The sequence below is a fragment of the Acidovorax sp. Root267 genome (genome assembly GCF_001429215.1).
GTDB lineage: Bacteria > Pseudomonadota > Gammaproteobacteria > Burkholderiales > Burkholderiaceae_C > Acidovorax > Acidovorax radicis.
In genome coordinates, this window is the sequence record NZ_LMJC01000012.1 from 228785 (window position 1) to 340390 (window position 111606).

Genomic DNA, 111606 nt, shown 5'->3' on the forward strand with positions numbered 1-111606 from the left:
CCGTGCAGGCCAAGCTGCTGCGCACGCTGCAGAACGGCGAGATCCAGCGCCTGGGCGCCGACCGCCCGCGCCGCGTGGACGTGCGCGTGATCGCCGCCACCAACCGCAACCTGCGCGAGCAGGTGCGCGATGGCGCGTTCCGCGCCGACCTGTACCACCGGCTGTCGGTGTACCCCGTGCCCATCCCGCCGCTGCGCGAACGGGGCAACGATGTGCTGCTGCTGGCAGGCCGCTTTCTGGAACTGAACCGTGCCCGCCTGGGCCTGCGCAGCCTGCGCTTGTCGGCCAGCGCACAGGACGCACTGCGCCGCTACCCCTGGCCGGGCAACATTCGCGAGCTGGAGCATGTGGTCAGCCGCGCCGCCCTCAAGGCCCTGAGCCGGGGCGTGAACCGCGCCGACATCGTGACGCTGGAGCCTGCACTGCTCGACCTGGACGCCGACGCTGCCAGCGTGGCCCACGCCCCCCTGGACGCCGGCGCCCCCGCCGTGGCCACCACGCCGCCCACCCCCACCACCGCCGAGGGCCCGCTGCGCGACGCCGTGGATGCCTGCCAGCGGCTCGCCGTCACGCAGGCCCTGGCCCGCCACCAGGGCAACTGGGCCCAGGCCGCGCGTGCGCTGGAGGTGGACGCGAGCAACCTGCACAAGCTGGCGCGCAGGCTGGGGATCAAGTAAGCAGCTTCAAAAACAATAGCTGCTAGCGCTTTCCAGATAAGCGCCAGAGGCTGATTTGATGCCAAATCACACATCAACGGGCCACTGCGAACGCCGCTGCGCCACAATCGGCCCATGCTGACCCTCCAAGACATCCGCGACGCCGCCACCCGCCTACAAGGCCATGTGCTGGACACTCCGTGCGTTGAATCCAAAACGCTTTCGCAAATCGTGGGCGCGCAGGTGTTTCTCAAGTTCGAGAACCTGCAGTTCACCGCGTCGTTCAAGGAACGTGGTGCCTGCAACCGGCTCACGCTGCTGACCGACGCAGAGCGCGCACGCGGCGTGGTGGCCATGAGCGCCGGCAACCACGCGCAGGGCGTGGCGTACCACGCGCAGCGACTGGGCCTGCGCGCCGTGATCGTGATGCCGCGGTTCACGCCCGGCGTGAAGGTGGAACGCACGCGCGGCTTTGGCGCCGAGGTCGTGCTGCATGGCGACACGCTGGAAGAAGCCCGCGCCCATGCCTACGCGCTGGCCGATGCGCAGGGGCTGACCTTTGTGCACCCCTACGACGACGAGGGCGTGGCCGCCGGCCAGGGCACGCTGGGCCTGGAGATGCTGCAGGCCGTGCCTGACCTGGACACGCTGGTGATCGCCGTGGGCGGCGGCGGCCTGATCTCGGGCGTGGCCACGGCCGCCAAGGCCCTCAAGCCCAGTATCGAGATCGTGGGCGTGCAGACCACGCGGTTCCCCGCCATGGTGAATGCCGTCAAAGGAACGAGCCACCCGCAGGGCACATCCACCATCGCGGAGGGCATTGCCGTGGGCACGCCGGGCAAGATCACGCAGGAGATCGTCAAGCGCCTGGTGGACGACCTGGTGCTGGTGGATGAAGGCGACATTGAGCAAGCGGTGCTGATGCTGCTGGAGATTGAAAAAACCCTGGTCGAAGGCGCAGGCGCCGCCGGGCTGGCCGCCCTGGTGCGTTACCCCGAACGCTTCAAGGGCAAGCGCGTGGGCCTGGTGCTGTGCGGCGGCAACATCGACCCGCTGCTGCTGGCCGCCATCATCGAGCGCGGCATGGTGCGCTCAGGCCGGCTGGCACGCATCACCGTGAGCGCGCGCGACGTACCGGGCGTGCTGGCGCGCATCACCGCCACCGTGGCCGATGCGGGCGCCAACATCGAGGAGGTGCACCACCAGCGCGCTTTCACGATGCTGGCCGCGCAGAACGTGGAGATCGAACTGGTGCTGCAAACCCGGGGCAAGGCGCATGTGGATGAAGTGCTGGGCCAGCTGCGCTCGGCGGGCATGGAGGCCGTTCTGATCTGACCTATCACCAGGTTTTGCGCCCGACTCAGGCTGGCGCGGCTAGAATTGCGCAAGTTTTAAGCATCTGGAGCCCACCATGTCCGACCACAACACCTCGCACACCCCTGCAACGCCATCGAACGACGCCGTGGAAAATGTCGTTCATCTGGTACCCGTGGTGCTGCCCGTGGTGGGTGGCATCATGATGTTCCTGCTGGCCTTCATTGCCGTGACGATGGCCTGATCACACCGGCCCGCGCCACCACCAGCCCCGCAGCGCGGGGCTTTTTTTCGTCCCGCACCACCGTTTGACCTGGAGAATTCCCATGAGACCCGGACACGCACTCGTTCTTTTTTCCGGTGGCCAGGATTCCACGACCTGCCTGGCCTGGGCGCTGGAAAACTTTGCCCACGTGGAAACCATCGGTTTTGACTACGGCCAGCGCCACCATGTGGAGCTGGAGGCGCGCCAGACGGTGCTGTCGGCGCTGCGCACGCAGTTCCCGCACTGGGCAGCAAAGCTGGGCGAGGACCACATGATCGATCTGGCCGTGCTGGGCCACATCAGCGACACGGCGTTGACCAGCGATACCGAAATTCAGATGACCGCCGCCGGCCTGCCCAACACCTTTGTGCCCGGGCGCAACCTGCTGTTCTTCCAGTTGGCGGCTGCCGTGGGCTACCGGCGTGGCCTGCACACGCTGGTGGGCGGCATGTGCGAAACCGATTTTTCGGGCTATCCCGACTGCCGCGACGACACGCTCAAGGCCTTGCAGGTGGCCGTGTCGCTGGGCATGGGGCAGCGTTTCACGTTCGACACACCGCTCATGTGGCTGGACAAGGCCGAAACCTGGGAACTGGCCCGGTCACTCGGTGGGCCAGCGCTGGTCGATCTGATCGTGAACGACTCCCACACCTGTTACCACGGCGTGCGCGACACCCCACACGCCTGGGGTTATGGCTGCGGCACCTGCCCGGCCTGCGAGCTGCGCAAGGCAGGCTACGAACGCTGGAAGGGCGCTTCGGCCGCCACTTGACGCCGTTGCACGGGGCAAAGCACCATCATGCATAACCCCATGTTTTTTTTGCATAATTTTAGCCTGTGTCTGACAGACAAGCGGGCGGCAGATTCATAAAATTGACATCCCAGCCGACCCGCGGAATCCGTGGAACTAGCCTCCACCCGTGGGGTTGATTCACGCTCCCGCCCGCCGACTGAGCACGAAAGCCGTTTTTTCAAAGGCAGCGCTCAGCATCCGCACTTGCGCCAGGCCTTGCCGCGATCCATGGGGTCCGCTTCCTTTGAAAAAACGTTTTTTCAACTTAGGAAGCTCCCCGATGAACGCACCCACCATGCAGGGCCTGAATCTCAACGCCCCGTCGTACGTCAAAAATGCCCGGCTGCTTGCCTGGGTGGCCGACATGGCCGCCCTGTGCAAACCTGACACCATCTATTGGTGCGATGGCACGAAGGAAGAGTACGACCGTCTGTGCCAGCAGCTGGTGGACGCCGGCACTTTCAAGAAACTGAACCCCGCCAAGCGCCCCGGCAGCTTCCTGGCCTGGTCCGACCCATCGGACGTGGCCCGTGTGGAAGACCGCACCTACATCTGCTCGGCCACCAAGGAAGACGCCGGCCCCACCAACAACTGGATGGCGCCCGCACAGATGCGGGCCACGCTGCAGCCCCTGTTCGACGGCTGCATGAAGGGCCGCACGATGTATGTGGTGCCCTTCAGCATGGGCCCGCTGGGCAGCCACATCGCCCACATCGGCGTGGAGCTGACCGACAGCGCCTACGTGGCCGTGAACCAGCGCCTGATGACCCGCATGGGCAAGGCCGTGTACGACGTGCTGGGCGTGGAAGGCGAATTCGTGCCCTGCATGCACACCGTGGGCGCCCCCCTGGCAGACGGCGAGAAGGACACCACGAGCTGGCCCTGCAACCCCAAGGTCAAGTACATCGTGCACTACCCCGAAACGCGCGAGATCTGGTCCTACGGCTCGGGCTACGGCGGCAACGCGCTGCTGGGCAAGAAGTGCCTGGCCCTGCGCATCGCCTCCACCATGGGCCGCGACCAGGGCTGGCTGGCAGAACACATGCTCATCCTGGGCGTGACCAACCCCCAAGGCAAGAAGTACCACGTGGCAGCGGCCTTCCCCAGCGCCTGCGGCAAGACCAACTTCTCCATGCTGGTGCCGCCCAAGGCTGGTTTTGCGGGCTGGAAGGTCACCACCATCGGTGACGATATCGCCTGGATCAAGCCCAACGCCGATGGCAAGATGGTCGCCATCAACCCCGAAGCTGGCTACTTCGGCGTGGCCCCCGGCACCAACATGCACACCAACCCCAACTGCATGCTCTCGCTGGGCAAGGACGTGATCTTCACCAACGTGGCCCTGACGGATGACGGCGACGTGTGGTGGGAAGGCATGGAAAAGGACACCGGCAAGCTGCCGGACCACCTGATCGACTGGCAGGGCAAGGACTGGACGCCCCAGATCGCCAAGGAAACCGGCGCCAAGGCAGCCCACCCCAACTCGCGCTTCACGGTGGCCGCCGCCAACAACCCGGCACTCGATGCCCAGTGGGACGACGCCAATGGCGTGGCCATCGATGCGTTCATCTTCGGCGGCCGCCGCTCCACCACCGTGCCGCTGGTGACGGAAGCCCGCACCTGGACGGAAGGCGTGTACATGGCTGCGACCATGGGCTCGGAGACCACCGCCGCCGCCTTCGGTGCCCAGGGCGTGGTGCGCCGCGACCCGTTCGCCATGCTGCCGTTCTGCGGCTACAACATGAGCGACTACTTCCAGCACTGGCTCAACATGGAAGGCAAGATCGCCGCCACCGGCAAGCCGCTGCCCAAGGTGTTTTGCGTGAACTGGTTCCGCAAGGACGAGGCCGGCAAGTTCGTCTGGCCTGGCTACGGCGACAACATGCGCGTGCTCAAGTGGATGATCGACCGCATCGAAGGCCAGGCCCAGGGCACGGAGACGATGTTCGGCGTGGCACCCCAGTACGCCGAGATCAACTGGGCAGGCCTGGATTTCAGCGCCCAGAAGTTCGACGCCGTCACCAGCATCGACAAGGCGGCCTGGACGGAGGAGTTCAAGCTGCACGATGCCCACTTCGAACAGCTGGCCTACCACCTGCCGCTGGCTTTGCTCGACACCAAGGCTGCGCTGGAAAAGCGCCTGGCAAGCTGACCCCCGGTTCTTCTCAGTCCTGACAACCGCCCCTTCTGAAAGAGGGGCGGTTTTTTTTTGCGCTGATGGATACGAATACTGGATCAGGGTGGTCCGCCCCGCGTGGCCATGAAGAACAGCCCTTACGCCCCTGCGCCGCGTGGCACATGCCCCGGGGGCCTCGTTTTCCGTCCCGTGACGGCCTGGCAATGAAAAAAGCCGTGGCGAACACTCGCCACGGCTTCAAGAATCAGGGTCACTGCACGGCAGGCCGTGCGTCGCCATCTCAGTAGTACTTGCGGATGTCTTGCACGGTGGCAATGCCCATGGCGTGGTTCAGTTCGGCCATGATGCGGGGGTCCTTCACGGCCACTTGCCAGGTGCGTTCGTCTTCCGCAGCGCGGCGGCGGCTTTCAGCCCAGGTGTGGGCACCCACACGCAGTGCGGCACCGGCGCGGCGGGCAGGGGCGGTCAGCAGAGCCAGGGCCGCAAAGGCTACCAGCCACAGCACCATCCAGGCCGCCAGCAGATGGCCTTCGCTCCAGGTGTCGATGACCTGGTTGGCCACCACCAGCAATGCCGAAACGACGGCCGCCAGCAGAAGGGTGGCGGCGCCACGGGCACCGTCAAAATTGGCGGCTACGCGCTTGAGGGCGGCTGCGGCGTTTTCGGCGCGGACAACGCCGGGGTGTTCGGTGGGGTACTCAACGTGTGCAAAGCTGGTCATTTCGGTTTCCCTTTTCTAACGCTTGTGGCGAGATTGCCGGGCGATGGGGTGATATTAGGGTTTACCCTTTGCATATTCAAGTTTATATTTTGAATCATTGATATTCATATTGGTGATGAATTGACCATGACACCCTTGAACTTCCGCTCTTTGGACTTGAACCTGCTGCGTGTTTTCGACGAGGTCATGGCCGAGCGCAGCCTCACACGCGCAGCGCACAAGCTGTCCATCACCCAGCCCGCCGTGAGCAACGCGATGCGGCGCCTGCGCGATGTGCTGGGAGATGAGCTGGTGGTGCGCAGCGGCCAGGGCGTGGAGCCCACTCCGCGCGCGCTGGCCCTGTGGCCCCCTGTGCGCGAGGCGCTGGCCCACCTGCAGGAATCCCTGGCGCCCGGACACTTTGAACCTGCTACGGCCGAATCCACCTTTGTGCTGGCCATGGCCGATGCCACGGCAGCCACCCTGGTTCCGGCCCTGGTCGAAATCATTGAGCGCGAGGCGCCCGGCGTGTCTATCCGCGTATTGCCCCTGACCACGCGCGACCCCCGCCGCCTGCTGGACGAGGAGGCGGCGGACATGGCGGTAGGCTATTTCCCCGCCGTGCTGGCCGACCTGACCGCCCGCGCGCAATCGGGGGGGGCCGTGGCTTTTGAGAGCCGCCGCCTTTACGACGGCGAGTACGTGTGCGTGATGCGGCAAGGCCACCCTCTGGCCGATGCGCCCCTGACCCTGGACACCTATTGCGCCGCGCGCCACATGCTCGTGAGCTTCTCGGGGCGCCCCTTTGGTTTCATCGACGAGGCCCTGGCATCCCTGGGCCGCGAGCGCAAGGTGGTGATCACGGTCAACCAGTTCTTCACCGCCGGGCGCGTGGTGTCGGGCTCGGACCTGTTGACGGTGCTGCCCCGCCACTTTGTGCCCGTCACCGGGATTGCCGATGCCCTGGTGCAGCGGGCCCTGCCGCTGGACGTGCCGGCGGTCCACGTGGACGCACTCTGGCGCCGCCGTGGCCCGCAGCAGGCCGCGATGACCTGGCTGCTGCAAGCCCTGGCGCGCTCGGCGCGCCGGACTTTCCCCGAACAGTGAGGCGAAGGGGCTGAACCCGTAGACTGCGCCCAGCATGAACATCCAGCTTTTGTCCGACCTGCACCTTGAGGCGCACCCCCACTTCATCCCCGAACCAGCGCCCGGCGCCGATGTGCTGGTGCTTGCCGGCGATGTGGGCTCCTACCAGGAAGGCTCGCAACTGGGCGACGAGGACTTTGGCCTGGCCCGGTTTTCGCCGTTGCCCCAGGGAGCTGGCTGGCCCACCCCCGTGCTTTTTGTCCCTGGCAACCACGAATACGATGCGCAGGATTTCGATGCGGCCCATCATCGACTTCGCAGCACCTGCGATCGTCTGGGAATCACCTGGCTGGAGCGCGAAACCGTCGAGCTTCAGGGGGTCCGTTTCATCGGAACCACGCTCTGGAGCGATTTCGACGCCCTCGCGGACCACGAGGGAAGCACCGACCTTGGCAGGCGGCTGAAACTGCGCGACAAAGCCTTTCGCGCGGCCAATTTCTACCTGCGCAAGACGGGTGGCACCCGCCATGCAGCGCCTTTTCTGGCCGAAGCCATGCGCGACCACGCACTGGTCTGCCAGCAATGGCTGGCTGAAGCACTTGCGGCACCCTTTGACGGGCCCACGGTGGCTGTCACACACTTTGCGCCCAGCCTGCGCAGCGCCGATCCACGCTACGGGCTGGTGCCCGGTACGGCGGGGTTCTGCAATGCCCTGGATGGTTTACTGCCCCACGCGCAGCTGTGGCTGCACGGCCACCTTCACGCACCGAGCGACTACAGGGCGCAGGGCTTGCGTGCCGATGGCAGCCCCTGGCAGTGCCGTGTGGTGGCCAATCCCCTGGGGTACGCGCGCAAGGGAGAGCAGGCGGCTTTCCAGCCGCAATGCTGCATCACCTTATGATCAGGACACGGGGCTCTGCCGCCCCGCAGCGCAGAAGAAAAAAGCATGACCCAGGTCAAGACAACAGAAGTCCGCGCACGGTAGTCTGGCCCATACCTTCTCGGAGAACCTCATGAACATCCTGCTTGCTGTCGATGGCAGCGCTTACACCAAAAAAATGCTGGCCTATCTGGCCACCCACGAAGAGTTGCTCGGTGGCAACCACCAGTACACCGCGCTCACCGTGCAGGCTCCCCTGCCAACACGCGCACGCGCCGCTCTGGGCAAGGAAGTGGTGGACAGCTACCACGCTGAAGAGGCGGAAAAAATCCTCGCACCCGTGTGCAAATTCCTCGCGCGCCATGGCGTGGAAGCCAAGCGCAGCGTCAAGATCGGCAGCGTGGGCGAAAACATCGCCAAGGTGGCAGACAGCGGCAAGTTCGACCTGCTGGTGATGGGCTCCCATGGCCATGGCGCCCTGGCAACCCTGGTCATGGGCTCTGTCACCACCCAGGTGCTTGCTCACTGCAAGGTCCCCCTGCTGATCGTTCGCTAACCCGGACACCCCGGCCCGAAGGCCCCAGCCCTGCTCAGGCAGGGCTTTTTTTTGCCCAAACAATACCAATTGGTTTTCATAATAACCAATTGGTTTACTTTGGAACCAATTGGTTATACATTCCCGCTGCGCCCATCCTGGCGTGTCATTTCCATCGAAACCGAGGAACCGACCCATGAAAAAAACCCTGATTGCATTGGCCCTGACTGCAGGAGCCGCTTTCAACGTGATGGCCCAGGACATCGTGGATACCGCCGTGAAGGCGGGCAACTTCAAGACCCTGGTGGCGGCCGTGCAGGCGGCAGGCCTGGTGGACACCCTCAAGGGCCCCGGCCCGTTCACCGTGTTCGCGCCCACTGACGAGGCTTTCGCCAAGATTCCCAAGGCCACCCTGGACGGCCTGCTGGCCGACAAGGCCGCACTGACCAAGGTCCTGACCTACCACGTGGTGCCCGGCAAGGTGATGGCCAAGGACGTCAAGGCCGGAAAAGTCAAGACCGTGCAGGGCCAGGAGATCACCGTCACCACCGGCATGGGTGTGATGGTGGACCAGTCCAAGGTCATCGCGACCGACGTGGCTGCGAGCAATGGCGTGATCCACGCCATCGACACCGTACTGATGCCCAAGTAATCCAGCGGAACAACGCTCTTTTCACCCACCCACCATCCCATAGCGAGGAGAAGCCACCATGCACACCGCATTCAACCGCCGTACCGTTTTGTTGGCCGCAGCCCTGGGCGCCGGCACCACCCTGCTGCAGGCCTGTGGCGGCGGCGACGACGAGCCCCAGCGCAATATCGTCGAAGTCGCCCAGAACAATCCCGACCTCAGCATCCTCGTGGAAGCTGTGGTGGCTGCAGGTCTGGCGCCCACCTTGAGCACAGGCATGCTTACGGTTTTCGCCCCCACCAATGCAGCCTTTGCAGCGTTGCTCAGCGAGCTGGGCGTGACCAAGGAGGCCCTGCTGGCCGACAAGCCCCTGCTGAAGGCGGTGCTGACCTACCACGTGCTCGGCAGCAAGGTCGCGCGTGCGGACGTCCCCCTGGGCAAGGCGATCACGCCCGTCGCAGGTGGTTTCTTCAAGATCGAATCGGCCAATGGGCTCAAGATCACCGATGGCCGCAACCGCGTCACCACCATCACGGCCACCGACATCCAGGCCAGCAACGGCGTGGTGCATCTGGTGGACCGGGTGCTGCTGCCAGCCAACAAGGACATCGTCGCCACTGCATCAGCGCTGCCGGACTTCAGCATCCTGGTGGAAGCGGTGGTGGCTGCAGGCTTGGCAAGCACCTTGCAGGGCGCTGGCCCGTTCACGGTGTTTGCGCCCACCAACGCCGCGTTTGCAGCGCTGCTGGCCGAGTTGGGGGTGACCAAGGCAGCGCTGCTGGCTGATACCGCCCTGCTGACCAAGGTGCTCACCTACCACGTGGTGCCCGCGCGCGTGCTCAAGGCCGAGGTGCCCGTCAACACCGCCATCGCCACGGTTCAGGGGCAGACCTTCACGGTGAACGCGAGCCTCGTGATCACCGACCAGAACATGCGCACCAGCAACATCACCATGGCCGATGTGTTCACCAGCAACGGTGTGGTTCACGCCGTGGACAAGGTGATCCTGCCTAAATAAGCCCGGTGGGGTGAACCGCACGCAAGAAAGCCCGGCATGCCGGGCTTTCTTTTTTTTAGATGCGTGCGAAACGCAAGGAGGGAGGTGCGACTACCGCGCCGCCAACCCGTCAAAACAGGTGCGTACCACCAGATCCACGATCTCCGCGTCAGAATACTGGCCACCTTCCTTGAGAAAGCTCACCACCGGGTCACAGGCGCGCGCATACAGCGTATAGAGCACCACCAGCGGCGGCAGAGTCGGGCTGATCACGCCCTGGGCCTGGGCCTGGGTGATCCACTCACCGATCTGGTCGCTCACCGTCACCAGGCCGTTGAGATAGTCCTTGTTGGCCATCAGCACCGCGCGCAAAGTCGAGTTGCGGCTGGGCAGCAGCGGCATCTCGTTGCTCAGCAGGCGCTCCAGCGACCAGCGCACCAGCGCATGGAGCTTTTCGAGCGGGGGCATTTCAGCGGGCAGATCCGCGAGGTAGGCCTGCACGCGACCCAGAATCTGCACCATGGCGGCGCTGCACAGCTCTTCCTTGCTGCAAAAGTGCTTGTACAGGCTGGCCTTGGCAATGCCCACGGCGTTGGCCACGTCGTCCATGGTCATGGCATCGAAAGCCTTTTCGCCCAGGAGCTGGCAGGTGGACTGGAGGATGGCATCCTCGCGCGCCTGGTGCATCTGCTCTTTGAACGAAACTTTGGGTTGCGGCGTTTGCATGTCTTGCATTTTATACATTGCAGTAAAAAAATAAATGACTAAGTTGCAATGCAACTACGTCGTTCACGTTTTCCCCAGCATGAATCGTGCCGCCGCTTTGCAGGCGAAGAACCTGTTCATGGTCTTTTCGGGGGCACGATGGCACTCTTGTCCTGGTGCCCACCCCCATCGGCCGCCATAATCGCGCCGCCATGCCCGTGCCCCACGCTCTGCCATCGACCGTTTTCACCACTGACCAAGGCTCCGGGGAAGAGCGCTTCGAGGCCTGGCGCAGCAGCATTTCGGTGGTCTTCGACGTCGCCCCTTTGGACCGCGATCCGCTGGAAAGCTTCAGCGCATCCGTGACCGCGTGCCATCTGGGCGCGCTGCTGGTGGGCGATCTGCACTTCGGCCGGCAGCAATTCTCACGCGGTGCGCCACGCGTGGCGCGCGACGGCGTCAACCACTACCTGGTGCAGTGGTACCGCAGCGGGGGTTTCGTGGGCCAGCACGACAACGGCGTGGACATGCAGGTGCGGGCGGGGGACATCACCGTCTTTGATCTGGGCCGCACGCAGCGCACCTATGCCAACCCCTCGCACGTGCTGTCCATCGTCGTGCCCCGCGAGATCGCCGACGAGGCCTTCTGCAGCCCATCGGCCGATCTGCACGGTACCGTCTTGCGCGGCCACACGGCGCTGGGCGGGCTGCTCAGCGACTACCTGCAGTCGCTGCACCGGCGCTTGCCTGCTGTCACGCTCCCGGAAGCACCTGCCGTGGTGCAGGCCACCACGCAGATGCTGGCCGCCTGCCTGCGGCCAAGCCGGGACACGCTGGCCCAGGCGCAGCCGCAAATCCAGGGTGTCACGCTCGAACGCATCCAGCAATACATCGCGCAGAGCCTGGGCGCACCGCTCAGCCCCGAGCTGCTGTGCCGCACGTTTGGCATTTCACGCAGCATGCTGTACCGCCTGTTCGAGCCGCTGGGCGGCGTGGCGCACTACGTGCAGCAGCAGCGCCTGGTCCGGGCGTTCCACGCCCTGGCCAACCCGGCCAACCGCCGGCTGCGGGTGGGCGAGATCGCCACGCGCTCCGGCTTCACCAGCGAGGCGCATTTCAGCCGCGCCTTTCGCGCGGCCTTTGGCCTCACGCCCAGCGATGTGCGCGCCACCGCCCGGGGCACAGCCAACCGCGCGGGGGCATTCGCGGCGGGCGATGCCATGCGCCCGACTGCCGAATATGCCGACTGGGTGCGCGCGCTGCAGGTGTAGCCGCCCCACTCGCAACGCTTGAGCCCCCTTGGTCGTTCTTCAGGACGGCCAGTCAAAAACGTCGAAACACACAGTCAAGCCAGCGCGCTGGCCCCGCCTAGGATGCGCCGCAGTCTGTTCTCTGCCCCCTTGCGCGCCACACCATGTCCTTTGTCCGCCGCCTCGCCGCCGCCCTGCTGGCGGCCATGCTGTGCTGCCTTGCATCCGCCGGTAGCCCGCCCACCATCACCGGCCTGAGCCCTACCGAGGGCACCATGTACGGCGGGACGGCCGTCACGCTGGCCGGCAGCGGCTTCACAGGGGCTATGGGCGTGTATTTCGGAAACATCCGAGCCACCCGCTTCACCGTGGACAGCGACACGCAGATCACGGCCATCGCACCCGCCCAGCCACCCGGGACCTCGGTGATGTTCGATATCGTCACACCCACGGGCGGCATGGTGCACCCGATCGGCTACTTCACCTACGTGGTGCCGCCCGAACTGCGCCCCACCGTAACCCACATCTCGCCAGCGCGGGGCCCAGCCAGCGGTGGCACCACGGTCACGTTCACGGGCACCAACCTGGCCAACACCCACCAGGTGCGCTTTGGCAATGTGGCGGCAGGGTTCACCGTGGTCAGCGATACGCAGGTCACCGCCACCACGCCGGCCTCTCCGGCGGGGATGGTTTCGACGGAGCTCACCACCGCCTATGGCATTGCGGACGGCAGCTTCGGCACCTTCTTCGAGTTCATCCCTCAGCCCACGATCACCGGCGTGAGCCCCACCGAAGGGAGCATGTTCGGCGGCACGGCGGTCACCCTGGCTGGCGGCGGCTTCACCGGGGCTACCGGCGTGCGTTTCGGGAACGTTGCGGCTGCCAGCTTCACCGTGGACAGCGACACGCAGATCACGGCCATTGCGCCCCCGCAGCCTCTGGGAACGTCGGTGATGTTCGAAGTCTTCACACCCGACGGCGGCGGCATGGTGCACCCTATCGGGTACTTCACGTATGTGGTGCCACCCGAGCTGCGCCCCACCCTCACCAGCGCTTCACCCGCGCAGGTGTCCGCTGCGGGGGGCACGCAGGTGGTCCTCACGGGCACCAACCTGGCCGGTGCGTCGTCCCTGCGCTTTGGTGGCTTTCCGGCGGCCAGCTTCACGGTGGACAGCTCCACCCGGATCACCGCCACCACCCCCGCCGCGGCGTCCCCGGGCTTCGTGACCATCGACGTCACCACTCCCTATGGCGGGGCCGATAGCCCTTTCGGCTTCGAATTCGTCGCTGCGCCCACGCTCACCGGCGTGGCACCGGCCACGGCGAATGCAGCGGGTGGCACCACCCTCGTCCTCTCCGGATCGGGATTCGCCGATGCCACGGCGGTGGTGCTGGGCGGTGTGGCCGCCCGGGCATTCACCGTGGAGAGCGACTCCCGCATCACGGCCATCACCCCACCACACGCGACCGGGCCTGCCGCGGTGGAGGTGAGTGCGCCGGGCGGTACGGCCACACTGGCCTCGGGCGTGGTGTTTGCGGATCTGGCCGTGCGCGGCGCCTGCGGCACGGCGACGGGGCAAGCGCGCCCGACCCCACCCGCCGGTGCCAGCCTGTGCAGCGCAGGCCAGGCCAGCAGCGTGGCCTCTGTCCAGGGTGAGTTTTCCTGGACCTGCGCAGGACAGAACGGTGGAGCCGACGCGCCGCGCTGCACGGCCCCCTGGGCCGCGGCCGGGGGCACGGGGAGCCGCGCAACACTCGACCTGCCGGAAGCTGCCGTCAACAACGGCTGGACACTCGAGACCGCCAGTTTCCAGCACACCCTTCCCGCGCCGCTGCCCCCGGGTGCCAGCACAAGCCACTGGCCCCTGCACCTCCGGCTGACCGGCGGCGCGGCAGGCTCCAGCGCCCGCCTGACGGTGCACTACAGCACCCCCGTGCCGCTGGGCGCGGTCTATCTCAAGCACGGCCCCAGCCCAGAAGGTTTGCAGTGCTCGGGCACCACCTGCGCCCAGCCCCACTGGTACACGCTCGCCCCCAGCGCGGCCCTGTTCGCAGCCGACCGGCGCAGCGTGACCTTGACATTGACCGACGGTGGCCTGGGCGATAGCGACGACGTGTCCGGCCAGATCACCGACCCCGGCCTGCCCGTGTTGCTGGCGGCGCCGGCAGGTGGCAGCAATGGTGGTGGCCCGGCTTCCGCCGTGCCCGTCCCTGCGCTCAACCCCTGGGCGATCGCACTGCTGGCCTTGTGCTTTCCGGCACTGGGCCATCTTCGCGGGACGCGCCAGTCACTCCCAAAACAATAGCTATCCACCCTTTTAAAACAAGCGCCAGAAGGCAATTCAATGCAAAAAAACAATCCCTCCCTCCGCCTCGGAACCGCCCCGCGCAGCGCCCTGCTGTGGGCCGCCGCTGCCATCGCCCCCACCGCCTGGGCCCAAGGCGCACCCGTGGGCACGGTGGCCTATGCACCACTGGCCAGCGTGCAGGCCGTGCCCACGCTGTCGCAGTGGGCCCTGGCGGCTCTGGTGCTGGTTCTGGCCGCGCTGGCCCGCCACCTGCTGCGCCATGGGGCGAACGGCGTGGTGCGCGCCCTGTTGCCCGGGCTGCTGGCCTGTGCGGCGCTGCTGTGCATGCCCTGGGGCGGGCAGGCCATCGCACTGCCGTCGAGCGAGGTCGTGCTGGACAACCCGGCCGGGGGCGTCGCCGACATCCCCGACCACCCGGACCTGGAAATTGCGTTCAGGGACTACCTGCACGTGTACGAAGTGCGCAACACCACGGACCGGCCCCAGCAGATCACGGCAGTCAGCGTGACCCCCGTGCATCGCCTCTTCGACACCGATGACCGGTGCACCGTCGGGCAGATGCTGGCGCCGATGGCCGTGTGCTACCTCCGGGTGGGGCGCCTGCACTGAGAGGCCCCCTTCCAAGGGGAGCACACACCACGCCGCCTATGCCGCAGGGGCCTCCAGCGTCCGCGCCGCGGTAGCGGTGAGGGCGGCCGTGAGCGCATCCAGCACCGCCGACTCCAGGTTCCAGCAGTGCCAGTACAGCTGGATAGGCAAAGAGCGGCCCGGTGCCAGATTCACCATGCTGCCGTTCGCCAGCGCCTCGCGCGCCATCAGCTCGGGCATCACCCCCACGGCCCAGCCTGCGGCCACGGCACGCATCTGCGCCTCGGAGCCCGGCACGAACAGGTGGCTGAGCGCCACGCGCTTGAGCCCGAATGCACGCGCCACAAACTCGGCAGCCATGTCGTCCTTGCGGTTGAACGACAGGAACGACACCTCGCGGAAGTTGTGCGGCGTGAGCCCCTGGGGCAGGTACTGCTCCGCATAGCTGGCCGAAGCCACGGCCACGTAGTGCATGGCGCCCAGCGGCACCATCTTGCAGCCGCGCAGGGCCTGCTTGAGCGTGGTCACACAGCCCAGCACCTGGCCGGAGCGCAGCCATTCCTGCGTGAAATCCTGGTCGTCCACGATGATTTCCAGCGGCAGGCGCTGGCGCACCAGCTCGTGCAGGGCGCCCATGGCCCAGGTGGCGATGCTGTCGGCGTTGATGGCAATCGAGATGCGCTCGTCCTCGCGCGATCCGCCCGGCGCGCTGGGCGCCAGCTCCTGCAGGTCGCGCTCCAGGTCGGCGCGCAGCAGGCGCATCTGCTTGGTGTGCTTGAGCAGCAGCTGCCCGGCCGACGTGGGCCGCAGCGGGCGGCTGCGCACGATGAGCACCGAGCCCACCTGCGCCTCCAGGGCGCGCAGGCGCTGCGAGACGGCCGACTGCGTGACGTTCAGGCGCTGCGCAGCGCGCTCGAAGCCGCCCTCTTCAACGATGGCGGCAAGGCATTCCAGGGCGGCGGGATCGTAGGTGCTCATGGTCTCGGGCTCGAACAAAAGAGGGTTGTCTCTACCGCACCGTTTATTAGGTGCACTGATGTTTTTGGAGTAAGTTTAATTTTGCTTTTAGTTGAATGCAATGTCGCGCACACTGCGCCCCATCGTGTCCCGCACTGGGGCGTGTGGCACGCAAAGGCTCACTAGGCATTCCGCATATGAAAACCATTGTTCTCGGCGCCGGCATCATCGGCATCAGCACGGCCTGGCATCTGCTGGAACGCGGTCACGAAGTCATCGTGATCGACCGCCAGCCCGATGCTGCGCTCGAAACCAGTTTTGCCAATGCAGCACAGATCTCGGTGAGCTACTGCGAGCCCTGGGCCAACCGCGAGGCGCCGCTCAAGGCACTCAAGTGGATGTTCGACAAGGAAGCCCCGCTGCTGTTTCGCCCGCAGATGGACTGGCAGCAGTGGCGCTGGGGCCTGCAGTTCCTGGCGCAGTGCAACGACGCCGCGTTCGAGCGCAATGTGCAGCAGATCGTGGCGCTGGGCGCCTACAGCCATGCCGCGCTCAAGGACCTGGTCAGCACCACGGGCATCGAATACAACCGGCTGGAACGCGGCATTGCCCACTTCTACACCGACCAGAAATCCTTTGACGCCGCCGGCCACGCGGTGGAGCTCATGCGCAAGCACGGCGTGCAGCGCCGCCTGGTGAGCCGCGACGAGCTGCTGCAGATTGAACCGGCCTTCAAAGCCTACGGCGACAAGATCACCGGCGGCACCTACACCAGCACCGACGAAAGCGGCGACGCCCGCGTGTTCACGCAGGAGCTGGCTCGGCGTTGCATGGCGCGCGGCGCGCAGTTCCTCTACGGCCACGATGTGCTGCGCCTGAACAAAATCGGCAATGCTATTGATTCAGTAGCTGTCATGCCAAAACAGGCAAGCGCTGGCGGCAAAAAAGACTTCATATTGAAGGCCGACGCCGTCGTCGTCGCCTGCGGCTCGTACAGCGCACCGCTGCTGCGCAGCGTGGGCGTGGACCTGCCGATCTACCCTGGCAAGGGCTACAGCGCCACGTTCCCGCTGCTCAAGCCCGAGGGCGCGCCCATGGTCTCCACCATCGACGACGGCAAGAAGATCGCCATGAGCCGCCTGGGCAACCACCTGCGCGTGGCGGGCACCATCGAACTCAACGGCTGGGACCTGACGCTCGACAGCACACTGGCGCGCGCACGCTGCCACATGCTGTCGCGCCGCATCGAGGCCATCCTGCCCGGCGTCTGCGACACCCGCACGCCCGAACAGGGCGGCGACCCGCAGTACTGGACCGGCCTGCGCCCGGCCACCCCCACCAACATCCCGTTCATCGGGCAGACCCGCGTGGGCAAGCTCTGGGTGAACGCGGGCCACGGCACGCTGGGCTGGACGCACGGTGCGGGCTCGGGCAAGGCGCTGGCCGAGCTGATCAGCGGCGAACAGCCCGCGATGAACTTCGGCTTCCTGGGCCACAGCGGCTCTGCACGGCACACGTCGACCACGGCGCTGGCCGCCTGAGAACACCCACACAGCCTGCCCGGGTTGGGGCGGACCGATCGCACCAAACCGCGCCCTGCGCGCGCGCACTCAGGTGGCCAGCGCGAGGCCACCGTCCACCCGCAGGTTCTGCCCGTTGATGTAGCCCGCGCCTTCCGAAGCCAGGAACGCGATGGTCGCAGCCACTTCAGCGGCCTGCCCATACCGCTGCAGGGGCACGGTGGTGCGGCGCTCTTCCCACACGGGCAAGGTGTCAATCCAGCCCGGCAACACGTTGTTCATGCGGATGTTGTGCCGCGAATGGCTGTCGATAAAGATCCGCGTGAATGAAGCCAGCCCGGCGCGAACCAGCGCCGATGTCGGAAACAGCGCGCTCGGGTCCACCGCCCAGGCTGACGACAGATTCACGATCACGCCACCACGCTGCGCTTGCATCAAGGGGGCCACCAGCCGCGTGGGCCGGATCACGCTCTGCAGATAGGTGTCCGTCCCCTGCAGCCACCGCTCATCCGCCAGGGACAACAACGGCGCACGCGGTTCGTGGCCGGTGCTGTTGATGAGCACATCGACCCGGCCCCAGCGGGCTTGCGCCAGATCCACCAGGCGGCCCAGATCCGCCAGGCACTGGCTGGACCCCGTGACGCCAACGCCTCCGAGTTCCTGGGCCAAGGCCTCGCCTTTGCCCGACGACGAAAGAATGCCGACCTGAAAACCATCCTCCGCCAACCGGCGGGCAGTGGCCGCGGCAATGCCAGTGCCACCCGCGGTGATAAGTGCTACTTTTTCTACTGCCATGATCGTCCTTGGATGCCGCACACCGGCATCTGGCAATTGTTCCGTATCCTTTGTGTTTTGGACGACCGGACGGAGTAGCCGCCGTGCTTCGATCCAGTAGAAAATCTACACCCATGACCTCCCCGTTGGGCCCCACGCCCTCTCTCAATGCACTGCGAGCGTTCGAGGCCGCCAGCCGCCATCTCAACTTTCGCCTGGCCGGACTGGAGCTGGGCGTGACCCAGGGCGCCGTGGCGCAGCAGATTCGTGCGCTCGAAGCAGAGCTGGGCCTCAAGCTGTTTGAGCGGCACCCGCGCACCCTGGTGTTGACCCACAACGGCCAGCGCTATGCCACCAGCGTGCGGCGCGCGTTCGAGATGCTCGCCGATGCCACGCAGGGCCTGCGGCCCGAGCCCCTGCATGTGACGGTCAGCGTCACGCCGACCTTCGCCACCAAGTGGCTCATTCCGAGGCTGGCGGACTACACGCGCCTGCACCCCGGGGTGGATCTGCGGATCCTGGCGACCGAGCGCCTGTCGCACTTTCAGACCGAGGCGGTGGACCTGGCGGTGCGGTACGGCCGCCCCCCATTCGGCCCGGGGCTCACGGCCGATCTCCTGTTCGAAGAGTGCCTAGTGGCGGTGGGCAGCCCGCTGTTGCTGCACCGCTCCGGGCCACCCTGCACCGCGGGGGACATCAACCGCTACGTGCTGCTGCACGACTCCCAGTCTCCATGGGCCGACTACCTTGCGCAGCACACGCCGCCCGCTCCTGCGGCTTCAGTTCCCGCACCACAGGCCATCTGGTTCAACCAGACGACGCTCGCGATCGACGCGGCCCTGACCGGCCAGGGGCTCGCGCTGGTGCAGAAAGATTTTGTGGCGCAGGACCTGTCCGCCGGTCGGCTGGCCAAGGTGTTTGACGAAGAAGCGCGCACGGGTGCTGGCTATTACCTCGTGGCTCCGCGCAAGCAACGCGCACCCGAGGTCGTCGCGGGCGTGAGGGCGTGGCTGCGAAGCCAGGCCAGCGCATAAAACCGCATCCACCGCAAAAACCGCAGGCAACGCGGATGCTCTGGCCCCCTTCAACCCCGACCTGCGAGCCCGACCAGGGGGGCGAGGTAGCGGGCCGGAATCTCCAGCGCATGGAATCCGCCCGCCAGCAGCACCACCAGGCAAACGGCCAGCAGCCAGCCCGTCAGCATCGATCCCACCAACGCCCGCGCCCGCAGGGGCTCCGGCAGGTTCCAGTACAAGGCACAGCCCACATGCGTGCCCAGCGCGAACACGGCGCAAAAGTAGTACGGGCCAAAGAACCACTGCCAGGGCGGTGTGTGCATGCCCGCCGCTGCAAACTGCAGGTTCGTGTCCACGCCCTGAAACCGGCCCGCCAAGACGGCCGTCACATGGACCACCAGGAACAGCGCCAGGTAGCCCCCCGAGAGGGCCTGCATCCACGCCACGCCCCCATGGCGCCGCCCCCGCCCGCGCCACAGCAAGGTGAGGCCGCTGCCCATCTGGAACAGCAGACACCCGAGCAGCACGCCTTCGACCCACGGCTGGCGGTAGACCAGGCGCAGGGCTTCCAGCACCGACGGGTGCGCTGCCGCTCCCGCCAGCCCCGCCAAGTGGCCCAGCAGATGGGCCGCCAGGAACGATGCCAGCACCATGGCACTGGCGCGGTGCACGGCCCGCAGCGCAAGGCGCTGGCGCCATGCCCAGGTGCCTGCCAGGCCGATGGCGGCGGCTCCCAGGGCGAGTAGGCTGGTTGCGTGCATGAAGGTTTTCTCCGGAGGTTGCATGGGACTGGCGGCAGAATAAGCAGCGGCGCCGTGTCCGCCTACTCGCATTGCGCTCAGGTTTCCCATGTCCCCTGCCTCCTCCGCCCCCCGCCGTTCGCCCCGCCAGGAACGCTCGCAGTTCACGGTCGATGCCATCTTCGAAGCCGTCGCACGCATCGTGGCCACACAGGGCGAGGACGCGCTCACCACCAACCGCATCGCCGAGCTTGCCGGCGTGTCCGTGGGCTCGCTCTACCAGTACTTTCCAAGCAAGGAAGCCATCCTCCTGGCCATGCTGGACCAGCACTGCGACCGGGTGATGCTGGAGCTGGACGCCCTGCTCGCCCACGCCCGCGCCGAAGGCTGGACGCCCGAGCAGCAGGTGCGCGGGTACGTGCGCCACTACCTGCAGGCCTTTGGCGGCGGCCCCCAGGAAGGGCGCGCACTCGCCCGCCTGTCGTGGAAGCTCGACTACCGTGCGTCCGTGCTGATCTCGGTGCGTGGCGCCAGCGAGCGGCTGGCCCTGCACCTGCAGCGCGTGGCGCAAGAGCAGCAGATGCCCGCACCCTCGGCGGCCCAGCTGTTTGTGCTCACCCGCGCCTTCATGGGTGCGGTGCGGGCGGCATCGCTGGAACAGTCGCCCTTGCTGGACAGCCCCGAATTCGAGCAGGCGCTGGTGGAGCTGTGCATCGCAACCCTGTCACCGGGCACGGGTCTGCGGGGCGGCGCTACGATGGCGCCATGACCACGCCCACCGCACCACACTACCTCTTTCTCACCACCTCCACCCGCGAACCGGGCCACACCGGCAATACCGAATGGCTGGCCCGCCAGGCCGCCGCCGCACTGCCTGCCGGCACCCCACAAACCTGGCACCACCTGGCGCACTTGCACCTGCCGCCCTTCGTGGACCAGCGCCACACCACGGGCACCTATGCACCGCCCGAAGGCGACATGAAGACCCTGCTCGACGCCACGCTGGCAGCCACGCACATCGTCTTTGTGGCGCCGGTCTACTGGTACAGCATTCCCTCGCCGCTCAAGACCTACCTCGACCACTGGAGCGCCTGGATGCGCGTGCCCGGCCTGGCCTTCAAGGAGCCGATGGCCGCCAAGACGCTGGCGCTTGTCACCACCAGCGGCGACCGCACCAAGGCCCAGCCCATGATCGATTCGGTGGCGCTGTGCGCGCAGTTCCTGTCGATGACCTGGGGCGGCGCCCTGTGGGGCAAGGGCGGGCCACCGGGCGCGGTGCAGGCTGATGCGCAGGCGATGGAGGCAGCCAGCCGTTTTCTGCTGACACCGGCCGCAGGTTGACGGCTTAGCGATCCAGCGACCCGTGCTGGGCCAGGATGCCCAGCCATTCGTGCAGCGCCAGGCTGCTGTCGGCCAGCGCGGAGGCGCGCGGCAACACCCGGTACAGCTTGCGGGCCTGCCCGCCCTTGAAGCCCATGGGCGCGGGCAGCACCTGCAGCCCGGCGCGCTCGAAGGCCTCGGCCGCGCGCACCATGTGCCAGCCATGGGTGACCAGGGCTATGCGCTCGATGCCCGCTGCCTTGAGCAGCGCGGCGGATTTCTCGGCATTGCTGCGGGTGTCGAGCGACTCCACCTCGGTCCAGCGCACCCGCCCTTTGAACTCGCGCTCCACCACATCCTTCATGACCAGTGCTTCGGCCCGCGTGCCGCCGGTGGAGCCGCCCGTCGCCAGGATGGGCAAGCCCGCCCGCTGCTGCAGGTACACGGCGTAGCGCACCCGCTCGCGGGCGCCCCGGCTGAGCACATCCACGCCGTACTCGGGGGCCACGGTGTCGGCACCACCGCCCAGCACCACGATGGCCTGGACCTTCGACTGAAGCAACTGCTGGGGGACGACCGCCGGATAGCGCTCGAGGCTGCGCACCAGCACATCCGACACCGGCGGCCAGGACAGCACCAGCACCGACAGCAGCGACAGCACCACCACCGTGATGCCCGTGCGGCGGTGGTACCGCGCGATCCACAGCCCCACCAGCGCCAGCAGGATGCTGGACACCGGGGGCAACAGCAGCGCAGACAGTATTTTCTTCAGGGCAAACCACATGGCAACAGAAGGAGAAGGAGCAATCAGACCTGCACGCACCCGCCCGGTGGCGCCTTGGCATGGCAGGAAAAAAACGGACCGTTTGGAAGGCCGCAAAAAACGGCCGCGCTGGGTGGGGCAAGCTCAGTGCAGCATCCGCCGCTGGGCCAGAAAGTCCAGCAGCGCGGCATCGAAACCCTCGGGGTCCTCCAGCTGGGGCCAGTGCCCGACATGGGGCAGCACCAGGGTCTGTGCATCGGGCAGCACCTGGGCCAGCGCCTCCAGGGCCACGGGGGGTGTGCAGCGGTCCAGCTCGCCTCCCACCAGCAGCGTGGGCATGGCTAGGTGGGCCAGCGCGGCAGCCCCGCGGTCAAACGTGGGCAAGGCCTCCAGCGCGCGCCGGTAGGCCCCCGGGTACACCTGGGCCAGTGCATGGCTGGCCAGCCGCACCCCTTCGGGCAGGGCTCCGGTGCCGATGAACTGGGGTACCAGCGTCTGCGCCAGCGCCTCCATGCTGCCACCGCCGTCCAGTGCGGTCAGGGCGCGCAGCCGGGGCGCCACCCAGTCTTCCACCGCCTGCGCGTCCAGCGCCGGCCCGCCCGCACACAGCACCAGGCGCTGCACCTGCGATGGGCTGCGCACGGCGGCCTCCAGCGCCACCATGGCGCCCATGCCGTGCCCCACCAGCGTGACCGGGCCACCCTGCAGGGCGTCGATCAAGGCCAGGCAGCTCTGCGCCAGCGCCTTGAAGGTGTAGGGCTCCACGGGCGCACTGCGGCCATAGCCCGGCATGTTCCAGGCCACGGCACGGTAGCCGACCGTGGCCAGTGTTTCCACCTGGGGGGCAAAGGTGAGGTGGTCGCCATCGGCGTCGTGCAGCATGAGCACGGTGGGGCCGGAGCCCAGGGCGGTGAAGGTAGGAAGGACAGCCATGCAGTGGAAAGCGGAACAGGAATGACTTACGCACAACGGGTTTCAGGCAGGCAGCTCGCCCCCACGCCAGGTGGTTGTTGCATCCCGAATTGCGTAAGTCTTACGGAAGTAAACCCCGCAACAGCGCGGTGGTGGGTGGCGCCTGATAATAGTTGCTCCCCCCTGCTGCCACCGCTGGCACCGCTTTTGTGAACCCTTCGCCCCCCCGCCCTGCCCTCGCCCTGCCACCGAGCTTCTCCACACGCGAGTTTCGCGATGCACTGGGCATGTTTGCCACGGGCGTGACCATCGTCACGGCCCGCACGGCAGCGGGTGACCTGGTGGGCCTCACGGCCAGTTCGTTCAATTCGGTGTCGCTGGCGCCCCCGCTGGTGCTGTGGAGCCTGTCGCACGGCGCCAGCACCCTGCCCACCTTTGCCGATGGCTCGCACTACGCCATCCACGTGCTGGCCGCAGACCAGAAGGCGCTGGCCGAGCGTTTTGCCACGCGCGGCATCGACCGCTGGGCAGGCCTGGAACACCGGCCCGGCATCAGCGGTGCCCCGTTGCTGGCCGGGGCAGCCGCCACGTTCGAGTGCTTCAACCGCAGCCAGTACAAGGAGGGCGACCACACCATCTTTGTGGGCGAGGTCGAGCGCTGCGAGCACCGCGAAGGCATCTCGCCCCTGCTGTACCACGGGGGCAAGTTCTACACCGAGCACCCGCTGTGACGACCCCCACCGTGGCCGTGCGCCACGTGAACATCGGCCTGGCCCGGCGCCTGAAGGTGGGCGAACGCTCGGTGCTCACCGCCATCGGCAAGGCGCCCATCGCCGGCCCGGTGGCCGTGGGCCCGCTGGGCCTGGCGGGGGACGAGCAGGCAGACCCGAGCGTGCACGGTGGCCTGGGCAAGGCCATATACGCCTATCCCGCCGCCCATTACGCGTTCTGGCAGGCACAGCGCCGCGAACGGGGCGTGAGCCTGTTCGATGAAACCTTGCCCCCGGGTTTCATGGGGGAGAACCTCACCATCGACGGGCCGCTGGAAGCGGATGTGTTTGTGGGCGATGAATGGCATTTCCCCCACTGCGTGCTGCGGGTGAGTGCGCCGCGCGAGCCATGCTTCAAGTTCAACGCCGTCATGGGTTTTGCGCAGGCGGGCCGCACCATGGCCCTGGCCGGATGCTGCGGCTACTACCTAGCGGTGGACCAGCCCGGCACCATCGCTGCCGGAGAGACCGCCACGCTGGTGCCCGGGCAGCGCGGGCTGAGCATTGCGCAGGCGCTGGCAGGCAAGTGGGCAAAGCACTCGCGCTAGCCAGGTCCCACTGGATTCATCAATTTTGATAGCTACTGGCGCTTACCAGATAAGCGCCAGAGCCAAATTTGGCTCGAAACCGAGCCTTCAACGCACCGTGTCGGGCAGCTCGATCTTGACTTCCAGCACTTCCAGGTTGTCCTGGCGCTCCAGGTGCACCTTGAGGTCTTCGGGGTTGATCTTGACGTACTTGGAGATCACGGCCACCAGCTCGCGCTGCAGCGCGGGCAGGTAGTCGGGCTCGGCGGCGTTGCGGCCGTTGCGCTCGTGCGCCAGGATGATCTGCAGCCGCTCCTTGGCGACGCTGGCGGTTTTCTTCTTCTCGCCGAGCAGGAAGGACAGGAAAGAAGCCATGGCTTATTTGCTCCCGAACAGGCGTTTGAAGAAGCCTGGCTTTTCCGCGTCGATGAAACGCAGCGGCTTGTCGGTGGCGCCCAGGAAGCGTTCGATCACATCCTTGTAGGCCTCGGACACATCCGAGTCCTTGGCATGGATCGCGGGTGTGCCCTGGTTGGACGACTGCAGCACCACTTCCGACTCGGGGATCACGCCGATCAGCTTGATGCGCAGGATGTCCTGGATGTCTTCCAGGCTCAGCATCTGGCCGTCCTGCACGCGGCTGGGGTTGTAGCGTGTGATGAGCAGGTGCTCCTTGATGGGCTCGCCGCCTTCAATGGCGCGCTTGGTCTTGCTGCCCAGCATGCCCAGGATGCGGTCGGAGTCACGCACGGACGACACCTCGGGGTTCGTCACCAGCAGCGCCTCGTCGGCAAAGTGCATGGCCATCAGCGCCCCGCTTTCGATGCCAGCGGGCGAATCGCAGACGATGTACTCAAAGCCCATCTCGGCCAGGTCCTTCAGGATCTTCTCCACGCCGTCCTGGGTCAGGGCGTCCTTGTCGCGCGTCTGGCTGGCGGCCAGCACGAACAGGTTGTCGCACTGCTTGTCCTTGATGAGGGCCTGGTTCAGGTTGGCCTCGCCCTGGATCACGTTGATCAGGTCATACACCACGCGGCGTTCGCAGCCCATGATGAGGTCCAGGTTGCGCAGGCCGACGTCAAAGTCGATCACGGCAGTCTTGTGGCCGCGCAGGGCGAGGCCGGTGGCAAAGCTGGCACTGGTGGTGGTCTTGCCCACGCCACCCTTGCCGGAGGTCACGACGACGATTTTGGCCATGTGTTGGGGTCTCTTGAGGGGTTTGATGATGAATGAAGTATCAATTTTCGTGGTGCATGCACCGGGGCAACGCTTGACACGGGCATGGCCCACACCAGGGCTCCCGCGCAAGGGCCGCCCCGCCGCGCTGGGAGCGTCCCCCTGCCCGCAGCGCGTAGCGCTGCGAGAGCGGGGGGAAGGAGCGAAGCGACATAGGGGGGGTGTTTCACTTGAGAGCTTCGATGATGAGCTTCTCGCCGTCGAGCCGCACCTGGGCCGGCTTGCCGCGCACATCGGCGGGCAACTCGGTTTCGGTGGTGCGGTAGATGCCCGCGATGGAGACCAGCTGGGGCTCCAGGCAGGTCGAAAAGATGCGCGCTTCGGTGTTGCCACGCGCACCGGCAATCGCGCGGCCGCGCAGCGGGGCATAGACGTGGATGTTGCCGTCGGCAATCACCTCGGCGCCAAAGCTCACCACGGCCATCACCACCAGGTCGGCACCGCGTGCATACACCTGCTGGCCCGAGCGCAGGGGTTTGTCCACCACCACGGTGCCGGGGCCGGGCATGGGCACCTCACGCACCACTTCGACCTCGACCTCGCGGATCACCTCGCGCACCACTTCCTGCACGGGGGCGGCAGGGGCTTCCGCGCGGGCGGGCGGTGCGTCGGGCGCTGCGGCCAGCCCTGCGGCGCGCGCGGCGTCCATCTGGGCGGGGCTGCCGCCGCGCACGGCCACGGGCAGGGTGCTGCGGCTGCGCAGTTCGGCCACGATGGCGGCAAAGTCGATGGGTGCCTCGGCCTCGCGCACGGCGGCCAGGTCGATCAGCACGGGGTCGTTGTCAAAAAAGCCCGGGGCGTCGGCCACGCGCTCGGCCAGGTCGGCGGCAAACTGCGCGGCGTCGGTGGTCTTGAGCACCACGGCCACCACGGGCAGCGAGGCGCTCTTGAGGTCAAAGCTGGTGCGGGACTGCGCCGCCGTCGTAAGGGCCATGAATGGGGTGTGGAAAGGAGCGCGGGAACCGTTTCAGAAGGCGCAAAGTGTACCGTGGGCCTGTGTAAGCGCCTGTTTAGCGTGCTCTGGCAGCAGTCTAGGCCCCGCCAAGCAGTTTGCCCTACCAAGGTGGGCGTGAGCAGAGCGGTGCTGTCGGTGCTGTCGCTGGGCCTGGGCAAGGCCTGGGTCTGGCAGTTCAGCGGCTTCGCCCGGGGCCCGGGGCTCGCTGCTGGTGCAATCGCTGATGGCAGCGGAGATTGTGCTGACCCACCCGAGGGTGGGCCGTTATTTGTATCAAACTGTGCTGCTGCGCTTATTAATTCGGCGCCGACAGCTATCATTTTGATAGTCTGGAATGCAGATATATTTGGATCAAGCCTGCTGGGAAACACCTTGGGAAGGGTGGAATCCCCCGCCACGGCCCGCCACAGGTATGCGGATACGACTTCACCCTTCAGAGAAAGAGCATGTATGCATGACGCCAACTTGACCCTTGCTCAGAAAAGAGCCCACCGAGAAACCCCTCAGGCCATGAGCGCCCTGCGCACCGCGCTGGCACTCAGCTGTGCCGCGCTGGCCTTGGCAGGCTGTGGGGGTGGATCTGATTCCAGCCCTGTCGAGACGCCCACCCCACTGGCCGCTCCAGAGAACTTCACAGTCGGTTCGTTTGCCTTTTTTTCCTGGAAGGCAACGCCAGAGGCAACCCGCTACGAGCTCTTCACCGACCCTGATGGCCCAGGCCCCCAGCCTGAAGCCCGGATGGGCGACGCGGAGGGTTTCACCTACTCTTCCTTCAATCAGCAATTCAATGGCAGTCTCACCACTGGCCGTTACCGCTATGCCGATTTCATCAACGCGACCTACCGCTTGCGTGCATGCAACACCACGGGATGTGGCGCGTTCACGGCGGCCCAGGTGTTCGATATTGCCAAGAGCATCAGCTACGAATTCCCCACAGGACGCTCGCCCCTCAAGACGTCCGTGGGCAATACCTCCCTCGAATCCCTGTCCCGGGACGGACTGACGTTGGCCGTCGCCTTGGACAATTTGTACATTTTCGCGCGCAGCTCGACTGCCCATCCGTGGCAGCAGCAGGCCATGTTTTCGTCTCGCGCGACCCGGCTGGTGCTGTCCGCAGACGGCAACACCCTGGCCGTGAGCGGTTTTTTCAATGCCGACGCGCCGCCCGTGCAGGTATACCAGCGCAGCAACGCCACCTGGAGCCTCCAAACCACGGTGGACGCGACGCAGACGCCCCCGGCATGCCCGCAGCCCTGCAAAGTGATTGCGGACAACACGGCGCTGTCGGCCGACGGCAACGTGCTCGCCGTCACGGGCCGTTCGGGTTCCGCAGGCTCCGACACCAACGCCGTTTTCACGTACCTGCGCACCGGCACTGCGTGGGCCCCCCAAAGCTATCTGGCGCCAGCTGCCACCTCCGTAGGGTCGGCGATGGCCCTGTCGGGCGACGGCCGCACACTGGCCGTGAATGGTGGCGCATTCACCAGAACCCAGTTCACCACACCCCCGTACCTGTACGTCTATGTGCAAAGCCCTGAAGGCGCATGGAGCGAACAAGCGCGCCTGCCCGCCGGGATCATGAATTTTCTGGACATTGCCGCATCACGGTTCAGCACGGTGAAGCTGTCCAGCGATGGCAACACCCTGGCTGTCGAAGCCAATCACTTGCCGGGCAACCAGCCCGCAGAGTTCAACATCGGCACCGGGGATCTCACCTGCGGCAGCACGGAACCCTGGAACACAGCGCCCGTGCCAGCAGGGTCCTACAGCAACGCCGCGTGGCACATCGCTGTGTTTGCACGCGATGGCAGCGCAAACTGGCACAGGCAGGCCGTCATGGCGCGCTCCGGCGTCCAATGGGCCTTGGCAAACGACGGCAATGCCCTGTTCTACGGAGGTTCGCTGTTCACGCGCAGCAGTGGCACCTGGGCTTGCCCTTGATCGCCTGATCTGCGAACCACCGCGCCATGCCCCACACCCGCAAGCCCCACCTCGACGCCCTCGCCATCTCTCTGTTGCTGACTTGCTGCATGTTCTGGGGCTTCCAGCAGGTGCTGGTCAAAGCCACGGTGGCCGAGTTGGCGCCAGTGTTTCAGGCCTTTGTGCGCTTTGCGCTGGCCACAGTGGCGGTGGCGGCCTGGTGCCTGTGGCGTGGCGTGCGGCTGTCGGCGGCGGCCGAGCCTGCCGGGGCAGCCCGCGCCGGGCTGCTGGCCGGGGCGCTGTTTGCGGGCGAGTTTGCGTGTATTTACCTGGGCCTGCAGTACACCACCGCCTCGCGGCTCACGGTGTTTCTGTACGCCTCGCCGTTCTGGGTAGCCCTGCTGCTGCCGCGCTTCATTCCTGGCGAGCGCCTGCAAGGCTGGCAGTGGCTGGGCCTGGCTGCCGCGTTTGTGGGCGTGGGGCTGGCGCTGGGCGACGGGCTGCTGGGCCCCGCCAATGCCGCCCTGCCCCAGGCATGGCTGGGCGATCTGCTCGGGCTGGCGGCCGGGCTGATGTGGGCGCTGACCACGGTGGTCATCCGCACCACGCCGCTGGCACGCGTGGCCCCGGCCAAGCAACTGTTCTACCAGGTGGGCGTGAGCACGGCGGTACTGCCCGTGCTGTCGCTGGGCCTGGGCGAGGCGTGGGTCTGGCAGTTCAGCGGCTTTGCCTGGGGCTCGCTGCTGGTGCAGGCGCTGGTGGGCGCGTTTGTGAGCTACCTCGCCTGGATGTGGATGCTGGCGCACTACCCAGCGACCAAGATCTCGGTGTTCGTTTTCCTCACGCCGGTGTTTGCGCTGCTATTTGGCGCGCTGTGGCTGGGTGAGCCCGTGACGCCCGGGCTGGTGGCGGCACTGGTGCTGGTGGCGGCAGGCATCGTGCTGGTGAACCGGCGGCCTGTGGTCGCGTAGTAACCGTAGCAAAAGAGATTGCATAAAAACACCGCCTAACGCTTGATAAAAAAGCACTTGCAGCTGCAATTTTGATAGCAATTGGTGTGCTGGCGGGTGTCGTCAGTCAACCCGACTCAGTGCATACCGTGTATCCAGCAACGCCTGAATGCGCACACCCAGCGCGGCGCCTTCATCGTCCTCCAGCCGTGTGAACTGCTGGGTCCAAGCCTCAGACTGCGCAAAATTCGGAAACCGGGGCGGTTCGCCCCACAACCAGTCCGGGTGGGTGGCCCGGGGGCTTCGGCCGAACACGTGCAGGTGCATCTTGCGGTGCAGCGTGGGGGTTTTGGGCCTCAGAGCCTGTTCAAAGTCTTTTTGGAGTCGCACAAGTACCTTGCCGGGATGGGATGCAAGGCGCGGTGCGCAGTTGATAGCTTGGCTATCAACAAGCGCCGCAACGCCGCAGACCGCCCGGCAAGGCACTTGCCCGAAGGGTTGGAGTGAAATCGGGCGATTGGAAGCCCCGGCTGCTTGCATGGGCACGAGCCCATGCGGCGCATCCGAAGCATCCACTCATCCCGATTGCACTCCAATGCGATCTCCAAAAAGACTTTGAACAGGCTCTAGGGGTGGGCCAGCGGGTTCAGCGCGTTGTTGCCCGCCTCCCAGTAGTTCAGGCAGCCACCAGCGAGCTGCGGCAAGGTGTCGAGCATGGCCCGGCCCGTAGCAGCCACCAGGCACGACCAATGCCCCAGCTCTTGGGGCGTCAGCTCGCTGCGGTCCCAGACGGGGCGCGGAGGGTGGACAAGCACGTGCCCGCCATCGCTGCGGTGGTTCATGGGCCGCACGGGCAGGTCGACCGTGCCACCGGCACAGCGGATCAGGGTGGTGTGGATGTCCAAGGGGAGTTCTCCAAAAAATAGAGGGTTTGTGAGAAAGAGCGATGGTCGATGCGCAGACGATCAATCGCCGCGCGGCACCCAGCAGGCGATGGCCGTGGCCGACAGCAGCAAGGCTGCAACGCCATACACCCAGGCAGAGGGTGCAATGGGCAGCAGCACACCCGCCAGCACCGGGCCCGCACCGGCGCCCAGGTCCCGCCACACCGACCGTGTCGCCAGCGCCTGGATGCGCCCCGGCCCCGGTGTGCGGCGCGCGACCAGCGGCGGCAACAGCGGTAGCAGCAGGGCCCGCAAAATCACGATGGCCAGTGCGCTGGTCCACAGCCACCCCAGGCCAAAACCCACCAGGGCCAGCGACGTGAGCACGGCGAAACCCACGAGCAGCACTTCGGCGCCGTAGCGCTCGGCTAGGTCGCCGCCCAACGCGCTCAGCACGATCTCGGCCAGATAGCGGACCGACAGCAGCATCCCCGCCACAACCACCGGATGGCCCGACAGCACATCGCGGCCCAGGTACGACAAGCCGATGATGAACAGGCCGTCCAGCACCAACCCCTCAACGAACGAAAAACGGTCCAGGCGACCCGGCAACTTGTCCCAGCGCTTTGGCGGTGGCGGCAGAGCATGCGGCTGGGCGGGCAAATGCCGCGTGGGCAGCAAGGCGCACAACGCGACGGCGGCAAACACCCAGAAGATCGCCCGGGGCCCCCACCAGAGCGCACAGACACCCCCAGCAGGCAGGGCCAGCATGGGCCCCAGCGCTGCAAAGGCGCGCGACTGCCCCGCGCGGCGCGCTGCGCCCACGGGCTCGGCCGTGGCCAGCGCCTGCGTGGCGAGGTTCAGCGCCGCAAACGCCAGGCCCCACAGCAGCCGCAGGCCCAACAAGGCGATGAACCCGCTGAGGGTGGCGTACCCCAGCGCGCACGCGGCGGCGGCCAGCACGGCCAGCGAGCAGGTGAGGCGCTCGCCATGGCGGGCGTAGAACCGCGCCACCGCCCCGTAGCCCGCGATGCGCACCAGGCGGTTCGCGGCGAGCAGAATGCCGGCCTCGAACAGGGTGACGCCAAACGCCGGGGCAAACATCGGCAGGAGCAGGTAGAACACCGTGTCCCCAGGCAGTGCAAGGCCGAGCGCCAAGGCGGCGCAGCGCGAGTGGTGGTCTGAGACCGAGGTGTTGGCTGAAGGCTGTGGCATGGCCCGCATGGTGCGCGGCGGCACCGGGCGCGACAAACGATATTGCGGCGCCCCATGCGTGACAAAATCGCACACATGCCACCCCGCCTGCCCCCGCTCAACGCGGTCCGCGCCTTTGCGGCGGCGGCGCGCCACCAGAGCTTCACCCGCGCCGCACTGGAGCTGCACGTCACCCACAGCGCCATCAGCCGCCAGATCAAGGCGCTGGAATCCCACCTGGGCGTGGAGCTGTTCGAGCGCAAGACGCGGCAGGTGCTGCTCACGGCGGCGGGCCACCAGTTCCATGCGCAGGTCGGGCCCGCGCTGGCGCAGATCGGCGCCGCCGCCCAGTCGCTGCGCGGCGACGCGAGGCTGCGCAGCGTCAAGATCAATGTGCGGCCCAGCTTTGCGGTGCGCTGGCTGATCCCCAGGCTGCCGGGCTTTGTGGCCCAACATCCGGACATCGAGCCCCAGGTCATCACCAGCACCCTGGCGCCAGACCAGGCGGCCGAAGCCTTCGACCTGGCCCTGCGGCGCGGCCCGCGCGGGTGGCCGCCGGGTTTGCAGGTCCATCCGTTCCTGGAGGACGAGGCACTGGTGGTGGGGTCGCCTGCCCTGTTCGCCCAGCGCCCGGTGACGCGGCCCGAGGCGTTGTCTTCCCACGTGCTGCTGCTGTCCAAGTCGCGCAGCAAGGACTGGGAAAGCTGGAAGAAGCAGGTGAACGCGCCAGCGCTCCAGCCTGCCGGCTGCCTGCAGTTTGATCACCTGCACTTCGTGCTGCAGGCCGCCGTGGACGGGCTGGGCTTTGCCGTGGCGCCGGTGTCGCTGATCACGCACGACCTGGCGTCGGGGCGCTTGGTGTCGCCTTTGCCCACCTTGCGGTTGCCGCTGACCCGGCACTACTTCGGCACGGCCCCGGACCCGTCGCCGGAGACCCTGCGTTTTGTGCAGTGGCTCAGGGAAGAGATGGAAGCATCAGCGCCTTCCGAAGCAGTCCCCGTACAGCCGATTTCTGATTAAAAACGAGGTCTAGCGCTTTATCATCAAGCGTCAATAGCTATAAAATATATAGCAAATGCCAAATCATTCCCCGTCGCCCATCCACCGTGCCGTGCCCGACACGCGGATGGAGCTGCCCGCCACCGGCCCCACCTCGGCGCGCAGGCGCGAGCGCATGCCCATGTCCTCGCCCTGCACCACATCGATGGCGCCGCCGTGTGGCCAGCCCAGGTCGCGCAGGTAGCCCGCCAGCGCGGCGGTGGCAGCGCCCGTGGCCGGGTCTTCGAGCACGCCGCCCGAGGCAAAGGCATTGCGGGTGTGCAGCAGGCGGTCTGACTCCACACACACCAGCACGATGGTGACCAACCCGGCATTCACCATGAGCGAGCGGCCGGCGTCCAGCGCGTAGTGCATGGCCGCCAACGTCGCACGGCTGCGCAAGGCCAGCACCAGGTGGTTGGCGCCGCCATGGATGAGTGCAGGCGGGATGCGCGGGTCCAGATCGGCCGCGCTGAGGCCGAACAGGGACAGGGAATCGGCCAGCAGCGCCGCTGGCACCGGCCCGCTGTGCGTGGGCGGTGACTGCAGCGCCGCCTGCACCAGCTCGCCCTGTCGGCGGCCTTCGACCGTGATCTCGGCCTGGCTCAGTGACAGCACAAACACACCGTCGCCCTCGCGCTGCGCCAGCGCGGCTCCCAGGGCAATGGTGGCATGGCCACAAAAGGGCACCTCACTCTCGGGCGAAAAATAGCGCACACGCCAGCGGCCATCGCCCAGCGGGGCGGCGAACGCGGTTTCAGAGAAGCCTACCTCGGCGGCAATGCGCTGCATGTCGGCAGGGGCGGGCAGCTCGTCACCGATCCACACACCGGCGGGGTTGCCGCCCTGTGTGCCGTCGGAAAACGCTGCGATTTTTTGAAGTGCCATGGTATTCAACATCCAGAACGGCAGGACGAGCCAGGCAGTGGCTCAGAGCTTGGGAATCCGAATCCGGCTGATCATCAACGACCCGGATACCGCAAACAGCAGCACCAGCGGGTGCAGCGTGAAGCCGCCGATCAGCACCTTGCCAAACCACAGGCTCTCGCGCACGGCGCCCAGCCAGGCGGCCAGTGCCAGCAGGCCCACCAGCACGATGGAGGTGGGGATGGGCGTGCCTTCAAAATATTTGACCTTGCCGTCGTCACCCGACAGGGTTTCGGCCGTGACGTTGTAGCGCGCCAGACGCGACACGCCGCAGGCCACGAAGTAGGCGAGCACGATGCGGTCGTACAGGCCTTGCATGCCGCAGCCATAGGCAATGATGGCCGGGGCCACGCCAAACGAGATCACGTCGGCCAGCGAATCCAGCTCGCGGCCCATGGCCGAACTCTTCTGGCGCCAGCGGGCGATGCGGCCGTCCAGCACATCGAAGATCAGCGCGGCGAGCACCAGGGCGCAGGCGAAATACACGTGCACCACGTCGCCGGTTTCCAGGTAGGTCATCGACGAGAACAGCGCCCCCACGCCGCAGACCGCGTTGCCCAACGTGAACCAGTCGGCCAGGTGGAATTCGCGGATCATGGAGAAACGCTTGGGATGTTGGGGTGTGTTCATGTCGAGGGCTCCGGTCGCGCCATGCAGGCGAGAACGTGGTTACGTTCTCAGGACGCCGCATTATGAGCGGCTGTGCACGGCGTTTTCTGTAGGCACACCGCCCGCCCGGCGGAGCGGCGATACCGGGCAGGGGTACCGCTCCGCAGCGCGTCCCGGCGGGGACGCCCGGCGATTGTCAGGAAGGCCGGGTAGCCCAACAATGCCTGATCCGTTCACTGCCGACCCCATGACCACCACCCCCGCAGCCCCCCGAACCACGTCAGCGCCGCCCCGCAACCCTCCGTTTGCCCCCACCGCCCCGGTGCGCAGCCTGCAGGACGTGCAGCGGCTCGAAGCCCGGCCGCTGGGTACGGCGCTGCCGGTACAAAGCACCTACGAAATCTTCTGCAACGCCGCCCATGCGTTTGGCGACAAGACGGCGCTGACCTTTCTGCCCACGGCCGACCCGGCGGACGAATCCATCCGCTGGTCGTACGCACAACTGCTCTGCGGCATCCACCAGACGGCCAACCTGCTGCACATGCTGGGCGTGGGCCCACAAGACGCCGTGGCCGTGCTGCTGCCCGGCTGCCTGGAATACCACCTGGCGCTGTGGGGGGGCGAGGCGGCGGGCATTGTGCAGCCGCTCAACCCCATGCTCACCGACGAGAAGATCGCAGCCATGATGACCCTGGCGCACGCCAAGGTGCTGATCGCCTATGGCGCCGAAGGCGATGTGGGTTACTGGAGCAAGGCCCAGCGCCTGATGGGCATGGTGCCCACCCTGACGACACTGCTGCGCGTGGCGCCCCACGACGAAGCCCCCGGTGCTGCGGGCCCGCTGCCCGAGGGAGTGGTGGACCTGGCCGAGCGTTTGCAGCACCCCGGCGACCATCTGGTGAGCGGCCGCCACATCGTGGCCAGCGATATCGCCGCCTACTTCCACACCGGGGGCACCACGGGTGCGCCCAAGCTCGCGCGCCACAGCCACGGTGCACAGGTATTCACGGCGTGGGGCTGCGTGCAGATGCAGGGCATCACGCCCGGGGACGTGGGCATCAACGGCTACCCGCTGTTCCATGTGGCGGGGGTGTTGCCGGGCTCGCTGGCGGCGCTGTCGGCCGGGGTGGAAACCATCATCCCGACCACCGGACTGTTCCGCAACCGGCAGGTCATCGCCAACTACTGGCGGCTGGTGGAGCACTACCACTGCACCTACCTGTCCGCCGTGCCCACGGTGCTGGCGGCGCTGGCCAATGTGCCGCTGGAGGGGGCGGACATCTCCACGCTGCGCTACTGCCGCACGGGCGCGGCCATCCTCGCGCCCGAGCTGGCGGCACGGTTTGAGCGGCTGTTTGGCCTGCACATCCACGAAAGCCTGGGCATGACCGAAATGGCCGGCATCTCCACCATCACCCCGCCCGGCGTGCACGCGCCCGCGGGCTGCGTGGGCTGGCCGCTGCCGTACACGCAGTTGCGCATCGTGGCGCTGGATGCGCACGGCAATGCGTCTGATCAGGACATGCCGCCCGGTGAGCCCGGCATGGTGCTGTTCCAGTCGCCCAACCTGTTCTCGGGCTTTCTGGATGCAGCCGACACGGCCAAGGCCTTCACGCCCGATGGCTGGCTGGCGACGGGCGACCTGGGCTTTGTAGATGGAGAGGGCCGTCTGCACCTGAGCGGCCGCTCCAAGGACCTCATCATCCGCAGCGGCCACAACATCGACCCCAAGGTGATCGAGGACGCGCTGGGTGCCCACCCCGCCGTGCAGCTTGCCGCCGCGGTGGGTGCGCCCGATGCCTATGCGGGCGAGCTGCCTGTGGCCTATGCGACGCTGGTGCCGGGCGCTGAGGCCACCGAGGCCGAGCTGCTGGCCTTCACCGCCGAGCGCGTGGACGAGGCCGTCGCCCGCCCGCGCTGGGTGCAGGTGCTGGGCACCATGCCGGTGACCAATGTGGGCAAGATCTACAAGCCCGATCTGCGCCAGCGCGCGGCCTGCCACACGGTGCAGGCGCTGGTCGATAGCGTGTGCGCCGACGCCCTGGGCCAGCCCCGCCCCCGGGTGCAGCCCGAGGGCGACAGCGCCGTGCGCGTGACCGTCACGTCTGCCAGCGCGGCCCCTGCCGACACGGACGCGCTGCTGGCCCGCCTGCGCGAAGTGCTCGCGCCCCTGCCTCTCACCGTCACGGTGGCCAGCGGCCCGGCGCCCGAAATCGATCACCCACCCGCATAAGCCCGCGTGACAGACCCCTGCCGGCGCGCCACCATGCACGGCGGAGCCCGTTCGGTTTCTTTGCTTCTTACAACAACCACGACAGGAGACAGCGCATGCCCTTCCACCATCCGTTGATGAACCGCCGCCACTGGCTGGGCAATGCCGCGCTGGCCGCCGCTGCGGCCTGTGTCGGCACCGGCACCAGCACGGCCGTCTTTGCGCAGGCACCCGCCTACCCCAACAAGCCCATCAAGGTGATCGTGCCCTTTGCCGCAGGCGGCGCCACCGATGTCCTGGCGCGCGTGCTGGCCGAGAAGATGTCGGTGGGGCTGGGCCAGCCCATGGTCATCGACAACAAGCCCGGTGCGGCCGGCATCATCGGCACCGATGCGGTGGCCAAGGCTGCGCCCGACGGCTACACGCTGTTGCTGGGCCTGAGCAATTCGATGCTCACCAACCAGTTCCTCTACACCAAGCTGCCCTACAGCCCCGAGCGCGACATCGCGCCCATCTACCAGATTGCGATTGCGCCGCTGGTGCTGGTGGCGCACCCCAGCGTGCCCGCAGCCACGGGGCCCGAGCTGCTCAAGTACGTGGTGGCCAACAAGGGCAAGGTGTCCTATGGCTCGTATGGCACGGGCGCGTATCCGCACTTGGCCGGGGCCTACATGAGCCTCACGCAGAACGCCGACATGAGCCACGTGGCCTACCGGGGCGAGGCGCCCATGGTGCAGGACCTGCTGGGCGGCCAGATCCAGATCGCGTTTGCGAGCGCGCTGCAGGTCAAGGCGCACATCGACGCGGGCAAGCTCAAGGCCATCGGCGTGAGCGGCGAACACCGCATGGGCACCCTGCCCAACGTGCCCACGCTGGCCGAGCAGGGCCTGAACGACGAGGCCTACCGTGTGGCGGGCTGGCTGGCGTTCGGCGCACCGGCCGGCACACCCGCGCCCATCCTGGAGCGCATTGCTGCTGAGGTGCGCAAGGCCACGCAGTTGCCCGACGTAGCCCAACGCATCGCGGCCATGGGGTTTGATGTGCAGAACAGCTCACCCGCGCTGTTTTCCGCCGCGATTGCCAAGGAGCGACCGGTGTGGGAGCGATTGATCAAGGCGTCCGGCGCGAAACTTGACTAACCCCCTGAGGCGCTGCGCGCCTTCCCCCTGAAGGGGGACGCCGCCAGCGCGGCGGGGCGGCCCTTGCGCGGCGGCACTGGCATGGCGTCACGCCCTGAGGCGAGCAGTCAGGAGAAACAGGGCGGCTGGAACCAAGGACGGCCAGGCACCCCACGGATAGGACAATTTCAAATAAAAACAGGCTCCTGCGCTTTTCCCCAAAGCGCAGGTAGCTATGTTTTTTGCATCGACTTCGCCCGCTGCGCCGCAAACGCCACATACCAGTCCAGACACCCCGGATTCGCCATCGCGTCCTTGTTCACCACCTTTTCGATCGGCTGGCCCAGCAGCAGTTTCTTGATGGGCAGCTCCTGCTTCTTGCCGCTCAAGGTGCGCGGCACCTCGGCCACGGCAAAGATGTCGTCGGGCACAAAACGCGGGCTCAGCGCCGTGCGCACGGCGCCATTGATGCGCGCGCGCAGGGCATCGTCGAGCACGTTGCCGGGGCGCAGCACGACGAAGAGCGGCATGTAGCTCTCGCGGCCCAGGTATTCCAGGTCCACCACCAGGCTGTCGAGCACTTCGGGCAGCGATTCGACCGCGCTGTAGATCTCGCTCGTGCCCATGCGCAGGCCGTGGCGGTTGATGGTGGCGTCGCTGCGGCCGTAGATAACGCAGCCGCCGTTGGCGCCGATCTTGAGCCAGTCGCCATGGCGCCAGACCGCGCCCATGCTGGCGGGGCCGTCGCCACCGCCGGGCTGGCGGCCGTGGCCTGCAGGGTACATGTCGAAATAGCTCGACAGGTAGCGGCTGCCATCCTTGTCGCCCCACAGGTACAGCGGCATCGACGGAATCGGCTGCGCACAGACCAGCTCGCCCACCACGTCCTGCACGGGACGGCCCTCGGCGTCCCACGACTCCACAGCCGCGCCCAGCATGCGGCACTGCATCTCGCCAGCGACTTGTGGCATCTCGCGGTTGCCGCCGATGAAGGCGCCACAGAAGTCGGTGCCGCCGGAGATGTTGTTCCACCAGATGTCGTGCGTGCCCAGCGCCTCGAACTGCGCCGTGCCCCACTCCTGCACCTCAGGCGACAGCGGCGAACCCGTGGTGCCCAGCGCGCGGATGCGCGTCAAGTCGCCATAGTCCGCGAGCGTGATGCCCGCCTTCATGCAGTTGGCAAAAAACGCCGCGCCCGCGCCGAAAAAGGTCACCCCCGTCTCGGCCGCAAAGTGCCACAGCACGCCCCAGTCGGGGTTCTCCTTGCTGCCGCCCGGGTTGCCGTCGTAGATCACGCAGGTGGTGCCCGACAGCAAACCCGAGAGCTGCGCATTCCACATCACCCAGCCTGTGGAGCTGTACCAGTGGTAGCGCTCGCCGAAGCTGTTGGGCGCGTAGCTGCAGCCGATGTCGTTGTGCAGCACCTTGAGCTGCAGTGCCACCAGCACCGTGCCGCCATGGCCGTGCACGATGGGCTTGGGCAGCCCCGTAGTGCCGCTGGAATAGACGATCCACAGCGGGTGGTCGAACGGTAGCCACATCGGCTCGAAGGCTGCGGTCTCAGCATCATTTTGGGCTGTGGCGCTTTTCCAGACTGCGCAATCAGCTATCGAAACAGAAGCATCAAGATTGCCCAGCAGCACCACGTGCTGCACGCTGGGCAGGTCGGCGCGCAGTTCGGCCAGCACGCCCGTGCGGTCGTGGTCACGCCCGCCGTAGGTCACACCATCCACGCTGATGAGCACCTTGGGCTCGATCTGCCGGAACCGGTCGAGCACCGCATGCGTCCCCATGTCAGGGGCGCAGATGCTCCACACGCCGCCAATGCTCACCGTGGCCAGGAAGGCGATCATCGCCTCAGGCACATTGGGCAGGTAGGCAGCCACGCGGTCGCCGGGCGACACGCCCTGGGCCTTGAGGTGCAGGGCCAGCGACGCGACCTGGCGGCGCAGCTCGGGCCAGCTCAACTCGCGGTGATGGCCTTTTTCGTTGCGGCTGATGATGGCGGGCAGGCCGGCGGCGTGGGCGGCGTCCACATGGCGCAGCGCCTGCCGCGCGTAGTTGACCTGGGCACCCGGAAACCACTGGGCGCCGGGCATGGTGTTCTTGCCCAGCACGGCGGTGTGGGGCGTGGGAGATTCGATCTCGAAGTAGTCCCACACGCTTTGCCAGAAGGCGTCCAGCTCGGTGGTGGACCAGCGCCACAGGGCGTCATAGCTGTCGAACGCGAGCCCGCGCTCGTCGCGAAGCCAGTTCTGGTACAGCCGGATCTGGGGAATGAAAGGCGGGGTGGTTGGTGTTGTCTCCATGGCGACGCAGCGTACCAGTGCCACCGCCGCCCGGCCAGACGGGCCCGTCGCCCGCTTGACACGGGGCGCCGTGGTGCGGTCTTCGCCACCCCGGGCCTCGGTCTGACAAAAATGGAAACACGCTTTGCCCCAGCGCCGCGGTCAGCGCCCAGCCGCCCTCCGTATGGGCGACTGGCTAGCAGAAACATCGCACCGGCACAAGATTTGCATTGCATCCCCTTTTGGCCGCATGGCTGTGTGCCATTGCCCGCCCCTACCGGCGGATACCTATCCAGACACATGAATCACAACAACAAGAACTTCGCGGTGCGGCGCCGCGTTCTCAAGGGCATGGCCGCCATGCCCCTGGCAGGCACGCTGGTGGCCTGTGGCGGCAACCCGGCCGACGCCACCAACGGGCCACCCACCAGTTCGGCGCCGATTGGGGGGGATGCACCTCCACCCGCGCCGACGCCCGGCACCACGCCGCCCTCTCCCGCAGCGCCGCCAGCCCCAACGGCCCCCCCTACCACCGCACCACCCTCTACACCACCCACCGCGCCACCGCCACCTGCTTCGCCCCCTCCACCTGCGCCCCCTCCTCCGCCTGCTGCGCCACCCCCACCCGCCGCACCGCCGCCTCCTGCGGCGCCACCGCCACCGCCACCGCCACCGCCACCGCCACCGCCACCGCCACCGCCACCGCCACCAGCCCCCAGTGCCTTTGTGCACCCGGGCGGGCTGCACACGGATGCTGACTTTGCGCGCATGCGCGCCAAGATTGCCGAGAACGCTGCGCCTTGGGTGAGTGGCTGGAACGCGCTTCAGTTTTCAGGGCATTCCTCGCTGAACGGCGATATGTGGCCCCACCCGCTGGCCGTGGTGATCCGTGGCGGCGATGGGCAGAACTTCGGCACCATGATCAAGGACATGCAGCGGGCCTACCAGCTGGCGCTGCGCTGGAAGGTGTCCCAGGACAATGCCTATGCCGACCGTGCCGTGGCTTTCCTGGATGCGTGGTCGAGCACCATGACCACGCTCACCGGCAATGCGGACCGCTACCTCGCCGCTGGCATCTACGGCTACCAGTGGGCCAACACGGTGGAACTCCTGCGCAGCTACTCCGGCTGGTCGCCCGAAGGCCTGGCCCGGTTCCAGAAACTGCTGCTGGAAGTGTTTTACCCGCTGAGCCGCCGCTTCCTGGTGGAACACAACGGCGCCAACATCACCAACTACTGGGCCAACTGGGATCTGTGCAACATCAACGCCATCATGGCCATCGGCATCTGCTGTGACCGGCGCGACCTGTACAACGAGGCCATCAACTACTACAAGAGCGGCCGGGGCAATGGCGCGGCCGCTCACAACGTCTACGCCATCCACCCTGGGCACCTGGGGCAATGGCAGGAGAGTGGGCGCGACCAGGGGCATGCCACGCTCGGCATGTCGCTGTGCGGGGCGCTGTGCGAGATGGCCTGGTCGCAGGGCGACGATCTGTACGGCTACTGGAACAACCGGCTGCTCTCGGCCGCCGAATACGTGGCGGCCAGCAACCTGGCCGATGCGGGTGGCGTGTACCCGACGTTGCCGTTTTTCCGGTATGCCAACCGACAGGGCGTCTTCACCGCCGTGTCAGCGGCCAGCCGTCCGAACCATCGCCCCTGCTGGGAAGTGCTGTACAACCACTACGTCAACCGCAAAGGACTCTCCGCGCCCTACGTGACCGCACTTGCGGCCAAGCTGCGGCCGGAGCCGCGCGGCACAGGGGATGACCCCGGCATGGGCACCCTGACCTTCTCGCTCCCGCCCATCGCCCAGGGCGCCGCGCCCAGCGGGCTCACGGCCTACCTCGTCAACGGCCGGGTACTGCTGTCGTGGTGGGGCAGCGCCTACGCCACGGCCTATGAGGTGCAGCGCGCACCCGCAGCGTCGGGCCCGTTCACCACACTCACCACCGTGGGCGAGGAACGCACCCATACCGACACACCCGGCGCCGGCACCTGGCACTACCGCATCGTGGCAGTCACCCCAACGGGGCGGCTCACGGGTGCCGAAGTGCGCAGCGTCGCCACCGCGCCGCAGCTGAGGCTGCACCTGCCCTTGAACGAAGGCAACGGCACAACGGCCACAGACCAGAGCGGCAACGCGCTGCATGGCCGCCTGGTGGGCGGCACGTCGTGGGGCACGGGCCGCACGGCGGGCAGCAGCGCCGTGGCCCTCGACGGCACCAGCGGCCACGTGGCCCTGCCCACGGGCATCATGAAAGACATGGCCGACTTCACGGTCGCAGTCTGGGTCTACCGGCAAAGCGCGAGCGCCGGGAACGCCCGCGTGTTTGACATCGGCTCCAGCGACATCGCCTACCTGGCACTGCTCGCCAACACCAGCACGCTGCGCTTTGCCTCCACTGGCACCACCTATTTCGGCGAGGAAAACGTCACGTCCTCGGTGGCGCTGGGCACGGGCCGGTGGGTGCACCTGGCGGTGACCCGCCGGGGCAACACCGTGACCCTCTTTGTGGACGGGCAGGCCACCGGCACCCTTGCGGATGCGCCCTTCGCACCCCACCAGCTGGGCGCCACCACCCAGAACTGGCTGGGCCGCGCGCAGTACGGGTCCGACCCGTACTTTGCGGGCCGCATGCAGGATTTCCGCCTCTACAGCGGGGCGCTGACTTCCGTGCAGATCGCGGCCCTGGCCCAGTGACGCGCTGCAGAGCCCCGGCGGCGCACCGGGGCTCTTCGCGCTACCGGCTTCCAAAACACTGCTGACAACAGGGGTTGGTTTATTTCGCACAGTTGTGCTAAATTTCGCCCCATGGATGCCAAGACCCAGAAATCAGAACTCACCCGCGCCGCCATTGTGGGCGCCGCGCTGGACCTGGCTGCGGCCGAAGGGCTGGAGTCGATCACGCTGCAGGCCGTGGCCGACCGCGTGGGGCTGTCCAAGAGCGGCGTGTTCTCGCGCGCCGGCTCACGCGAGGCGCTGCAGAAGGCCGTGATCGAGGAGTTCGGGCGCCGCTTTCTGGCGGATGTGTTTGTGCCTGCCATGCAGCACCCCAAGGGCCTGCCACGCCTCAACGAGATCGTGCGCCGCTGGATTGCACGCACGCGCGATGTGGAGGCGTTCACCGGCTGCATCTACACCGCGGGCGCTTTCGAGCTGGACGACCGCGAAGGCGAGCTGCGCGACCTGCTGCACTCCGAGATCACCCGCTGGCGCGCGGCACTGCGCCGCACTGTGCTGCAGGCCATCGAGGCCGGGCACCTGCCCGCCGACACCCCACAGGAACAGCTGGTGGGCGAGATCTATTCCATGATCATGGGCTTGTTGCACGACGTCCGCTTCCTGCGCGATCCGCAGGCAGTGCCACGCACCGAGGCGTCCTGGGCGCGCCTCGTCAAGAGTTATCAGACCGCCTGATCCTCCCGCTCTCCGTGTTCTCGCGCGATGGATACCTCTTGTTCTTCTTTGTCCCAATTTCGCACAACCGTGCGAAGAAAGGAAACACCATGCTGAGCTTCTTCATCTTCCTGGGCATGGCGGCCATCGTGGCCGCAGCGGGCGCCGTCCATGCGGTGCGCCAGACACTCGCCAGCCTCCCACGCAGCAACCGGGACTGGATCTTCTACTGACCTTTCACCACGCGCCGACCCACCGCCAGACGCGTGCCAACCCCAACCCTTCAGGAGCCCCACCATGAACCCATCGACTGCCCTGCAAGCCACGTCCAACTTCTACGGCGGGCATCCGGCCCTGCGGCTGCTGCGCCTGGCGCTGGGTGCCACCGAGCGCCTGTGGCCCGCCCTGGCCGTGCGCGCGGCCTACCGCCTGTTTGGTACGCCGCTGCCCTTGCGCAAACCCGGCCACCAGGCGGCACCGGCCAGCGGCTGGCGCACCGAACGTTGGCCGTTCGAAGACGCAGAGATCACGCTGTACACCCCCAGCGCCCAGCCCCATGGTCCGGCGGTGTTGCTGCTGCACGGCTGGGGCGGGCATGCGCGCCAGATGCTGCCGCTGGCCGACGCACTGGCCGCGCGGGGCTTACGCCCCGTGCTGGTGGACCTGCCCGCGCACGGTGGCAGCCGGGGCCGTGTGAGCAACCTGCCGCAGTTTGCGCGCGCCATTGAATACACCACCGCGCGCCTGCATGCGCAGGACTCGGCGCCCCGCGCCGTGGTGGCCCATTCGCTGGCCGCCAATGCGGCCGCCCATGCAGCCAGCCGGGGCTTGGCCACCGGGCGGCTGGTGCTGCTGGCGCCGCCCGCATCGCCCCACGAATACACGCGCCTGTTTGCGCAGGTGTTCGGCCTGTCCGAACGCACGCGTGCCGCGATGCAGCGGCGCATCGAGGCCCGCGAGGGCATCCTGATGCGCCAGTTCGAGCCCCCGGCCGTGGGCCCACGCATCACCCTGCCCACCCTGGTCGTGCACGACCGGGGCGACCGCATCAACCGCTTTGCCGACGGCGAGGCCTACCGCGACCACATCCCGGGCGCCACGCTGCTCGCCACCGAGGGGCTGGGGCACCGCAAGATCCTGCAGCAGCCCGATGTGCTGCAGTCGGTGGTGGACTTCGTGGCGAGCCAGGGGGCTGTCAGCCCAGACCGCTGAGCGCTTGTGCCAGATCCGCGCGCAGGTCAGCGGCGTCTTCCAGCCCCACATGCAGGCGGACCAGGCGGCCCTCGTCGGGCAGCGTGGCCAGGTGGCGCAGGTCGTAGGGCACGGCGGGCAACACCAGGCTTTCGTAACCGCCCCAGCTCGTGCCCAGGCTGAAAAGCGCAAGCGCGTCGATGAACGCCGCAAATGCGGCTTCGCTGCATGGCGCCAGCTCGAAGGTGAACGGCCCCGCAGCGCCCGAAAACTGCGCGCGCCAGAGCGCGTGGCCCGGGTCGGAGGGAAGTGCCGGGAACAGCACGCGCCGGACCTGCGGCTGCTGTTGCAGCCATTGGGCCGTCGCCAAGGCGGTCTGCTGGTGCCGTTCGAGCCGCACTGCCAGGGTGCGCAGGCCGCGCAGCGCTAGCCAGCACACATCGGGCGCCGCATGTGCGCCGCTGCGGTCGCAAAAGCGCCGGGTGCTGGCCAGGTCTGCGTGCGACCCCGTGATGAGCCCCAGCATCAGGTCGGAATGCCCGTTGATGTATTTGGTGGCCGAATGGATGGCGATGTGCACGCCCAGGGCGTGGGCATCCAGGAACACCGGCGTGCCCCAGGTGGCGTCCACCGCCACCGGGATGTGGCGCTGGCGCGCCGCCGCGCACACTGCGCGCGCGTCCAGCATCTCCATGGTCAGCGACGCGGGGGTCTCGATGTAGACCAGGCTGGTGTTGTCCCGCAGGTAGGGCGTGATGTCGGCGCCTTCCGGAAAGTACTCGACGGTGGTGCCCTGCGGCACCAGCTCCTGGTCGCAGAAGATGCGCGTGGGCCCATAGACGCCCTGATTCAGCAGCAGGTGGCGGCCCGGCCCGGCATGGGCGCTCAGCACGGCCACGATGGCCGCCAGCCCGCTGGCCGTGGCCAGGCAGGTTTCTGCGCCCGACAACGCGGCCATGCAGCGCTGCAGCTCGAACGTGGTGGAGGTGCCCGAGCGGCCGTAGCGCGGCGAGTCGAACACGGTCTGGTGGTGCGCGTGTTTGTAGGCGGCCAGGGTGTCGAACACGACGGTCGAGGCCCGCACCAGCGGCGGGTTGATGGCCTGGACGGCGTGGGCCGTCTCGCGGCCGGCATGGACAAGGAAGGTGGTGGTGTGCATGGGCTGGGGGCGGTTTTTGGGGAGGTGTGGCGAGAAGGTGGTTTCATAATAGGACGGCATGTCAGCACCAGAACGCCAACAAACATCGCCAGAACGCCAAGACGCCGGCCTGTGGGCCACGCTGGCCAAAACGCACGCGGCGGGCACACGGTTGCCCGTGCACCAGCACCGCAGCGGCCAGCTGGTGTTTGCCACGCGGGGCGTGATGCTGGTGGAGACACCCCACGCGCGCTGGACCGTGCCGCCGCAGCGCGCGCTGTGGGTACCCCCGCACCACCCCCATGCGATCGAAGTGCTCTCTGCCACCGACCTGCGCACGGTGTACTGCCAGCCGGCGCTGGTGGCGCAGTGCGCATCGTTTGCCCGCCGGGACGAGGTGCACGCCGTGGTCGCGTCGCCGCTGATCCAGCAGCTGGTGCTGGGGCTCTTCAACGGCGGGTTCGACCACCCCACGCGGCAGCTGATGGTGTCCCTGCTGCTGCACACGCTGCAGCACACGCCCTGCCTGCCCACCCACCTGCCGATGCCTGCCAGCGAAGGGTTGCGGCGCGCGCTCGCGCTGTTGCTGCAGGCCCACCAGTGGCAGCTCCCGCTGCACGAACTCGCGGCCGAGGCCGCCATGTCCGACCGCACGTTCACCCGGCGCTTCACGGCGGAGGCGGGTCTGAGCTTTCGCGCCTGGCGCCAGCGTGCGCGCATCATTGCCTCGCTCGACCTGCTGGCCTCGGGCCGGCCGGTCAAGGCCATCGCGCACGCCCTGCAGTTCGAGAGCCCCGCCGCGTACATCGCCTCGTTCCGCGCGCTACTGGGCTGCACACCGAACACCTTCCGCCAGGGGCAGCACGACAACACGGCTGTGGCAGACGCGCACCCGTAGCCATGGCACGGGCGGGCCCCGCCATGGGGGCCGCCGGGGACCGGGGGCCTCCTCTATCATTCGCAGTCCGCAGCCCCGACGCTGCCAGCCCCCTCTCGACCCCCAGATTCTTCCGATGCATCTCCTCATGTCCGCCTGGCCTGCCCTGGCCCTGCTGCTGCCCGCCCTGGTGCTGGTGTCGGCCATCTACTTCCTGGCCAAGGGCGACCGCAGGGCGTTTGCGCAACTGCTGGCCCTGCTGGCCTGCCTGGTCATCGGCGCGTTGCTGATGGAGTTCTTCATCTTCATGGCGGCGCGCATGGCGCGCTCGGGCAGCGCGGCGGCCATGCCGGTGCTGGGCACGGGCACACGCCAGCTGCTGGAGACCATGGCCAACCCGCGCTCCATCGCCGCACCCCCGCTGTCGCTGGCCGCGGTGGCGGCCTACAGCGTGCTGGCGGCGTACCTGTGGGTGCTGGTCACCTGGGGGCTGCACCTGCGCGGCAAACCGGCGGGTGGCGCCAGGAAGAAGCCCGCCAAGGGCGCGCGCAAGCCAGCACGCTCGTAGAGCGCCATACTTTTCGTTTTTTTTAGGCCCTGGCGCTTATCCCACATCATTTTTTTGCTATTCAATTAATAGCATTCAGGCATGGTGCCTTGATACAGGGCAAATCGCCGCGCCGGGTGCCCGCCCACAATGGCAGGCCCCACCCCACCGTTGCAGGGTGGGTGCCGGGCGGTTTCGCCCGGCCTTCCTGCCATGACCTCCTCCTCACACAGCGACGTCCTCATCGTCGGCGCGGGCCCTGCGGGCCTGTCGCTGGCCATTTCCCTGGCGCAGGCCGGGTTCACCGCCACCGTGGTCGAACAGCAGCCCGAGGCCGCGCTGGCCCACCCCGCGCCCGATGGCCGGGAGATCGCCCTCACCCACCCCAGCATGGCCACGCTACAGCGGCTGGGCACCTGGGCGGGCCTGGCAGCGCACGAGGTGGGCACCATCCGCGAAGCGCAGGTGCACGACGGCCCGCTGGGCCAGCGCAGCGCCCTGCAGCTGGGCACGCAAGGCACGGGGCTCCCGGCCCTGGGCTTCATCGTGCCCAACCACGCACTGCGCCGCACGGCCTATGCCGTGGCGGCATGCACCCCGGGTGTGCGCATCGTGACCGGCGCCCAGGTGGTGCGCGTGGCCACGCAGTCCACCCACGCCGAGCTGGAGTACCTGCCACATGCGCCCGTCGGTGCGCCCGCCGGTGGCCCTGCGGCACCGCCGCAGCGTCTGCAGGCCCCACTGCTGGTGGCGGCGGACAGCCGCTTCTCGGCCACGCGGCGGCAGTTGGGCATTGGCGCACGCATGACGGACTTTGGCCGCACCGTGATCGTCTGCCGCATGCGCCATGCCCAGCCGCACGGTGACGTGGCGCACGAGTGTTTTGGCTACGAACGCACGCTGGCGGTGCTGCCCTTGCCGGATGACCCCCACGAGGGGCATGCGCTGTGCTCGGTGGTGGTCACTGCAGGCACCGCCGATGCAGCAGCGCTGATGGCCCAGAGCCCGCAGGCCTTCGCAGCCACGGTGCAGGCCCAGCTGGGCGACCGCCTGGGACCTTTGCAGCTGGAAGGCGAGCGCTACGCGTACCCGCTGGTAGCCGTGTATGCGCAGCGCTTTGCAGACCACCGCTGCGCGTTGCTGGGCGATGCCGCCGTGGGCATGCACCCTGTGACGGCGCATGGCTACAACCTGGGTCTGGCCGGTGTGGAGCGCCTGACAGCCGCCGTGGTGGCAGCCCGCAGCCAGGGCCACGACATCGGCAATACCGAAACCCTGGCCACCTATGCGCGGGCGCACCACCGCCACGCCTGGCCGATGTATGAAGGCACCAATGCCATCGTGCGGCTGTACACCGACACGCGCCCCGTGCCGCGCCTGCTGCGGCAGCTGGTGCTGCAAGGCGCGCGGCGGCTGCCGCCGCTGCAGGCCGCCATCGTGGGGCAGCTCACGGGCCAGGCGCCACGATGGATGCGAGCGCTGGCGCCCAGGCAGTAGCACAAGCTTTGCAAACGGCGCGCCCAACGCCAGCGCCACCGTGGAACTGGCTTTGCCCGCCCACCGGTGGCGTCCCCCTCAGGGGGAGCCATCTCCCACGCCCAAGGTGACCAAGCCGTACAGCGGCGCGCCCAGCCACGGCCACCACAGCGCTTCCAGCACCACACCCGGCCAGCCATAACATTCCGACACGCTCTGCTGGCGCAACAGCGCCAGGCGCGGGTGCGCGGCGGTCAGCTCGTCCATGTTGCCCACGCCCCAGTGGAACTCCGCCCCCGTGGGGCCGACGCTCGCGTGCTGCGCGGCATGGCCCACGGCCCGGTATGTCATCACATCGAGCACCAGGCGCGAGCCTGCCGGCGCACACTGCGCAAACTCGCGCAGCACGGCCTGCACTTGCGCGGGCTGAAAGTACATGAGCACCCCTTCGCAGACGATGAACACTGGCTGCACACCCGCGCCATCGCCCTGCGGGAGCCCCAGCCGCTGCCACCAGCCGGGCTGGGTGAGGTCCACCGTGGCCTGGCGCGTGCGCGGGCAGCGCACCGGCAGCAGCTGCCCGCGCAGGTCCATGACCTCGGGCAGATCGGCATCCAGCCACTGGTTGGCGCCCGTATCGAGCCACTGGAAGTGGTGCGACAGGCCACAGCCCAGGTTCACACCACGGGCCTGCGGGTGCGCGAGGAAAAAGCTGCGGCCCGCGTCCTTGATGGCGCGCGTGCGCCACAGCACGTTCAGCACCGTGGGCAGGTCGTCCAGGCACGATTCCACGTCGGCACCCAGGCGGTCCACCAGGCTGGTGGCCACCGCGTCGTCGCAGGCCAGCCAGGGAAAGTAGCGGCTCCCCCGCGCGCGCGCCGCCAACGGGATCAGCAGGGTGCTGGGCACCGCCTGCAGGTGGGCGCGCTGCAGCAGGCAGGGGGTAGCGGAGTCGGAGGCGGCGGCGCCATCCCCCACATCCACAGGTTTGCGCCGCGCCGGTGCGGCGGGTGTACGGGCACGGCGTCGGGTTGGGGGCGGATGCGGCTGCAAGGTCCTCTCCTCCTGTGGCCACCGGGTGCCACGGCTGGTTGGTTGTTTGCGACGGGGCCCACCAGAACACAGGCCTGCGCCATTGTGAACGGGTTGGGGGGTGGTGCGGCGGATGGGCTGGGTGCGTGAAGGGACACCTTCACGCCATCCAGCGCTGCCGCTGTGTCAACGCTCCATGATCTGCGCAAATGCAAGGGGCCGCCAGGGCCTGGATGTGATGTTCTTGATGGAACGCAAGGGCGTGGCTACACTGCGGCCCTTCACCACCTGGGTACCGCTTCATCGTACTGCCCGTGTCACTCGGTACAAGTGACAAACGGGCATGTTCGGCAGAGGTGCCCCATGAATCCAAACCTATCGGCCTGGCTGCTTGTCGCAGCCAGCGTCATTGCAGAAGTTGTCGGAACGGTCGCGCTCAAGTACTCCGATGGCTTTTCCAGACCCCTCCCATCCGGCATGGCCGCTGCGTGCTACGCGCTCGCCATCTGGCTCATGGCGGTGGCCATGCGCCAACTGGACATGGGCATCACCTATGCGGTCTGGGCCGCAAGCGGCACGGCGGCCACGGCCATCGTGGGGATCGCACTGTTTGGCGAGCCAGTGGACACCATCAAGGCACTGGGCCTGGTTTGCGTGGTGGGAGGCGTTGTGATGCTCCACCTTGGAAACCCTCAGTGATGGCTCCTGGTGTTGATCACCGCCCACACCAAGGCCACCCCGGCCGACAGCAGGTCGCCCGTGAATGAACTGTCATCGGCATCGCTGGTGCCGGTAAACGCCCGCTTTTGCCGCTCACGCTCGGCGCGCGTGCGGTCGCGCTCCAGGGCCACCAGCGCGTCGCCGATATCCACCGGGCTGGAGGGCATGGCGCGTGGACTGCTGGCTTTGGCATAGCCCTCCATGGCGCGCACCACGGCCTCGGGGTCGATCAGCGAGAACGCGGCCCGGCAGTAGGGGCAGGCGTGGTCCTTGCGGATGTCCACAGGGGCACCGCAGCTGGTGCAATAGATGGCGCCCACGCGCTTGGCCAGGTCGTCGATCTCGGGCCGCGTCATGTGGCGCACAAAGCCTTTTTCGACCATGAAGGAGGAGAACGTGCTGAAGCGGCCGTGCTGGCGCCCGCAACGGTAGATCATGTAGCGGCCGCTGCGCACCACATCAAACCCTTTTTCCAGCGGCTTCACGCAGCGCGGGCAGGCCATGCGGTCGCTCAGGGGCTGGTGATGGTCAATGCGGTGCTCGTGCAGCAGGCGGAACAATTCGACCACCGACGCGGGGGTGAGCTTGAGGTTTTCGTGCCGGTCAAACCACAGGCCCTGGCAGGCAAAACAGATGTCCAGCTCCAGCGCCCCTCCCAGATTGCTGGCGAACTGGTGTACCTCCATCGGCTGGCGGCAGGACGGGCAGGACGGTGCGGATGTCATGGGTGGTCGATGAAAAGGGCCGGTGGCTCAGCGGTGGCCGGTGCCGCAGATGCTAACCGCCCTGCCCGGCCATCGGCAGCCAGCGCGGGCACGGTGGCCAGGGACCGGTCGGCATCAAAATCAGGGTAAACCCGCATTTCGGCATGCTCGCTTGCTACGATCAGCGTCTTTGCAGACAGTGGGCAGTGCAATGAGGCACCCCGCGCACCGGGCGCAGCCGTTTCTCCGCACCTGTTTGCCGATCCCCCCACGGAGCACGTTCATGACTTTGGCCGATCGGGTGTTGTACCCGGACTTTCTCTCCCGCACCATGTCCGCCGATGAAGCGGCCGCCCTGATCCCCGCCGGTGCCCATGTGGGCATGAGCGGCTTTACCGGCGCGGGCTACCCCAAGGCGGTGCCGGGCGCGCTGGCCCGCCGCATCGAGAGCCTGAACGCGCAGGGCCATGGCTTCAAGATCGGCCTGTGGACCGGGGCGTCCACCGCGCCGGAACTCGACGGCGCGCTGGCCCAGGTGGACGGCATCGAGATGCGCCTGCCCTACCAGTCCGATCCCACGGTGCGCCGCCAGATCAATGCGGGGCAGATGCAGTATGTGGACATCCACCTGTCGCATGTGGCGCAGTTCGTGTGGTTTGGCTTCCTGGGCAAGCTCGACGTGGCCGTGGTCGAGGTGGCGGGCGTGTTGCCCGACGGGCGGCTGATTCCCTCGTCCTCGGTGGGCAACAACAAGACCTGGTTGGACCAGGCCGACAAGGTGATTCTGGAAGTGAATGCCTGGCACAACCCGGGGCTCGAAGGCATGCACGACATCTACTACGGCACCGACGTGCCGCCACACCGCAAGCCCATTCCGATGACGCGGCCCGACGAGCGCATTGGCGAGCCCTACCTGCGCTGCGACCCGTCCAAGGTGATCGCGGTGGTGGTGACGAACCAGCCCGACCGCAACTCGGTCTACGCCGCGCCCGACGACACCTCAAACCGCATCGCGGGCCACATCATCGAGTTCCTGCAGCACGAGGTGAAGAAGGGCCGCCTGCCCAAGGACCTGCTGCCACTGCAGTCGGGCGTGGGCAACATCGCCAACGCGGTGCTGGCGGGGTTGAACCACGGGCCGTTCGAGAACCTCACGGCCTACACCGAGGTGCTGCAGGATGGCATGCTGGACATGCTGCGCTCGGGCAAGCTCGCCAGCGCCTCGGCCACCGCCCTGTCGCTCAGCCCAGCGGCGATGCAGGATTTCAACGAGCGCATCGACTTCTACAAGCAGCGCATCGTGCTGCGCCCGCAGGAGATCAGCAACCACCCCGAGTTGATCCGCCGCATGGGCCTGATCGCGATGAACGGCATGATCGAGGCCGACATCTACGGCAACGTGAACTCCACCCACATCATGGGCTCGGCCATCATGAACGGCATCGGCGGCTCGGGCGACTTTGCGCGCAACGCCTACCTGTCGATCTTCATGACACCGTCGCTGGCCAAGAACGGCAGCATCTCGTGCATCGTGCCCATGGCCTCGCACGTGGACCACACCGAGCACGACGTGCAGATCCTCGTCACCGAACAGGGCCTGGCCGACCTGCGCGGCCACTCGCCCACGCAGCGGGCCGAGCTCATCATCGACCGCTGCGCCCACCCGGACTTCCGCCCTGCCCTGCACGACTACATGGCCCGCGCCAAGCGGGGCGCCGTGGGCCAGCACACACCCCACCTGCTGGGCGAGGCGCTGTCCTGGCACCAGCGGTATGTGGAGACCGGCAACATGCGGCAAGCCCCTTCCACCTGAACACCGGGCACCCGCACCGGAGGGCGCGCCGATTCCCTGGCCCGGGACAGGGACTACAGCGGGTTGCCACAGATCTCCGGCTAAAATAAGGGTTAACCCTAGGTCACTCGACCCCTTCACCCCCCAGCTTTCCCTGCAACACCAGCCCCGCCGGGGCTGGTTGTGTTTTTTTGTCTGCGAGTTTTCTTCACCATGCAACGCCGTCAGTTCACCCAATCCCTTGTCGCCGCCAGCACCGGCCTGCTGCTTGCCACGTCGTCGCGCGCCGTGGGCGTGCAAGACCCCATGGACGCCAAGAGCGTGACCATCGGCTGCTCCATCGGACTGACCGGCGCGCTCGCCAGCCTGGGCAAGGAGCTCAAGCAGGGGCTGGATGCGGGCATCGCCCACGCCAACGCGCGCAACATCCATGGCCGCGAGATCAAGCTGCTGGCGCTGGACGACGGCTACGACGCCGCCCGCTCCGAAGACAACGCGCGCAAGCTGATTGCGGACGCCAACGTGGTCTCGCTGATCTCGTGCATGGGCACGGCCAACAACCAGCGCATCCTGCCGCTGGTGGACGAAGCGCAGATCCCTTACGTGGCACCACAAAGCGGCGCCACCTCGCTGCGCAAGGCCGAGTACCGCTCGGTGTTCCACGTGCGCGCCAGCTACACCGACGAAGCCCAGCGCCTGGCGCAAAAGCTGGTGTCCATGGGCATCACCGACCTGGCCATCGTGTACCAGGACACAGCGTTTGGCCGCGAGTTTCTGGCCGACGTGAACAAGGCCATGGCAGCGGCCAAGCAGCCCACGCCCAAGGCTTTCAAGCTTGACGCCCAGGGCGCGCAGGTGGCCGACGTGGTGGGCAAGGCCGTGGCCGCCAAGCCCAATGCCGTGCTGCTGGGCACGGCAGGCGACATCACCGCCACGCTGGTCAATGAGTTCAAGAAAGTCTCGCCCAGCACGCCGCTGGCCGCTACCAGCGTGGCCCTGTCGGGCGACAACCTGCGCCAACTGGGTGGCAAGGCATCGGGCATTGCGCTGTCGATGGTGCTGCCCGACGCAGGCCGCACCAGCGTGGCCGTGGTGCGCGACTACCAGAAAGCCATGCGGGCGCTGGGGTTCCAGGAGTTCTCGGCCCGCAGCTTTGAAGGCTATGTGAATGCCCGCGTGCTGACCGAGGGCCTGGACCGCGCGGGCCGAGACCTGACACGCGCCAAGCTGCGCACCGCGCTGGCCGGCATCCGCAGCAACGACCTGGGTGGCCTGTCCATCGACTATGCCGGCGGCGCACCCTATGTGGGCTCGCGCTTCCTGGACCTGGGCGTGATGGGTGCCAACGGCAAACTCGTCGGGTAACCTCCTGAGGCGCCCCCAAGGGGGATGCCTCAGGTGGCCTGGCGAAGCCAGTTCCACGGTGGCGCTGGGCCGGACGGCGTCGGTAACAGCGGCGCAGACGCTATGGGCACAATGGGTGGTTTCTTCCCACTGCTGACCGAAGCCACCATGCCCATCTGGAAAAAGCCTGTCGACCTGGCTCGACTCAACGCCGACCACCACAACACCGCTGCCTCTCACCTGGGCATCGAGATCATCGAGCTGGGTGACGACTTTCTGCGCGGCCGCGTGCCGGTGGACCAGCGCACCAAACAACCGTTCGGGCTGCTGCATGGCGGTGTGAGCGTGGTGCTGGCCGAGTCGCTGGGCTCGGTGGGCGCCTACTACGCCAGCCCCGAGGGGCACAACGCCGTGGGCCTGGACATCAACGCCAACCACCTGCGCTCTGCCACCAGCGGCTGGGTGACGGCCACCGCGCGGCCCATCCACATCGGACGGACCACGCACGTGTGGCACATCGACATGGTCAACGAGGCAGGCGAGCTGACCTGCGTGTCACGGCTGACCATGGCGATCCTCGCACCGAGGTAGGGTGCATCCCCCTGAGGCGCTGCGCGCCTTCCCCCTTCTCGTGAATCGCTGCGCGATTCGGGAAGGGGGATGCAGCCCTCGCTGCGGGGCGGCCCTCGCTGCGGGGCGGCCCTTGCTCGGCTGCCCTGGCTTGGACAGCGCCAGTTGCAAAGGCAAGGGTTAAATTTTTAGCAAAATCACCCTCTAGCGCTTACTGGACAAGCGCAATCAGCTATCTATTCAGTAGCATTCTGCTGCGCCAGGCGCTCGCTTTTCCAGTACACGTCATCGCCGCCATCCATGCGGTTGAGTACGCGGGCCAGCACGAACATCAGGTCGGACAGGCGGTTGAGGTATTGCCGGGGCGCATCATGGATGGGTTCCGCATTGCCCAGCGCCACCACCACACGCTCTGCGCGGCGCGCCACGGTGCGGCAGACATGGGCCTGCGCGGCGGCGCGGGTGCCCGCGGGCAGGATGAATTCCTGCAGGCGCGGCAACGCGGCGTTGTGGTGGGCCAGGGCTTCGTCCAGTGCCAGCACCGCTTCCGGCTTGAGCAGTTCAAAGCCGGGAATCGACAGCTCGCCCCCCAGGTTGAACAGCTGGTGCTGCACCTCGACGAGCAGGTTGCGCACATCGTCCGGCAAGCGCTCGCACAGCAGCAGGCCGATGTGGGAATTGAGTTCATCCACATCCCCGAGGGCGTGGATGCGCAGGTTGTCTTTGGAGACCCGTTCGTTGTTGCCCAGGCCGGTGGTGCCGGCGTCGCCGGTGCGCGTGGCGATCTGTGTGAGTCGGTTGCCCATGGGTGCCTTGGTCGGTGGAGAGTGCGGGGAGGAAGCGCTGCGAACAAGGGCAGCTTCCCTGATTTTCCGCTACCACGCGGCGGCCGTCCCACCGTCGGCGCACGGACCCTCGCTTGCCCATGAAAAAACCCCTTGCACACGCGATGCAAGGGGCGCTGCTGCGCCATGGCGCAGTGGACGGGTCCCTCAGTTGCCTGGCGCTGCGTCAGTGGGTGGCCGTCGTGCGGTTGAGCTTGTCGACGTCTGCAGTGGAGACACCTGCGTTGGAAGGCTTCATGTTGTTCCACGCATTGGCGTGGTAGGTGTCCCATTCCTGGCGCGACACGGTGCCATCGCCGTTGGAATCCATCAGGCGTGCATTGGTGCGTGTGTCTGCCTTGGCTGCAGCCTTGCCACCGGAAGCACTGGGGTTGATTTCGGCCACCGGGGCACCACGGCCATCGCCCTTGGCGGGGTCGGCGGGCGCGGCCGTGCTCTGGCTGGCGCGCTGGTCGACCTTGTTTTGTGCATTGCTCGCAGCAGCGCCACCAGAAGCTGAAGGGCTCACTTCAGACGGCGGGCGCGCTGTGTTGCCAGCCGGCGCCTGGGCGAGGGCGGCAGTGCAGGCCAGGGCAACGAGGGCGGCAACAACGGTTTGCTTTTTCATGGAAGGCTCCTTGGGATAAACAATGAACAACATCCATCCAGCGGATGGATGCAGAAGGCCATTGTTTTGAGGGAAGCAACACGCGCCGTGTAGGACATGCCCCGGCATGCCAGTCATCCAGCAAGCCCCACCAGCGGCCACAACTTTTTGGTACATCGGCGCAAGGTTGCGACACAAAAGGGCTGCGGGTGGTTACACCACGCTGGCAAATGTTGGCCCGGGCAACAGCAGGCAAGAGTGCTGGCCTTCGCAGGCGTGCTGCGGTGCAATGAAACCCTGTTCAACTTCGAAGGAGCTTAGCTTCCATGAAAGCACTGCAACGACGCACCTATTCGTTCGACACGCGCAGCGTGATGCTTTTCGCCGCCATCTCCCTGGGCGGTGCGGGCGCATTGCAAGCACAGACCACTTCGGCTTCGCCCCAGCCCGCCCCCGCCAGCAGGACAGCGCCCCAGGCGGACTCCAAATATTCGTATGGCCCTGGCACCGACAACCCTTCCATGGCGGCCACCACGGCATTCAACCGCGCCGACGCCGACAAGGATGGCAAGCTGACCGAGAAGGAAGCAGCCCAGCTGCCCGCCATCAGCCAGCGTTTCAAGGAACTGGATGTCGACCAGAGCGGATCGCTGTCGCCCGCAGAATTCGAGAAGGGTCTGCTGTCCTGAGCATTTTGAGTGGGGACCCCTGGCCTGGCATTGGTGCCAGCCTTTGGGTGACCTCTGTGGTGTAGCGGGCCATTGGGGCCTGCGAGCCCGCCTGCCCTGGAGCTTTCCAGTCCGCAGGCGGGCTTTTGAACGTTGAACGCGCAGGGCTCCGTTTTCAGTCGTGCAGCGACGACAGAAACTGCTGCAGCTCCGCCGTTTGGGGATTGCCAAACAGTTCGGCCGGCGTACCGGTTTCATGCACGCGGCCCTGGTGCATGAAGATCACGCGGTCGCTCACCTTCCGGGCGAAGGCCATTTCGTGTGTGACCATCATCAGCGTCATGCCTTCGAGGGCGAGTGACTCCACCACGCGCAGCACCTCACCCACCAGCTCAGGGTCCAGCGCCGAGGTGATCTCATCGCACAGCAGCACCTGGGGCTCCATGGCCAGGGCGCGCGCTATGGCCACGCGCTGCTGTTGCCCACCTGAAAGCTGGTCGGGCATGGCGTCAAACTTTTCGGCCAGGCCCACGCGGTCGAGCAGCTTGCGCGCCTGCGCTGCGGCCGTGGCGGCATCGCGGGACTTCACCAGCGTGGGGGCCAGCATGATGTTGCGGCCCACCGAAAGGTGCGGAAACAGGTTGAAGCTCTGAAAAATCATGCCCACCTGCTGGCGCAGCTCACGCATGGCCGTGGGGCTGTCGTGCATGAGCTTTTTGCCGTTGACGCTGAGGGCGCCCTCCTGAAAAACCTCCAGCCCGTTCACGCAGCGCAGCAGCGTGCTCTTGCCCGAGCCGCTTTTGCCGATGATGGCGATCACCTCGCCCTTTTGCACCTTGAGGTCGATGCCCTTGAGCACCTCGTTCGTGCCATAGGACTTGCGCAGGGCCGTGATGTCCACGATGGGCGGTGCGCCCACCACGATGCCGTCGTGGGCGGGAGCCGGGGTTGTATCAACTGCGGTTGCCATGGAGTTTCCTTTCAAGGGACTGCGCCACCAGACTCACCGGGAAGCACAAAACAAAGTACAGCAGGGCCACACAGGCGTAGACCAGAAAGGGCTGGTAGGTGGCGTTGGAGATCATGCTGCCGGCCTTGGTCAGCTCGACAAAACCGATCACCGACGCCAGCGCCGTGCCCTTGATAACCTGCACCAGAAAGCCCACCGTGGGCGGCACCGCAATGCGCAGCGCCTGGGGCAGCACCACGTGGCGCAGTTGCTCGCCGAAGTTGAGCGCCAGACTCTGCGCGGCCTCCCACTGGCCCTTGGGAATGGACGCTACGCAGCCGCGCCAGATCTCGGTGAGGTAGGCGCTGGTGTAGAGCGTGAGCGCAAACGCCGCAGCCGTCCACGGCGATGTCTTGATGCCAAAGAGCGCAATGCCGAAGTACGCGAGGAACAGCTGCATGAGCAGCGGCGTGCCCTGGAACACCTGCACGTAGGCACCGATGAGCCGCTCGGTGCCGCGCACCTTGGACAGGCGCAGCACCAGCAGCAGCAAGCCCACCAGACCGCCGCCGATGAAGGCGATGAGCGAGAGCGACACCGTCCAGCGCGCCGCCATCAGCAGGTTGCGGAGGATGTCCCACAGAGAAAAGTCAACCATGGCGATTTACCTCCCCACCAGAAAACGCGCCCCCACCCACATCAGCAGGCGGCGGGTCAGCATCGACAGCGCCAGATACACCAGCGTGGCGAGGATGAAGGCCTCGAACGCACGGAAGGTGTTGCTCGATATCAGGTTGGCGGCGTAGCTCAACTCGGGCGTGGAGATCTGGCCACACACGGCCGAGCCCAGCATCACGATGATGATCTGACTCACCATGGCCGGCCACACCTTGAGCAGCGCGGGTGGCAGCACCACGCGCCGGAAGGTCTGGCCCGGCGTGAGCGCCAGACTCTGCGCGGCCTCGATCTGGCCACGCGGCGTGGCCTCGATGCCTGCGCGGATGATCTCAGCCGAATACGCGCCCAGGTTGATCACCATGGCCAGCACGGAGGCCACCTCGGGCGAGAGCTTGAGCCCCAGCGCCGGCAGGCCGAAGAACAGGAAGAACAGCTGCACGATGAAGGGTGTGTTGCGCACCAGCTCCACATACGCAGCCACGGCCCAGCGCAGCGGCAGCGCACGCGGCCCCAGGTTGCGGGCGCGCGCCCAGGCACAGGCTGTGCCCAGCAGCAGTCCGAGCACGGTGCCCACGATGGTGAGCCCAATGGTCCAGACCACGCCGCGCACCAGCAGCGGCCAGGAGGACAGCACGGCAGAAAAATCAAGCGCAATCAGCATGGTGCGGATGCCCCGTGGCGCTTGTCGCGCCACGGGCCTGTTCGGTTCGTTCAGCGAAGGGCGAAGAAGGCGATCACAGGGGCAGATCGCCTGCCGGGCGGCCGAGCCACTTGCTGGACATCTTGTCGATGTCGCCAGCCTTGCGGGCTTCGGCAATGATTTCGTTCACCTTGAGGCGCAGCTTGTCCTCGCCCTTGGCCACGCCAATGAAGTTGGGGCTGTCCTTGAGCAGCAGCTTGTATTCGGTCTGCAGGTTGGGGTTCTTGACCATGATGGTGCCGGCCGTGGAGGCGCTGGTGGCAATGGCCTGCGTCTGGCCCGACACGAAGGCCGAGATGCTGGCCGCGTGGTCTTCAAAACGCTTCACGTCCACGCCCGCGGGCGCGACCTTGGCCAGCTCCTGGTCTTCCATGGCGCCACGGGTCACTGCCACCGACTTGCCCGTGAGGTCGGCAAAACTCTTGATGTTCAGGCTCTTGCTGGCAAACACGGCCTGGAAGAACGGCGCGTAGGCCGCAGTGAAGTCGATGACCTTCTCGCGCTCGGGGTTCTTGCCCAGCGTGGAGATCACGAGGTCGGCCTTTTGCGTCTGCAGGTAGGGGATGCGGTTGGCGCTGGTCACGGGGATCAGCTCGACCTTCACGCCCAGCTTGGTGGCGATGTAGTTGGCCATCTCGACATCCAGGCCCTGGGGCTTGAGGTCGGTGCCGACAAAGCCGTAGGGCGGGTAGTCGGTGGGGATGGCGATCTTGATTTCCTTGGCCTTGAGGATGTTGTCCAGCGCGTTCTGCGCGTGGGCGGCAGGGGCCATCAGCGCGGCCGACAGGCCCGTGGCGGCGAGCACGCCCAGTGTCAGGCGGCGGGTCGAGGAAACAAAGGCACGGGGGGCGGTCATAGCAGGGCTCCTAGGTAAGTGGATGCGTCGGCGGGTGCTGCGTCCTGGTCGGACGCTTTCGGGGTAGAACTCTTGGACGCAGCGCGGGGCTTGCGTTGCCGGGGCTGCGCGGTGGTGTCCGCTGCGGCGGTGCTCTTGCGCACCGGGGCCAGCGCATCACGCAGCCCGGCCAGCGGGTCGGTGCTGGCCTGCAGGCGCAGCGCGGATTGCACCGAGCCGATGTGCTCGGACATGAGCGCCTCGGCATGGGCGATGTCGCCCGCCTCCAGCGCCTCGACGATGCGCACGTGGTCGGCGCAGGACTGCGCCGCGTCGTGCGACGACTGGTAGAGCATGGCGATCAGCGTGGTGCGCGCCGTGAAATCGCGCAGCGTGTCCGCCAGCAGCGAATTGCCCAAGCACTCGGCCAGGCACACGTGGAAGTCGCCCAGCAGGAAACTGCGCACGCCCACGTCGCTGCCTGCGAGCGCCGCCTTCTCGCGCTGCAGGTGGGCTTTGAGCTGGCGCACGGCGCCTTTGTCCACCGTCTTGAGCTGGTGCAGCAGCCCGAGCTCGATCACGCGGCGGGCCTCGAAGGCCTCGCGTGCCTCGTCTTCGGAAGGCTCGATCACATACCAGCCACGACGCGCGCTCACGGTGACGATGCCACGCGTGGACAGCCGCGTGAGCGCCTCGCGCACGATGGTGCGGCTGCAGTCGAACAGCATCGCCAGTTGCTGCTCGCCCAGGCGGGAGCCGGGCGCGAGCTTTTGCGCCATCACGGCTTCGATGATGCGGTTGCTGATCTCGGTGGCGGTGGTCATTGCCGTCCATCGATTGCAGGTTCCGTGCCAACTGGTATACAAGATGGATGCACCAGTGTGGCGCACCACCCTGCAGCGGCCTCCGTCAGGATCAGCGGACTTCAGTCTCCCTGCTCAAAGAATGCCCTGCCACAGGTTGAATCTCACAGGTTCGCTATGGATTTCGCAGCGCGATGCAGTGTTGAAATGTTGCACCCAGGGTGTGTCGCCGCCATACCGTGCCCAACCGGGGTCGCCCTGGCGTGCAAAACTCGCCCAGCTTTGGTGCATGGCCTGCGCCAAATTGGCAGGCGGTGCGGCCCCTGTGAACTCTTGCCCCTGCGTGGTGTGGAGGTTGCCAAACACAAACGGCAACTCGACCGCATGCGCCGCGCCCAATCGCCCCTGCCACTGGGGAGACGCCCAGCCAAACTCATAGCGGTGGGCGCTTTGGGCCCATTCGCTGGCCAGCGCCGCGATGCGCTGTGCGGGCACGCGGTAGTAGAAATCAGACTGCAAGGCCGACAGCAGCTCGCCCGGTGTCTGCTGGGCAGGCGGCAGCAGCGCCCAACAGGCGTGAACCGCCTCCGTGGACAAGCCAGCATCCTGCGCAAAAACCAGCGCCTGGGCCTCGGTCACGCGGTCGACGGCACCGCCGGGCACGTGGTACAGGCGCATCTCGTCCACATTGCTGCCCACCAGCACCTGCAGGTCCGGTGGTTGGGCCATCCATTGCTGGCGTATCGCCTGCAGCGGCGGCGCAGCCAGCACTTGCCCATCCACCACAGGGCGGAGCGGAAAGAAGTTGCGGCCCCCGATGCCATGCCGAACCCGCAGCGAAGGATCGGCTGCCAGCCTGTGGACGGCACGAAGCACCGAGCCGATGGGGGCCGAGGCCAGCGCCGTGCGGCTCGGCGCCACGCCCACCAATGAAGCCACTGCGCGGCGTATGGTGGCGGCTTCGTCCAGCGTTTGGCAGGCCACGCTTGGGCTTTGCAGGATGACCCTCTGGAACAAGCCGCGCGACGCGGGCATGCCCAGCAGGCACGCCAGCGCACCCGCGCCCGCCGACTGGCCGAATACCGTGACCTGCGCCGGGTCGCCACCCCAAGCGTGGATATGGTCCTGCACCCATTGCAGCGCAGCGATCTGGTCCAGCAAACCTCGGTTGGCGGGGGCACCGTCGTCCTCGCCCTCAAAGTGCATGAACCCATCCATGCCCAGCCTGTACTGCAGCGACACAAAAACCAGCCCTTGCCGGGCGAACGAAGCGCCGTCGTACAGCGGCTCGCTCGCCGACCCGCGAAAGAAGCCGCCACCATGCACCCACACCAAAACCGGCAGGCCCGCACCCGACGTCGAAGGCGGCGCCCACACGTTGACGGCCAGGCAATCCTCGCCACCCAACATGGGCGCATCGGCCCTTGCGGTGCGGGCCAGTTGGGGGGCCACCGGGGCAAACGTGCAAGCATCGCGCACCCCGGACCACGGCAGCACGGGCACCGGCGCCGCAAAACGCAGGGGCCCGGCCGGGGCCAGCGCATAGGGCACACCCCGAAACACACGCACACCCTGGTCCCACACGCCGCGCAGACGCCCGCCGTGGGGCAGCGTGGCGAGCGGGGCCTCTGCGGACCCGTTCATTCCGTGGCCAGGCCCAGCTTGTCGATCAGGGGGCGCCACACCGCCGCATCGCGCGAGGCCCAGGTGCGCACGTCACCCGGCACAGAGGCGGTAAGCGTGACGTTCATGGCTTCCAGCCGCGATTTGTACTGCGCATCGCCCCGGCACTTTTCCGTGACGGCGTTGAGCCTGGTCAGCAGCTCGGGTGGCGTGCCGGCCTTGGCCACCACCGCAATCCACGCGGGCCGCGCCAGGTCGGCAGCAGAGGGCAACGCCTCGGCAATGGTGGGCACATCCGGCAGCAGCGGCGAGCGCTGCGCGCCAAACAGCGCCAGCGGCACCAGCTTGCCCGCCTTGACCTGGGCTGCGGCCGTGCCAATGACCAGGGTCATCGCATGGATCTGCTGCCCCATCAACGCCGTGAGGCCCGCGCCTTCGCCCACAAAGGGCACATGGGTGCCAGCCACGCCCAGGCGCTCGATGAGCGCTGAAGTCAGCAGGTGCGCCGGGCTGCCCTTGCCCGGCGACCCAAAGTTGACGCCACCCGGCGTGGCGCGCGCGAGTTTTTGCAGATCGGCCAGGCTGGCGATGCCCTGCCCCGCAGGCACGGCCAGCACCAACGGCGACGTGCCCAGCACGGCCACTCCATCGAAGTCGCGCAGCGGGTCGTACGGCGGCTGCTTGTACACATACGGCGTGATCGTCATCTGCGACATGCCGATGCTCAGCAGGTTGTAGCCATCGGCGGGCTGGCCCTTGAGATAGTTGATTGCCAGGACGCCGTTGGCCCCCGGCTTGTTTTGCACCACCACCGCCTGGCCCAATTCACGTGCGGCGCAGTCGGCCCACACGCGGGTCATGGCGTCCGAGCCACTGCCAGGCGGCTGCTGCGCAATGAGCTGGATCGGCTTGGCAGGGTAGGCGCCCGGCTGGGCCAGTGCGGCGCCTGCCAACAGCACGAGGGCGGCCAGCAGCGGGATGTGCGGTGCGCGGGGGAAGGAAAAGGCCATGGTGTTTTGTCTCCTGGGGTTTTTTGGTGGCAATGGGACGGCGTTGCGCAGGGGCGCGCCGATGCGGCGGGAGCCAGGGCCTAGCGGCGGCGCGCTTGCGCCTTGGCGGATGCGGCGCTGGCGGCTGCAGCTTCGCAGCGGGTGGCGATCAGGTCGGCCAGGCAGGCCAGCTGGGCCTGTTGTGCAGCATCCGGCGTGCTCTGCTGCGCAGGTGCAAAAAGCTGCAACATCCCCAGCCCGCGCAGCGACGACAGCACCAGGCCCAGCAGGCCATCGCGATTGGCATCGGCGGCCAGTTCGGGAAAGGCCGTGAAGAACCCGTCGCGCATGCGCGCCTGCACGCTCTGGCGCAGCTCGGCAATGTGGCCCAGCACCTCCGGCTGGTTGCGGCAGCCCAGATAGATGTTCCACGCCACGATGAAGCGCGGCTGCGCATAGACCAGGCCCCAGACGGCCTGCACGAAACGGGTGGCCCTCTCGCGGGACGCGAGTGCGCTGTCGGGCCAGAGTGCGCCCGACAACACGCTGGACTCGATCAGCTCGCTGAGCACATTCATCATCAGCACCGCCTTGGACGTGAAGTGGTGCTGCACCGCTCCTGACGTCATGCCTGCGGACTTGGCCAGCTCATGGATGGACATCTCCTCCAGGCTGCGGTTCTGGATCACATCGATGGCCGTGGCGATCAGGTGCTGGCGGGTGGCAGCGCTGCGCTCGGCATGCGTGCGGCGCACCCCGGCCTTGGGGGAAACACGGTGGTTCATGGCATCGTCACAATATACATTTCAAACGTAATGTATTTAAGCAAACATCCGCGAACAAGCCCGTGAATACCCGCACCACGGCGCCAATGCCAGCACGCCTTGCGCACCCGCGGGGTACGGCCTAGCTTGCACCTGCCTGACCACGCCCATGGCGCCACGCAAAGGCCGGTGGTATTCTTTTTGACCACCCTGGAGACAACCCATGAACGCCCCCACCACCACAGCCCACCTCCTGCCTGAAATCAACCTGCGCGAAGTGCCCAAGGCCCTTATCGAAGCGCTGCAGACCCGCTTTGGTGCGCGGTGTTCGCTGGCCCAGGCCGTGCGCGAGCAGCATGGCCGGGACGAGGGCTCTTTCCAGGCGCCACCTCCCTCGGCGGTGGTGTTTGCCGAGAGCACCCAGGACGTGGCCGACGCCGTGAAGCTGGCCAGCCAGTACGAGGTGCCGGTGATTCCCTACGGCGCGGGTTCGTCGCTCGAGGGCCACCTGCTGGCCGTGCAGGGCGGCATCAGCATTGACGTGAGCCGCATGAACCAGGTGTTGAGCATCAATGCAGAAGACCTCACCGTGACCGTGCAGCCCGGCATCACGCGCAAGGCATTGAACGATGCCATCAAGGACACCGGCCTGTTCTTTCCCATCGACCCCGGCGCCGACGCCAGCATTGGCGGCATGAGCGCCACGCGCGCCAGCGGCACCAACGCCGTGCGCTACGGCACCATGCGCGAGAACGTGCTGGCGCTGCAAGTGGTCACCGCCAGCGGCGAAGTCATCCACACCGGCACCCGCGCCAAAAAGAGCAGCGCGGGCTACGACCTCACCCGCCTGATGGTGGGCAGCGAAGGCACGCTGGGCATCATGACCGAGATCACCGTGCGCCTGTACCCCCTGCCCGAGGCCGTGAGCGCCGCGATCTGCTCGTTCCCGAGCATCGAGGCCGCGGTGCACACCGTGATCCAGACCATCCAGCTGGGTGTACCCATCGCCCGCGTGGAGCTCATCGACCACCACACGGTGCGCATGGTCAACGCGCACAGCAAGCTCACCCTGCGCGAAGAACCCATGCTGCTCATGGAATTCCACGGCTCGCCATCGAGCGTGAAGGAACAGGCAGAGACCGTGCAAGACATCGCCACCGAGTTTGGCGGCAATGCCTTCGAATGGGCCAGCACGCCCGAAGAGCGCACACGCCTGTGGACCGCGCGGCACAACGCCTACTTTGCCGCCGTGCAAAGCCGCCCCGGCTGCCGCGCCATCAGCACCGACACCTGCGTGCCCATCAGCCGCCTGGCCGACTGCCTGCTCGACTCGGTGCAGGAGGCCGAGGACAGCGGCATCCCTTACTTCCTGGTGGGCCATGTGGGCGACGGCAACTTCCACTTTGGCTACCTGCTCGACCCCAACATCCCGGAAGAACGCGTGACCGCGGAAGACCTGAACCACAAGCTGGTGGCCCGCGCGCTGAGCATGGGCGGCACCTGCACGGGCGAGCACGGCGTGGGCTTGCACAAGATGGGCTTCCTGCTCGATGAAACCGGGGCTGGCGCGGTGGACATGATGCGCGCCATCAAGCGGGCGCTGGACCCGAAGAACATCCTGAATCCGGGGAAGATTTTTGCGCTGTGAGCGAGGTGCTGCGGCGCACTGTTTGCTCATGTGCCTGCAAGCTTCTTCGCAATCACAGCCCATTGATACAGCGTGGATTTGAAGCTTTTTTGGCCTCTGGCGCTTGTCTGTTATGCGCTATAAGCTCTTATTTTTATAGCAATTTGTTGGCGTTGCGCTTTCATCGTACTGCCCACCTTCTCACATGACCCACCAAGCCCCAGCTGAACAAATACCTCCCGAAATAGCCCGCTATCTCCAAGGCCCGGCGTCCGAAGCAAAGCAGTTCGACTTCCTCATAGGCGACTGGAACGTCGAGGCGTCCCGATACAAGGAGGATGGCACTCCTGCGTTCAACTACCGGGCTTTGTGGAGTGCAAAGCCACTGAATGAGGGTCGGATGATCATGGACGACTTCCAGGCGTTGGGTCCGACGGGTGTGCCTGTGTCCTCATTCGTCACTCTGCGCACGTATTCTGAGATCACCAAGCGTTGGGAGATCGTTGGCCTTCAAGCGCTTCAATCGGCCGTGCCGACCGAGTGGCATGGGACCTCCAAGGACGGTGAAATGCTCCTCGACGCCATCGCCACCCTGCCGAACGGCCACCGTGTGCACACGAAAATTCGCTTCTTCGAGATTGCGCCTGACTCCTTTGCCTGGGAGAGCTCCATGACCGTTGATCAGGGCAATACATGGCGCAAAACGGCGTCCCTCAAGGCGACGCGCAAGACCTGAGGCCGAGGATGTTGATCGAGGGGCGTCTTCCAGCCACCTTCCAGCTCAAGCGCTAGAGCCATTGATTCTTCGTGTCTTCCCTGCGGGAGTGATGTGTCTGACGCTCGGCCTTCGCGCGCAGGGCGGCTCGGGGATTTCCGGCGCTTCGTTCCTAGCAGGCATCTGGAATGCCTGAAGTGTCACGGGGCACGTGCGCAGCAAACTCATCCCTAAAACAATCGCTAGTCCGGCCATGCTTCTTGTGGTCCGCACTGGGTGGAGCAGGCGGCCCTGTGGCGCTGATCACATTCTTGCGGCGCGCAAGTCTCGGCGTCCCGCGCCTCCTAGAATGAAGCAATGATCAAATACTCCTTCCCCGCTGCGCCGGTGACTTATCGGCCCCCCGCAAACACCCCCGCAGTCCTGGCCGGTGAGTTGATCGAGTACCAGGCATGCCCGTTGTGTGAGAGCAAAGCCTTTCGGCCACTGCGCAGTGCGGACTGTTCCCACCACCCTCGCTACAGCCAAGAACTCTCTCGCACCATGCATTGGAGCCAATGCACGGCGTGCCAGCATGTTTTTCGCAGCGGCTACTACACCGAAGCAGCACTGAATATCGTTTTCCGTGGCACCAATGAATCCCAGGTGGTGGGCTATGACCTGGAACGGCAGCGCTATGTGTCTGCGCAGATGGTCGAGAAAGTGCTGTCCTACCAGACCGGAGGCACGTGGCTGGACGTGGGGTTTGGGAATGCATCACTTCTGTTCACCGCGCAGGAGTACGGCTTCGATCCCGTGGGCCTGGACCTGCGTCCGCAATCGGTGGAAGAGTTGCGCAGATGGGGTGTGACAGCCCATTGCCAGGATGTCACGGGGTTTGAGCTGCCGCACCCCGCCAGTGTGATCAGCATGGCGGATGTGCTGGAGCACATGCCGTTTCCCAAGGTGGGCCTGCATGCCGCCCACCGGCTGTTGCAACCGGGCGGCGTGCTGCTGATCTCCATGCCCAACCTGGGCTCCTTTGTCTGGAAAGCACTGGATGCCAACAATGCGAACCCGTACTGGGGTGAGATTGAGCACTATCACAACTTTGACCGTGATCGCCTGTACGCATTGCTGGCCGAATGTGGCTTCAGGCCCGTGCGCTATGGCATTAGCCAACGCTACCGCGTGTGCATGGAAGTGATTGCCGTGAAAGTCCAGGCAGACGGGGCACACGACGCACCACAACAGTTGCCATGATCCACGGAAGTCCTGGCTAAAGATCAAGGCCTGCGGTGCGGTAACGTGCCTCTCCCAGGGCCTTGGCCTGCACCACCTTGGCGGGTGGTGGGCAGCGCCCAGGGGCCTCCTCAGGGTCACCACGTTGGACAACTTTCTGGCAGTGGTATGGGGCTCTCCACACTGCACCCTGTCAGAAATCGCATGTTGTCTCGCTGAAACCTCCAAGCTTCAAAAGCCCATGCAGAACGTCAGCCCCACGGAACACCCACTTCAGGTCGCCCTCGTCGCCGAACACCAGCATGCATCGCTGGTGGACCTGCTGTGCGAACTGCACGCCTTCTACAACGAAGGCGCCACACCCGCTCGGCAGGTGGTGATGGAGCATCTCCGCCAGAACCTCCTGGCGCCCGGCTCCGCCCAGCATTTGCTGGTGGCTTCGCGCGGCGATGGGGTGGTGGTGGGCTTTGCGGCGTTCTCGCTGGTGTATTCGCTGGTCGAGTTTGCCGAAGACCAGCGCAGGCAATGCCAGTTGAAAGAGCTGTATGTGAGTTCGGCCGAGAGAAGCCAAGGGGCTGGCCGGGCGCTCATGTCCGGGCTCGCCCGATATGCCTTTGACCACGGCTGCCGCCGAATCGACTGGCCTGTGAAAGCTTCAAACGCCAGGGGAATCCTGTTCTACGAAAGCCTGGGTGCCGAGCAGGTGGCCGAACGGCTCAGCTACCGGCTGACGGAGCCCGCACTCGGCCGGCTGGCCCAGGACAGCGGATGTGCCGGTGTACGACCCGCATCGAACTGAAAGCCGGAGACCTGCAACTTGTTTCGATCTTTTGTCCTCTTGCTCTCCCTGCTGGGCAGCGCCGCCTTCGGCGGGTTGCTGCTGGTATCGCTGCTGCAACCCACCTGGATTGAACGCGGTGCGCGCGAGCTGATCCGCCAGCACATCGAGCACAAGACCGGCGAGAAGCTCAGAGCCCTGGACGAACGCTTCCTGAGCGCGCAGGCACGGGTCTTCTTGCGCGGCAAGGAACAGGAGATCGACGCCGCGCGCAAAGCGCTGTCTGCGGGATTGCCCGCCCGGGTCGCCACCATTGCGGCCGAAATGGGGATTCCGGCCTGCGAATGCCGCAAACGTCACCAGCAGCGGCTCGAGTTGCAGATCGGCACCGCGCAGCAAATGCAGTCACAGCTCGATGCACTGATCCGCAGCGCCTACATGGACACGGCCGAGAAGCTACTGCGCGAATTGCGCATCTTCAGCGGCGCCAACGCCCTGGCATTCGCCCTGCTGGGCCTGGCTGCATGGCGGCGACCCCACGGCGCAGCTGGGGCATCGCTGGTGCCGGCCACCGCCACACTCCTCGTGGCAACGCTGGCGAGCAGCGCTGTCTACCTCTGGGGCCAGAACTGGCTGCAGACCATCGTGTTCGGCAGCTATGTAGGCTGGGCCCAGCTGGCTTACATCGCGCTGGTGTATGCGTGGCTGTGCGATCTCTTGTTCAACCGAGCGCGCGTCAGCCTGCACCTGTGCCAGGGCAGCCTGAGCGGCGCTGTGTCCCCCTGCTGAAAGCCACCACCCCATGCGCATAGCCCTCGTCTCCGATATCCATGGCAACCTCGCCGCGCTGGAAGCAGTGGCCGCCGACATCCGCCGCCGAGGCGCTGACCAGGTGGTGAACCTGGGCGACAACCTCTCGGGCCCGCTGCTGCCGCGCGAGACAGCGCAGTGGCTGATGGCGTCGGGCTGGCTGTCGCTGGCGGGCAACCACGAGCGCCAGGTGCTGGAACTGCGCCCCGGGCGTGGCGGCCCTTCGGACCGGTACGCGCACGCACAACTCGCCGAGGCGGAGTTCACCTGGCTGCGCACGCTCAAAGCCTGGCATCGCTTCAGCGACGACATCTACCTGTGCCACGGCTCGCCGCGCAGTGACCACGAATACCTGCTGGAAACGCTGGACGGCAGCACACTGCGCCTGGCCACCGCTGCAGAGATATCTGACCGGCTGGGCGGCGAGCATTCACTCGTCATCGCATGCGGCCACACCCACGTGCCCCGCGCCGTGCGGCAGTGTGCAAGCCTGCTGGTCAACCCCGGCAGCGTGGGACTGCAGGCCTACAGCGATGACCACACCGTGCCCCATGCGGTGCAGACCGGGACACCCGACGCACGCTATGCCTTCATCGAACAGCGCGCAGACGGCTGGCATTGCGAACACATTTGCGTGCCCTATGACTACGCGGCCATGGCGGCGTTGGCCCGGCAACGCGGCTGCCCGGACTGGGAGCACGCGCTGCTCACTGGCTACGCCGCTTAGCCCGCGCGCCCATCAGCCGTGCACTGCCCGCGAATCTGCGGGTGCCTGATCACGGTCATGCATGCCGTAGTCGCGCACCACCGCGGCAACGCGCAGGCGATAGTTGTCGAAGATGCCGGCACGGCCTGCCTGCTGGGTGGCGCGGTGGGTTTCTATCTGGCGCCAGTGCGCCACCGCCTCTTCATCGCTCCAGAACGAAAGCGACAGCAGCTTGCCCGGCTCACTGAGGCTCTCGAACCGTTCGATGGAGATGAACCCGTCGATCTGCTCCAGCAAAGGCCGCAGAGCGGCGGCGGCGCCCAGATAGGCATCCTGCTGGCCCGGCGCGGGCAGTACCTCGAAGATGACGGCGATCATGCGCTGATCTCCAGCGGGTGTGCAGGCAGGCCCAGCGTGCCTTCCACGCCCTGCGTGAACGTGCGTTCCTCGCGCAGGATGAAGCGCTTTTCCTGCGCCATGGCGAAGTTGGCTCGGCCCTCCGGGTCGGTGCGCAAGCGGGCGCGGTAGGCCTCGTAAGCGGCCAGCGACTCGAAACCGATGAGCCCCCAGGCCTCGTAGTTGCTGCCCTCATGTGGCAGAAAATAGCCGAGCAGATGCCCCCCGCAGCGCGGGATGATCTGGCCCCAGCGGCGCGCATATTCGGCAAACAGCTCGCGCTGGAAGGGGTCGATGTCGTAACGGATAAAGCAAGTGATCATGGTGTTCAGAAGTCATTGGTGGACAGGGCTTCACGATAGGCGGTTGACGTCCTTCGATGGTTCGCCCAAGATCGAACCATGAAAGACGGCCCCCACATCGCGCGCATTGCCGCGCTCATTGGCGACAGCGCGCGCGCCGAAGTCCTCACGGCCCTGATGTCCGACCGCGCACTCACCGCCACCGAACTGGCGGCGGTGGCAGGCGTGACCAAGCAGACCATCAGCGCCCACTTGGCCAAGCTGCTCGATGCCGGCCTGCTGACCGTCGAGCACCAGGGCCGCCACCGCTACTTCCGGCTGGCCGATCGCGATGTGGCACACCTGCTGGAATCGCTGATGAACGTGGCCTTCCGTGCAGGCGCGGTACGCCTGCGCTCCAGCCCACGCGAGCCCGCGTTGCGCCGCGCACGCATGTGCTACGACCACCTGGCCGGCGAAGTGGGCGTGCAGTTCTACGAGGCCCTGGTGCGCCAGGGTCTGCTGCAGGCCACGCCCCAGGGTGCGGCGGTGACGCCCGCAGGCGCGCAATGGTTTGCGCAGGTGGGAATCGACACCCCTGCCCTGGCGCAGCAGCGGCGCATGCTGTGTCGCCCTTGCCTGGACTGGAGTGAGCGCCGCCACCACCTGGGCGGCGCGCTGGGCGCTGCGCTGCTGCAACGCCTCTTCGACGGCGGATGGGCGCACCGCGCACAGGGCTCGCGCGTGGTGCACTTCACCGCCAAGGGTGAACTGGCGTTGCGCCAGTGGCTGGCAGTCAGCCCAGACGCACCACCATCCACCGCCATTCGGGGTTCCGAAAAATGATGAAGACCTTCCTGCTCTTCATCGCCACCGCCCTGGCTGAAATCGTGGGCTGCTACCTGCCCTGGCTGTGGCTCAAACAGGGCAAGCCGATGTGGCTGCTGCTGCCTGCAGCGCTGAGCCTCGCGCTTTTCGCGTGGCTGCTCACGCTGCATGACACCGCAGGCGCGGGTCGCGTGTATGCGGCCTATGGCGGGGTCTATATCGGCGCGGCGCTGGCCTGGCTTTGGGTGGCGGATGGCATTCCCCCCACGCCCTGGGATGTGGCAGGCGTGCTGGTGGCGCTGGCGGGCATGGCGATCATCATGCTGCAGCCTGCGCGCTAGGGAGCCTCTGCGTGTCCACCCCCACGGGCCGCGCGCGCCACTGCAACCCCTTGTAACAACCTCCTCATTTGCAACGTCGTGCTTTATAAGCAGGGCTTTCTTATCTTCAAAAGATTGTTCATGCGCACTTCAAATGAGACAGTTTCTTCTGCCCTTACGCGCCGCCACTTTGCTTTGTGGATGACAGTCTCAGGGCTTTCTCTTTCTGCTTGCGGAGGAGGAGACGGTTCCTCGTCACCGGCCCCTACGCCCGCACCGCCTCCGGCACCTGGGTCGGCCTCGCTCAGCCTGTCGGCCGGCGCACTGGGGGGCGCGGGTTTCCTTGCAGGCACCTCGACAGACGCCCGGCTGCCGGTGTCAATGACTGGACACGCGTTCGACAGCAAGGGAAACCTCTGGTTTGTCGGCTGGCACTCCTCCGAACAGAGGGTCGGAAGGGTCTCTGCCGAAGGCGCGCTGTCGTACTTCGCCCTCAGCCCACAGCAGGACGATATATCTGGGGTGGTCGATGCGCAGGACCGTTATCTGATTGCCCACACCATGCGGAACACCGTGGGCGTCCTTCTTTCGCTGTTCAACAACGAAGGACTGGTTGCCTTGGCGGGCCAGTCGACGGAAGGTCCGCTGCAGGACGGCAAAGGCCCAGCAGCCAGGGTCCGAGCCTTTGATAGCCCGCTGCTGGCCCGCGACGGCTTGGTGTACTTTTTGGACCGCCCGCGCAATGCTTCGGGCTACTTGCTGCGCACCGTGAGTCCCGATGGAACCCTGACCTCCTTGCTGCCAGCCCCTGACAACAGCCGCCTGGTGGCCTCCGCCACAGGGGCGGTGCGCCGGTTCACCAGAGATGTCCAGAACAGCCGTGTGGAATGGGCGGAATTGACGCTGACGCCCTTGGGCGGATATTCCTGGACTGTTCTTTCGCACAATTGGCAAGGGGTGGGGCATCCCGAGCCATTCGCCCCCCTCAAAGGTGCGGTGGACACGTATTGGGCTTTCGACTCCGCCTCCAACACCCTGGCCCACTACGCGTTGGACGGAACGCGCTCAGACATCTGGCCAATGCCGGGGTGGGTAAGTACAGCCGTCTCCAACCCCACCAATGGCAACTTGGTAGCGAGCGGCTCAGCCGAGCCAGAGGGCGCGCAAACCACCGAGAGCCCTGGCGTGCTCTTTGTGCTGGACCGCGTGAAAGGGGCCAATGCGGTAGCCCGACCCTGGGTCGGCCTGTCCGAGCAACGCGGGTATGTCGATGGCACAGGGGGCGCAGCCCGCTTTGACTTTGTAAGAGGTGCGTACGCCACCTCCGATGCATCGGGCCCCATTTATGTAGCTACGCTGGCGGAAATCCCACTGCAAGGCACTCCGCCAAACCGGACCACGCCCACGCCTCTGCGGGTTATTACGCCCGCAGGCCAGGTGACGTCCCTGTCGAGCACGTTCTCGTCCGGCTACCAACAGCTGGCCAGCGCGTACGGCTACCTGGTCACCCACAACCCAGCCAACAACACGCTGCTGCGCGCCTCCAAGAGCGCGGGCAACTCGGCCTGGGAAAGCTGGGTGACAAGCCCGCTTTTTGCGGGTGTCTCAGGGTTGAAGGTTCTGCGGACCGACTCCACGGGCCTGCTGTGGTTTGCCACCCGCACCTTGCCTTTCGTGCTGGATTCGCGGCCCTACGGATCCGGCACCTCATTGATGGGCACTGTCAGCGCCAGCGGACAGGTGAAGCTGGTCGTTGGCGACCCGCAGTTGGTCCACACGGCTGCCAGCTACCCGCCGCTGGACCAGCGTCCTTGGTACATGGATGTGACAGACATCGCGTTCGAGGGGGGGAGTTCGCCCGTCTGGTGGGTGCTGTGCAACCGGCCCGTGCTGTCGGAGGGCCGCACGCGCCTCGTGGGCTCTGTGCCGGAGCTGGTACGGCTCGAAGGCACCAACCGGCAGTCGTTCGCCCTACCTTCAGTCAACATACAGAGCTTCATCTCCGGGCACTACCACCAACTGTGCACCCTGCCCAGCCGCCCTGGCGAGGTCTTTCTGTCCAGCGCATGCGGCGTCTACCGCTTTACCGTGGCTAAAGGCCTGGAATTGCTGGCAGGGCAAAACCAGCCCACACCGGTCGGCGTGCGCCTGGGTGCGCTGCCCGCCAATCTGAACCTGGTGAAATTCATCAGCCCAGGCCCGGATGCCAACAGCCTGTACGTCGGCAGCGAAAACAGCGTGCTGCGGCTGAATCTGCCAGCGTGAGCGCGCCGCGAAAGGCCGTCCGTCAACGGACGGCCTTTCGCCCCCTGCCCGTCAGTTCACCTTGATCAACCGCCAGTCAATCCGGTTGTCCGGCCGCTGCACCAGCTCCACGTTTTTCTTCATGGCCCAGGCCAGCATCTGGTTGTGCAGGGGGATGTGGGCCACGGTATCGTTTTGCAGTTGCAGGCCTTCGGTGAGCAAGCGGTTGCGCACGGGCAGGTCGGTCTCGGTCTTCACGCGGTCCACGATGTAGTCCATGCGTTCGTTGCTGTAGCGGCCCAGGTTGTAGTTGCCGTCGCCACCCGTGGTCTTGGTGCGCACCAGCGACTGCAGGGTGTACAGCGCATCAAACGTGGGCACGCCCCAGCTCAGCATCGCGATGCTGGCTTCGTGGCGCTGGGCCATGGGGTAGTAGGTGACGGCGGGCAGCGTGCGCAGCTTGGCCTTCACGCCGATGCGTGACCACATGGATGTGATGGCCTGGCACAGCTCTTCGTCCTGCACGATGGCGTTGTTGCTGCAGGCAAAGTCCACCTCGAAGCCGTCCTTGTAGCCCGCCTGGGCCAGCAAATCCTTGGCGGCGCTGGCGTCGTAGGGCAGGCGCTTGTCCACGGTTTCTGTCCAGCCGTTGACCAGGGGCGACACCATGGCGCCGGTGGGTTTGGACATGCCGCGCATGGTCACGCGCTGCAGCGTGGCGCTGTCAATGGACTGGTACAGCGCCTTGCGCACGCGAAGGTCTTTGAGTGGGTTCTTGCCCTTGATGTTGCTGCCGGGCAGCTCATCGCGGAACTGGTCCAGGGCCAGGTACACGGTGCGGTTCTCCACCATCTCCATGACCTTGAGGCTCGGGTGGGCACGCAGGCGGGCCAAGTCCTGAATGCTGGTGTCGCGCACCATGTCCACCTCACCCGAGAGCAGCGCGGCAATGCGTGTGGCTTCGGACTTGATGGGGGTATAGGTGATCTCGGTCACGTTGCCTTCCGCCTTGCCGGCATTCCACCAGTGGGGGTTGGCGGCAAACACGATCTTCTGGTCGGGCACCCATTCCTTGAGCACGAACGGCCCGGTGCCCATGGCATTGCGGTGCGAATAGGTTTCGTCCTTGGCCTTGATGTCCTTGGGCTCCACCGAGTTGTTCTTCTCGGCCCAGGCCTTGCTCATCACGCGCAGCTCGGTCAGCTGGTTGAGCAGCACAGGGTTGGGGTTCTTCAGGAAGATGTCGAGGGTCTCGCCGTCCACCTTGGCGACGCGGTCCATGCCCTGGGTGTAGATGGCGTAGGTGGACGTCTTGCTCATCGCGCGCTGCAGCGAATACACCACGTCATCGGCCGTCATGGCCGAGCCGTCGCTGAACTTCACGCCCTGGCGCAACTTGAAGCGCATCTGCGTGGGGCTGACCTGCTGCCACGAGGTGGCCAACAGCGGATCGACCTTGAGGGTGCGGCTGTTGAACATCACCAGCGACTCATACACCGCCGCATGGATGCCGTTGCCCAAGGCGCTGTTCTGCGAGTGGATGTCCATGGTCTGGATATCGCTGGACCCGGCCCAGCGGAACGTCTTGGCGTGCGCGCCCGGCATCGCGGCCACCCACGCCGCCATGGCCAGCGCGGGCACGAGCCAGCGGCGGCCTGGCCGCGCGGTGCTGGCCCCACGGGGCGTGGCGGGCTGCGGGTAGGCAGGGTGCCGCGCCACTACCGCAACGCGGGACAAAACGGTGCGCTGAGACAGGGGAGGAAGAAAGCTCTGGAACCTACGGGACATATGTTTTCCTTTGCAAGGATGGAAGCCGCAATATGCCGCAGCGGGCCGCCAAACCTACTGCGCGTTTTCCACGAAATCCACCCCTCTGCGCACGGCCCCCGGGGCGCAGAGAGCGCCCTGGGTGTCCTGGCGACCGGCCAGCTGCCGGTACTGGCTGGGGCTGATGCCACAGGCACGCTGCCAGCCGTGCACGAAGTGCGCGGAGTCGAAGAACCCTGCGGCATGCGCGATGCCCGTCAGGCTGGCCGCGCCGCCAAGCAGGGCCTGCTGCGCCTGTTCGATGCGGGCGGCCTGGCGCAGCGTGGCAAAGCCCAGGCCGTGCCGGGCCAGATCGCGTTGCAGCTGGCGCGCGCTGCGACCCAGGCGGCAGGCGGCGTCGGACAGGACCAGGGCGGGCTCCTCGCGCCACCAGGCCAGCAGGTCCAGCACCTCGTTCGCGCACCCCAGCCGCCGCGCCAGGGACTGCAGCGTGCGCGGCGCATCCGCCGGGCTGCTGCGGGTGCTGCCGCGCGCAAGCACGCTCACGCACGACGCGGCAATGCCCGCGCGGATGTCGGCACTGCGCTGCGCCGCGGCACGCAGCGCACGGTCTGGCAGCGCGGGGGATTCCCGCCGCAGCGCTCCCTGGCCATCGAGCTGCGTGTTGACGCCCAGGGGCGCCATGCGGTTGTAGGCGTTCCAGCGGTCCACGAACGCAGATGGCCCACGGCCCACGGCGGCCGGGGGCGCCAGGAGCGCCTGCACCGGGTTCAGGTCCAGCGCACACAGCAGTGCAAGGCGTGCCTCCCGCCGAGCCTCTTGCCCGCGCGCCTCCGGGCCGCCGCGCAGCACCTGCGCCACATACGCCTGGTGGGTGACGAAGCCCTGCACCTGCGTGCGCACGGCCCGCGCGAGCAGCGCGTCGGGGCGTTCGTCGATATCGCCCAGGCAGGCGGGCAGCAGGTGGTAGCAAAAAAGCGCGGCCATGGCGCTTTTATACAAGCTCGCGCGGCCCGGCCCAGAGACGATGGCCCTCTCCTCCATTCACTGTGCACACACCATGCAACGACGAGATCTTCTGGGCCTGATGGGCCTGACCGCACTGGGCGCACCCCTGCGCCCCGCTTTCGCCCACGGCGCCCCCCCCGGCCTGCTGGCGCTTGATGCCACGGCCCAGGCAGCGCTGGTGCGGGCGGGCCATCTGCAACCCGCGCAGCTGGTGCAGGCCAGCCTGGCGCGCGTGGTGGACATCAACCCCAGGCTGCAGGCGCTGGTGGAACTCTGCCCCGACCGGGCTCGCGGCCAGTGGCAGGGGCCGCCCTCCGCCGGGCCCTTCTGGGGCGTGCCGTTTGCCTACAAGGACGCGGTCGACCTGCAAGGCACGCACCGGCGCAGCGGCTCGCGCCTGCAGGCGGACGCGGCGCTTTCCAGCGCCTCGTCGCCGCTGGTGGCGCGCTGCGAAGCCAGCGGGCTGATCGCCATCGGCAAGACGGCAACGCCCGAGTTCCAGCTCAGCGCCACCACCGAGCCCCTGCTTGGCGGCCCGGTCCGCAATCCCTGGAACCCGCTGCACTCCCCGGGTGGTTCCTCGGGCGGCGCCGCGGCGGCCGTGGCCGCGGGCATGCTGCCCATGGCGCACGCGACGGATGGCGGCGGCTCGATCCGCATCCCCGCCTCGTGCTGCGGGCTGTTCGGGCTCAAGCCCAGCCGTTCGCGCATGCAGGGCTCCGGCCCGCGCGATGCCGGTGTCGACCACGCGGTGAGCCGCACGGTGCGCGACAGCGCCACGCTGTTTTGGTGGAACCAGCGCGGCGATGGCGCCGCGCCGCTGCCGCCCATGCCCGCGGTGCACGGACCCTCGGCCCGGCGCCTGCGCATTGGCTTCGCGCCGCAGAACCTCTTTGGCGAGATGCCGGACCCCGCGGTGCTGCAGGAAGTCACCCGGGTCGCGCGGCTGTGCGAACGGCTTGGGCATCAGGTGCAGCCCTTTGCGCATGGCATCGACGGCGAGCGGTTCTTCGATGCCTTCATGGTCGCCTGGAGCGGCGGCGCCGACCGGGCACTGCAGCAGGCCGAGGGCACGGGCCGCCCGCCCGACACGCTGCTGGAGCCCTGGACCCTGCACCTGGCACGGCACGCGCGCGCGCTCCCCGCCGGCGCGGCGGCACGCGCCGGCGCGCACTTTGCCGCCGTGGGCGCGCAGGTGAATGCCTGGTTCGACGCCGTGGATGTCGTGCTCAGCCCGGTGGCCGCCAGCGAGCCGCCACCGCTGGGGTGGCTCGCCCCCACCGTGCCCGGCGCCACGCTGTGGGCCCGGCTGATGCGCTATGCGTCGTACACACCGCTGCACAACGTGGCGGGCACGCCAGCGATGTCGGTCCCGCTGGGACTGAGCGCGCGCGGCCTGCCCATCGGCAGCCATTTCGCGGCGCGGGTCGGCGACGAGCAGACCCTGTTCGCACTGGCCTATGAACTGGAACAGGCCGAACCCTGGTCGCACCGGGTCCCACCCCTGTGAATGGAGCCCCGTCAGGGGCGCGAGGGCGCAAGCGGGTAGCGCGCGCCCTCGCGCGCCGTGCCCACCTGCAGCAGGTTGATGACACCCATCACGTCATCCACCAGCCCCACGGCTTTCTCGAGCGCCAGCGACTGCGCCTCGGACTGCACGCAGCCCATCAGCGTGACCAGCCGCCGCTCGCCCAGCACCCACACGCTGGTGTCGTCAAAACGCCCCTCCTCGCGGATATAGCGCTGCACGCGCGGAATGAGCTCCGCGTCGTACAGGTAGGAGTTGGGCAGCCGGCAGCGCCCCACGCGGTGGCAGCTGCCGCCATGCTGCGAGCGCGTGTGCGCCAGCTCGCGCACCTCGGCCTCGGTGTAGAGCGGGCCCTCGGGCACGGGGCATTGCGGGATGGCGCTCGTGACCTGGACGAAGGGGTCGTTGAAGGCGTTGGTGCGGGGGGCTGGGCTGCCGTCCTGGGCAACGGCCAGGGCAGCCACCCCCAACCACAGCAGGAAGAACTGGAAGAACACACAAACACGGCGCATGCATTGCTCCTTGGTGGACGGCAGGCACCCACGCTGCCTACAACGCGATCTGGTATCGCGCAAATTCCCTGCGGCCTTTCAGCACACAGTCGTACAGGGTAAAACCAAAGCCCTCATAGAGTGCGCGCAGCGGCTGCCGATCGGCCACGCAGTCCAGCCGCAGGTAACGCACACCCAGGCTGCGGGCGTGCTCGCGCCCGAACGCCAGCAGCGCGGCAGACACCCCCTGCCCCGCCCATGCCCGCCGCACGGCCAGCTTGTGCAGGAACGCGGAGGTGCCTGGTTCCGCATCCGGCCAGAAAGTGGGGTCTTCGCGCTGCCAGCGCACCACGCCCGCCACGTCATCGCCCACCCTGGCCACCAGGAAGTGGCCGGTATCCACATCCTGCTGCACACGTTCCTCGCTGAAATCGGACACGGCCCACAGCGGCATCTGGCGGTCTACCAGCCACTGCGCGGCCTCGTGCAGCACCGCCGCGATGGCGGCGGCGTCTGACGGGCGGGCGATTTCTGTGTGCATACGAAAGCGGTATTGGCCTGCAGACAGGGAAGGTGCACGCAGGATGATGGGATGGCGCAACGAACTATCCGCCTGCACAGCAGGCAGATTGCGGTTTACTCATTTTTTGATAGCTATTGGCGCTTGATGGATAAGCGCTGGCAGTCATTTTTATCTAAATTCTAGGGACAAAACCTCTTTCTGCAATCCCCAGCCCGCCCCCCGGATGGGGCGTGCCCCCTACGATGCCCTGACCGTGCCCCCCAGCGACCTCATCGTCCACCGCCCCGAAGGCCTGTACTGCCCGGCCGGGGATTTCTACATCGACCCCTGGCGGCCGGTCAGCCGGGCCGTGATCACGCATGCGCATTCGGACCATGCGCGCATGGGCTCGGCCCACTACCTGGCGCACCAGGACAGCGAAGGCACGCTGCGCAACCGACTCGGGGCCGATATCGACCTGCAGACGCTGGCCTATGGCGACACCATCGACCACCACGGCGTGCGCCTGTCGCTGCACCCGGCGGGGCATGTGCTGGGATCGGCCCAGGTGCGGGTGGAACATAGCGGCCAGGTGTGGGTGGCCTCGGGCGACTACAAGCTCGAAGACGATGGCACCTGCCCGCCGTTCGAGCCGGTGCGCTGCCATACCTTCATCACCGAATCGACCTTCGGCCTGCCCATCTACCGCTGGCCCTCGCAGCCCGTGCTGTTCGCCGACATCAATGCCTGGTGGGCCGCGAATGCGGCGGCGGGCAAGGCCAGCGTGCTGTATGCGTATGCCTTCGGCAAGGCGCAGCGGCTGCTGCACGGGGTGGATGCCAGCATCGGTCCCATCGTCGTGCATGGCGCGGTAGACCCGCTCAATGCCGTGTACCGCGCGGCGGGCGTGGCGCTGCCACCCACCCTGCGCGTGACGGACCCGGGCGTCACCAAAGCCGAGTTGCGCCGCGCGCTGGTGCTGGCCCCGCCCTCGGCCGCGGGCACGCCCTGGCTCAAGCGTTTTGGCGAGCATTCCGATGCGTTTGCCAGCGGCTGGATGCTGGTGCGCGGCGCACGGCGTCGGCGCGGCGTGGACCGGGGCTTCGTGATGAGCGACCATGCCGACTGGCCCAGCCTGCAAAAGGCCATCGGCGCCACCGGGGCCGAGCGCGTCATCGTCACCCACGGCAGCACCGAGGTGATGGTGCGCTGGCTGTGCGAGCAGGGTCTGGACGCGCAGGTGTTCAAGACCGAATACGGCGCCGACGACAACGAGGACGACAACGCTGCCACACCCGCGCCCGCTGCAGCCTCCGACACCGACCCAGCTGCAGCAGATGCTGAAACCCCGGCGGAGGCGAAGGCACCATGAAGGCCTTTGCCGAGCTGTTCCAAGCCCTGGATACCACCACCGCGCAGTCGGCCAAGCTGGCCGCGCTGGTGGCCTACCTGCGCGTGGCGCCGCCGGCCGATGCGGCCTGGGCCACCTACTTTCTGGCGGGTGGCAAACCGCGCCAGATGGTGCCCACCAAGCGCCTCAAAGCCCTGGCGCAAGAGGCCGCGGGCCTGCCCGAGTGGCTGTTCGAAGAGAGCTACCAGGCCGTGGGCGACCTGGCCGAAACCCTGGCCCTGCTGCTGCCCCCGCCCGCGCAGCCCGTGGACCTGCCGCTGGCCGAGTGGATGGCCCGGCTGCTGCCCCTGCGCGCCCTGCCCCCCGAGGAGGCCGATGCCCGGCTGCGCACGCAGTGGGACATGCTGGCGCCGGAGCAGCGCTTCGTGTACTTCAAGCTCATCACCGGCAACTTCCGCGTGGGGGTGTCGCGCCTGCAGGTCACGCAGGCGTTGGCCACGGTGAGCGCCCTGGACCCCAAGCGCATCGCCCACCGGCTCATGGGCTACACACAGATCGGCCGGCAGCCCGCGGCAGACGACTACGCAGCTCTGGTCGCACCGGTGGACGATGCTGCCAATGGCAGCGAGCCCGGCACCGGCGATACCGGCATGGCGGGCCAGCCCTACCCCTTCTTCCTGGCGCACCCGTTCAGCCAGCCCGTGGCCGAGATGCCCGCGCTGCTCGGCGCGCCCGGTGACTGGCTGGTGGAGTGGAAGTGGGACGGCATCCGCACGCAGATCGTGCGGCGTGCGGGCGCGGTGTGGGTCTGGTCGCGCGGCGAGGAGCTGGTGACCGACCGCTTCCCCGAGCTGGCCGAGGCCGCGATGGCGCAGCTGCCCGATGGCACAGTGGTCGATGGCGAGATCCTGGTGTGGCTTCCCGACGAGCCCCAGCCGCGCCCCTTTGCCGACCTGCAAAAGCGCCTAGGCCGCAAGACCCTGGGCCCCAAGCTGCTGCGCGAACTGCCCGTGGTGCTGGTGACCTACGACCTGCTGGAGCATGCGGGGCAGGACCTGCGCCAGCAGCCGCAGCAGGCGCGGCGCGCGCTGCTGGAGGCTACGCTGCAAGTCGACCTGGCCGCCGCGATTGCACCCGCACCGCAGCACACCCTGCGACTGAGCGCGCTGCTGCAGGGCGACGACTGGGAGGACCTGGCGCGCCAGCGCGAGGCCGCGCGTAGCATGGGCACCGAAGGCTTCATGCTCAAGAACCGCCAGGCGCACTACGGCGTGGGCCGCACCAAGGACGTGGGCGTGTGGTGGAAGTGGAAGATCGACCCGATGAGCGTGGACGCCGTGCTGATCTACGCCCAGCGCGGCCACGGCCGCCGCGCCAGCCTTTACAGCGACTACACCTTTGCCGTGTGGAACGGCCCGCAGGGCGACCCCGAGCGCCAGCTGGTGCCGTTCGCCAAGGCCTACTCGGGTCTGACGGACGTGGAGATCGGCCAGGTGGACGCCATCATCCGCAAGACCACGCGCGAGAGCTTTGGCCCCGTGCGCAGCGTGGATGCGACCATGGTGTTCGAACTGGGCTTCGAGGGCATCGGCAAGAGCCCGCGCCACAAGGGCGGCATCGCAGTGCGCTTTCCGCGCATGCTGCGCTGGCGCAAGGACAAGACCGTGGCCGAGGCGGACACGCTGCAAACCTTGATGGCGCTGTTGCCGGGGCAGGACGCACCGCAATGAGCACCGCCGCCAAGGCCCCGCCCCGCCGCCCACGCAAGCCGTTGCCCACCGTCGCCCTGAGTGCCGCAGCGGGCTGGATGGCGGCGCGCGGCTGGCAGCCCTTCGGCTTTCAGCAAGAGGTGTGGCGCGCCCTGGGCGAGGGTCGCTCGGGCCTGCTGCATGCCACCACCGGTGCGGGCAAAACCTATGCCGTGTGGCTGGGGGCGCTGCAGCACCTGGCGCTGGCAGGCGAGCCCTTTGCACCGACTGCACAGGCCAGCGCGCGCACGGCCCTGCGCACACGCCGTGCGGCAGCGCCGCCGCTCACGGTGCTGTGGATCACCCCCATGCGCGCCCTGGCGGCCGACACGCTGCGGGCGCTGGTCGCGCCCCTGCCCGATCTGGCGCCGGACTGGACCGGCGGCCTGCGCACCGGCGACACCTCCAGCGGTGAGCGCGCCGCACAGGACCGGCGCCTGCCCACGCTGCTGGTGACCACACCCGAAAGCGTGTCGCTGCTGCTGGCCCGCGCCGACGCCCACGAGCGCCTGCGCCACGTGCGCCTGGTCGTTGTGGACGAATGGCACGAACTGGTGGGCAACAAACGCGGCGTGCAGGCGCAGCTGGCGCTGGCGCGCCTGTCGGGCTGGAACCCGACGCTGCAGGTCTGGGGCATGTCGGCCACGCTGGGCAACCTGCAGGAGGCGCTGGACACGCTGCTGCCCCGCCCGGTGCAGGGCGCCCCCGCCGCACCGCCCGCCGTGCTGGTGCAGGGCCGCATCGACAAGGCGCTGCAGGTCGACGTGATGCTGCCGGCCAAGGTGGACCGCTTCGCCTGGGCCGGCCACATGGGCCTGGCACTGCTGCCGCAGGTGGTGCAGTCCATCGAGGCCTGCGCATCGACCCTGGTCTTCACCAACACCCGCTCGCAGGCCGAGCGCTGGTACCAGGCGCTGCTGGAGGCGCGGCCCGACTGGGCCGGCACCCTGGCACTGCACCATGGCTCGCTGGGCCAGGAGGTGCGCGCCTGGGTGGAGAACGGGCTCAAGGCCGGCCAGCTCAAGGCGGTGGTCTGCACCTCGAGCCTGGACCTGGGCGTGGACTTTCTGCCCGTGGAGCAGGTGCTGCAGATCGGCTCGGCCAAGGGCGTGGGGCGGTTGGTGCAGCGCGCGGGCCGCTCGGGCCATGCACCGGGGCGCACCTCCAGCATCACGCTGGTGCCCACGCACAGCCTGGAGCTGGTGGAGGCCGCCGCCGCGCGCCATGCACTGGCGCTGGGCCGCATCGAAGAGCGGCACACGCCGCACGCGCCGCTGGACGTGCTGGTGCAGCACCTGGTCACCATCGCACTGGGCGGCGGCTTCGTGCCCGCGGAGCTGCTGGCCGAGGTGCGCCGCGCGCCGGCCTATGCCACGCTGGCCGATGGCGACTGGCAATGGGCCCTGCAGTTCGTGCGCCAGGGCGGGGCCTCGCTGGCCATCTATCCCGACTTCCAGCGCGCCGTGCCCGACGAGGAAGGCGTGTGGCGCGTGCCCGATGCGCGGCTGGCGCGCCGCCACCGCAGCAACATCGGCACCATCGTGAGCGATGCCAGCATGCAGGTGCAGTTCGTGAGCGGCGGGCGCCTGGGTTCGGTGGAAGAGAGCTTCATCGCCCGGCTGCGCAAGGGCGATGTGTTCATGTTCGCGGGCCGCCTGCTGGAGCTGGTGCGCACCCAGCAGATGACGGCCTACGTGCGCATCGCGCCCCGCGGCAGCGCCGCGCTGCCGCGCTGGAACGGCGGGCGCATGCCGTTGTCGAACACCCTAGCAGACGCCATGCTGGAGATGCTGGAGCAGGCCGAGCGCGGCGTGTACGCATCGCCCGAGATGCAGTCCGCCCGGCCCCTGCTGGCGCTGCAGCACGCCTGGTCCGCCCTGCCCACACCCGGCCGCCTGGTGGCCGAGACCCTGCACACGCGCGAGGGCTGGCACCTGTACCTGTACCCGCTGGCGGGCCGTCTGGTGCACCTGGGCCTGGCCGGCCTGCTGGCCTGGCGCGCGTCGCAGCAGGTGGCCAACACCTTTTCCATCGCCGTCAACGACTATGGGCTGGAGCTGCTCTCGGCAAAGCCCATCGCCTGGGCCACGCTGCTGCCGCGCATCCTGGGCGAGGGCACGCCCACCACCCTCGGCAGCGGGCTCGAAGAGGAGGTGCTCGCCAGCCTCAACGCCACCGAAATGGCGCGCCGGCGCTTTCGCGAGATCGCGCGCATCGCCGGCCTCATCTTCCAGAGCCACCCGGGCGAGCAGCGCAGCAGCCGCCAGCTGCAGGCCTCGTCGTCGCTGTACTACGACGTGTTCGCCCAGTACGACCCGGACAACCTGCTGCTGGCCCAGGCCCGCGCCGAGCTGCTGGCCAACGAGCTCGATATGGAGCGACTGGCCCGCACGCTGCGCGGCATGCAGGCGCAGACACTGTCCATCCATGAGCTGGAACGCCCCACCCCGTTCGCCCTGCCGCTGATGGTCGAGCGCTTTCGCGAACGTCTGAGCACCGAGACCTTGGCCGACCGCCTGGCGCGCATGGTGCAGGCGCTGGAGAAGGCCGCCGACGACACCACCGGCACCCACCACGCCGATAATCCCGTGGCCCCGGCCGACATGGCCTGGGACGTCCCCGACGGCGCCACCGCATCCCCCCGGCGCGCACGCCGAGGCGATGCAGGCGACAAGCCCCGCCGGCCCCGGGGACGCCACGGATTCTGAGCACGACGACGAAGACGACGACCGACCTTGCCCGTGACTGCAGACACCGACACCACCGCCCCGTCGCTTGCATCCCCACCTGCTGGCGCCCATGCCATCACCCTGCCCTGCGGCACCGCCCTGTGGCTGCTGCCCCAGCGCGCCGTGTGGTGGCCCGCTGCGCGCATGGCCTTCGTGGCCGACGTGCACTTCGGCAAGGCGGCCACCTTCCGCCGCGCGGGCCAGCCGGTGCCACACGGCACCACGGCCGACAACCTGGCAAGGCTCGACGCGGTGCTAGCCGTGACGGGCGCGGAGCACCTCGTCTTTCTCGGCGACTTTTTGCACGCCCGTAGCGGTGCGGCCGATGCCCTGTGGCAGCAGTTGCTGCCGTGGCGCGAGCGCCATGCGCAGTTGCAGATGACCCTGGTGCGCGGCAATCACGACCTGCACGCGGGCGACCCACCTACACCGTTGGCCCTGGCCATCGTGAACGAGCCCTGGTTGCCCCATGCCGACACACCTTTGCTGGCCTGCCACCACCCGCAAGCTGTCGTCGGCCACACCGTGCTGGCGGGCCATCTGCACCCCACTCTGCGACTGAACGGCCCCGGGCGCGACTCCCTGCGGGCGCCTTGTTTTGGCTGGGGAGAGGGGCAACTGATCCTGCCCGCCTTTGGGGCGTTTACCGGCGCATCACCCGCTGCACTTCCTGGCAGCTGGGCCCGGTTTGCGGTCACGCCGGGCCGCGTGGCGGCGGTCCCGGCAGGCTTTTCATAGCCCGCGCGGAGTGACGGTACGGCGGCACCCGCCCACCCAAACCGCTCGTGGCAGAAGGGTGATTACCACCTTTTTGGTGAAAAAAAGTGCCGCAGGCTTATGATAATTTTGCATTGTGAGATTCGATTGCAAAAACAGCGGGCACAGACAGCCCCGAGCAAGGAGAATCAGAGAGCATCCGCGTTTGGCCCCGCTGCAACGCAGCCGAGGGCATTTACACACTCTGTTTCGTGAGACAAGCCATGACGACCCAGCAACCGACCATCATCTACACCCTGACCGACGAAGCCCCCCGTCTGGCCACGGCTTCCTTCCTGCCCATCATCCGCACCTTTGCGGCGCCAGCGGGCATCAACGTGACCGAGAGCGACATCTCCGTGGCCGCACGCGTGCTGGGCGAGTTCCCCGAATCGCTGACCGCCGAACAGAAGGTGCCCAACACCCTGGCAGAGCTGGGCAAGAAGACCTTGCAGGCCGATGCCAACATCATCAAGCTGCCCAACATCAGCGCCTCGGTCGGCCAATTGCAGGCCTGCATCAAGGAACTGCAGGGCAAGGGCTATGCGATCCCTGACTACCCTGAAGATCCCAAGACCGAAGAAGAAAAAGCAATCCGCGCGCGTTATGCCCGCTGCATCGGCTCGGCCGTGAACCCCGTGCTGCGCGAAGGCAACTCCGACCGCCGCGCCCCCAAGGCCGTGAAGGAATACGCGCGCAAGAACCCACACAGCATGGCCGACTGGAGCCAGGCATCGCGCTCGCACGTGTCACACATGCACGCTGGCGACTTCTACCATGGCGAAAAGTCCATGACGCTGGACCGCGCCCGCGACGTGAAGATGGAGCTGATCACCAAGAGCGGCAAGACCGTGGTGCTCAAGCAAAAGGTGTCGCTGCTGGACCGCGAAATCATCGACAGCATGTTCATGAGCAAGAAGGCGCTCGTCGAGTTCTACGAGAAGGAAATCGAAGACGCGCGCAAGACCGGCGTGATGTTCTCGCTGCACGTGAAGGCCACGATGATGAAGGTGTCCCACCCCATCGTGTTCGGCCACTGCGTGAAGATCTTCTACAAGGACGCGTTCGCCAAGCACGGCAAGCTGTTCGAAGAGCTGGGCGTGAACGTGAACAACGGCATGGCCAACCTGTACGAAAAGGTCGCCACGCTGCCCACGGCCCAGCGCGAAGAAGTCCTGAAGGACCTGCACGCCTGCCACGAAGGCCGCCCCGAGCTGGCCATGGTCGATTCGGCCAAGGGCATTACCAATTTCCACTCGCCCAACGACATCATCGTGGACGCCTCCATGCCCGCGATGATCCGCAACGGCGGCAAGATGTGGGGCGCCGACGGCCGCCTGAAGGACGTGAAGGCCGTGATGCCCGAATCGACCTTCGCCCGCATCTACCAGGAGATCATCAACTTCTGCAAATGGCACGGCGCGTTCGACCCCAAGACCATGGGCACGGTACCCAACGTGGGCCTGATGGCCCAGCAGGCCGAAGAGTACGGCTCGCACGACAAGACGTTTGAGATCACCGAAGACGGCGTGGCCAACATCACCGATCTGGCCACCGGCGAAGTGCTGCTCTCCCAGAACGTGGAAGCCGGCGACATCTGGCGCATGTGCCAGGTCAAGGACGCCGCGATCCGCGACTGGGTCAAGCTGGCCGTGAACCGCGCGCGCAATTCCGGCATGCCCGTGGTGTTCTGGCTTGACTCGTACCGCCCGCACGAAGCGCAGCTGATCACCAAGGTCAAGATGTACCTGCACGAGCACAACACGGCGGGCCTGGACATCCAGATCATGAGCCAGGTGCGTGCGATGCGCTACACGCTGGAGCGCGTGATCCGTGGCCAGGACACCATCAGCGCCACCGGCAACATCCTGCGCGACTACCTGACCGACCTGTTCCCCATCATGGAACTGGGCACCTCGGCCAAGATGCTGTCCATCGTGCCCCTGATGGCGGGTGGCGGCATGTACGAAACCGGCGCGGGCGGCTCCGCACCCAAGCATGTGCAGCAGCTGGTGGAAGAAAACCACCTGCGCTGGGATTCGCTGGGCGAGTTCCTGGCGCTGGCCGTGTCGCTGGAAGACCTGGGCCTGAAGACCGGCAACGCCAAGGCCAAGGTGCTGGCCAAGACGCTGGACGCCGCCACGGGCAAGCTTCTGGACAACAACAAGAATCCTTCGCCCAAGACCGGCCAGCTCGACAACCGTGGCAGCCAGTTCTACCTGGCCCTGTACTGGGCCCAGGAACTGGCCGCACAAACCGACGATGCCGGTCTGGCCAAGCTGTTCGCACCGCTGGCCAAACAACTGACCGCTGACGAACAGACCATCGTGGCCGAGCTGGCTGCGGTGCAGGGCGCACCCGCCGACATCGGTGGCTACTACCTGCCCGACACCGCCAAGCTGGACGCCGTGATGCGCCCCAGCAAGACGCTGAATGCAGCGTTGAAGACCGTGGCTGCATAAACAACAAACAGCCCGCTCCCCAAAAAAGGCCCCGCATGTCGGGGCCTTTTTTATTGCCGGACCGCACCAGTATGGAAAAAAAAAGCAGCCCCTGGAGGGAGCCACATTTCAGGTCACAAATGATGGGGAAGAGCGGCGCTACCCCTGCCCGAACATCAGGGCCGTTCGCGGTCGGCCACGCGGGTGCTCAGCGCCGCAGGCACATAGCGGGGAAGGAACGCACACCCCTTGCCGAAATGCGCCTCGAAGGCCGGGCACTGCGCTGCGATGCCCTCGGGCGTGGGCTTCACACCTCCGTCCACCCAGCGCAGCAAGGCGGTCATCAGCGTCGGGTAGGTGGGGTCGCTCAGGTAGCTGTGGGTGTGGTGCTGGGTGAAGGTCTGCACCAGGCGCGCGGCGCTGCCACCTTGCTCCATGGTGGCCTTGAAGGCCGCGTCCAGCTCGACAAAGGCCGTGGGGTCGTCCACACCTTTCACGGTGAGCACCGGCACGGGGATGCGACCACTGAGGTCCGTGTCCTGCGCAAACCGCGCCACGGCGGCGGGGTCCGCGCGGTAGCGCAGCACGGCGGCATTCAAGGCCGCATCGTCGGGTGAGCCCTTGTACTGCACGCCCTGGTTGCCAAACGGGCTCGCACCCCCGGCGCGGTGCTGCACCACATCGCGGTAGTGGAACGTGGCCCAGTTCATGTGGCCCTGGATGGAGCTGGCGGGGATGCGGATCACGTCGACAAGGGCCTTGAGTTTGCGCTGCTGCTCGGGCGTGCGCTCTGCAGCGGATTTGTTCAGCGCCAGGCATTCGTTCACGCGCGCCGCCAGATCCGCCTGCGTCATGGCCGCATCGCGCTGCAGGCCGATGTTGAGCGGGTACGCCGCCTCGGTGGGCCGGGGGTGGTTGTTGCACAGGTATTGGTAGACCACGCGCAGATCGGTGCGGAAATCGTACGAACGCGTGCCGCCTGCCAACACGCCGCTGGTGAGCAGCACAGCGTCGTAAGGGCGTTTGCCACTAGTCGCCGTGGCCTGGAACATCTCGGCCCCCTTGGCCGCCACGCTGGCGCCCCACGACTGGCCGTGCAGGATGGTGCGCTGCGGCTGGATCACGTGCTGCACGAAGATCTGCCGCAGGCGCTCGATGTCTTCGGCCGCCGCGCGCACCTCCACGCCGCCCTGGCGGAAGGTGCTACCCGCCCAGGCATAGCCCGCACGGACCATGATGGACCAGCGCTCCAGGTCCTCCACCGCGCGCTCCATCCTGGGCGCGCCCAGCGCCGGGCCGCCGTGGGCGTGCAGCACCAGGTGGCCGTTCCATTGCTGCGGCATGGCAATCAGGTAATACGCCCCTGCGGAATCCTTGCCCGACAGGCAGCGGGCGATGGGCGCCAAGTCCTTGGGGCATGGCGTGGCGGCGGGTGCGGCCTCGGCCACCGCCTGGGGTTGGGTGGCAACCGGCGCACAGGCAGCCAAAACAGCAGCCGCCAGGGCGGCCGGCGCGGCCCCGGTCCAGCGGGGCCAGGCGCGAAGCGGCGGAAAAGCAGCCATGGGGAAAGTCTCCGTTGAATGATGGTTGTGGTGGGTAGCTGCTGCGCATCGTAGAAACGGAGTTCCGATACGTCAAATAGGTCCATCCACCATCTTCGATATGATTTACGTATGAGATCGCTACCTACACCATCGCACCGCTGACATGGACATCCGCCAGCTCCGCTACTTTCTCGCTGTTGCAGACGCCGGGCACATGACGCGCGCCGCCGAGCAGCTGGGCATGGCCCAGCCCCCACTCAGCCAGCAAATCAAGCTGCTTGAAAACACGGTGGGCATGGCTTTGTTCAAGCGCCATGCCAAGGGCGTGACACTGACCGAAGCGGGCCGCGCACTACAAGCTGACGCCACGCGCCTGGTGCACGACTTCGATGCGCTGCAAAGCCGCATGCAGCTGCTGGCCGAGGGCAAAACCGGGCGGCTGGCGATTGCGTTCACCAGTTCCGCCGCGGCCCATGAGTTCACGCCGTTTGCGCTGCGTGAGTGCCGCGCGCGCCACCCGGGCCTGGTGCTGGAGATTGGCGAGAACAACGCCGCCGAGATCACCGAGGCCGTCGCCGATGGACGCCTGCACTGCGGCCTGCTGCGCGTGCCGGTGGCGCGGCCTGCGGGCCTGGCGTTCGACACGCTGCAGCACGAGCCCGCCATGGTGGCGCTGCCCATCGACCACCCGCTGGCACAACGCCAACGGCGCGGCAAGCCGCTGCCCATTCAGATCGCCGACCTGGAGGGCGAGCCCATGATCCTGGTGCGCCGCCCGGGCGCGCCCGGCCTATACGCCAACCTGCTCACGCTGTGCAGCGAACAGGGCGTGCGCCCCCGTGTGGTGGCCGAAGTGGCACGCATGCTGACCAACCTCAACCTGGTGGCTGCGGGCACCGGCATTTCCGTGGTGCCGTCGTCCATGCTGGGCGTGCACCGCCACGCCATTGCCTACCGGCCGCTGGTGGATGGCGGGCGGCTGGATGTGCCACTCACCCTGGTCTACCGTGTGGACGACAACATGGGCCCCACGGCCACCTTCACTGCCTTGCTGCGCACGCTGGCGGGCGAACAACATCTGGCGGTGGCCACAGAGCCTCCAAAGAAAAAGGCTGCCCGGTAGCCCACCAGACAGCCCTTCCGTGCGTCGGCTCGACCCCATCAGGGGCAGAACCGGTCACCTCGCCGCGCTTCAGTTGTTGCCCAGCGCGATCCCCTCACGGCGTGGATCGGCTCCACCTGCATGGGTCCCGGCGCCGGGGTTGCGCGCCAGCAGGCCCGCATTGCCGTTGGACCGCAGGCCATTGAACACCGCACCGTGCAGGCCGCTGGTGAACGTGTCGGTCTGCGCCACGGTGTGGCCGCGCGCCTTGAGGCCCTCGCGGATGGCAGCAGTGTCGATGACCGAGCCCTTTTCGATGGACGTGGTGGCGTTGGTCTGCGCACCAAAGTTCGGCAGGTTGATGGCCTGCTGCACGTTCAGGCCCCAGTCCGTCATGCCCAGGATGGTCTTGGCGGTGTACTGGATGATGGCGCTGCCGCCGGGCGAGCCGACCACGCCTTCGAGGTCACCCGTGGTGGCGTTGAAGACGATGGTGGGCGCCATCGAACTGCGGGGGCGCTTGCCGGGCTGCACGCTGTTGGCAATGGGGTTGCCTGCCGCGTCGGTGGCCGTGAACGAGAAGTCGGTGAGCTGGTTGTTCAGCAAGAAGCCGCGCACCATCTGCAGGCTGCCAAAGCCGTTCTCGATGGTGGTCGTCATGGACACCGCGTTGCCTGCACTGTCGATGATGGACAGGTGTGTGGTCGATGGCAGGGCCAGCGAGTTGTCCTGCCCCTTGGCGCCGCTCACCCCCGGTGGCGTACCGGCCACGGGCACGCCGATGCTCTTTTGCAGGCTGATGAGCTTGGCACGCTCCTTGAGGTAGTCGGCGTTGATCAGGCCCGCCTGGGGCACGCTCACAAAGTCGGGGTCGGCCACGTACAGGGCGCGGTCCGCATAGGCCAGGCGGTAGGCCTCGGACACCACGTGCACCGAATCGAGCGTGTTGGGCTTCATGGCCGCCAGGTCAAAGCCCTGCAGCAACCCCAGCGTCTGCAACACGGCAATGCCGCCCGAGCTGGGCGCGGGCATGCCACACACGCGGTACAACACGCGGTACACGCCACACACGGGCTCGCGCACCTTGTGGGTGTAGCCGCTCAGGTCATCGAGCGCCAGCTTGCCGGGGTTGGTGGGGTGGCTGGCCACCTTGGCCACGATGTCCTTGGCAATATCGCCCTGGTAGAACGCGTTGGCGCCGCCAGCCGCAATGGCCTTGAGCGTGGCTGCCAGCTCCGGGTTCTTGAGCAGCGTGCCTGCTGCCTTGGCCGTGCCGTCGGCGTTAAGAAAGTAGCTGGCGCCGGGCTCGCCTTGCGCCTTGATGCGTGCGGCCGAGCCTGCGATCGACACACTCATGCGCGGCGAAATCGCAAAACCTTCTTCACTGAGCTTGATCGCGGGCTCGAACAGGTCCTTCCATGGCAGCTTGCCGTGCGCCTTGTGGGCGGCTTCGAGCATGCGTAACACACCCGGCGTACCGACCGACAGGCCACCATCCACCGCCGCCAGGAACGCCAGCGGCTTGCCATCGGCACCGATGAACAGGTTGGGCGTAGCTGCCTTGGGTGCGGTCTCGCGGCCATCGTAGGCCAGCAGCTTGTTCGCGCCCTTGTCGTAATGCAGCATGAAGGCTCCGCCCCCTATGCCCGACGACTGCGGCTCCACCAGGTTCAGCACCATCTGCACCGCAATGGCGGCATCCGTGGCGGTGCCACCCTTGGCCAGGATGTCCACGCCCGCCTTCACCGCCAATGGGTTGGCCGCAGCCACCATGTCTTTGTTGGCGTAGCTGATGGCTTTGGGGGTGTAGCCTGAGGGCGGCTCGGGCGGCACGTACTGCTCGGTGGGTTCGGGTGTGGCCACCGGGGTCGTGGGGCCGTCATTGCCACCACAGGCGGCCAGCACGGCCAGTGCGGCGATGCTCAGGCCCGTGGCAAAAGGGTTGCGTCGAAAGACAGAAGGCGCCATGAATGAAATCCTTGGAAGAACGGGAGGAACAAAGCGGGCCCTGGCAGCGGGCCACGGTGGGCGGACTTGCCTGCACCACGATGGATGCAGGACCCAGGATCTGCGGCAATAGAACCGCAGATTCCGTGCCAGAAACACCTGTTCAGTATGTGGCACGGGTCCCGGAATCATTTTGCTTTTATGCCCCGATTAGCGCCAAATATGAGAAACGATTTTTCATATTTGCCGTGAAACAGAATCTGGATTCCATTGACCGCCAACTGCTGGCGATGCTGCAGCAAAATGCCGAGACACCGCTGGCCGAGCTGGCCGAGGCCGTGCACCTGTCCAACACACCCTGCTGGCGGCGCATTCAGTGGCTGCGCGAGAAGGGCTACATCACCCGCCACGTCGCCCTGGTGGACCCGCGCAAGGTGAATGTGGGTGTGACGGTGTTCGTGGCGGTCAAGACCAGCCAGCACCACCAGCAATGGTTCGAGACCCTGCGGGATACCGTGATGGGGATTCCCGAGATCGTCGAGTTCTACCGCATGAGCGGGGACGTGGACTACCTGCTGCGCGTGGTGGTGCCCGACATCCGTGCCTACGACGCGGTCTACAAGCGGCTCACGCAGGCCGTGGCGCTGTCGGACGTGAGTTCGAGTTTTGCGATGGAAGAAATCAAGTTCACCACCGCGCTGCCACTGAACTACGCGCAGTAGCGGCCCTTGAGGAACCTTCTGCGCCCTGGCCTGTGGCGTGGGTGCCGGTTGGCCCGGGGACAAGGCAGGCCCAGGTCACCCCGGGCTGCCTTTCAGGTGTACGGATCAGTATTTGCCCATGTAGTCGCGCTTGCCCAGTTCCACGCCGTTGTGGCGCGCAATGGCGTAGGTCGCGTTCACGTGGAAGAAAAACTGCGGCAGGCCGTAGTGCAGCAGGTAGTGTTCGCCCACAAACTGCTTCTCGCGCGGCGTGCCGGGCTGGATGGTGATCTGGCGCGTGGCGGCATCGGCAAACGCCGCCTCTGGCAGGCCTTCGACAAACGCCAGCACGGCGTCGAGGCGTTCATTCAGGTCGGCAAAACCGGGGCGCTCGGCGTCGGGGAAGGACGGCACCTCCACCCCGGCCAGGCGTGCGGCCACGCCCTTGGCGAAGTCGCAGGCAATCAGCACCTGGCGGGCCAGCGGAAACATGTCGGGGAACAGCCGCGCCTGCAGCAAAGCGTCCGGCTCGATCTTGCGCGCCGTGGCGTGGGCCTCGGTCTTGGCCAGCACGTCTTTCAGGGAACCCAGCATCTGGCGGAAGACAGGGATGCTGGCGTTGTAGATGGGGTGGGTCATGGGGGATCCTTAGAGTGGTGTTGGGGGGCTGCACACTGCAGGCCATTCAAAGGCCCCAGCGCAGTCGACAGCGATTGCAACACAAGCCCCATCCATGCGCTGACCCGCGCCCAGAACCCCTGGTGCACCGGGCCCATTGATCGATGCCCCGCCGACGATCCACCAACGAGGGACCGCTTCGCCTCTCCCGATCAGGCAGCGGTAGCCAGGGGCCGAGCGGCCCGTGCTGCCACGCCCACCCCCACCAGCGCTGCCGACACCACACTCAGCGCCAGCGTGAAGGCCGAGCCGTAGAAGATGCCCGAGGTCATGCCCTGGTCCAGCATGGCGCCAAAGGCCGGGGCGGCCAGGCAAAAGCCCAGGTCCAGGCCCGAATACACGGTGCCATACACCCGGCCCGTGGCGCCAGGGGGCGCCGCGCGCTTGATCAGCATGTCGCGCGAGGGGCCGGCCAGGCCCGTGCCCAGACCCGCCACCGAAGCCACGGCCACCGCCGCCATGCCGGGCAAAAAGCCCAAACCCACCACCACCAGCAGCGCGGCCGAACCCAGCAGGCACACCGAGATGATCTTCTCCAGCCGCTGCACACGCCCCACCAGAAAGCCACCGATCAGCATGCCCACCGCGCCGCACAGCATGTAGCCGGTGACGACCATGGCGGTAACGCTGAGCGGCAGCCCGTACATGGACTGCAGCGCCGGGCTGGCAAAACTCTGGATGGCGCTCAGTGCGCAGGTGCTCCAGAAGAAGAACGAGAAACACAGCCACACCGAGGGCAGCTTGAGGAAGGCCATGGGGTGCTCGGGCTTGGCCGCCCCGGCCCCGCCCTTGGCCTGGTGCGCCCAGGCGCCCTGGCGGTCATCCAGCGCATCGCGGTTCCAGACCATGATGGCCAGCACCGCAAGGGCGAACAGGGCGCCGCACAGGCAGGCCGTGCGCCACGACCCCGTGGCCGTGGCGATGCCCGCCATGAACACCGGTGCCGTGGCCCAGCCCAGATTGCCGCTGATGCCGTGCACCGAAAAGCCATGCCCCAGGCGCTGCGGCGACACGCGTTTGTTCAAAATGGTGAAGTCCACCGGGTGGAAGGGCGCATTGCCCAAGCCCGCCAGGGCCGCTGCCAGCAAGAGCCCCGGGTAGCCCTGCGCGATGCCCGCAGCCAGGCCTGCCGCCGCAAAACTCGACAGCGCAAAAAACATCACCGGCCGCGCACCCACGCGGTCCACCAAAAAGCCCGACAGCGCCTGGCCCACGCCCGATATCACAAAAAACACCGATACCAGCAGGCCCAGCTCGGAGTAGCTGAAGCCAAACTCGCCGATCAACCACGGGAACAGCGGCGGCAGCAGCATGTGGAAAAAGTGCGAGCTGCCATGGGCCAGGCCAATGAGGCCGATGGTGCGGGCATCCTGCCGCAGCGGGACAGGGTTGGTGGCGGTGCCGGAGGAGGAAGGGGTCATGGGCCTGATCTTAGGCAGGGAGGCGTCGGCAGGTTTACGATAGTCAGCCAAGTTCTATCGCAAACATGCCAAACCTGCCTGCCACGCCTCCCGCGCCCTTCGCGCCCCCCGAACCGGGGGTGGAGCACTTTGCCGCCCAGGTCGTGCCACGTGCCCGGCGCGGGCTGTCGTACGTCGGTTCGCTCACACCCGAGCTGTTTGTGCCCACCGCCGCCCGCCCGGTGCGCGCCAAGCTGCGCTGGCTGGCCGCCGACACCCAGGTGATGCCCCACAGCCACCCCTGGGCGCAAGTGGCGATCTCCACCACGGGCGTGATCCGGCTCACCGTGAGCCACGGCACCTACATCGTGCCGCCCTCGCGTGCGCTGTGGATTCCGCCCGGCGTGGAACATGCCGTGACCATGGTGGAGGATGCCGACCTGCGCACGCTGTACTTTCACCAGCCACGCGGCCAGTGTGGGCCAGGCGCCCTGGGCAGTGGCAACCCCCGCCAGCGCAGCGATGACGAAACCGCCGCCTGGCGCCAGTGCCGCGTGCTGGAGGTGTCCGACCTGCTGCGCTCGCTGGTGCGCGAGATGCCCACCACTCCTGACGGCGACCCGGCCCCCACAGCCGCCGAGCTGCTGCGCGAGCAGCACCTGAGCGCCCTGGTGCGCGACGAACTGGCCCGCGCCGCCGCCGTGAAGCTGGGCGTGGACCTGCCCCAGGACAAGCGCCTTCGCCATCTGTGCGAAGCCGTGCTGGCCGACCCCACGCGCCATGAAACCCTGGCCGACTGGGCGCGGGACACCGGCGCTAGCCCCCGCACCGTGGCGCGGCTGTTCCGTTCGGAACTGGGCAGCACCTTCACCCAGTGGCGCCAGCAGGTGATCCTGGCCAAGGCCGTGTCGCTGGCCGCCGGGCGCATGCCCATGGGCCAGATCGCCGCCGAACTGGGCTACAGCCCCAGCGCCTTCAGCGCCATGGTGCGCAAGTCAGTGGGGCAGCCGCCGGGGCGGTTTCTGGGGCAGCAGCAGCCAGTGCCTGCGCACTAGGGCGAGCGCAACCACAGGGATGCCGACGCACGGTGGACGTGGACAGCAGGTCCCAGAGCTTTCCCGTCACATCTGCGCCCCGCTTGCGCCCCGTCTGTGCAGCCGCCCCGCCGGCGCACGCCGCGCAGCGGTGCGGGGCCGCCGCGTGAAATGGCCAGACCGGGCGTGCGCCTGACAGTCGATCAGCGCCCTGTCCTGGGTCGTTAGTCCTGCCCGCCTACGTTCGAAATCTTCCGTGGCCGTCACAGTGGGCAATCTCCCTACAAAGGTTTGAACACCATGACAAAACACATTCGCAACCAGGTGGCAGCCTTTTTCCTGCTGCTCCCCGCCGCCACCGCCCTGATGGTCGTTCCGGGTACGGTCATGGCGCAGCCCGCCGCCCCTGAATTGCGATCACTGCAAGTGGTCACAGACGACGGTCTGCGGGCCGGCGCAGATCTGCAGTTCACGGTAGAAGGCACACCGCGGGGCCGGGTCCAACTCCATGTTGCCGGTGTGCCTCGGGCCATCGTGCTGCAGGAAACCGAACGGGGCGTGTACACGGGCAGCTACACCGTCCGCCGCCAGGACCGGCTCCATGAAGGCAGCGCCGTGCGCGCCACGCTGAAGGTGCGCAACCGCACCATCACCAGCAACTACTCGCTTCCGGCCGACGTTGGTGGCCGGAACGCGGTGGCGGCACCGCCACCTGGCCTGAAGATCGACCGTTTCTCGGTTGCCCCCATCGACAAGATGGAGCCCGGCGCCGAATTGCGCTTTACGCTGAACGGCGCCCCAGGAGGCAGGGCTGATTTCGACATTCCCGGTGTCATCGACAACGTGCCGATGCGCGAGGTATCGCCGGGCGTGTATGAGGGTGCGTACACCATCCGCCGCATGGACAACCTGGCGCCGTCGCGCCCCACGGTGGCCACCTTGCGTGTCGGTGACCGCACGGTCTCCTCGACCCTGACCCAGCCCCTGATCGCCGATGCCAAACCGCCGGTGATTCGCCATGTGTCGCCGCGCGACGGGGAGACAATCCCGCGCAGTGCTGCCACCTCGGTGTCCGGGACGTTTGATGACGTCGGTGGTGTGGGTGTGGACCCCAAGAGTGTTCGCATCGTGATCGCGGGACGCGATGTCACGTCCACCTCGCAGATCACACCGCAGTTTTTCACCTACCGCGCGGACCTGCCCACCGGCCGGTATCCGGTGGAAGTGACCGCCCGGGACCTGGTGGGCAACGGCATGCGCCAGAACTGGACCTTCAACGTCGCTTCGCAAGCGAACGCCGCACCGACCACCGTGCAGCTGCAGGTGAGCAGCCATGCCAACAATGCCACGGTCGACAGGGGCGCCGTTGTCATACGCGGCCGCACCGTGCCTGGCGCGGTGGTGGATGTGAAGGTGAATGCGGTAGGCACCCTCGTCGGCGTGTTTGGCCTGAACCAGGAATTGCTGTCGCAGCGTGTACAGGCCGATGGCAATGGTGACTTCTCGTTCAGCTTCACCTCCCAGGTACCGCTGCCCGGCACCCGCTACGAAGTGACGATGACCGCCGAAAGGGGCGGCATGGTGGCGACAGAGACCCAGCTGGTGCTGTTCCAGAAATAAGATGCCGCAGGCACCCCAGCGGCGACAGGAAATCGCCACCCAAAAATGGACCCTTGTGGTCCATTTTTTGATAGAAATGGCTTTCCCCGCTTGTCCATCAAGCGCCTTAAGCTATTATTTTTGTAGCGTTTTTGAAATCCTGGTGACTGTCCCCAGCACAAGCCGGAGGTAATGTGCGAAACGGAGTCTGCGCGGTGAAAGGAACACCCGCTGCAGCGTGCACCTCATCCAACCTTCCTGCGCCCCATGAACACCACCCCACCCCGCCGCGACGACATCCACAGCTACGAGCCCCGCCTGGGCCACGGCCTGCCGCACGACCCGTTCAACGCCATCGTGGGGCCGCGCCCCATCGGCTGGATCTCCACGCAGAGCGCGGCGGGCGCCACCAACCTGGCACCCTACAGCTTTTTCAACGCCTTCAACTACGTGCCGCCCATCGTGGGCTTTGCCAGCATTGGCTACAAGGACACGGTGCGCAACGTGGAGGCCACGGGCGAATTTGTGTGGAACCTGGCCACGCGCGACCTGGCCGAGGTGATGAACCAGAGCTGCGCCGCCGTGCCGCCCGAGGTGAGCGAGTTCGAGCTGACGGGCCTCAGCACCCGGCCCTCCACCCGCGTGCGCCCGCCGCGCGTGGCCGAAAGCCCCGTCACCTTTGAATGCCGCAGCACGCAGATCCTGCGGCTGCAAGGCGTGGACGGGGAGAAGGTGGACACCTGGCTGGTGCTGGGCGAAGTGGTGGCCGTGCACATCGACCGGGCACTGCTCAAGGACGGCGTGTACGACACAGCGAACGCGGGCCACATCCTGCGCGGTGGCGGCCCAGCCGATTACTTTACCGTGGGGCCGGAGCAGCTGTTCAAGATGGTCCGGCCGCGCTAGGGACCACAGCGCTCAGGCTGCCGCGTTGTTCTGGACCAGGTCCATCGCAAACCGGCCATGGCCCACGGACCAGTCGGAATAGTCGTTCTCGTGCATGAAGATGAATACATCGGCCGGCGCCACGCCCGCCATGGCCAACAGGTTGCGCGCGATGGCGGCATAGAGGGCCCGCTTCATCGCATCGCTGCGCCCACGCCGCAGCGTGATCTCGACCACCACCACGCGGTCGGACCGGGCCACACCGTTGAAGGTGGGGCTGCAGGCAAATTCACCGGGAGCGTAGGCGGCGACCAGGTTGAACAGCTCGTCCGGCGGCATGCCAATGCCGTCCACCAGCGCCTGGTGGATGCCTTGCACGATGGCCTCGCGCGTGGCGGCGGGGGTGTCCTGCGGAACGTTGGTGCGGATAAAGGGCATGGTTTTCTCCTATGTTCATTCAAATCAAATATGGCATTCAGGCCAGCGGTTGCCAGTTTTCAAACAATTCAAGCCGTCAGCGCTTAACGTTCCATCTATTTTTGCTATCAATTTCATGATTGAAAAGCGATGATTTGGCTGTTTTTATGTGTCTTAAAATCACATAGATGAGCCACCGTCTGCCCCCACTGAGTGCCCTGCGTGCGTTCGAGGCTGCTGCCCGGCTGGGCCGCATGACAGCGGCGGCGGACGAGCTGTCGGTCACACCCGGCGCCATCAGCCGCCAGGTGCGCCAGCTTGAGCAGCACCTGGGCGTGGCCCTGTTTGATGGCAGCAAGGCCCGCCCCACCCTCACCCCGGCGGCGCATGTGCTGCAGCCGGTGCTGACCCATGCTTTTGCCCACATCGCCGATGCCGTGCGCGAGGTCAGCGACCCCAGCCGAGGGCCGCTGGACGTGGCCTGCTTCAGCACCTTCACCGTGAAATGGCTGATCCCCCGGCTGTTCGACTTCCAGGCCCAGCACCCGGGCATCGAGGTGCGCCTGCGCACCACCGACGCTGGCACCGATGCCAAGCGCCAACACGGCGATCTGGCCATCACCGCCGAGGAGGCCACCGGAGCGCTGGATGCCAGCAGGGAGCAACGGCTTTTTGCCGAACACCTGGGCCCGGTGCTGAGCCCCGAACTGGCGCAGCGGGTGGCGCTGCAGCAACCCGCCGACCTGGCGGACCCGGCCCTGGCACCCCTGCGCCTGCACACCCGCACGCGGCGCAACGCCTGGGCCATGTGGGGGGCAGCGGCGGGCGCTGCCGTGCCCGAGCCCGTGCCCACACCTTCGCAGCCGGGGCCGGAGTTCGAGCACTACTACTTCACGCTGGAGGCTGCCGTGCGCGGGCTGGGCATTGCCGTGGCCCCGTGGCATCTGGTGATGGACGACGTGTTGGCAGGGCGGCTGGTGGCACCGCTGGGTTTTGTGGCCTCGGGGTATGACTACGTGGTGCGGCGCCGCACCAGCGGCCCCCTGCCCCGGCTCGATGTGTTCTGCGCCTGGCTGCAGGCACAGGCCCACGCCAACCCCGTCCCCCCTGGTCCGCAGGCGGGCTAGAAAAAACTGCCGCCGATCTTCCAGGGGTCGCCACGCCAGACACCGGCATTTCGACGATCAGGGCGCCTACGGCGACTCCAGCGGCAGCGTGACACGCACCTCGAACCATGGGATCTGCGACCAGTCGCTGCGGCGTGTGACCAGGGTTTCGCCCGAATGCATGTCCACGCGCATGGGCTGCCCGGCCGGGCCCGGCAAACGGCCCGGCCCTTGCTGCCCGCGGCGGCTGCGGGGCTCCCAGCCGCAGCACACAAAACGCAGTGGCGCCATGCCGGTGCGCCGCACCAGGTAGCGCTCCACCGCAGCCGCCTGCACGCCCGGCACGCGGTAGGTGGCAATCAGTGCACGCAGCTGGTGGTCGCGGCCTTCAGTGCAACCCATCCACTCCAGTCCCGGCGGCTCATGCCGCTGCGCGGCCAGGAAGTCGGCACAACGGGCGGCGGGCTGGCCCCAGGCGGCGGGCGCGAGGAACTCCAGGCAGAGCAGTGCCACCGTGCCCACGATGCCCGCCCAGCCGCGCTGCCGCGGGGGCTGGGTGGGCTGCCCGCTCAGGTCAGCGCGCGCCCGCCAGCGCGGCAGGAGCTGCATCCGTGCTACCACAACAACGGTGCGCACAGGCCAGCGGCCGGTTCGCGCGCCCACTGTTCGGTCCAGGCCCACACCTGCTGCACGCCGTCCGCGCCCTCCCCACTGGCCCTGCGGCGCTGCAGGCCGTGGTCTGCGCCGTCGATGCGCCGCGCGCAATAGGGCACGGTGCGCACAGCGGCCATTTCCGCAAAACGCTCGTAGGCGGGGGCGGGCACCAGCGCGTCGTCGCTGCCCCACACCTGCACCAACGGCCAGGGGCTTTGCACCAGCGGCAGGGTCAACGGCCAGTTCCACAGGTCGCGCCAGTAGCCCAGGCTGCGGCCCTGCGCCACGGCGCTGTCGGGACGGCGTCCAGCCACCACGCGGCCCAGCTCCTCCCAGTCTGCTTGCGCCTCCAGGCGCTGTGCCTGCAGGGCACCGGCCTCCTGCGGGTCCAGCCCGCTGGAGGCCAGCATCACCAGGCCGGCAAGTTGCGGCACCTCGGGCGCCAGGGCGGGCAACAGCTCGGCCCCTTCGGAGATACCCACCAGCAGCTGCGGCAGCGCGGGCGCGCCTTCACGTTCGCGCAGCTGCGCATCCGCGACCAGAGCCGCGCGGGCGTGGGCCAGCCAGGTGGAGAGACGGTCCTGCTGCACAAAGTCGCGTGCGCAGTCTGCGGGCGCCGTGCGCGCCTGGGGGTCCACACCGGGCTTGTGCAGCACCAGCACCTGGGCGTGCAGCAGGCCGGCAAAGTAGCGGTCCGCAATCGGCCCCATGCCCGCGCAGCCGGAGCCGGGGATGACGATCACACGGTAGCGCAGCGGTGCGGTGCGTTCGCTGCGCGCGAGGGCCTGGAGCGTGGCGCCATCGGCGCCTGGCAGCGGCCGCAGTGTGAAGGTCTCCGACGGGGGTGGGGCCTGGGTCGGCGCCACCGGGGCCTGCGCGGGCGCCTGCGGTGTCTCTGCGGAAGCTTCGGGCCCGTACACATTCACCAGCGATTCGGACACGGCCGCCGCATAGAACGGAGGGGGCGATGCGGCGCAGCCACCAAGCACACAGGCAACGGCCGTGGCCACGAAAAAGGCCAGCACAGGGCTGGCCAGGGGCCGCAAAGGTGCGGCAGAAGCAGAAAGGTGTTTTACGTTGAGCACAGGCCACAGTCTGGCATGACTGCGATCACCCAGGGAACTGCACCTGCTACTGGTGCACCGCCCAGCGCGAGATGCCGAGCAAGAGGCTGCCGCCTCCGGCGGCCAGCACCGAGCGGCAGCGCCTCAGGGCGTTGGCCCTCTGCTACTTCAAGATGAGGACTTGCTCAGGCTGCTGGGGCTGCGGCATGGGCTGGCCGCCCTGCTGGTACACCGGTGCAGGGCGCACGCCGCGCGCCAGGTTCGCGTCGGTGTAGCCCAGCTGCATGGCCATCTGCTGGTACACGTCCTGCGCCAGCGACAGCGAGGTCTCGCGGATCACCTTGGCACGGTTGGGCGGGGCGATGTCGCCACGGATCGACAGGATCTTGGTGTCGTTGCCTTCGCCCTGGGCGGAGAACGCGGCCTTGATCTCGTAGGTCTTGGTGTTGATCAGCGAGAAATCGGCCAGGAGCTGCAGGCCGTACTGGCGTGTGGCGCTGGTGGTGCCCTGCAGCGGCGAGAGCGCGTCGGTGAAGTCGATGCTGGAGACCACGCCGAACAGCACGTAGTCGGCGCCGTTGAACTCGCCCTTCTTGATGCGGCTGATCACGTCGTTGACCTGGGGCTGCACCTGGGGCGTGGCCATCTTGCCGGTCTGCACCTGATTGAGTATCTGCTCGGCCTTGCTGTTTTGCGGCTTGCCGGCGTCAAAACCCTTGCCCTGGATCAGGCGGAAGTAGGTGCCCTGCAGGATGGCGCCCTTGATGTCGTTGGTGTAGCCGCCGAGCTCGCGCTGCTCGATGTAGCTGTAGCGACCAGCCACGTAGGTGCCGCTGGCCTGCTCGGACGCCTGCATGTGCTGGCTGCCCGAGTGCGAGCCCGAGCCGCCGTAGGGGCCGTGGCTGTAGCCGCCACTGTGGCTGCCGCCCGCGCTCATCTGGCTGCTGCGCTGGTAGGTGCCGGCCAGGAAGTACTCGGACACGCGCTGGGCGTAGGCCAGGTCGGTCACGGCGATCTTGGGCGCCGCGCCGGGCTGCTGCGCCAGGGCGGTGCCGCCCCAGGCCATGGTGGTGGCGGCGATCACGGCCAGGGCCGTGTGCAAAGTGGTTCTGCGTTGCATGGTGTGCTCCTTGTGAGCTATCGGAAATTTAGAGATCAATCAACAAATGGGGCCGGTGGTGCCATCCAACGTTCGATACCGGCGGGGCACAAGGCCAGGGACGCCGCGCAAGGGCCGCCCCGCCGCGCTGGCGTCGTCCCCCTTCCCGGCGAAGCCGAGAGAAGGGGGAAGGCGCTCAGCGCCTCAGGGGGATGTCACCTCTTACTGGTCTTGCGGATTTCCTTCTCGTCCTGCCATTCGATCGTGCCTTCCTGCACATCAAACAGCTTGAGCGTGAACTTGTAGTACACGTCCTTGGTGTTGTTGTTCTGCTTGACGATGCTGGTGAGCTCGCCTTCCATGGTGTATTTGGCTGCCGTCATCTGGCCGACCTTGGCGGTGGTGCCCTGCTTGTACAGGCCGCTCTGGTTCTGGCGCTGCAGCTCGTCCACGCCCTGCTGCATTTCGTTGATGGAGCGCACAAAACGCACCTTGCCCGACTTGACCAGTGCGGTCTGGATCGAGCTCATCACGTTGGTGGTATCGATGTACTCGCTGGTCTTGTTCTTCACGGTGGAGATCGTCACCGTGGGGCGGCCCTGGAAGATGCCGGTTTCCAGCAGGCCGCCGGTCATCTTCTCGGCAATCATCTGCAGGTCGGTGGAGCCGAACTCGTTGGTCACGAGCTCGACGGCCTTGGCGTCGCCGTAGTTGACCTGGCGGTCAAAACGCACGGTGGGCGAAGACAGGTTCTGGCAGGCCGACAGGGCCAGCGTGCCGGCCGCGAAGGCCAGGATCAGCGCGCTGCGCTGGATGGTGTTCTTTGTCATGGTTTTCAACTCCTCACTCAACAATATTGCGATGGGGCAGCGCGGGTTCAGCGCGGCTCCACATTCATTTCAAGGCGCAGGTCGACCGCCGCGGCAGTGGGCGCCACGCTCTTGACGGTCTGCTGGCCCAGGCCCAGCACGCTCATCTGCTTCCACGACTCGCCATCGCCCACCTGGTTGCCCACGTTGTCCAGCCACTTGAAGCGGTAGAACACGGTGCGGTCGGTGCGGCCCATGTTGGCCATGTCGGCCTGCACCACAAGGATGTCGTTCTTGCGCACGATGCGCATCTCGCGCACAGCGATGCTGTTGGCTTCGCCGCGCAATGCAACCTTGGAGGCCACGGCCAGCGGGGTGGCTGGGTCGTGCAGCTGGGCACTGGCACTGGTGGCCAGGGTCATCGTGAGGGCCGCGCACACAAGGGCGGGTGCAGCAGCAAGGGCAAAACGGGTTCTCATGCCAGAGGCTCCTTGAAAATGGGACATATGCGGGTTCAGTTCTTGGCAGGCGCCGCAGGGGTGGTCGCCGTGGACTTGACCGCCGACTGGGGCACCGCGCGGGTGCGGTTGTTGTTGGAGGTGCGCGTCGGGGCGGCGGGTGTTGCTGCCGCCGGGGCCGCTTGTGCGGCAGCCACGGTGGGCAGCTGGCCCAGCATGGCCACGTCGCCGGTCAGCACACTGTTGTCATACATGCGCAGGGGCACCAGGGCGTACTGGCCGTCGATCTTGATCGGCTGGGGCAGTTGGCGGCCATTGACGCTCACCACGTGCTCGCCCGGTGGCAGGTAGCCACGGGCCACGTACACACGGCCGGGCAGCATGCGCCACATGCGGTCGTCCGCCTGCTCTGTGGCCACCGAGGCCGCCGCGCCGATGATGCCGCCAATCAGGCCGCCACGCTTTTGCAGTTCGTTCTGCAGCACGCCCTTGGCCACGGCACGGGTGAAGCCGCGCAGCACCATGCCGGGCATTTCGTCCTTGAGCGCACGGCGCGCCATCACGTTCACGTCCACCACCTTTTCAAGCTTGAGGTCGGTACCGGCGGCGGAGATGGTGGTCAGGAGGGCGTCCTTGGAAGGCTCGATCACCGGATAGGAGATGCTGGCCGTGACCAGGCCCCGGCCCGTAGGCACGGGGATGGTGAAGGCCTTGGGTTTGCGCGCTGGGGCATCACCGGCTTCGACGATGAAGAGCACGTCGGTCATGCGCTGGCGGCGCTTCCAGGTAAAGCCGGTGCGGTTGTCCAGGCCGCGCAGGCCTTCTTCGAGCACACCGGTTTCGGGCTTGAGTTCGATGGCCTTGCGGTAGCCGGGCGCAGCCAGGCCAGGCTCGTTGAGCATTTCGTACAGGAAACCGGCCAGATAGTGGGAGAGGGCGTTCTGGTAGCCGTTCTTGAGGGCCAGCACTTCGGGGTCGTTGAGCGTCTCGACGGGGTAGCCGTTGAGTTCCTTGCCCCCCGAGGTGGCGCCCTTGGACTTGGCTTCTTCTTCCGCCGCCAGGGTTTCCTTCGAACGGAACTCGGCAATGATGGCTTCACGCTCGTGGGTGCGCTTGATGTCCACGCGGGCGTTTTCGAAATCTCCCACGGCCATGCGGTTGAGCGCCAGGCGTGTGGTCACCCACACTTTTTCATAGTCCTGGCCTTCGTAGACCTTCAGGCGTTCGCTGATCAGCGCAGCGCCCACGGTGCCCATGAGCTTGCTGGGGTTGGTCTTGGCAGTCTCTTCCCATTCCTTGACCTTGATGTCAGCCAGCAAGAAAGCGTTGGTGCTGTCGGGGTAGCGGCGGTCCATGCGCAGCAATTCGCCGCGTTCCATGTTGTAGAGCAGCGCGGTTTTTTCTTCCTCGCTCTTGGCCGTGCTTTCGAGCTGGGCGATGGCGGCGGGAATGCCGCCGCTGCGGCCAGCGTTTTGCATGTCGGTCGCCAGCTTGTCATGGCTCTGCATGGTGGCGCAGCCGGTCAGGGCGGCGCTCAGGGCCAGCACCCACAGAAGGCGTGGGCGGAAACGGGATGGGTGGGCGGTCATGAATGCTCCTTGCAGATCGGTCGGTTGTGCACCAGAAAACCCCGGCCATGTCCACGCGCAAGACGGCACCGCGCTGCGGGCACACCGGTCAGGGTGGTGCGCCGCAGAAGCCGGTGTGGCCTGCAGGATGGGAAGTCCGGACAAGGAAGGTGCTGGCGGCCGGTGCGCCCCCTCCCGGCGCGTTCGCGTGCTGCTGGCAGCCCCCTCTGGCTGTGAGTTTCTTGGTAGTTTTGTATGGGGTTGTAGCCAGGGACGCAATGTAGCAAAAGCTTGTATCTTTTCTGTAACCGCGCCGAACAGCTCAAATCGCAATGGAACATGGGCATCTCATGCCTCCAGGCGGTTCAGGGGAAGGCGGTACAGCCACACCACGCGGCCACCGGGCGCACGCAGCTGCGCGCAGGGCAGCACCCCGGGCACTGCGAACTCCAGGCTCACCAGCCACGCGCCGGGTGCCAGCTCGGCCTGGGCCTTGGCGGCGGCGCGGGCCATGCTCTCGGGCCGCTGGAACAGGTACACCATGCGGTAGGGGCTCCAGTCCTCGGCCCACATGTCGGCGCGCCGCACCCGGGCCCAGGGGCACCGCAGGGCGCACAGCAGGCGCAGGGGCCAGCTCCATTCGATGCCCTCCAGTTGCGCGGCCGGGTAGGCATGGCGCAGCGCCTTCAGGCCATCGCCCACGCCGCTGCCCGCATCCAGCACCCGGGCCCCCAGCGGCAGCGGGGCCTGCGAGGCCAGGGACTGCAGCGCATGGTGGGGCGTGGGAAACAGCGGCGCATCGCGCCAGGCGTTCAGGGGGTAGACCAGCAGCAGCAGCGCCAGCGGCACCAGCCACGCCCAGGTCGGCAGGCTGGCCGCGCCCAGCAGCGCCAGCGACAGCGGAAAGCCCGCCGCAATCAGCCCGCGCCGCCACCAGCTGTCGCCCAGCACACTGGCCGCCGTCCCGAGCAGGCAGGCGGCCAGCAAGGCCGCCACGGGCGGGACCGCGCGCTGCAGGGCCACAAAAATCAGCCACGCGCACGCCCACGCCACCAACGCGGGCAGGGGCCAGGGCATGCGCAGAGCCAACATGGGTTCGTTCTCAGCGGCCAAAAATGCCGCGCAGCAGGTTGACGGGGTTCACCACGTTGCCCGCATCCGTGCCACCCTCGCCCGCCGGCTGTTGGCCTGCCGGCGCGCCACCCATGCCACTCGAATAGGCACCGCCTGAGGCAGCCGCTGGAGCAGCCCCCATGCCGCCGCGCCGCCCCTGCATCTCTTCGCCCAGCATCGCCATGGTGTGCGACTTGACACGCACGCGCACGGCCCACTCGGGCTCCCACGCGGCCTTGGGGTCGGCCGGGCGCGGCGGGTGCACGATGTGGCTTTCGCCGCCGTAGGCCATCATGCGCAGCATGGGCGTGGCATCGCGCCCGCCGCCCGCAAAGATGCCCTGGGGGATGGCGCACTGCGTGGTTTCGGGCTGCAGCAGCACCCGCTCCTTGAGCCAGCGGTCGACGGTGGCGGGCGACAGGTAGTCGAACAGGCCCATGCCCGTGTCGGGCGTCTCGGCGCTGGACCACATCACGAGGTCGTCCCCGTTCTGCGACATGGCATGCAGGTAGTAGGCGCGCGCATTGCGCACGGGCTGCCAGCTGGTGCCCATGCTGTCCTGTGGCTTGCCGGTGGTGCGCAGGTCGATGGCGGGCATCAGGTCTTGCGCCGCGCCCAGCGTGAACTTCATCGACGCGGGCACACCGTCGCCGCGCACCTGGTGCTCGCCCACCAGCGAGGCGTCACGCGACAGGCTCACCTGGTTGCGTTCATTGGGGTACAGCGCATAGGCCGGGCCCACGCGCGGCCCCCGGTCGGGCACGGCGCGGCCGGCAAAGGCCTGGGCATAGTCCGTGGGCTTGGCGCGCGCCAGGTCGATCACGCGGGGCTGGCCCGCGCGCACCGTGGCGCCACAGCCCCAGTAGAGCAGGATGCGGCCCTTGGGCTGGTGCTGCTGGTACTCCTGGGGCACCTCACCCGGCTCGGTCTGGGTGGGCTGCGCGCGCGGGGGGATCAGCGGCAGGGATTCGCCCATGCGCATGCCCGCGGGAATGGCCTGGCTGGCTTCGACGCCAGGGCGCAGGGTGTTGTGCAAGGCGATGTCGATGACACGCGGCGGCATGATGGACATGGCGCGGGCGTTGCCATAGGCCGTGTTGCCACCGCCCGCCCTGCCCTGCGCGCCGCCGCCCATGAGACCGCCGAGCAAACCGCCGCCACCGGGCAGGCTGTCCATTTCGGGCATGCCCGCCATGGTGCCGGTGGACACGTCCATCCACAGCTGGACCTTGGGGGGTTTGGTGGTTTGGGCCTGGGCGCCCAGGCTGGCGATGCACAGGCCAACGGCCAGGCAGGCGGGGGTCAGGACGAAGCGCAAAGGGGTCATGGGGGTCTGCTCCAGGAGATACATGGATCACCCGGCAAACCATCGTGGGCCGCAGAACGGCGCTTTCGCCGCCCTGTGAAGAGGCCTTGCGGTCAACCCGGGTGTGTTGAACGCAGCGCAGTGTAGGCCCCGCACAGACGCATTTTGCCTGCTCAAGTTACGGCTGGAAACCGTTTCTGTGCGCTATTTCACGCATGGTTGCACCGAAGCAGAACGGCGCCCCTGGTGTGCAGGGTGATCAGCCCCGCAGGCGGTCGATCAGCCCGTTCAAGGCCTCCAGCGAGCCGAACTGGATTGCCAGTTCGCCCATGTCCTCTACCCGGCCATGGCGCTTCACGCGCTTTTTCACGCGCACCTCGACCTCGGCCATGAGCAGGTCCGAGAGTTCTTCCTCCACGCGCTTCATGTCGCGCGACTTTTCCTTCTGGGGCTTTTGCGGCACCAGGCTGAACTCGGCACCGATCTTCTTGACCAGGGCCTCGGCCTCGCGCACCGAGAGTTTCTTGGCCGCGATCTGGTTGCCCGCCGTGATTTGCGCGGCGCGGTCCAGCGACAGCAGCGCGCGCGCATGGCCCATGTCGATGTCGCCGGCCATCAGCATGGTCTGCACGGGCTCGGCCAGGTTCAACAGGCGCAGCAGGTTGCTGGCGGCGCTGCGCGAGCGGCCCACGGCCTGTGCGGCCAGCTCATGCGTGAGGCCAAACTCCTTGACCAGGCGCTGCAGCCCGTGGGCTTCTTCCAGCGGGTTGAGGTCTTCGCGCTGGATGTTCTCGATGAGCGCCATGGCCGCCGCCGACTCGTCGGGCACGTCGCGCACCAGCACCGGCACCTCGGCCAGGCCCGCCAGGCGCGAAGCCCGAAAGCGCCGCTCGCCCGCGATGATTTCGTACTTGCCGGCGTTGTCCCCACCCGTCAAACGCCGTACCAGGATGGGCTGCATGATGCCCTGGGCCTTGATGGATTCGGCCAGTTCGTACAGCGCACCCTCGTCCATGCGCGTGCGGGGCTGGTACACGCCGGGCACCAGTTCAGACAACGGCAGGCTGCTGGGCAGCCCGGCTTCAGCCGCCTGGGCCTGTTCCACTTTTTCTTCGACCTTGGGGCCCAGCAGGGCTTCGAGGCCGCGTCCCAGGCCCTTGGGTTTTTTGGTGACCATGAAATGCTTCTCGCGAAAAGGAATGGGGAAAGAATCTTCAGCGGTCGATGATGACCAGCGTGCCATGGCTGCCCGGTGCCACCGCGTGGGGCACGCCAGCGGGCACGATGAACACCTCGCCCGCGTTCACCTCGGTGACCTGCCCTTGCAGGTCCAGGCGCATGCAGCCGTCGAGCACCAGCAGCGCCTCGTCAAAGTCGTGCGACTCGTCGGGATAGGCGGCGTCGTCCATGCGCAGCACCTTGACGTTGGCGCCTGCCGCCTGGCCCACAACCGTGGAGTTCCAGGCGCGGGGCAGTTGGTCGGCGACGGCGGACAGGTTGATTTTGGTCATGGGTCAGAAGCACAAGTATTTCAAAACGTGGGGCGGCCCACCGCACGGCGCTTCTTGCGGCTGCGCCACAAACGAAGCCATACACCGAATGCGATGGCCAGCAACACCAGGGCCAGCATGAACTGCCCCAGCGCGCCCACCACCACGGCGCCGCCCGGTAAAAACCAGGAGAGTATGGTGAGCGGCGCCTCGAGCCACGCGGGATCGAGCTTTTGTGGCGACGGCACTGCGGGCGGTTCAACCGATGCTGGCTTGTGCCAGAAGGTCCGCAGCTTCATGCGACATCACCCGCCAGTTCGTGCAGCCAGGCGTGGCCTTCGTCCCAATCGCCCAGGCCCGACTCGGCATTGATGTGGCCGCGCTCGCCGTAATCGATAAAACGCGCGCCCCAGACCTGGCCCAGGGCTTGCGCGCGCTCAAAGCTGCAATACGGATCGTTGCGACTGCCCACCAGCACGGCAGGGAACGGCAGCGGCTGGCGCGCAATGGGTGCCCAGCCGTGGATCTGCGCGGCCAGGTCGGGCCGCTCCACATCGCCCGGAGCCACCAGCAGCGCGCCCACCACGCGGTGCGCGTTGGCCGAATGCGCAGCCCACCAGGCGGTGAGGATGCAGCCCAGGCTGTGCGCCACCAGCACCACGGGGCTATCGGCATCGACCACGGTTTCTTCCAGCCGCGCCGACCAGTCGCCGCGCAGCGGGCGCATCCAGTCGTGCTGCTCCACGCGGTGGTAGCCATAGCGGGCCTCCCACAGGGTTTGCCAATGATCAGGGCCCGAGTTCTGCCAGCCGGGCAGCAGCAAGACGTTGGAAGCCTTCATTACTATTAATTTAATAGCTATTAACGCTTATCCATCATGCGCCAGATGCCATTTTTGCCATGGAAGACGCTGCGGCAGGCATGGTTTGCACCCGTTCGACCATCTCTTGCGCAAATTCGACAAAAGCCTGGCTGCCTTTTGCGGCCGGGTCGAACACCACACCGGGCAGTCCGTAGCTGGGCGCTTCGGCCAGGCGCACGTTGCGCGGGATCACGCTGTTGAACACCTTCTCGCCAAAGTGGCCCTTGAGCTGATCGCTGACCTGCTGCTGCAAGGTGATGCGCGGGTCGAACATCACCCGCAGCAGGCCAATGATCTGCAGGTCGGCATTCAGGTTGGCGTGCACCTGCTTGATGGTGTTGACCAGGTCGGTCAGGCCTTCGAGCGCGAAGTATTCGCACTGCATGGGCACGATCACGCCGTGCGCGCTGCACAGGCCGTTGAGCGTGAGCATGGAGAGCGACGGGGGGCAGTCGATAAGCACAAAGTCGTAGTCGCCATCGGCCTCGGCCAGCGCGGCCTTCAGGCGCTTTTCGCGGTGCTCCAGCGCCACCAGTTCCACCTCGGCGCCCGCCAGCTCGCGGTTGGCACCCAGCACCCAGTAGCCACATTTTTCCGACAGCACGGCCGCCTCTTTGACCGAGGCGGATTCGAGCAGCACGTCGTACACCGTGAGGTCGAGGCTGCGCTTGTCCACGCCCGAGCCCATGGTGGCGTTGCCCTGCGGGTCCAGGTCCACCATCAACACGCGCTGGCCGATCTTGGCCAGGCCCGCAGCGAGGTTGACGGTGGTGGTGGTCTTGCCAACGCCACCCTTCTGATTGGCAACGCAGAA

At 67.0% G+C, this 111606-nt stretch carries 110 protein-coding genes (2 of these 110 only partly in view); 57 read left to right on the forward strand and 53 right to left on the reverse strand.

Going from position 1 to position 111606, the window contains the following annotated elements; genetic code table 11:
* From norR to ASE39_RS10575, 5 genes are all read left to right on the forward strand, one after another.
* Positions 1–677 carry the 3' portion of a nitric oxide reductase transcriptional regulator NorR gene (norR, locus tag ASE39_RS10560; RefSeq protein ID WP_057228034.1) on the forward strand. Its footprint begins 889 nt before the window's first position, so 677 of the gene's 1566 nt are visible here — the last part of the coding sequence; the start codon falls outside the window, past its left edge; the stop codon is at positions 675–677.
* Positions 678–791: 114 nt separating this feature from the next.
* Complete coding sequence (locus tag ASE39_RS10565; protein WP_057271106.1) at positions 792–1991, forward strand: threonine ammonia-lyase; 1200 nt, start codon at positions 792–794, stop codon at positions 1989–1991.
* A 76-nt stretch (positions 1992–2067) separates the two neighbouring features.
* Positions 2068–2214, forward strand: a complete 147-nt coding sequence (locus tag ASE39_RS26885; protein ID WP_010465307.1) for a hypothetical protein — start codon at positions 2068–2070, stop codon at positions 2212–2214.
* An 82-nt stretch (positions 2215–2296) separates the two neighbouring features.
* Complete coding sequence (queC, locus tag ASE39_RS10570; protein WP_057228030.1) at positions 2297–3007, forward strand: 7-cyano-7-deazaguanine synthase QueC; 711 nt, start codon at positions 2297–2299, stop codon at positions 3005–3007.
* Between the two features lie 301 nt (positions 3008–3308).
* The gene (locus tag ASE39_RS10575) at positions 3309–5180 is read left to right on the forward strand and encodes a phosphoenolpyruvate carboxykinase (GTP) (protein WP_057271107.1); all 1872 of its coding nucleotides are present in this window, start codon (positions 3309–3311) and stop codon (positions 5178–5180) included.
* A gap of 265 nt (positions 5181–5445) precedes the next feature.
* Here ASE39_RS10575 and ASE39_RS10580 read toward each other — a convergent pair whose 3' ends face one another.
* Positions 5446–5886 (reverse strand): hypothetical protein, encoded by a 441-nt coding sequence (locus ASE39_RS10580; RefSeq protein WP_057271108.1) that lies wholly within the window; start codon positions 5884–5886, stop codon positions 5446–5448.
* A gap of 126 nt (positions 5887–6012) precedes the next feature.
* On the opposite strand from ASE39_RS10580, the gene ASE39_RS10585 reads away from it, so the two are divergent.
* From ASE39_RS10585 to ASE39_RS10605, 5 genes are all read left to right on the forward strand, one after another.
* Positions 6013–6972 carry a LysR family transcriptional regulator gene (locus ASE39_RS10585; RefSeq protein ID WP_057228024.1) on the forward strand — a complete coding sequence of 320 codons (960 nt, stop codon included), beginning with the start codon at positions 6013–6015 and terminating at the stop codon, positions 6970–6972.
* Positions 6973–7006: 34 nt separating this feature from the next.
* Positions 7007–7852 (forward strand): metallophosphoesterase, encoded by an 846-nt coding sequence (locus ASE39_RS10590; protein WP_057271109.1) that lies wholly within the window; start codon positions 7007–7009, stop codon positions 7850–7852.
* A gap of 112 nt (positions 7853–7964) precedes the next feature.
* Positions 7965–8387, forward strand: a complete 423-nt coding sequence (locus ASE39_RS10595) for a universal stress protein (protein WP_010465296.1) — start codon at positions 7965–7967, stop codon at positions 8385–8387.
* Between the two features lie 175 nt (positions 8388–8562).
* Positions 8563–9018: a fasciclin domain-containing protein gene (locus ASE39_RS10600; RefSeq protein WP_029414222.1), complete on the forward strand. Its 456-nt coding sequence runs from the start codon at positions 8563–8565 to the stop codon at positions 9016–9018.
* Positions 9019–9076: 58 nt separating this feature from the next.
* Positions 9077–10015 (forward strand): fasciclin domain-containing protein, encoded by a 939-nt coding sequence (locus ASE39_RS10605; RefSeq protein WP_057271110.1) that lies wholly within the window; start codon positions 9077–9079, stop codon positions 10013–10015.
* 90 nt (positions 10016–10105) lie between these two features.
* Here the strand turns inward: ASE39_RS10605 and ASE39_RS10610 are convergent, their stop codons facing one another.
* The gene (locus tag ASE39_RS10610) at positions 10106–10729 is read right to left on the reverse strand and encodes a TetR/AcrR family transcriptional regulator (protein ID WP_082615395.1); all 624 of its coding nucleotides are present in this window, start codon (positions 10727–10729) and stop codon (positions 10106–10108) included.
* Positions 10730–10911: 182 nt separating this feature from the next.
* Between ASE39_RS10610 and ASE39_RS10615 the strand changes: the two genes are divergently transcribed.
* The 3 genes from ASE39_RS10615 to ASE39_RS10625 all read left to right on the forward strand — a co-directional run bounded on the left by ASE39_RS10615 (position 10912) and on the right by ASE39_RS10625 (position 14867).
* Positions 10912–11970 carry a helix-turn-helix domain-containing protein gene (locus ASE39_RS10615; RefSeq protein ID WP_057271437.1) on the forward strand — a complete coding sequence of 353 codons (1059 nt, stop codon included), beginning with the start codon at positions 10912–10914 and terminating at the stop codon, positions 11968–11970.
* Positions 11971–12113: 143 nt separating this feature from the next.
* Positions 12114–14255: an IPTL-CTERM sorting domain-containing protein gene (locus tag ASE39_RS10620; RefSeq protein WP_057271111.1), complete on the forward strand. Its 2142-nt coding sequence runs from the start codon at positions 12114–12116 to the stop codon at positions 14253–14255.
* Between the two features lie 39 nt (positions 14256–14294).
* Entirely contained in the window at positions 14295–14867 is a 573-nt protein-coding gene (locus ASE39_RS10625; RefSeq protein WP_057271112.1) for a midcut-by-XrtH protein, read from the forward strand.
* Between the two features lie 36 nt (positions 14868–14903).
* Here the strand turns inward: ASE39_RS10625 and ASE39_RS10630 are convergent, their stop codons facing one another.
* Positions 14904–15824 (reverse strand): LysR family transcriptional regulator ArgP, encoded by a 921-nt coding sequence (locus ASE39_RS10630; protein ID WP_029414220.1) that lies wholly within the window; start codon positions 15822–15824, stop codon positions 14904–14906.
* A 176-nt stretch (positions 15825–16000) separates the two neighbouring features.
* Here ASE39_RS10630 and ASE39_RS10635 point away from each other — a divergent pair, with 176 nt between their 5' ends.
* The gene (locus tag ASE39_RS10635) at positions 16001–17344 is read left to right on the forward strand and encodes a D-amino acid dehydrogenase (protein WP_010465282.1); all 1344 of its coding nucleotides are present in this window, start codon (positions 16001–16003) and stop codon (positions 17342–17344) included.
* Positions 17345–17413: 69 nt separating this feature from the next.
* Here ASE39_RS10635 and ASE39_RS10640 read toward each other — a convergent pair whose 3' ends face one another.
* Positions 17414–18118 carry an SDR family oxidoreductase gene (locus ASE39_RS10640; protein WP_057271113.1) on the reverse strand — a complete coding sequence of 235 codons (705 nt, stop codon included), beginning with the start codon at positions 18116–18118 and terminating at the stop codon, positions 17414–17416.
* 113 nt (positions 18119–18231) lie between these two features.
* On the opposite strand from ASE39_RS10640, the gene ASE39_RS10645 reads away from it, so the two are divergent.
* Complete coding sequence (locus tag ASE39_RS10645; RefSeq protein WP_057271114.1) at positions 18232–19131, forward strand: LysR substrate-binding domain-containing protein; 900 nt, start codon at positions 18232–18234, stop codon at positions 19129–19131.
* Positions 19132–19181: 50 nt separating this feature from the next.
* On the opposite strand, the gene ASE39_RS10650 is transcribed toward ASE39_RS10645, so the two are convergent.
* Positions 19182–19874: a hypothetical protein gene (locus ASE39_RS10650; protein WP_057271438.1), complete on the reverse strand. Its 693-nt coding sequence runs from the start codon at positions 19872–19874 to the stop codon at positions 19182–19184.
* 88 nt (positions 19875–19962) lie between these two features.
* Here ASE39_RS10650 and ASE39_RS10655 point away from each other — a divergent pair, with 88 nt between their 5' ends.
* Both ASE39_RS10655 and ASE39_RS10660 read left to right on the forward strand, forming a co-directional pair.
* The gene (locus ASE39_RS10655; protein ID WP_057271115.1) at positions 19963–20622 is read left to right on the forward strand and encodes a TetR/AcrR family transcriptional regulator; all 660 of its coding nucleotides are present in this window, start codon (positions 19963–19965) and stop codon (positions 20620–20622) included.
* Positions 20619–21194, forward strand: a complete 576-nt coding sequence (locus ASE39_RS10660; RefSeq protein WP_057271116.1) for an NAD(P)H-dependent oxidoreductase — start codon at positions 20619–20621, stop codon at positions 21192–21194. The genes ASE39_RS10655 and ASE39_RS10660 overlap by 4 nt, the downstream gene beginning before the upstream one ends.
* Positions 21195–21198: 4 nt before the next feature.
* On the opposite strand, the gene ASE39_RS10665 is transcribed toward ASE39_RS10660, so the two are convergent.
* Together ASE39_RS10665 and ASE39_RS10670 are read right to left on the reverse strand one after the other, a co-directional pair.
* Positions 21199–21957 carry a YdcF family protein gene (locus tag ASE39_RS10665; RefSeq protein WP_057271117.1) on the reverse strand — a complete coding sequence of 253 codons (759 nt, stop codon included), beginning with the start codon at positions 21955–21957 and terminating at the stop codon, positions 21199–21201.
* A gap of 123 nt (positions 21958–22080) precedes the next feature.
* Positions 22081–22869: an alpha/beta hydrolase gene (locus ASE39_RS10670; RefSeq protein WP_057271118.1), complete on the reverse strand. Its 789-nt coding sequence runs from the start codon at positions 22867–22869 to the stop codon at positions 22081–22083.
* Positions 22870–23057: 188 nt separating this feature from the next.
* Here ASE39_RS10670 and ASE39_RS10675 point away from each other — a divergent pair, with 188 nt between their 5' ends.
* Both ASE39_RS10675 and ASE39_RS10680 read left to right on the forward strand, forming a co-directional pair.
* A complete protein-coding gene (locus ASE39_RS10675) occupies positions 23058–23579 on the forward strand; it encodes a flavin reductase family protein (RefSeq protein WP_029414219.1) in 522 nt (173 codons plus the stop codon).
* Positions 23576–24166 (forward strand): MOSC domain-containing protein, encoded by a 591-nt coding sequence (locus tag ASE39_RS10680; protein ID WP_057271119.1) that lies wholly within the window; start codon positions 23576–23578, stop codon positions 24164–24166. Before ASE39_RS10675 ends, ASE39_RS10680 begins: the two co-directional genes overlap by 4 nt.
* An 87-nt stretch (positions 24167–24253) precedes the next feature.
* Here ASE39_RS10680 and minE read toward each other — a convergent pair whose 3' ends face one another.
* The 3 genes from minE to minC form a co-directional block, all read right to left on the reverse strand.
* Complete coding sequence (minE, locus tag ASE39_RS10685; RefSeq protein WP_010465263.1) at positions 24254–24520, reverse strand: cell division topological specificity factor MinE; 267 nt, start codon at positions 24518–24520, stop codon at positions 24254–24256.
* A 3-nt stretch (positions 24521–24523) separates the two neighbouring features.
* A complete protein-coding gene (minD, locus tag ASE39_RS10690; RefSeq protein WP_010465261.1) occupies positions 24524–25342 on the reverse strand; it encodes a septum site-determining protein MinD in 819 nt (272 codons plus the stop codon).
* Between the two features lie 205 nt (positions 25343–25547).
* Positions 25548–26315 (reverse strand): septum site-determining protein MinC, encoded by a 768-nt coding sequence (gene minC / locus ASE39_RS10695; protein ID WP_057271120.1) that lies wholly within the window; start codon positions 26313–26315, stop codon positions 25548–25550.
* Positions 26316–26846: 531 nt separating this feature from the next.
* On the opposite strand from minC, the gene ASE39_RS10700 reads away from it, so the two are divergent.
* Together ASE39_RS10700 and ASE39_RS10705 are read left to right on the forward strand one after the other, a co-directional pair.
* On the forward strand, positions 26847–28277 hold the full coding sequence (locus ASE39_RS10700) for a hypothetical protein (RefSeq protein WP_057271121.1): 1431 nt from the start codon (positions 26847–26849) through the stop codon (positions 28275–28277).
* A 26-nt stretch (positions 28278–28303) separates the two neighbouring features.
* A complete protein-coding gene (locus ASE39_RS10705) occupies positions 28304–29227 on the forward strand; it encodes a DMT family transporter (RefSeq protein WP_057271122.1) in 924 nt (307 codons plus the stop codon).
* A 102-nt stretch (positions 29228–29329) separates the two neighbouring features.
* Here ASE39_RS10705 and ASE39_RS10710 read toward each other — a convergent pair whose 3' ends face one another.
* The 3 genes from ASE39_RS10710 to ASE39_RS10720 form a co-directional block, all read right to left on the reverse strand.
* Positions 29330–29596 (reverse strand): hypothetical protein, encoded by a 267-nt coding sequence (locus ASE39_RS10710; protein ID WP_057271123.1) that lies wholly within the window; start codon positions 29594–29596, stop codon positions 29330–29332.
* 236 nt (positions 29597–29832) lie between these two features.
* The gene (locus ASE39_RS10715) at positions 29833–30111 is read right to left on the reverse strand and encodes a hypothetical protein (RefSeq protein WP_057271124.1); all 279 of its coding nucleotides are present in this window, start codon (positions 30109–30111) and stop codon (positions 29833–29835) included.
* Positions 30112–30171: 60 nt separating this feature from the next.
* On the reverse strand, positions 30172–31305 hold the full coding sequence (locus ASE39_RS10720; RefSeq protein ID WP_199864266.1) for an MFS transporter: 1134 nt from the start codon (positions 31303–31305) through the stop codon (positions 30172–30174).
* Positions 31306–31380: 75 nt separating this feature from the next.
* Between ASE39_RS10720 and ASE39_RS10725 the strand changes: the two genes are divergently transcribed.
* The gene (locus ASE39_RS10725) at positions 31381–32304 is read left to right on the forward strand and encodes a LysR substrate-binding domain-containing protein (protein ID WP_057271440.1); all 924 of its coding nucleotides are present in this window, start codon (positions 31381–31383) and stop codon (positions 32302–32304) included.
* Positions 32305–32367: 63 nt separating this feature from the next.
* On the opposite strand, the gene ASE39_RS10730 is transcribed toward ASE39_RS10725, so the two are convergent.
* Together ASE39_RS10730 and pssA are read right to left on the reverse strand one after the other, a co-directional pair.
* Positions 32368–33210 (reverse strand): PhzF family phenazine biosynthesis protein, encoded by an 843-nt coding sequence (locus ASE39_RS10730; RefSeq protein ID WP_057271441.1) that lies wholly within the window; start codon positions 33208–33210, stop codon positions 32368–32370.
* A 42-nt stretch (positions 33211–33252) separates the two neighbouring features.
* Positions 33253–33879, reverse strand: coding sequence for a CDP-diacylglycerol--serine O-phosphatidyltransferase (gene pssA, locus ASE39_RS10735; protein WP_010465242.1), 627 nt, complete (start codon positions 33877–33879; stop codon positions 33253–33255).
* A gap of 226 nt (positions 33880–34105) precedes the next feature.
* Here pssA and ASE39_RS10740 point away from each other — a divergent pair, with 226 nt between their 5' ends.
* Positions 34106–36091: an acyl-CoA synthetase gene (locus ASE39_RS10740; RefSeq protein ID WP_057271442.1), complete on the forward strand. Its 1986-nt coding sequence runs from the start codon at positions 34106–34108 to the stop codon at positions 36089–36091.
* Positions 36092–36186: 95 nt separating this feature from the next.
* Positions 36187–37209 (forward strand): tripartite tricarboxylate transporter substrate binding protein, encoded by a 1023-nt coding sequence (locus ASE39_RS10745; RefSeq protein ID WP_010465237.1) that lies wholly within the window; start codon positions 36187–36189, stop codon positions 37207–37209.
* A gap of 212 nt (positions 37210–37421) precedes the next feature.
* Here the strand turns inward: ASE39_RS10745 and ASE39_RS10750 are convergent, their stop codons facing one another.
* Positions 37422–39497 carry an acetoacetate--CoA ligase gene (locus ASE39_RS10750; RefSeq protein ID WP_057271125.1) on the reverse strand — a complete coding sequence of 692 codons (2076 nt, stop codon included), beginning with the start codon at positions 39495–39497 and terminating at the stop codon, positions 37422–37424.
* 279 nt (positions 39498–39776) lie between these two features.
* Between ASE39_RS10750 and ASE39_RS10755 the strand changes: the two genes are divergently transcribed.
* The 4 genes from ASE39_RS10755 (at position 39777) to ASE39_RS10765 (ending at position 44090) form a co-directional block, all read left to right on the forward strand.
* On the forward strand, positions 39777–42182 hold the full coding sequence (locus tag ASE39_RS10755) for a LamG-like jellyroll fold domain-containing protein (protein ID WP_242421404.1): 2406 nt from the start codon (positions 39777–39779) through the stop codon (positions 42180–42182).
* A 111-nt stretch (positions 42183–42293) separates the two neighbouring features.
* Positions 42294–42899, forward strand: a complete 606-nt coding sequence (locus ASE39_RS10760; protein WP_010465224.1) for a TetR family transcriptional regulator — start codon at positions 42294–42296, stop codon at positions 42897–42899.
* An 89-nt stretch (positions 42900–42988) separates the two neighbouring features.
* Positions 42989–43111, forward strand: a complete 123-nt coding sequence (locus ASE39_RS27280) for a hypothetical protein (protein WP_258070063.1) — start codon at positions 42989–42991, stop codon at positions 43109–43111.
* Between the two features lie 64 nt (positions 43112–43175).
* Positions 43176–44090 (forward strand): alpha/beta hydrolase, encoded by a 915-nt coding sequence (locus ASE39_RS10765; protein WP_010465222.1) that lies wholly within the window; start codon positions 43176–43178, stop codon positions 44088–44090.
* Here the strand turns inward: ASE39_RS10765 and ASE39_RS10770 are convergent.
* Positions 44074–45228 carry a PLP-dependent aspartate aminotransferase family protein gene (locus tag ASE39_RS10770; protein ID WP_242421405.1) on the reverse strand — a complete coding sequence of 385 codons (1155 nt, stop codon included), beginning with the start codon at positions 45226–45228 and terminating at the stop codon, positions 44074–44076. The two genes, ASE39_RS10765 and ASE39_RS10770, sit on opposite strands and share 17 nt — an antisense overlap.
* A 58-nt stretch (positions 45229–45286) precedes the next feature.
* Between ASE39_RS10770 and ASE39_RS10775 the strand changes: the two genes are divergently transcribed.
* The 3 genes from ASE39_RS10775 to ubiM all read left to right on the forward strand — a co-directional run bounded on the left by ASE39_RS10775 (position 45287) and on the right by ubiM (position 48128).
* Positions 45287–46105, forward strand: coding sequence for a helix-turn-helix transcriptional regulator (locus ASE39_RS10775; RefSeq protein ID WP_010465220.1), 819 nt, complete (start codon positions 45287–45289; stop codon positions 46103–46105).
* 127 nt (positions 46106–46232) lie between these two features.
* A complete protein-coding gene (locus tag ASE39_RS10780) occupies positions 46233–46652 on the forward strand; it encodes a hypothetical protein (protein ID WP_010465219.1) in 420 nt (139 codons plus the stop codon).
* A gap of 192 nt (positions 46653–46844) precedes the next feature.
* On the forward strand, positions 46845–48128 hold the full coding sequence (gene ubiM, locus ASE39_RS10785) for a 5-demethoxyubiquinol-8 5-hydroxylase UbiM (RefSeq protein ID WP_057271128.1): 1284 nt from the start codon (positions 46845–46847) through the stop codon (positions 48126–48128).
* Positions 48129–48206: 78 nt separating this feature from the next.
* Here the strand turns inward: ubiM and ASE39_RS10790 are convergent, their stop codons facing one another.
* Positions 48207–49160 carry a class I SAM-dependent methyltransferase gene (locus ASE39_RS10790; RefSeq protein ID WP_242421406.1) on the reverse strand — a complete coding sequence of 318 codons (954 nt, stop codon included), beginning with the start codon at positions 49158–49160 and terminating at the stop codon, positions 48207–48209.
* Between the two features lie 342 nt (positions 49161–49502).
* Here ASE39_RS10790 and ASE39_RS10795 point away from each other — a divergent pair, with 342 nt between their 5' ends.
* Positions 49503–49838 (forward strand): multidrug efflux SMR transporter, encoded by a 336-nt coding sequence (locus tag ASE39_RS10795; protein WP_057271130.1) that lies wholly within the window; start codon positions 49503–49505, stop codon positions 49836–49838.
* Here ASE39_RS10795 and ASE39_RS10800 read toward each other — a convergent pair.
* The gene (locus tag ASE39_RS10800; RefSeq protein WP_057227976.1) at positions 49832–50584 is read right to left on the reverse strand and encodes a zf-TFIIB domain-containing protein; all 753 of its coding nucleotides are present in this window, start codon (positions 50582–50584) and stop codon (positions 49832–49834) included. The two genes, ASE39_RS10795 and ASE39_RS10800, sit on opposite strands and share 7 nt — an antisense overlap.
* Positions 50585–50846: 262 nt before the next feature.
* Between ASE39_RS10800 and ASE39_RS10805 the strand changes: the two genes are divergently transcribed.
* The 3 genes from ASE39_RS10805 (at position 50847) to ASE39_RS10815 (ending at position 54290) form a co-directional block, all read left to right on the forward strand.
* Positions 50847–52376: an acetyl-CoA hydrolase/transferase family protein gene (locus ASE39_RS10805; RefSeq protein WP_057271131.1), complete on the forward strand. Its 1530-nt coding sequence runs from the start codon at positions 50847–50849 to the stop codon at positions 52374–52376.
* Positions 52377–52568: 192 nt separating this feature from the next.
* On the forward strand, positions 52569–53720 hold the full coding sequence (locus tag ASE39_RS10810; protein ID WP_010465208.1) for an ABC transporter substrate-binding protein: 1152 nt from the start codon (positions 52569–52571) through the stop codon (positions 53718–53720).
* A 147-nt stretch (positions 53721–53867) separates the two neighbouring features.
* Positions 53868–54290, forward strand: coding sequence for a hotdog fold thioesterase (locus ASE39_RS10815; RefSeq protein WP_010465207.1), 423 nt, complete (start codon positions 53868–53870; stop codon positions 54288–54290).
* A gap of 215 nt (positions 54291–54505) precedes the next feature.
* Here ASE39_RS10815 and ASE39_RS10820 read toward each other — a convergent pair whose 3' ends face one another.
* Together ASE39_RS10820 and ASE39_RS10825 are read right to left on the reverse strand one after the other, a co-directional pair.
* Positions 54506–55075, reverse strand: coding sequence for a cob(I)yrinic acid a,c-diamide adenosyltransferase (locus ASE39_RS10820; RefSeq protein WP_010465205.1), 570 nt, complete (start codon positions 55073–55075; stop codon positions 54506–54508).
* Between the two features lie 205 nt (positions 55076–55280).
* Positions 55281–55721 carry a hypothetical protein gene (locus ASE39_RS10825; protein ID WP_010465203.1) on the reverse strand — a complete coding sequence of 147 codons (441 nt, stop codon included), beginning with the start codon at positions 55719–55721 and terminating at the stop codon, positions 55281–55283.
* Positions 55722–56026: 305 nt separating this feature from the next.
* Here ASE39_RS10825 and ASE39_RS10830 point away from each other — a divergent pair, with 305 nt between their 5' ends.
* Positions 56027–56389 carry a calcium-binding protein gene (locus tag ASE39_RS10830; RefSeq protein ID WP_057271132.1) on the forward strand — a complete coding sequence of 121 codons (363 nt, stop codon included), beginning with the start codon at positions 56027–56029 and terminating at the stop codon, positions 56387–56389.
* A gap of 154 nt (positions 56390–56543) precedes the next feature.
* Here ASE39_RS10830 and ASE39_RS10835 read toward each other — a convergent pair whose 3' ends face one another.
* From ASE39_RS10835 to ASE39_RS10870, 8 genes are all read right to left on the reverse strand, one after another.
* A complete protein-coding gene (locus ASE39_RS10835; RefSeq protein ID WP_010465199.1) occupies positions 56544–57338 on the reverse strand; it encodes an amino acid ABC transporter ATP-binding protein in 795 nt (264 codons plus the stop codon).
* Positions 57322–57975, reverse strand: a complete 654-nt coding sequence (locus tag ASE39_RS10840) for an amino acid ABC transporter permease (protein ID WP_010465197.1) — start codon at positions 57973–57975, stop codon at positions 57322–57324. The genes ASE39_RS10835 and ASE39_RS10840 overlap by 17 nt, the downstream gene beginning before the upstream one ends.
* 6 nt (positions 57976–57981) lie before the next feature.
* Positions 57982–58656 carry an amino acid ABC transporter permease gene (locus tag ASE39_RS10845; protein WP_010465195.1) on the reverse strand — a complete coding sequence of 225 codons (675 nt, stop codon included), beginning with the start codon at positions 58654–58656 and terminating at the stop codon, positions 57982–57984.
* Between the two features lie 73 nt (positions 58657–58729).
* On the reverse strand, positions 58730–59551 hold the full coding sequence (locus ASE39_RS10850) for a transporter substrate-binding domain-containing protein (protein ID WP_010465194.1): 822 nt from the start codon (positions 59549–59551) through the stop codon (positions 58730–58732).
* Positions 59548–60354 (reverse strand): GntR family transcriptional regulator, encoded by an 807-nt coding sequence (locus ASE39_RS10855; RefSeq protein WP_010465192.1) that lies wholly within the window; start codon positions 60352–60354, stop codon positions 59548–59550. The genes ASE39_RS10850 and ASE39_RS10855 overlap by 4 nt, the downstream gene beginning before the upstream one ends.
* Before the next feature lie 114 nt (positions 60355–60468).
* A complete protein-coding gene (locus ASE39_RS10860) occupies positions 60469–61977 on the reverse strand; it encodes a carboxylesterase family protein (protein WP_057271133.1) in 1509 nt (502 codons plus the stop codon).
* Entirely contained in the window at positions 61974–62966 is a 993-nt protein-coding gene (locus ASE39_RS10865) for a tripartite tricarboxylate transporter substrate binding protein (RefSeq protein ID WP_057227966.1), read from the reverse strand. Before ASE39_RS10865 ends, ASE39_RS10860 begins: the two co-directional genes overlap by 4 nt.
* Before the next feature lie 80 nt (positions 62967–63046).
* On the reverse strand, positions 63047–63730 hold the full coding sequence (locus tag ASE39_RS10870) for a TetR family transcriptional regulator (RefSeq protein WP_057271134.1): 684 nt from the start codon (positions 63728–63730) through the stop codon (positions 63047–63049).
* Between the two features lie 202 nt (positions 63731–63932).
* Between ASE39_RS10870 and ASE39_RS10875 the strand changes: the two genes are divergently transcribed.
* From ASE39_RS10875 to ASE39_RS10900, 6 genes are all read left to right on the forward strand, one after another.
* Entirely contained in the window at positions 63933–65357 is a 1425-nt protein-coding gene (locus ASE39_RS10875; protein WP_057271135.1) for an FAD-linked oxidase C-terminal domain-containing protein, read from the forward strand.
* A 184-nt stretch (positions 65358–65541) separates the two neighbouring features.
* Complete coding sequence (locus tag ASE39_RS10880; protein ID WP_057271136.1) at positions 65542–66072, forward strand: hypothetical protein; 531 nt, start codon at positions 65542–65544, stop codon at positions 66070–66072.
* Between the two features lie 522 nt (positions 66073–66594).
* Positions 66595–67293: a class I SAM-dependent methyltransferase gene (locus tag ASE39_RS10885; protein WP_057271137.1), complete on the forward strand. Its 699-nt coding sequence runs from the start codon at positions 66595–66597 to the stop codon at positions 67291–67293.
* Between the two features lie 220 nt (positions 67294–67513).
* Positions 67514–68071 carry a GNAT family N-acetyltransferase gene (locus ASE39_RS10890; RefSeq protein ID WP_057271138.1) on the forward strand — a complete coding sequence of 186 codons (558 nt, stop codon included), beginning with the start codon at positions 67514–67516 and terminating at the stop codon, positions 68069–68071.
* Positions 68072–68089: 18 nt separating this feature from the next.
* The gene (locus ASE39_RS10895) at positions 68090–68839 is read left to right on the forward strand and encodes a hypothetical protein (protein WP_010465179.1); all 750 of its coding nucleotides are present in this window, start codon (positions 68090–68092) and stop codon (positions 68837–68839) included.
* Between the two features lie 13 nt (positions 68840–68852).
* Positions 68853–69587, forward strand: a complete 735-nt coding sequence (locus ASE39_RS10900; RefSeq protein ID WP_057271139.1) for a metallophosphoesterase family protein — start codon at positions 68853–68855, stop codon at positions 69585–69587.
* Positions 69588–69599: 12 nt separating this feature from the next.
* Here ASE39_RS10900 and ASE39_RS10905 read toward each other — a convergent pair whose 3' ends face one another.
* Together ASE39_RS10905 and ASE39_RS10910 are read right to left on the reverse strand one after the other, a co-directional pair.
* Positions 69600–69944, reverse strand: coding sequence for an antibiotic biosynthesis monooxygenase (locus tag ASE39_RS10905; RefSeq protein WP_057271140.1), 345 nt, complete (start codon positions 69942–69944; stop codon positions 69600–69602).
* Positions 69941–70285, reverse strand: a complete 345-nt coding sequence (locus tag ASE39_RS10910) for an NIPSNAP family protein (RefSeq protein ID WP_057271141.1) — start codon at positions 70283–70285, stop codon at positions 69941–69943. Before ASE39_RS10910 ends, ASE39_RS10905 begins: the two co-directional genes overlap by 4 nt.
* A 78-nt stretch (positions 70286–70363) precedes the next feature.
* Between ASE39_RS10910 and ASE39_RS10915 the strand changes: the two genes are divergently transcribed.
* The 3 genes from ASE39_RS10915 to ASE39_RS10925 all read left to right on the forward strand — a co-directional run bounded on the left by ASE39_RS10915 (position 70364) and on the right by ASE39_RS10925 (position 73656).
* Complete coding sequence (locus ASE39_RS10915) at positions 70364–71089, forward strand: winged helix-turn-helix domain-containing protein (RefSeq protein WP_057271142.1); 726 nt, start codon at positions 70364–70366, stop codon at positions 71087–71089.
* A complete protein-coding gene (locus ASE39_RS10920) occupies positions 71089–71412 on the forward strand; it encodes a YnfA family protein (protein ID WP_057271143.1) in 324 nt (107 codons plus the stop codon). Before ASE39_RS10915 ends, ASE39_RS10920 begins: the two co-directional genes overlap by 1 nt.
* Before the next feature lie 540 nt (positions 71413–71952).
* Positions 71953–73656 carry a hypothetical protein gene (locus tag ASE39_RS10925; RefSeq protein ID WP_242421407.1) on the forward strand — a complete coding sequence of 568 codons (1704 nt, stop codon included), beginning with the start codon at positions 71953–71955 and terminating at the stop codon, positions 73654–73656.
* A 51-nt stretch (positions 73657–73707) separates the two neighbouring features.
* Here ASE39_RS10925 and ASE39_RS10930 read toward each other — a convergent pair whose 3' ends face one another.
* The gene (locus tag ASE39_RS10930; protein WP_057228542.1) at positions 73708–75261 is read right to left on the reverse strand and encodes an ABC transporter substrate-binding protein; all 1554 of its coding nucleotides are present in this window, start codon (positions 75259–75261) and stop codon (positions 73708–73710) included.
* Positions 75262–75477: 216 nt separating this feature from the next.
* A complete protein-coding gene (locus ASE39_RS10935; RefSeq protein WP_010465164.1) occupies positions 75478–76389 on the reverse strand; it encodes a helix-turn-helix transcriptional regulator in 912 nt (303 codons plus the stop codon).
* 73 nt (positions 76390–76462) lie between these two features.
* Between ASE39_RS10935 and ASE39_RS10940 the strand changes: the two genes are divergently transcribed.
* The gene (locus ASE39_RS10940) at positions 76463–77920 is read left to right on the forward strand and encodes an amidase family protein (RefSeq protein WP_199864267.1); all 1458 of its coding nucleotides are present in this window, start codon (positions 76463–76465) and stop codon (positions 77918–77920) included.
* Between the two features lie 11 nt (positions 77921–77931).
* On the opposite strand, the gene ASE39_RS10945 is transcribed toward ASE39_RS10940, so the two are convergent.
* Positions 77932–78450, reverse strand: coding sequence for a BON domain-containing protein (locus ASE39_RS10945; RefSeq protein ID WP_057271146.1), 519 nt, complete (start codon positions 78448–78450; stop codon positions 77932–77934).
* Between the two features lie 37 nt (positions 78451–78487).
* Entirely contained in the window at positions 78488–78970 is a 483-nt protein-coding gene (locus tag ASE39_RS10950; protein ID WP_057271147.1) for a GNAT family N-acetyltransferase, read from the reverse strand.
* A 205-nt stretch (positions 78971–79175) separates the two neighbouring features.
* On the opposite strand from ASE39_RS10950, the gene ASE39_RS10955 reads away from it, so the two are divergent.
* From ASE39_RS10955 to ASE39_RS10975, 5 genes are all read left to right on the forward strand, one after another.
* Positions 79176–80303, forward strand: a complete 1128-nt coding sequence (locus ASE39_RS10955; protein ID WP_057271148.1) for a ligase-associated DNA damage response exonuclease — start codon at positions 79176–79178, stop codon at positions 80301–80303.
* Positions 80300–82012 carry an ATP-dependent DNA ligase gene (locus tag ASE39_RS10960; RefSeq protein ID WP_057271149.1) on the forward strand — a complete coding sequence of 571 codons (1713 nt, stop codon included), beginning with the start codon at positions 80300–80302 and terminating at the stop codon, positions 82010–82012. The genes ASE39_RS10955 and ASE39_RS10960 overlap by 4 nt, the downstream gene beginning before the upstream one ends.
* Complete coding sequence (locus ASE39_RS10965; RefSeq protein ID WP_057271150.1) at positions 82009–84738, forward strand: ligase-associated DNA damage response DEXH box helicase; 2730 nt, start codon at positions 82009–82011, stop codon at positions 84736–84738. The genes ASE39_RS10960 and ASE39_RS10965 overlap by 4 nt, the downstream gene beginning before the upstream one ends.
* A 33-nt stretch (positions 84739–84771) precedes the next feature.
* A complete protein-coding gene (gene pdeM / locus ASE39_RS10970; protein ID WP_242421408.1) occupies positions 84772–85497 on the forward strand; it encodes a ligase-associated DNA damage response endonuclease PdeM in 726 nt (241 codons plus the stop codon).
* A 242-nt stretch (positions 85498–85739) separates the two neighbouring features.
* Positions 85740–87977 (forward strand): NADP-dependent isocitrate dehydrogenase, encoded by a 2238-nt coding sequence (locus ASE39_RS10975; RefSeq protein WP_057271151.1) that lies wholly within the window; start codon positions 85740–85742, stop codon positions 87975–87977.
* 155 nt (positions 87978–88132) lie between these two features.
* Here ASE39_RS10975 and ASE39_RS10980 read toward each other — a convergent pair whose 3' ends face one another.
* Positions 88133–89518, reverse strand: a complete 1386-nt coding sequence (locus ASE39_RS10980) for a hypothetical protein (protein ID WP_057271152.1) — start codon at positions 89516–89518, stop codon at positions 88133–88135.
* Positions 89519–89663: 145 nt separating this feature from the next.
* Between ASE39_RS10980 and ASE39_RS10985 the strand changes: the two genes are divergently transcribed.
* Positions 89664–90623: a LysR family transcriptional regulator gene (locus ASE39_RS10985; RefSeq protein ID WP_057271153.1), complete on the forward strand. Its 960-nt coding sequence runs from the start codon at positions 89664–89666 to the stop codon at positions 90621–90623.
* Positions 90624–90692: 69 nt separating this feature from the next.
* Here ASE39_RS10985 and ggt read toward each other — a convergent pair whose 3' ends face one another.
* On the reverse strand, positions 90693–92570 hold the full coding sequence (ggt, locus tag ASE39_RS10990; protein WP_057271154.1) for a gamma-glutamyltransferase: 1878 nt from the start codon (positions 92568–92570) through the stop codon (positions 90693–90695).
* 239 nt (positions 92571–92809) lie between these two features.
* On the opposite strand from ggt, the gene ASE39_RS10995 reads away from it, so the two are divergent.
* Positions 92810–93271 (forward strand): Lrp/AsnC family transcriptional regulator, encoded by a 462-nt coding sequence (locus ASE39_RS10995; RefSeq protein WP_029414206.1) that lies wholly within the window; start codon positions 92810–92812, stop codon positions 93269–93271.
* Between the two features lie 105 nt (positions 93272–93376).
* Here ASE39_RS10995 and ASE39_RS11000 read toward each other — a convergent pair whose 3' ends face one another.
* Both ASE39_RS11000 and ASE39_RS11005 read right to left on the reverse strand, forming a co-directional pair.
* Positions 93377–93889: a DUF1993 domain-containing protein gene (locus tag ASE39_RS11000; RefSeq protein ID WP_010465138.1), complete on the reverse strand. Its 513-nt coding sequence runs from the start codon at positions 93887–93889 to the stop codon at positions 93377–93379.
* A 191-nt stretch (positions 93890–94080) separates the two neighbouring features.
* The gene (locus ASE39_RS11005; protein ID WP_057271155.1) at positions 94081–95349 is read right to left on the reverse strand and encodes an MFS transporter; all 1269 of its coding nucleotides are present in this window, start codon (positions 95347–95349) and stop codon (positions 94081–94083) included.
* Positions 95350–95414: 65 nt separating this feature from the next.
* Here ASE39_RS11005 and ASE39_RS11010 point away from each other — a divergent pair, with 65 nt between their 5' ends.
* From ASE39_RS11010 to ASE39_RS11020, 3 genes are all read left to right on the forward strand, one after another.
* Complete coding sequence (locus ASE39_RS11010) at positions 95415–96383, forward strand: helix-turn-helix transcriptional regulator (RefSeq protein ID WP_010465134.1); 969 nt, start codon at positions 95415–95417, stop codon at positions 96381–96383.
* 279 nt (positions 96384–96662) lie between these two features.
* Positions 96663–97982: a hypothetical protein gene (locus tag ASE39_RS11015; protein ID WP_057271444.1), complete on the forward strand. Its 1320-nt coding sequence runs from the start codon at positions 96663–96665 to the stop codon at positions 97980–97982.
* A gap of 246 nt (positions 97983–98228) precedes the next feature.
* The gene (locus ASE39_RS11020) at positions 98229–98867 is read left to right on the forward strand and encodes a flavin reductase family protein (protein WP_010465131.1); all 639 of its coding nucleotides are present in this window, start codon (positions 98229–98231) and stop codon (positions 98865–98867) included.
* 12 nt (positions 98868–98879) lie between these two features.
* On the opposite strand, the gene ASE39_RS11025 is transcribed toward ASE39_RS11020, so the two are convergent.
* Positions 98880–99284, reverse strand: a complete 405-nt coding sequence (locus tag ASE39_RS11025) for a tautomerase family protein (protein WP_057227920.1) — start codon at positions 99282–99284, stop codon at positions 98880–98882.
* Between the two features lie 167 nt (positions 99285–99451).
* On the opposite strand from ASE39_RS11025, the gene ASE39_RS11030 reads away from it, so the two are divergent.
* A complete protein-coding gene (locus tag ASE39_RS11030) occupies positions 99452–100390 on the forward strand; it encodes a LysR substrate-binding domain-containing protein (protein WP_057227918.1) in 939 nt (312 codons plus the stop codon).
* Between the two features lie 66 nt (positions 100391–100456).
* Here the strand turns inward: ASE39_RS11030 and ASE39_RS11035 are convergent, their stop codons facing one another.
* From ASE39_RS11035 to ASE39_RS11095, 13 genes are all read right to left on the reverse strand, one after another.
* On the reverse strand, positions 100457–100978 hold the full coding sequence (locus ASE39_RS11035; RefSeq protein ID WP_057271156.1) for a DUF4952 domain-containing protein: 522 nt from the start codon (positions 100976–100978) through the stop codon (positions 100457–100459).
* A 5-nt stretch (positions 100979–100983) separates the two neighbouring features.
* Positions 100984–102033: an alpha/beta hydrolase gene (locus ASE39_RS11040; RefSeq protein WP_242421409.1), complete on the reverse strand. Its 1050-nt coding sequence runs from the start codon at positions 102031–102033 to the stop codon at positions 100984–100986.
* A gap of 217 nt (positions 102034–102250) precedes the next feature.
* The gene (locus tag ASE39_RS11045) at positions 102251–103207 is read right to left on the reverse strand and encodes a hypothetical protein (protein WP_057271158.1); all 957 of its coding nucleotides are present in this window, start codon (positions 103205–103207) and stop codon (positions 102251–102253) included.
* Between the two features lie 194 nt (positions 103208–103401).
* Positions 103402–104016: a penicillin-binding protein activator LpoB gene (gene lpoB, locus ASE39_RS11050; RefSeq protein WP_010465118.1), complete on the reverse strand. Its 615-nt coding sequence runs from the start codon at positions 104014–104016 to the stop codon at positions 103402–103404.
* Between the two features lie 47 nt (positions 104017–104063).
* The gene (locus ASE39_RS11055; RefSeq protein WP_010465116.1) at positions 104064–104474 is read right to left on the reverse strand and encodes a YcfL family protein; all 411 of its coding nucleotides are present in this window, start codon (positions 104472–104474) and stop codon (positions 104064–104066) included.
* Positions 104475–104509: 35 nt separating this feature from the next.
* Positions 104510–106042 carry a hypothetical protein gene (locus tag ASE39_RS11060; protein WP_010465115.1) on the reverse strand — a complete coding sequence of 511 codons (1533 nt, stop codon included), beginning with the start codon at positions 106040–106042 and terminating at the stop codon, positions 104510–104512.
* A gap of 327 nt (positions 106043–106369) precedes the next feature.
* Positions 106370–107113: a hypothetical protein gene (locus ASE39_RS11065; RefSeq protein WP_010465112.1), complete on the reverse strand. Its 744-nt coding sequence runs from the start codon at positions 107111–107113 to the stop codon at positions 106370–106372.
* 10 nt (positions 107114–107123) lie between these two features.
* The gene (locus ASE39_RS11070) at positions 107124–108461 is read right to left on the reverse strand and encodes a hypothetical protein (RefSeq protein WP_057271445.1); all 1338 of its coding nucleotides are present in this window, start codon (positions 108459–108461) and stop codon (positions 107124–107126) included.
* 238 nt (positions 108462–108699) lie between these two features.
* On the reverse strand, positions 108700–109617 hold the full coding sequence (locus ASE39_RS11075; protein WP_055402181.1) for a ParB/RepB/Spo0J family partition protein: 918 nt from the start codon (positions 109615–109617) through the stop codon (positions 108700–108702).
* A 37-nt stretch (positions 109618–109654) separates the two neighbouring features.
* Positions 109655–109951, reverse strand: coding sequence for a cupin domain-containing protein (locus tag ASE39_RS11080; RefSeq protein ID WP_057271159.1), 297 nt, complete (start codon positions 109949–109951; stop codon positions 109655–109657).
* 20 nt (positions 109952–109971) lie between these two features.
* Entirely contained in the window at positions 109972–110229 is a 258-nt protein-coding gene (locus tag ASE39_RS11085; RefSeq protein WP_057227908.1) for a hypothetical protein, read from the reverse strand.
* Positions 110226–110771: an alpha/beta hydrolase gene (locus tag ASE39_RS11090; RefSeq protein ID WP_057227906.1), complete on the reverse strand. Its 546-nt coding sequence runs from the start codon at positions 110769–110771 to the stop codon at positions 110226–110228. The genes ASE39_RS11085 and ASE39_RS11090 overlap by 4 nt, the downstream gene beginning before the upstream one ends.
* 34 nt (positions 110772–110805) lie before the next feature.
* On the reverse strand, positions 110806–111606 hold the 3' portion of the coding sequence (locus ASE39_RS11095) for an AAA family ATPase (RefSeq protein ID WP_057227904.1). The gene runs 12 nt beyond the window's last position; the window shows 801 of its 813 coding nt (coding positions 13–813); its start codon lies off the right edge, out of view — the gene reads right to left on this strand; it ends in the stop codon at positions 110806–110808.

Bases quoted from the DNA above. Each gene is read 5' to 3' on its own strand.
- ASE39_RS10565 (WP_057271106.1), top strand. From the start codon at position 792: ATGCTGACCCTCCAAGACATCCGCGACGCCGCCACCCGCCTACAAGGC.
- ASE39_RS26885 (WP_010465307.1), top strand. From the start codon at position 2,068: ATGTCCGACCACAACACCTCGCACACCCCTGCAACGCCATCGAACGAC.
- queC (WP_057228030.1), top strand. From the start codon at position 2,297: ATGAGACCCGGACACGCACTCGTTCTTTTTTCCGGTGGCCAGGATTCC.
- ASE39_RS10575 (WP_057271107.1), top strand. From the start codon at position 3,309: ATGAACGCACCCACCATGCAGGGCCTGAATCTCAACGCCCCGTCGTAC.
- ASE39_RS10580 (WP_057271108.1), bottom strand. From the start codon at position 5,886: ATGACCAGCTTTGCACACGTTGAGTACCCCACCGAACACCCCGGCGTT.
- ASE39_RS10585 (WP_057228024.1), top strand. From the start codon at position 6,013: ATGACACCCTTGAACTTCCGCTCTTTGGACTTGAACCTGCTGCGTGTT.
- ASE39_RS10590 (WP_057271109.1), top strand. From the start codon at position 7,007: ATGAACATCCAGCTTTTGTCCGACCTGCACCTTGAGGCGCACCCCCAC.
- ASE39_RS10595 (WP_010465296.1), top strand. From the start codon at position 7,965: ATGAACATCCTGCTTGCTGTCGATGGCAGCGCTTACACCAAAAAAATG.
- ASE39_RS10600 (WP_029414222.1), top strand. From the start codon at position 8,563: ATGAAAAAAACCCTGATTGCATTGGCCCTGACTGCAGGAGCCGCTTTC.
- ASE39_RS10605 (WP_057271110.1), top strand. From the start codon at position 9,077: ATGCACACCGCATTCAACCGCCGTACCGTTTTGTTGGCCGCAGCCCTG.
- ASE39_RS10610 (WP_082615395.1), bottom strand. From the start codon at position 10,729: ATGCAAGACATGCAAACGCCGCAACCCAAAGTTTCGTTCAAAGAGCAG.
- ASE39_RS10615 (WP_057271437.1), top strand. From the start codon at position 10,912: ATGCCCGTGCCCCACGCTCTGCCATCGACCGTTTTCACCACTGACCAA.
- ASE39_RS10620 (WP_057271111.1), top strand. From the start codon at position 12,114: ATGTCCTTTGTCCGCCGCCTCGCCGCCGCCCTGCTGGCGGCCATGCTG.
- ASE39_RS10625 (WP_057271112.1), top strand. From the start codon at position 14,295: ATGCAAAAAAACAATCCCTCCCTCCGCCTCGGAACCGCCCCGCGCAGC.
- ASE39_RS10630 (WP_029414220.1), bottom strand. From the start codon at position 15,824: ATGAGCACCTACGATCCCGCCGCCCTGGAATGCCTTGCCGCCATCGTT.
- ASE39_RS10635 (WP_010465282.1), top strand. From the start codon at position 16,001: ATGAAAACCATTGTTCTCGGCGCCGGCATCATCGGCATCAGCACGGCC.
- ASE39_RS10640 (WP_057271113.1), bottom strand. From the start codon at position 18,118: ATGGCAGTAGAAAAAGTAGCACTTATCACCGCGGGTGGCACTGGCATT.
- ASE39_RS10645 (WP_057271114.1), top strand. From the start codon at position 18,232: ATGACCTCCCCGTTGGGCCCCACGCCCTCTCTCAATGCACTGCGAGCG.
- ASE39_RS10650 (WP_057271438.1), bottom strand. From the start codon at position 19,874: ATGCACGCAACCAGCCTACTCGCCCTGGGAGCCGCCGCCATCGGCCTG.
- ASE39_RS10655 (WP_057271115.1), top strand. From the start codon at position 19,963: ATGTCCCCTGCCTCCTCCGCCCCCCGCCGTTCGCCCCGCCAGGAACGC.
- ASE39_RS10660 (WP_057271116.1), top strand. From the start codon at position 20,619: ATGACCACGCCCACCGCACCACACTACCTCTTTCTCACCACCTCCACC.
- ASE39_RS10665 (WP_057271117.1), bottom strand. From the start codon at position 21,957: ATGTGGTTTGCCCTGAAGAAAATACTGTCTGCGCTGCTGTTGCCCCCG.
- ASE39_RS10670 (WP_057271118.1), bottom strand. From the start codon at position 22,869: ATGGCTGTCCTTCCTACCTTCACCGCCCTGGGCTCCGGCCCCACCGTG.
- minE (WP_010465263.1), bottom strand. From the start codon at position 24,520: ATGGCTTCTTTCCTGTCCTTCCTGCTCGGCGAGAAGAAGAAAACCGCC.
- minD (WP_010465261.1), bottom strand. From the start codon at position 25,342: ATGGCCAAAATCGTCGTCGTGACCTCCGGCAAGGGTGGCGTGGGCAAG.
- minC (WP_057271120.1), bottom strand. From the start codon at position 26,315: ATGGCCCTTACGACGGCGGCGCAGTCCCGCACCAGCTTTGACCTCAAG.
- ASE39_RS10700 (WP_057271121.1), top strand. From the start codon at position 26,847: ATGAGCGCCCTGCGCACCGCGCTGGCACTCAGCTGTGCCGCGCTGGCC.
- ASE39_RS10705 (WP_057271122.1), top strand. From the start codon at position 28,304: ATGCCCCACACCCGCAAGCCCCACCTCGACGCCCTCGCCATCTCTCTG.
- ASE39_RS10720 (WP_199864266.1), bottom strand. From the start codon at position 31,305: ATGCCACAGCCTTCAGCCAACACCTCGGTCTCAGACCACCACTCGCGC.
- ASE39_RS10725 (WP_057271440.1), top strand. From the start codon at position 31,381: ATGCCACCCCGCCTGCCCCCGCTCAACGCGGTCCGCGCCTTTGCGGCG.
- ASE39_RS10730 (WP_057271441.1), bottom strand. From the start codon at position 33,210: ATGGCACTTCAAAAAATCGCAGCGTTTTCCGACGGCACACAGGGCGGC.
- pssA (WP_010465242.1), bottom strand. From the start codon at position 33,879: ATGAACACACCCCAACATCCCAAGCGTTTCTCCATGATCCGCGAATTC.
- ASE39_RS10740 (WP_057271442.1), top strand. From the start codon at position 34,106: ATGACCACCACCCCCGCAGCCCCCCGAACCACGTCAGCGCCGCCCCGC.
- ASE39_RS10745 (WP_010465237.1), top strand. From the start codon at position 36,187: ATGCCCTTCCACCATCCGTTGATGAACCGCCGCCACTGGCTGGGCAAT.
- ASE39_RS10750 (WP_057271125.1), bottom strand. From the start codon at position 39,497: ATGGAGACAACACCAACCACCCCGCCTTTCATTCCCCAGATCCGGCTG.
- ASE39_RS10755 (WP_242421404.1), top strand. From the start codon at position 39,777: ATGAATCACAACAACAAGAACTTCGCGGTGCGGCGCCGCGTTCTCAAG.
- ASE39_RS10760 (WP_010465224.1), top strand. From the start codon at position 42,294: ATGGATGCCAAGACCCAGAAATCAGAACTCACCCGCGCCGCCATTGTG.
- ASE39_RS27280 (WP_258070063.1), top strand. From the start codon at position 42,989: ATGCTGAGCTTCTTCATCTTCCTGGGCATGGCGGCCATCGTGGCCGCA.
- ASE39_RS10765 (WP_010465222.1), top strand. From the start codon at position 43,176: ATGAACCCATCGACTGCCCTGCAAGCCACGTCCAACTTCTACGGCGGG.
- ASE39_RS10770 (WP_242421405.1), bottom strand. From the start codon at position 45,228: ATGCACACCACCACCTTCCTTGTCCATGCCGGCCGCGAGACGGCCCAC.
- ASE39_RS10775 (WP_010465220.1), top strand. From the start codon at position 45,287: ATGTCAGCACCAGAACGCCAACAAACATCGCCAGAACGCCAAGACGCC.
- ASE39_RS10780 (WP_010465219.1), top strand. From the start codon at position 46,233: ATGTCCGCCTGGCCTGCCCTGGCCCTGCTGCTGCCCGCCCTGGTGCTG.
- ubiM (WP_057271128.1), top strand. From the start codon at position 46,845: ATGACCTCCTCCTCACACAGCGACGTCCTCATCGTCGGCGCGGGCCCT.
- ASE39_RS10795 (WP_057271130.1), top strand. From the start codon at position 49,503: ATGAATCCAAACCTATCGGCCTGGCTGCTTGTCGCAGCCAGCGTCATT.
- ASE39_RS10800 (WP_057227976.1), bottom strand. From the start codon at position 50,584: ATGACATCCGCACCGTCCTGCCCGTCCTGCCGCCAGCCGATGGAGGTA.
- ASE39_RS10805 (WP_057271131.1), top strand. From the start codon at position 50,847: ATGACTTTGGCCGATCGGGTGTTGTACCCGGACTTTCTCTCCCGCACC.
- ASE39_RS10810 (WP_010465208.1), top strand. From the start codon at position 52,569: ATGCAACGCCGTCAGTTCACCCAATCCCTTGTCGCCGCCAGCACCGGC.
- ASE39_RS10815 (WP_010465207.1), top strand. From the start codon at position 53,868: ATGCCCATCTGGAAAAAGCCTGTCGACCTGGCTCGACTCAACGCCGAC.
- ASE39_RS10820 (WP_010465205.1), bottom strand. From the start codon at position 55,075: ATGGGCAACCGACTCACACAGATCGCCACGCGCACCGGCGACGCCGGC.
- ASE39_RS10825 (WP_010465203.1), bottom strand. From the start codon at position 55,721: ATGAAAAAGCAAACCGTTGTTGCCGCCCTCGTTGCCCTGGCCTGCACT.
- ASE39_RS10830 (WP_057271132.1), top strand. From the start codon at position 56,027: ATGAAAGCACTGCAACGACGCACCTATTCGTTCGACACGCGCAGCGTG.
- ASE39_RS10835 (WP_010465199.1), bottom strand. From the start codon at position 57,338: ATGGCAACCGCAGTTGATACAACCCCGGCTCCCGCCCACGACGGCATC.
- ASE39_RS10840 (WP_010465197.1), bottom strand. From the start codon at position 57,975: ATGGTTGACTTTTCTCTGTGGGACATCCTCCGCAACCTGCTGATGGCG.
- ASE39_RS10845 (WP_010465195.1), bottom strand. From the start codon at position 58,656: ATGCTGATTGCGCTTGATTTTTCTGCCGTGCTGTCCTCCTGGCCGCTG.
- ASE39_RS10850 (WP_010465194.1), bottom strand. From the start codon at position 59,551: ATGACCGCCCCCCGTGCCTTTGTTTCCTCGACCCGCCGCCTGACACTG.
- ASE39_RS10855 (WP_010465192.1), bottom strand. From the start codon at position 60,354: ATGACCACCGCCACCGAGATCAGCAACCGCATCATCGAAGCCGTGATG.
- ASE39_RS10860 (WP_057271133.1), bottom strand. From the start codon at position 61,977: ATGAACGGGTCCGCAGAGGCCCCGCTCGCCACGCTGCCCCACGGCGGG.
- ASE39_RS10865 (WP_057227966.1), bottom strand. From the start codon at position 62,966: ATGGCCTTTTCCTTCCCCCGCGCACCGCACATCCCGCTGCTGGCCGCC.
- ASE39_RS10870 (WP_057271134.1), bottom strand. From the start codon at position 63,730: ATGAACCACCGTGTTTCCCCCAAGGCCGGGGTGCGCCGCACGCATGCC.
- ASE39_RS10875 (WP_057271135.1), top strand. From the start codon at position 63,933: ATGAACGCCCCCACCACCACAGCCCACCTCCTGCCTGAAATCAACCTG.
- ASE39_RS10880 (WP_057271136.1), top strand. From the start codon at position 65,542: ATGACCCACCAAGCCCCAGCTGAACAAATACCTCCCGAAATAGCCCGC.
- ASE39_RS10885 (WP_057271137.1), top strand. From the start codon at position 66,595: ATGCATTGGAGCCAATGCACGGCGTGCCAGCATGTTTTTCGCAGCGGC.
- ASE39_RS10890 (WP_057271138.1), top strand. From the start codon at position 67,514: ATGCAGAACGTCAGCCCCACGGAACACCCACTTCAGGTCGCCCTCGTC.
- ASE39_RS10900 (WP_057271139.1), top strand. From the start codon at position 68,853: ATGCGCATAGCCCTCGTCTCCGATATCCATGGCAACCTCGCCGCGCTG.
- ASE39_RS10905 (WP_057271140.1), bottom strand. From the start codon at position 69,944: ATGATCGCCGTCATCTTCGAGGTACTGCCCGCGCCGGGCCAGCAGGAT.
- ASE39_RS10910 (WP_057271141.1), bottom strand. From the start codon at position 70,285: ATGATCACTTGCTTTATCCGTTACGACATCGACCCCTTCCAGCGCGAG.
- ASE39_RS10915 (WP_057271142.1), top strand. From the start codon at position 70,364: ATGAAAGACGGCCCCCACATCGCGCGCATTGCCGCGCTCATTGGCGAC.
- ASE39_RS10920 (WP_057271143.1), top strand. From the start codon at position 71,089: ATGAAGACCTTCCTGCTCTTCATCGCCACCGCCCTGGCTGAAATCGTG.
- ASE39_RS10925 (WP_242421407.1), top strand. From the start codon at position 71,953: ATGCGGAACACCGTGGGCGTCCTTCTTTCGCTGTTCAACAACGAAGGA.
- ASE39_RS10930 (WP_057228542.1), bottom strand. From the start codon at position 75,261: ATGGCGGCGTGGGTGGCCGCGATGCCGGGCGCGCACGCCAAGACGTTC.
- ASE39_RS10935 (WP_010465164.1), bottom strand. From the start codon at position 76,389: ATGGCCGCGCTTTTTTGCTACCACCTGCTGCCCGCCTGCCTGGGCGAT.
- ASE39_RS10940 (WP_199864267.1), top strand. From the start codon at position 76,463: ATGCAACGACGAGATCTTCTGGGCCTGATGGGCCTGACCGCACTGGGC.
- ASE39_RS10945 (WP_057271146.1), bottom strand. From the start codon at position 78,450: ATGCGCCGTGTTTGTGTGTTCTTCCAGTTCTTCCTGCTGTGGTTGGGG.
- ASE39_RS10950 (WP_057271147.1), bottom strand. From the start codon at position 78,970: ATGCACACAGAAATCGCCCGCCCGTCAGACGCCGCCGCCATCGCGGCG.
- ASE39_RS10955 (WP_057271148.1), top strand. From the start codon at position 79,176: ATGGGGCGTGCCCCCTACGATGCCCTGACCGTGCCCCCCAGCGACCTC.
- ASE39_RS10960 (WP_057271149.1), top strand. From the start codon at position 80,300: ATGAAGGCCTTTGCCGAGCTGTTCCAAGCCCTGGATACCACCACCGCG.
- ASE39_RS10965 (WP_057271150.1), top strand. From the start codon at position 82,009: ATGAGCACCGCCGCCAAGGCCCCGCCCCGCCGCCCACGCAAGCCGTTG.
- ASE39_RS10975 (WP_057271151.1), top strand. From the start codon at position 85,740: ATGACGACCCAGCAACCGACCATCATCTACACCCTGACCGACGAAGCC.
- ASE39_RS10980 (WP_057271152.1), bottom strand. From the start codon at position 89,518: ATGGCTGCTTTTCCGCCGCTTCGCGCCTGGCCCCGCTGGACCGGGGCC.
- ASE39_RS10985 (WP_057271153.1), top strand. From the start codon at position 89,664: ATGGACATCCGCCAGCTCCGCTACTTTCTCGCTGTTGCAGACGCCGGG.
- ggt (WP_057271154.1), bottom strand. From the start codon at position 92,570: ATGGCGCCTTCTGTCTTTCGACGCAACCCTTTTGCCACGGGCCTGAGC.
- ASE39_RS11000 (WP_010465138.1), bottom strand. From the start codon at position 93,889: ATGACCCACCCCATCTACAACGCCAGCATCCCTGTCTTCCGCCAGATG.
- ASE39_RS11005 (WP_057271155.1), bottom strand. From the start codon at position 95,349: ATGACCCCTTCCTCCTCCGGCACCGCCACCAACCCTGTCCCGCTGCGG.
- ASE39_RS11010 (WP_010465134.1), top strand. From the start codon at position 95,415: ATGCCAAACCTGCCTGCCACGCCTCCCGCGCCCTTCGCGCCCCCCGAA.
- ASE39_RS11015 (WP_057271444.1), top strand. From the start codon at position 96,663: ATGACAAAACACATTCGCAACCAGGTGGCAGCCTTTTTCCTGCTGCTC.
- ASE39_RS11020 (WP_010465131.1), top strand. From the start codon at position 98,229: ATGAACACCACCCCACCCCGCCGCGACGACATCCACAGCTACGAGCCC.
- ASE39_RS11025 (WP_057227920.1), bottom strand. From the start codon at position 99,284: ATGCCCTTTATCCGCACCAACGTTCCGCAGGACACCCCCGCCGCCACG.
- ASE39_RS11030 (WP_057227918.1), top strand. From the start codon at position 99,452: ATGAGCCACCGTCTGCCCCCACTGAGTGCCCTGCGTGCGTTCGAGGCT.
- ASE39_RS11035 (WP_057271156.1), bottom strand. From the start codon at position 100,978: ATGCAGCTCCTGCCGCGCTGGCGGGCGCGCGCTGACCTGAGCGGGCAG.
- ASE39_RS11045 (WP_057271158.1), bottom strand. From the start codon at position 103,207: ATGCAACGCAGAACCACTTTGCACACGGCCCTGGCCGTGATCGCCGCC.
- lpoB (WP_010465118.1), bottom strand. From the start codon at position 104,016: ATGACAAAGAACACCATCCAGCGCAGCGCGCTGATCCTGGCCTTCGCG.
- ASE39_RS11055 (WP_010465116.1), bottom strand. From the start codon at position 104,474: ATGAGAACCCGTTTTGCCCTTGCTGCTGCACCCGCCCTTGTGTGCGCG.
- ASE39_RS11060 (WP_010465115.1), bottom strand. From the start codon at position 106,042: ATGACCGCCCACCCATCCCGTTTCCGCCCACGCCTTCTGTGGGTGCTG.
- ASE39_RS11065 (WP_010465112.1), bottom strand. From the start codon at position 107,113: ATGTTGGCTCTGCGCATGCCCTGGCCCCTGCCCGCGTTGGTGGCGTGG.
- ASE39_RS11070 (WP_057271445.1), bottom strand. From the start codon at position 108,461: ATGACCCCTTTGCGCTTCGTCCTGACCCCCGCCTGCCTGGCCGTTGGC.
- ASE39_RS11075 (WP_055402181.1), bottom strand. From the start codon at position 109,617: ATGGTCACCAAAAAACCCAAGGGCCTGGGACGCGGCCTCGAAGCCCTG.
- ASE39_RS11080 (WP_057271159.1), bottom strand. From the start codon at position 109,951: ATGACCAAAATCAACCTGTCCGCCGTCGCCGACCAACTGCCCCGCGCC.
- ASE39_RS11085 (WP_057227908.1), bottom strand. From the start codon at position 110,229: ATGAAGCTGCGGACCTTCTGGCACAAGCCAGCATCGGTTGAACCGCCC.
- ASE39_RS11090 (WP_057227906.1), bottom strand. From the start codon at position 110,771: ATGAAGGCTTCCAACGTCTTGCTGCTGCCCGGCTGGCAGAACTCGGGC.